Raw genomic sequence first — 114291 nt, forward strand, 5'->3', positions numbered from 1 at the left:
GTCAGATCCAGATTGGTTTCCATTCAAAGCACAGTCAATTCAATCGGGCGGACTTTATGCGCTTGTTGGCGGCCAATAGATTGGCGGCTCTTCTCAATACCGCAAGACGGAGCCTGACATGACCTCTCCCATCACCTTGATCACCGGCGGCAGTCGCGGCCTGGGCGCGCAGATGGCGCTGGCCCTGGCCCGCGAGGGCCACGACATCGTGTTCACCTACCGCGAGGCGGCTGCCGCGGCCGAGGCGGTCGCCGCGCAGATCCAGGCGCTCGGGCGGCGGGCGTTGGCGCTGCGGCTGGAGGTGGCCGACGTCGCGGCCTACCCGGCCTTTGTCGACGCGCTGGCGCAGGGCCTGGCCGCCTGGGGCGCAACGCGGCTGGATGGCTTGGTCAACAACGCCGGCATGGGCGTGCATGCGACGTTTGCCGACACCACGCCGGCCCAGTTTGATGCGCTGGTGGCTGTGCACCTGAAGGCACCGTTCTTCCTGACGCAGGCGCTGCTGCCGCTGCTGGCCGATGGGGCGCGCGTGCTCAACATCTCCAGCGGGTTGGCGCGCTTCTCGTTGCCGGGCTATGCCGCCTACGCGGCCATGAAGGGCGGTGTGGAGGTGCTGACGCGCTACCAGGCCCGCGAGCTGGCGGCGCGCGGCATCCGCGTCAACACGCTGGCCCCGGGTGCCGTGGCGACCGACTTCGGCGGCGGCGCGGTGCGTGATAACGCGGAGCTCAACCGCATGGTCGCGTCGCTGACGGCCCTGGGCCGTGTGGGCGAGGCCGAGGACATCGGTGGCGCGGCGGCGGCGCTGATGCGGCCAGGCGCGAGCTGGATCACGGGCCAGCGTGTCGAGGCGTCTGGCGGCATGTTCCTGTGAAGCCGTGAGGAATGGGCAGCCGCAGGCCGGCAAGGTGTGGGGACATGTCGCAGCTGGCCGTGCCGGCCGCGTATAAACCGGCCGACCCAACCCTGGAGACGCCATGAGCCGCCATGCCCTGACCCTCATTGCCGCGAGCGCGCTGCTCGCCGCCTGCGCCACCACCGAGCCGCTGGGCCCGCTGGCCAAGGAGACCATCTATGCGGTGACCACGGGCAACCAGCTCGTGCAGTTCAATGCCGGCCAACCGCAGAAGACGCTGTCCAGCAAGCCGCTGACAGGGCTGGCGGCGGGCGACACGCTGCTGGGCATCGACTACCGCGTGGCCAAGGGCCAGCTGTTCGGCCTGGGCGCCAGCGGCCAGCTCTATCGCATCGACACCAAGAGCGGCGCTGCCACCGCCGTGGGTACGCCGGTGGGGCTGCCGGTCGGCGCCAGCGAGTGGGGGTTCGACTTCAACCCGACGGTGGACCGCATCCGCGTCGTCAGCGACACGGGCTTCAACCTGCGCCTGCATCCGGACACCGGCGCCGTCGTCGACAGCGACCCCAACCAGCCCGGCCTGCAGCTGGACGGGCGCCTGGCCTTTGATGCCGCCGACGTCAACGCCAGCAAGCCGGCGACGCTGGTGGCGGCCGGCTACACCTACAACAAGGACAACGAGAAGATCACCACCAACTACGCGTTGGACGGCAAGCTGGGTGTGCTGGTGCACCAGGGCACCAAGGAGGGTGTGCAGCCCATGGTGTCGCCCAACACCGGCCGGCTTTACACCGTGGGCACGCTGGGCGTTGGCAGCTTCGGCAAGGCCACGCTGGACATCTCGGATGTGTCCAACGCCGCGTACTCGGCCATCACGACGGGCGGGCAGTCGGTCTGGTATCGCATCGACCTCGCCAGCGGCAAGGCCACGCGCATCGGCGCCGTCGCGGCCGGGGCGGTGGTCGGCGCGGCCATCGAGCCCTGAATGACGCAGGCCCGCGAACGCGGGCCCGGGCAGGAACAAGGGGCGCCACAGGGCGCCCTTTTTCAATGCTGAAGGATCTTGGCGAGGAAGTCCTTGGCGCGCGGCGAGCGCTCCTCGGGCTTGCCGAAGAAGTCGGCGCTGCTGCAGTCCTCGACGATCTTGCCGGCGTCCATGAAGATGACGCGGTTGCTGACGCGCTTGGCGAAGCCCATCTCGTGCGTTACGCACATCATGGTCATGCCTTCCTGGGCCAGCTGCACCATCACGTCCAGCACCTCGCCGACCATCTCGGGGTCCAGCGCCGAGGTCGGCTCGTCGAACAGCATGACGATGGGGTCCATCGACAGCGCGCGGGCGATGGCCACGCGCTGCTGCTGGCCGCCGGAGAGCTGGCCGGGGAACTTGTCCTTGTGCGCCGACAGGCCCACGCGGTCCAGCATCTTCAGGCCGCGCACCTTGGCGTCGTCCAGCGAGCGGCCCAGCACCTTGACCTGTGCGATGGTCAGGTTCTCGGTCACCGACAGGTGCGGGAACAGCTCGAAATGCTGGAACACCATGCCCACGCGCGAGCGCAGCTTGGGCAGGTTGGTCTTGGGGTCGGCGATGGAGATGCCGTCCACGACGATGTCGCCCTTCTGGAAGGGCTCCAGTGCGTTGACCGTCTTGATCAGCGTGGACTTGCCCGAGCCCGACGGGCCGCAGACGACGACGACCTCGCCCTTCTTGATGGACGTCGTGCAGTCGGTCAGCACCTGGAAGCTGCCGTACCACTTGGAAACGTTCTTGATGTCGATCATGGCGGGATTCAGCGAATGATTTGGATCCGTGCCTGCAGGCGGCGCACCAGCATGGACAGCCCGAAGCAGATGAGGAAGTAGACGGCCGCGGCAACCAGCGTGGTTTCAACCGGGCGGTTGAAGTTCTTGCCGGCCACTTCGAAGCCCTTGAGCAGGTCATAGGCGCCGATGGCATAGACCAGCGAGGTGTCCTGGAACAGGATGATGGTCTGCGTCAGCAGCACCGGCAGCATGTTGCGGAAGGCCTGTGGCAGCACGACAAGCTGCATGGTCTGGCGGTAGGTCATGCCCACGGCGTAGCCTGCGTAGACCTGGCCCTTGGGCACGCTCTGGATGCCGGCCCGCATGATCTCGGAGTAGTAGGCCGCCTCAAACAGCGTGAAGGTGATGATGGCCGACAGCTCCGCGCCCATGGGCTTGCCCGTCATCAGCGGGATGAGCAAGAAGAACCACAGGATGACCATCACCAGCGGGATGGAGCGCAGCGTGTTGACGTAGGCCGCAGCCGGCATCTCCAGCCAGGGCTTGCCGGACAGGCGCATCAGCGCCAGCAGCGTGCCCAGAAGAATGCCGCCGACCATGGCGATCAGCGTCAGTTGCACCGAGAACAGAAAGCCCTTGGCGACGAAGCTGGTGATGACGTCCCAGTTGAGGAAGGTGAAGTCGAGTTGCAGCATCACTTGCCCCCCACCATGCCGGGAACGCGCACCCGGTTCTCGATGACGAGGGCCACACGGTTGACCGCGAATGCGGAGATGAAATACAGCGCCGTCGCGCCGAGGTAGATCTCGATGCTGCGCGAGGTTTCCTCGCTGGCCTGGATGGAGAACATCGTCAGCTCGGCGATGGACACCGCGAAGGCCACCGACGAGTTCTTGATGATGTTCATGCTCTCGCTGGTCAGCGGCGGGATGACGATGCGAAACGCCATGGGCAGCAGCACGTAGCGGTAGGTCTGCGGCAGCGTGAAGCCCATCGCCAGGCCCGCGTAGCGCTGGCCCTTGGGCAGACTCTGGATGCCGGCCTTGACCTGCTCGGCGATGCGCGCCGACGTGAAGAAGCCCAGCGCAAACACCACGAGCAGGAAGCTGGGCACCTCGCGCAGCACCGGGAAGATGGAGGGCAGCACGTGGTACCAGAGGAAGATCTGCACCAGCAGCGGGATGTTGCGGAACAACTCCGTCCAGGCATTGCCCAGGAACACCAGGCCGCGGCTGGGCGCCGTGCGCAGGATGCCCATCAGCGAGCCCATCGCGAGCGCCAGCACCAGCGCCAGCAGCGCGACGCTCAGCGTCCAGCCCCAGGCCGAAATCATCCATTGCAGATAGGTGATGTCGCCGTTGCTGCCAAAGCAACTGCCGATCACTTCCCCATCAAGCGTGTTCTTGCAGAACACCTGCCAGTCCCAACTCATCGCCTCTCCTCGACCCTCTAGAACAAAGCGGGTGCCAGGCACCCGCTTTGCATCAGCTCAAAACGTGCCAGCGTTTACTTCTTGGCGGCGTAGTCTTCCGCCGGCTTGTCGTTCGGGTTGGCCCAAGCGTCCTTGGTGGCGGCCGACAGCGGCAGGCCGATCTTGGTGTTGGTGGGCGGGATGGGCTGCAGGAACCACTTGTCGTAGGTCTTGGCCAGCTCGCCCGACTTGATCTGGGCCTTGATGCTGTCGTCCACGGCCTTCTTGAAGGCCGGGTCGTCCTTGCGCATCATGATCGCGATCGGCTCGACAGCCAGCACCTCGCCAACGATCTTGAAGTCGGCCGGGGCCTTGGACGTGGCAATGTTCTTGGCCAGGATGGAGCCGTCCATCACGAAGGCGTCGGCGCGGCCGGAGTCCAGCAGCAGGAAGCTGTCGGCGTGATCCTTGCCGAACACTTCCTTGAAGTCCACGCCCGCGGCGCGCTCGTGCTTGCGCAGCGTCTGCACCGAGGTCGTGCCGGTGGTCGTGGCGACCGTCTTGCCGGCCAGCTGGTTGATGGAGGTGATGCCCGAGGCGGCCTTCACGGCGATGCGCACTTCCTCGACGTAGGTGGTCACGGCGAACGCGACGTCCTTCTGGCGGGCGACGTTGTTGGTCGTCGAGCCGCACTCCAGGTCGATGGTGCCGTTGACGGTCAGCGGGATGCGGTTGGCGGACGTGACCGGCTGCAGCTTCACCTCCAGCTTGCCACCCAGCTGCTTGCGGAGGTCGGCGACGACACGGTCGCAGACATCGATGTGGTAACCGACGAACTTGCCGTCGCCGATGGTGTAGGACAGGCCGGAGGACTCGCGCACGCCCAGCGTGATGACGCCGCTGTCCTTGATCTTCTTCAGCGTGTCGGCATGGGCAGCGACCGAAGCGGCAGCCAGGGCGGCGACGAGCAGAACTTTCTTCATGGGGACTCCAACAACAGGAATGGGGGTGTCAATGATGGCGGCGAGCAGACCACGCCGTGCGAATTGCCCGAATACGGGTTTTCACCGTGATGGGCATGTGGAAAGTCCTTACGGCGTGGCGGCCAGGTAGTCCCACAACGCCTGGGCGGCGGGCTTATGCCGGCGCGAGGCCTCGGGGCGCTCGCGGTACATGCGCAGCTCCATGCTGACGCTGAATGTGCCCGGCGGCGCGGCGGCCACCAAGCGCCCCCCGGCCAACTCCTTCTGCACCGAGCTGGCGGGCAGGAAGGCGCAGCCGTGCCCTTCCAGCGCCATGGCCTTCAGGCCCTCGGCCATGTCGGTCTCGTAGATGGCGTCCAGGTTCAGCGCGCAGTCGGCTTCCTTGACGATGAGCTCGACGATGCGCCCGAGGTAGGCGCCCGCCGCGTAGCTGAGGAAGGGAATCTTCTGGCCGGGCCGCCCGGGCAGGCGGAACAGCGGCTCGCCTTGCGCGTCGGGTTTGGCGTAGGGCGACAGCGTCTCGTGGCCCAGCGACACCATCTGGTAGCGCTCCGGGTCCAGCTGCAGCGGCTGGCTGGCGTGGTGGTAGACCAGCAGCAGGTCGCAGTTGCCCTCGCTGAGCTGCAGCATCGCGTCGTGCACATTGGCCGCGTTGAGCCGGCATTTGATGGCCCCGAAGCCGCGCCGCAGCCCCATCAGCCAGTGCGGGAAGAAGCTGAACGCCAGCGAGTGCGGCACGGCGAACTGGATCATGTCCAGGTCGGCCGCCTGGTGGCTGCGCAGCATGTTGCGTGTGGCCTGCAGGTTGCCCAGCAACTCCACGGCCTGAGCCAGCAGCGTCGCGCCGGCCGCAGTCAGTCGGGTCGGGTAGGACGACCGATCCACGAGATCCACGCCCGCCCAGGCCTCCAGCGCCTGGATGCGGCGCGAGAACGCGGGCTGGGTCACATGCCGCAGCTGGGCGGAGCGGGAGAAGCTGCGCGTCTCGGCGAGGCTGACGAAATCTTCAAGCCATTTGGTTTCCACCGCAGGCAGTGTAGCCAAGCCCTTCGGCTCCCCTCGATGACGGGTTGGATCCTGAACTCACCCCTCAACTGAAGGGGCAGCGCGCGGCTCAGGACTGAAAGGCTTGTTTACATTTCCGGCCAACGATCAACTCGAACGACCCGACGGAGAGCGCCATGCGTGCAACGAGCAAACTTCTGGCCATTGCCCTGGCGGCGCTGGTGCAACCTGCGTTCGCTGCGCTGGAGCCGGTGGTTGTCGATTTCGAGCGGATTTCGCTGGAAATGGACGAAGACGGCATCGTGTCGCTGGCGTCCATGAACCCTTACGCCGACCTGGGCGTTGAGTTCAGCGGCAATGCCTGGGGCGTGCTCAGCATGACAGGCAATTGCGGCGGAGCGTTCAGCTTCGTTCCGGCCGGTGGCTCGGGTTGCGCGGCCTTGCTGTTGTCCAATGATCCGAGGGCCAAGCTCAACCCCGCGACCATCATCGTGGCGGCCAACTCGCTGCCGCCGTCGTTCACGATCAATTTCGCTCAAGGCTTTATTGCCGGATCGTCGCTGGCGTACAAGGCGTTGGAGGACTCCGGCGTTGTCATCGAGTTGTTCTCCGAGGTGGATGGCGTCGGTTCCCTCAGCAAACTGACCGGTTTGAGCGAGTCGAACTGCAGCGGCTCTGCCACGTTCTGCGACTGGGGCAAGCCTCTGGAGCTGAACTTTGCCGGCATTGCCAAGTCGATGAAGATCTCGGGTGTCGATGAGGCGTTCATGCTGGACAACCTCTCGTTTGTGCGCCAAGAAGCCACCGTGCCTGGCCAACTGCCCGAGCCTGCCAGCCTGGCGCTGGCGCTGAGCGCGCTGGGTGTGCTGGGCTGGAGCCGCAAGCGCGCTGCCGCCCGCTGAGCGCCATCCCGGCTGTTGCCGGCGACATCACGGACGACCGCTGCGGCGGTCGTTGTCGTTTTCGGGCGGCGCTCGCACCGCTGCCCTAAGCTCGCGGTCATGCGCAATCCTGCCCTGCCTGACGAGGATCGCCGCCTGGCCCGACTGGCCGCGCTGGCGGTCATGGACTCCGAGCCCGAGCCGCTGTTCGATCACCTGACCGCGCTGGCGGCGCAGATCTGCGGAACGCCGGTCGCGTTGCTGGGGCTGCTGGACGAGCGCCGGCAATGGTTCAAGTCGGCCGTCGGTTTCGGCCGCAGCGAGACGCCGCGTGCGCAGACGTTCTGCGCCCACACCTTGCTGGCCGATGGGCTGTTCGAGGTCAACGACGCACGGCTGGACCCGCGGTTTGCGAACCATCCCGACGTGCTGGCGAGCCCGCCCTTGCGTTTCTACGCCGGGGTGCCGGTGCGGCTGGACGATGGCAGCCACCCGGGCACGTTGTGTGTCGTGGATTACCGCCCTCGCGAGCTCAGCGACGTGCAGCGCGAGGCCTTGACCCGGCTGGCCGGCGCGGCAGCCGAGGCCTTGATGATGCGAGAGCGTGCGTCGCAACGTGCCGACCAGGGCGGGCAGCCGTTTCGTGTGCTGGCCGACACGGTGCCGCTGGGCGTTTTTCGCGCTGACGCGGCCGGCCGCTGCATCTTCACCAACCTGGTTTGGCAGCGCGCGCACGGGCTGACGGCTGAGCAGGCCTTGGGGGAGGGATGGATGTCGGCGTTGTCGCCGCAGGACCACGATTCCGTGCGCAGTCACTGGGAGCGCTGCGTGCAGCGCGGCCAGCTCTTCGAGATGCGCTACCGCGCCGGACCGGCTCAAGGGCCGTCGCGGCAGATCTGGGCCCGCGCTCAGCCGCTGCTGACGCCGCAGGGCCAACTGGCCGGCTACGTTGGCATGGCCGAGGACGTGACCGACCGCCTCAGCGCCGAGCGTGAGTTGCGCGAGAGCAAGGCGCTGCTGGATCGCACGGGGCGGGTGGCCGGCGTGGGCGGCTGGACGCTGGATCTGCAGACGCATGAACTGCTCTGGAGCGACCAGACCTGCCGCATCCACGACCTGCCGCCCGGTCACCGGCCCACGCTGGAGGAGGCCTTCGGCTACTACCAGCCCGAGGCGCGCGCCATCATCCAGGCCGCTGTGCAGCGCGGCATCCTGCAAGGTGAACCGTGGAGCCTGGAGTTGCCGCTGCTCACCGCCGCTGGCCGCGAAGTCTGGGTGCTGGCCCAGGGACAGGTCGACTGGCAGGACGGGGTGCCTGTGCGGCTGGTGGGGGCCTTCCAGGACGTCACCGCCCACCACCGCGCGGCGCTGGAGCTGGAACACAACCGCCAGCGGCTGCGTGTGCTGTACGAATCAACCCCCGCGCTGATGCATTCGGTGGACGTGGCCGGGCGGCTGCTCAGCGTGTCGGATCGCTGGCTGGAGCGGCTGGGCTATCGGCGTGAGCAGGTGATCGGCCGGCTGCTGGACGACTTCATGACGCCGGCGTCCAGCCGGCAGATGCGCGAACTGCACGGCCCGGCGGTCTGGCGTGACGGCCACGTGGACGACTGCGCGTTGCAACTCATCTGCGCGAACGGCAGCCTGCGTGACGTGCTCGTGTCGGCGGTGGCGGAGTTCGACGCCCAGGGCCGGCCGCAGCGGGCGCTGGCGCTGGTGGACGACATCACCGAAGAACTGCAGCGGCGTGCCGAGCTGGCGCAGGAGCAGCAGATGCGCCGCCAGACCGAGCGCCATGTGCGGGAGCTGGACCAACTGCTGCGCGAGCGCTCAGAGATGCTGGACGTGCTCGCCCACGAAGTTCGGCAGCCGCTGAACAATGCCAGCGCCGCCTTGCAGAGCGCCGCCGCCAGCCTGGCCGGGCGCGGCGAGCGCCAGGCGCAGGAGCGGCTGACCCGTGCGCAGGCCGTGCTGGGCCAGGTGCTGGCGGGCGTGGACAACACGTTGGCGGCCGCCAGCCTGCTGGCGGGTGCCGGCAGCATTGCGCGGCTGGACACCGACATCGACACGCTGATCGCCGTCACCATCGCCGACCTGCCGCGCGACCTGCGCGAGCGCATCGCTGTGCGCCGCCACACGGCGACGCGCACGGCGCTGATGGACATGAGCCTGATGCGGCTGGCGCTGCGCAACCTGCTGTCCAACGCCCTGAAGTACGCGCCCGGCGCGAGCCCGGTGACGCTGCACGTGATGGACTTCGATGAGCCCGCCGCGCTGCAGTTCGAGGTGGTCGACGGTGGGCCGGGCATCCCGCGCGAGCTGTTGCCGCGCCTGTTCTCGCGCGGTGCGCGCGGCGGCGGCCAGGAGTCGGCCCACGGCCTGGGCCTGTACATCGTGCGGCGGGTCATGGACCTGCATGGCGGCAGCGCCGAGTTGCTGCGCACCGGGCCGCTCGGCACCGTCATGCGGCTGACCTTGCCGCAGGCCGGCTGACGCCGCGTAGACTGCGCGCGCCGGGCATGCCGGCCTTTGCCGACGCCGATGCCCGACGCCCCAACGCCGCCTTCAGCCAGCCCGCCACCCTCCCGCTTGTCCAGCCTGCGTGGCCAGCTCAGCCTGGTGCTGGGCGGCTTGGCGCTGGCCATCCTGGCCTTGGTGGGCGGCTACCTGGGCCGGGTGGCCACGCAGGAGCTCTACACCGCCCAGGCGGCCGCCGTGCGGGCCACGGCCCAGGCGGCGGCCGAGCTGCTGGCCAGCCAGTTGCGCGACCGGGAGCGCGAGATCGAGTTGCTCAGCCATTCCCCGCATCTGGTGGAGGGGCCGCTGGATGCCCAGCAGGCGCGCGACGCGCTGGACCGCCGCAAGGCCCTGCATGACGAGTTCGCCTGGCTGGGCCTGGTGGCGCCGGATGGCACCGTGCTTCAAGCCAGTGGTGGCCTGCTGGTGGGGCGGTCGGTGGCGCAGCGGGAATGGTTCATCGCCGGGCGTGAGCGTGTCTATGTGGGCGACGTGCACGACGCCAAGCTGCTGGTCAACCTGCTGCCGGCGCTGCCGGACGGTGAGCCCACGCGTTTCATCGACTTCTCCGCGCCCATCCGTGATGCGGAAGGTCGGCTGCGTGGCGTCGTCGGCACTCATGCGCACTGGCACTGGGTCACCGCGCTGCTGGACAGCGTCACCCGCCGCCAGCAGCCGGGCAGCGGCATTGATGCCCTCATCATCGACCGTCATGGCCGCGTGCTCTACCCCGAGGCGATGAAGCTCGCGCAGGCCCGCGGCGATGCCGTCCTGCCCCAGCTGCCGACCGGGCGCTTCGAGGGCGAGGTGCAGTTTGGCGGCAAGGCCTACCTCGCCAGCGAGGCGTCGCTGCAGGCACGCACGAGTGCGGAGCTGGGCTGGCGCATCGTGGCCCGCCAGCCGCTGGATCAGGCCATGCGTCCGGTGCGGGACTTGACGCGCGAGCTGGTGTTGCTGGGCGCCCTGGCCGCGGCCGTGCTGACGCTGGCGGCCCTGTTGCTGGCGCGGCGCATCAGCCGCCCCGTCGAGCAGCTGGCGGACATTGCCGAGCGCGTTCGCACCGAGCGCCGCATGCCGGAGTTTCCGCAAGACGCTGGCGCGCATGAGCTGGCCCGGCTGAGTCAGGCCATGCAGTCCATGGCCCGCTCACTGCTGGCCACGGAGCGGGAACTGCAGCAGGCCAACCTGGGCCTGGAGGCCCAGGTGCAGCAGCGCACGCTGCAGTTGCAGGCTGCGAACGCGGCGTTGGAGCATCTGGCCACGCGCGACCCGCTGACCGGCCTGCACAACCGGCGCAGCCTGGACGCGCGGCTGGCCGATGCGCTGGCGCTGGGCCGTCGCTACGGTCATGGCGGCCGCGTGCACGGGCTGCTGCTCATCGACGTGGACCTCTTCAAGAGCGTCAACGACGACCATGGCCACGCGGCCGGTGACGCCGTGTTGCGCCAGCTCGCCGCGCTGTTGCAGGCCTCGGTGCGCACGACCGATGTGGCCGCGCGCTTCGGTGGCGAAGAGTTCGCCGTGCTGCTGCCGGAGCTTGCGGGCCCGCAGGAGGCGGTGCGGGTGGCCGAGAAGATCCGCGGCGCCGTCCAGGAGGCGGTGTTCCCCGCGGTGGGCCGCCTGACCGTCAGCATCGGCGTGAGCCTGGCCTCGCCGCAGGATGCCGATGTGCGTCAGTGGGTGGAGCGCACCGACGAAGCGCTCTACGCCGCCAAGCGCGGCGGGCGCAATGCAGTGGTGCTCAGGGCGCGCCCGGCCCTGGAGCTTGCCGCTGACGCTCAGAGTATTTGAAGCGGCGCGCGGAACACGTAGCCCACGCGCGACTTGCTCTGCAGCGGCACCAGCGTGGGCGTGGCGCGCTCGATGCGGCGGCGCAGGCGGTAGATGGTCGCCGACAGGCCGTCGTCAGCCTCGCCCTCCGGCACCTCGCGGCCCAGCTTGTGCAGCAGCGCCTCGCGCGTGACGGGTTCGCCACCGGCTTGCGCGAAGCACTCCAGCAGCTGGCGGTCGGCCTCGCTGAGCTGGATGCGCGTGCCGTCCGGCACGATGAGTTCGCCGCTCGCGCGGTCCAGCTTCCAGGCCGTGTCGGTGGCGGCGGGCTTGGCAACGCGGCGCTGCACGGCGGCGATGGCCAGCGCCACCTGCTCGAACTGCACGGGCTTGACGAGGTACATGTCGGCCCCGGCCGTGATGACCTCGCGGAACACCTCGGGGCCCAACCGGCCCGAGACCACGACCACGCCGGCGTCGGTACGGCGGCGCAGGATCTTGATCAGCTCCACGCCGTTGACGCCGGGCAGCATCAGGTCGACAAGGTAGAAGTCGAACGAGAACGCCTCGGGCGCGGCCAGCAAGGCATTGCTGTCGTCGAAGTGGCTGACCGCGATGCCCTGCTGCTCCCGCAGGAACTGCGTCAGGAACTCGGAGTACTCGGCGTCGTCGTCGATCAGGGCAAGGGTCTTGGGTTGCATGGGGCTGGACACGGAAGCAGCCGGCGAGTTTGCCGCATGACGGCGCAGCCCTGATCATCCAAGCGGCCGGGCCGTGTCGATTTGCGCGCTCCGCGGGGCGAAGCGCTCGCCCTGGCAGCGGCACGTCAGGACAATCGGCCAACCAGAGAACAAGACAGGAGACGACGCGATGGACGACGCCGCGCGAGACGAGCAGGCCGACGGGCTGGCCTGGCTGCAGCCGGGCCACCGTGCCGCGCCGGCCGAGGCGCTGCGACGCATCCAGGTGCTGTGCGCCGCCTGGCCCGACCTGCATGCAGCGCTGTTCGTCGTGTTGGCCACGCACCAGGAGCTGCCGCGCGAGGTGCTGGCAGCCGCGGCCAAGCAGTTCCGCCCCGATCTGGACCCCTACTCCCGCGAGGACGTCGTCAGCCTGCTGACGGCGATCTGGAACGGCGGCAAGAGCGGCTTCGATGCGGTGCTGCGCACGCGCGCGAACTCCCCCAAGAAGGGCAACAACCTGTCCTGGGTGAAGGAGTAGCCCGACAGCCTCCTAGGGCTTCAGCCCAAGCGCGGCCCAGCCCTCTTGGCCCAGTTTCTCCAGCGTGTCGAGATTGCCTTCGAAGATGGCCGCCGTGTCCGGCATGGACTCCACCGCCCGCGTGATGCTCTCCTCGCGCAGCAGGTGCAGCGTGGGGTAGGGCGAGCGGTTGCTGTAGTTGGCGATGTCGTCCGGCGCGCTGCCGTCGAACTGGTAGCGCGGGTGGAAGTCGGCGATCTGCAGGATGCCGTCTAGCTTCAGCTCGTCCACCAGCGCGTCGGCGGCGTCCAGGAAGTCGTTGAAGTCCAGAAAGTCGTCGAGCACCTGGGGGTGGATGAGCAGCGTCGTGTCGATCTCGTCCGGATCGGCGCGGTTCAGCGCGAGCAGTTCGCGGGCCAGGTCCTTCAGCAACTGCTCGGGCTCGGTCGCGTCGCTCACCACGTAGCGGATGCGCTCGTTCACATGCACGCTCTTGGCGAACGGGCACAGGTTCAGGCCGATGACGGCCTTGACGACCCAGTCGCGGGTGTCGGCGATGACTTGTTCGTGGTTCATGGCTTGGGGCTGTTGAGCCACTGTTCGGCGAGCCTCACCCACATGGAGCCGCCCAGCGGGATGAGGTCGTCGTTGAAGTCGTAGCTCGGGTTGTGCAGCGTGCAGGGGCCCAGGCCGTGGCCGCCGGTGCGGTGTTCGCCGTCGCCGTTGCCGATGAGGAAGTAGCAGCCTGGCTTGTCCAGCAGGTAGTAGCTGAAGTCCTCGGCGCCCATGGTGGGCTCGAACTCCTGCACGTTCTCGGCGCCGACCATGTCGGTCAGCACACGGCGCACGAAGTCGGTCTCGGCGGGGTGGTTGATCGTCGGTGGGTAGTTGCGGCGGAACTCGAACTCGGCGGTCAGCTCGAAGGCGCCGGCCAGTTGCTCGGTCATCGCCTTCATGCGGCGCTCCAGCAGGTCCAGCAGTTCCAGCGTGAAGGTGCGCACCGTGCCTTCCATCACCACCGAGTCCGGCACCACGTTGGTGGCCTCGCCCGCGTGGATCATGGTCACGGAGATCACGCCCGGGTCGATGGGCCGCTTGTTGCGGCTGATGATGGTCTGGAAGGCCGACACCAGCTGGCAGGCCGCCGGCACCGGGTCCACGCCCAGGTGCGGCATGGCCGCGTGCGAGCCCTTGCCGCGCAGCGTGATCTTGAACTCGTTGCTGCTCGCGAACACCGGCCCGGTCTTGAGCGCGAACTGCCCGGCCTTCATGCCGGGCCAGTTGTGGGCGCCGAACATGGCCTCCATCGGGAACTTCTCGAACAGACCGTCCTTGATCATCTCGCGCGCGCCGCCGCCGCCTTCCTCGGCGGGCTGGAACACCAGGTACACCGTGCCGTCGAAGTTGCGGTGGGTGGCCAGGTGCTTGGCGGCGGCCAGCAGCATGGCGGTGTGGCCGTCGTGGCCGCAGGCGTGCATGCGGCCCAGGTAGCTGCTGGCGTGCGGGAACTGGTTGCGCTCGGTCATGGGCAGCGCGTCGATGTCGGCACGCAGGCCCACGGCGCGGGAGGACGTGCCGTTCTTGACGATGCCGACCACGCCCGTCTTGCCGAGGCCCCGGTGGATGGGGATGCCCCAGTCGGTCAAGGCCTTGGCGATGACGTCGGCGGTGCGCTCCTCATGGAAGCAGAGTTCAGGGTGCTTGTGCAGGTCGCGGCGGATGGCCGTGATCTCGGGCGCGTCGGCCAGGATGGTGTCGATGAGCTTCATGAGCGGGTGACTTCAGGCTCTGTGAGGGGTCCGAGTTTAGGATTGCGGCCGTGAACCTTCGTCGCAACATCCGCGGCTGGCTGCTCTGGCTGGCTCTGATTCTGCCCATCGCCCAGGCGATGGCGGGGGCGCACGCGTTCACGCACGTCAGCGATCGGCCAGACGACGGCCTCGTCCATCTCGTCGATTGCGACCTCTGCCTGACTGCAGCCCATCTGGCCGGTGGCGTGCCGGCGGCCCTGCCCGGGCCGCTGCCCGCGCCCGTGGCGGGCGATGTGCTGGCGGCCGCAGGCCTGGAACCGGCGGTCGCGAGCGACGCGACCTGGCGCCCGCCCGCACGCGCGCCGCCCGCTTCCGTCTGAACCCCAAGCTCCCTGCGCACACCGCCCGTGCTGGCGGCGTGCGCGCCTTGCGTTTTCAGTTCCGGAAGTCCTCTCCATGCGTCCCCACGTCCTGGCGCCCATCGCGGCTGCCTGCTTCAACCTGGCCGCCCAGGCCAATCCCGCGCCCACCGAGTCCCTCGACAAGGTCGTCGTCACCGGCAACCCGCTGAAGAGCCAGGTGCTGGCCCAGCCCAGCGACTCGCTGTCTGGCGACGCCCTTGTGCTGACCCGCGCCGCCACCCTCGGCGACACGCTGCAGGGCCTGCCCGGCGTGTCGGCCACCCACTTCGGCCCCAACGCGAGCCGCCCCGTCATCCGCGGGCTGGACGGTGACCGCGTGCGCATCCTGAACAACTCTGGCGCGTCGGTGGACGCGTCCAGCCTCAGCTTCGACCACGGCGTGGCCATCGACCCGCTGGTCATCGACAAGGTGGAGGTGCTGCGCGGCGCGGCGGCGCTGCTGTACGGCGGCAACGCGGTGGGCGGCGTCGTCAACACGCTGGACAACCGCATCCCGCGCACGCTGACCGAGGGCCTCAGCGGCGCGGCCGAGCTGCGCCTGGGGGGCGCCAGCCGCGAGCGCAGCGGTGCCGTGGTGCTGGACGGCGGCTCTGGCCGGCCGAACGCGGGCGTGGGCTGGCACGTGGACCTGGCCGGCCGCGACGCTGGCGACCAGCGCACGCCGCGCTTCAGCAGCCCCACCGACGACGGCGCCGAGCGCCGCACCAGCGTGCGCAACGCTGCCGCGCGCAGTCACGGCGGCGCGGTGGGCGGCTCGGTGTTCTTCCAGGGCGGTTTCGCGGGCGTGTCGGTGGACGACTTCCACACCGACTACGGCACAACGGCCGAGGCCGACGTGACCATCCGCATGCAGCGCCAGCGGCTGGCGACAGCGGGTGAGTGGGCCACCGCCAGCGGCCCGGTGCGTCGCATCGGCTGGCAGCTCAGCCGCAACCGCTACGAGCACACCGAGATGGAGGGCGAGGAAGTCGGCACCACCTTCAAGAGCCGGGGCACGGACGGCCGGCTGGAGGTGGAGCACGCACCCCTCGGCCCGTTGAAGGGCCTGGTCGGCGTGCAGACCGAGTCGCTGGATTTCTCGGCATTGGGCGACGAGGCCTTCGTGCCCAGCACGCGCACGCGCAGCACCGGTGTCTTCTTGCTGGAGCAGGCGCGTCTGGCCGGCGTGGACTGGTCGGCCGGCGTGCGCACCGAGCGCGTGACAGTTGATTCCGACGGGGGCGAGCGCTTCGGCCCCGTGCAGCAGCGCACGTTCAGCCCGCTGAGCCTGGCGCTGAGCGGCGTGCTGCCGCTGGACGGTGGCTGGAGCCTGAGCGCCAACCTGAACCGCACGCAGCGTGCGCCGGCCTACTACGAGCTGTTTGCCAACGGTCTGCACGTGGCGACGGCCGCCTTCGAGGTGGGCGACGCCAGCCTGGGCGTGGAGCGTTCGCGTGGCGCGGACCTGGGCCTGAAGTGGGAAGGCGGCCAGAGCCATGCCCATATCAATGTGTACGAGACGCGCTTTCGCAACTACATCGCGCTGCAGGCCAATGGCCAGACGGTGGAGGACGAGGGCGAGGTGCTGCCGGTCTACGCCTTCCAGGCCGTGCCGGCGCGCTTGCGCGGCGTGGAGATCGAGGCGCGCTGGCAGGCGCACCCGGCCGTGGCGCTGCTGGGCCAGCTGGACGCGGTGCGGGGCGAGAACACGCAGACCGGCGAGCCGTTGCCGCGCCTGGCGCCGCTGCGCGCCCTGCTGGGCCTGGAGGCCCGGCAGGGCGCGTGGTCGGGCCGGCTGGAATGGCGTGGCGCAGCGCGCCAGACCCGCGTGGCGCCGTTCGACACCGCCACGGCCGGCTACGGCACGCTGCGGCTCAGCCTGGCGCGCCAGTTCAACTGGGGCCAGGGCGACGGCCTGTGGTACCTGAAGCTGGACAACCTCGGCAACAAGCTGGCCTACAACGCGACGGCCGTGCCCACGCTGCGTGCGCTGGCGCCGCAGCCGGGGCGCTCGGTCAGCACGGGCGTGCAGCTGCGTTTCTGACGCCCGAAGGGCGGCGGTGCGGGGCACCGGTATAACTCTGGTGCCCCGATGCGCCGGTGTCGGGCCCGCCTGCACTGCGGCGGTGCCCGGGTGCACCAGACTTGGCGTCCGTCGTGGGCGCGGTTTTTGCGTCGGTGGCTGCGAGAGGAGCAACGATGCAGACCGCCTTCGATGAAATGCACGCCGCCCGCGGGGCCCAGACCCGCGCGCACTACGAGGCCTACGCCCGCTGGCTGGCCGAACAGCCCGAGAGCCTGATGCGCGAACGGCGCGAACAGGCCGAGCTGATCTTCCGCCGCGTGGGCATCACCTTCGCCGTCTATGGCGACAAGGACTCGGGCGAAGGCACCGAGCGCCTGATCCCGTTCGACCTGATCCCGCGGGTCATCCCGGCGTCCGAGTGGACGTCCATGCAGGCCGGCCTGGCCCAGCGCGTGACGGCGCTGAACCGCTTCATCCACGACGTTTATCACGACCAGGAGATCCTCAAGGCCGGCATCGTCCCGGCCGACGAAATCCTGAACAACGCCCAGTTCCGCAAGGAGATGATGGGCGTGGACGTGCCGGGCAATGTCTACAGCCACATCGCCGGGGTCGACATCGTGCGCGCCGGCAACGCCGACGGCAGCGGCGACTACTACGTGCTGGAGGACAACCTGCGCGTGCCCAGCGGCGTGAGCTACATGCTGGAGAACCGCAAGATGATGATGCGGCTCTTCCCGGAGCTGTTCGTCAACCACCGCATCGCGCCGGTCGCGCACTACCCCGACCTGCTGCTGGACACGCTGCGCAGCGTCGCCCCGCCCGGCGTGGCTGACCCGACGGTCGTCGTCATGACGCCCGGCATGTACAACTCGGCCTACTTCGAGCACGCCTTCCTGGCCCAGCAGATGGGCGTGGAGCTGGTGGAGGGCCAGGATCTGTTCGTCGACGGTGGCTTCGTCTACATGCGCACCACCCGCGGGCCCAAGCGCGTGGACGTCATCTACCGCCGCATCGATGACGACTTCCTGGACCCGCAGGTCTTCCGCGCCGACTCGCAGCTGGGCTGCGCCGGCCTGGTGGACGCGTACAAGGCCGGGAAGGTGACGCTGTCCAACGCCATCGGCACGGGCATCGCGGACGACAAGTCCATCTACCCCTACGTGCCCAAGATGATCGAGTTCTATCTCGGCGAGAAGCCCATCCTGCAGAACGTGCCGACCTACGTCTGCCGCGAGAAGGACGACCTGGCCTACACGCTGGCCCACCTGTCCGAGCTGGTGGTGAAGGAGGTGCATGGCGCGGGCGGCTACGGCATGCTCGTCGGCCCCGCCGCGACCAAGGCCGAGATCGAGGCCTTCCGTGCGCAGCTTGTGGCCAACCCGGGCAACTACATCGCGCAGCCGACGCTGTCGCTGTCGACCTGCCCGACCTTTGTGGAATCGGGCATCGCGCCCCGTCACATTGATCTGCGACCCTTCGTGCTGTCAGGCTCGTCGGTGCGCATGGTGCCGGGCGGGCTCACGCGCGTGGCGTTGAAGGAGGGTTCTCTCGTGGTCAACAGCAGCCAGGGCGGCGGGACCAAGGACACCTGGGTGCTGGAAGACTGAGGGAGACGACAACATGCTTTCGAGAACCGCTGACCACCTCTTCTGGCTGAGCCGCTACATCGAGCGGGCCGAGAACACGGCCCGCATGCTGGACATCGCCTACCAGACCTCGCTGCAGCCGCAGTCCACCGAGGAGTCCGAGCAGACCTGGCGCAGCCTGGTGTCCATCTCCGAGCTGAACGGCCTGTATGGCGCCAAGTACGCGGCCATCAACGCGCGCAACGTCATGGAGTTCATGGTGGCCGACGAGGGCAACCTCTCGTCCATCTTCAACTGCCTGCGCGCCGCGCGCGAGAACGCCCGCGCGGTGCGAGGCGCGCTGACGACCGAGGTCTGGGAGACCATGAACCAGACCTGGCTGGAGTTCCGCCGCCTGCTGCGCGACGGCGCGCTGACGCGTGACCCGTCGCAGCTGTTCGAGTGGGTCAAGTACCGCTCGCACCTGTCGCGCGGCGTGACGGTGGGCACCATGCTGCAGGACGAGGCCTTCCACTTCATCCGCATCGGTTCCTTCCTGGAGCGGGCCGACAACACGGCGCGGCTGCTGGACGTGAAGTTCTATCGCCACGACGGCGTGGGCAGCGAACGCGATGCGGCGCGCGACTTCTACTACTGGTCGGCCGTGCTGCGCTCGGTGTCGGGCTTCGAGATCTACCGCAAGGTCTACAGCAACGTGATTCAGCCCGACAAGGTGGCCGAGCTGTTGATCCTGCGGCCCGACATGCCGCGCTCGCTCTCGCACTGCATCACGCGCATGCTGGCCAACCTGAAGCGCGTGGCCAACCCGCAGTCGGCGGAGACGCTGAGGCGCGTGGGGCGGCTGGAGGCGGAGCTGAGCTTTGGCCGCATCGACGAGATCCTGGCGGAGGGCATGCATCCGTTCCTGGATGGCTTCCTCGCGGAGGTGGCAGACCTGGGGGCGCGGATCAGCCGGGACTTCTTGGTGCCGTCGGCTTGAGTTTGTTGCGATGACCAGTCTTTCGGTTGCTTGCTCGGAGGGTTGGTTGTCGCACAGGCCCAGCCGGGAGTTCGCCCCGGCGGGCGACCTACTTTTTGGGCGACCAAAAAGTAGGCAAAAAGTCGCCCCTGCAAAACCGCCCACCCGAGAACGGGTGGGTCCCCTGCGATGCTCGGAACCCGGGGCCGCGCCCAACTCGCTTCGCTACGCTCCGTTCAGACAAAGGGGCGCGAAGTCAGAGGTCGAGGCTCGCTGCGCTCGCGCCCCGGGCTCCTGCGCTTCTCGGCGGTTTAGAAGGGGAGTGAAGGAACGGCCCACACCCCAACAGCCAACAGCCAACCCCGAATACGGTCCGCACCGAGGTATTTCTCTTCCCCCCTCTGAGCGCGCCGAGGATCGGAAGGGCTTGAGGCCGTGCGCGCAGCGCACTTTGTGGACTGACTTCGCGCAGTTGTCTGAGCGCAGCGTAGCGAAGCGAGTTCTGCGCGAGGCCTCAAGACCTGAGTACCGCAGGGAACCCGTAGCGCAGCGAAGGGCGGGCGGATCGGGGGTCGTTTCTTTGCCTACTTTCTTGTCGACACAAGAAAGTAGGTCGCCCGCCGGGGCGAAATCCCGGCACGGGCGTTGCCATCAAACGAATCTTGGAATGAGCATCCGCCCACAGGCGCGGTGAGAGAAACCCATGAGCATCCACGTCGCCCTCAAACACGTCACCCGCTACAAATACGACCGCCCCGTGCAGCTCGGCCCGCAGGTCATCCGCCTGCGCCCTGCGCCGCACTGCCGCACGCCCATCCTCAGCTACTCGCTGCGGGTCGAGCCCGCCAAGCACTTCATCAACTGGCAGCAGGACCCGTTCGCCAACTACCTCGCGCGCCTCGTCTTCCCCGAGAAGACGACCGAGTTCACCGTCACGGTGGACCTGGTCGCCGAGATGGCGGTCTACAACCCGTTCGACTTCTTCCTGGAACCGCACGCCCAGACCTTCCCGTTCGCCTACGACGAGGCCCAGCAGATCGAGCTGGCGCCCTACCTGCAGGCCGGCCCGGCCACGCCGCTGCTGGCCGCCTACCTGAAGGACATCCCGCGCGGCGAGCGCGCCACCATCGACTTCCTCGTCGACCTGAACCAGCGCGTGCAGCGCAGCGTGTCCTACCTGATCCGCCTGGAACCCGGCGTGCAGACGCCAGAGGAAACGCTGCAGAAGGCCTCGGGTTCCTGCCGCGACTCCGGCTGGCTGCTCGTCGAGCTGCTGCGCCACCTGGGCCTGGCGGCGCGTTTCGTGTCGGGCTACCTGATCCAGCTCACGCCCGACGAGAAGGCGCTGGACGGGCCCAGCGGCACCGAGGTCGACTTCACTGACCTGCACGCCTGGTGCGAGGTCTACCTGCCCGGCGCCGGCTGGATAGGCCTGGACCCGACCTCGGGCCTGCTGGCGGGCGAGGGCCACATCCCGCTCGCGGCCACGCCCACGCCGGGCAGCGCGGCGCCCATCAGCGGCGCGGTGGACGAGAGCGAGGTCGAGTTCGGCCACGAGATGCACGTCACGCGCATCTACGAATCGCCGCGCGTGACCAAGCCCTACACCGAGGCGCAATGGGCCGAGGTGCTCAAGCTAGGCGAGCAGGTCGATGCTGAACTGCACGCCGGTGACGTGCGGCTGACGATGGGCGGCGAGCCCACCTTCGTCGCCGTGGAAGACCGCGACGCGCCCGAATGGAACACCGAGGCGCTGGGGCCGACCAAGCGGCTCTACGCCCAGCAGCTGACGCACCGGCTGCGCGACGAGTATGGCCAGGGCGGTTTCCTGCACTTCGGCCAGGGCAAGTGGTACCCGGGCGAGCAACTGCCGCGCTGGGCGCTGTCCATCTACTGGCGCGCCGACGGCCAGCCCTGCTGGCGCAATGCCGACTGGTTCGCCGATGAGCGCGAAGGCCATGCCTACACCAGCGAGCATGCCAAGACCTTCATGGCCGCGTTGACCGCACGGCTGGGCCTGCCCGACACGCATGTGCAGCCGGGCTTTGAAGACACCTGGTACTACCTGTGGCGCGAGCGCCGCCTGCCGGTCAACGTCGACCCCTTCGACTCGCGGCTGGACGACGAACTGGAGCGCGTGCGCCTGCGCCGCGTGTTCGAGCAAGGGCTGTCGCATGTGGTGGGCTACGTGCTCCCGCTGCGCCACGCGGGCGACGCGCCGGCACTGGCCGGGGCGCGCTGGCAGACCGGCCCGTGGTTCTTCCGTGACGAGCGGCTGTATCTCTTCCCGGGCGATTCGCCGATGGGCTGGCGGCTGCCGCTGGACTCGCTGCCCTGGGTGGGCAAGAGCGACTACCCCTACCTGATCGAGCAGGACCCGTTCGCGCCGCGCGGCATGCTGCCGGCCTCGGCCGCGCTGAAGGCGCAGGTGCAGGGCGTCACCTCCACCGGTCCAGGCCCGGGGCTGCGGCGCGCTGGCGGCGCAGCGGCGGCGGGCGGCGCGCGCACCGGCTTTGCGCCGGGTGATTCGCCGTGGCCGCCATCGGCGGATGCGAGCGCGCCGGTGCGCTTCGAGAGCGCGCACTGGATCACGCGGACGGCGCTGTGCGTGGAGGCGCGCGACCCGCGCCGTGCCAACGGCCCCGCGGCCGAGGCCAAGGGCAGCGCCAGCGGCGTGCTGTACGTCTTCATGCCGCCGCTGGAGAAGCTGGAGCATTACCTGGAGCTGCTGGCCGCCGTCGAGGCCGCCTGCGAGGACACCGGCTTCAAGATCGTGCTGGAGGGCTACCCACCGCCGCGCGACCCGCGCCTGAAGCTGCTGGCCGTCACGCCCGACCCCGGCGTCATCGAGGTCAACATCCACCCGGCCCACAACTGGGGCGAGCTGGTGCAGCACACCGAGTTCCTGTACGAGGCCGCGCGGCAGACGCGCCTGTCCAGCGAGAAGTTCATGATCGACGGCCGCCACAGCGGCACTGGCGGCGGCAACCACTTCGTGCTGGGGGGCGCGACGCCGGCCGACTCGCCCTTCCTGCGCCGGCCGTCGCTGCTCGCGTCGCTGCTGGCCTACTGGCACAACCACCCCAGCCTGAGCTATTTGTTCAGCGGCCTCTTCATCGGCCCGACCAGCCAGGCGCCGCGCGTGGACGAGGCGCGCAACGACCAGCTGCGCGAGCTGGAGATCGCGCTGGCGGAGATCCACAAGCTGGCCGAGCGCCACGGTGAGGCTGTGCCGCCCTGGCTGATCGATCGCACGCTGCGCAACGTGCTGGTGGACGTGACCGGCAACACGCACCGCAGCGAGTTCTGCATCGACAAGCTGTACTCGCCCGACTCCACGACCGGCCGCCTGGGCCTGCTGGAGCTGCGCGCTTTCGAGATGCCGCCGCATGCGCGCATGAGCATCGTGCAGCAGCTGCTGCTGCGCGCGCTGATCGCGCGCTTCTGGAAAGCGCCCTACCGCGCGCCGCTGGTGCGCTGGGGCACCGAGCTGCACGACCGCTGGCTGCTGCCGCACTTCGTGCGCGAGGACTTCGCCGACGTCACGCAGGACATGCAGGACGCCGGCTACGCGCTGGATGCCGCCTGGTTCGCGCCGCATGTCGAGTTCCGCTTCCCCAAGCTGGGCGAGTTCGCTGCGCGCGGCGTGCATGTCACGCTGCGCAGTGCGCTGGAACCCTGGCATGTGATGGGCGAGGAGGGCTCGGCCGGCGGCACGGTGCGCTATGTGGACGCATCGCTGGAGCGGCTGGAGGTGCATGTCAGCGGCCTCGTGGACCCGCGCCACCGCATCACCGTCAACGGCCAGCCGCTGCCGCTGCAGCCCACCGGCCGCGTCGGCGAGTTCGTGGCTGGCGTGCGCTACCGCGCGTGGCTGCCGCCGTCGGCGCTGCATCCCACCATTGGCATCCACGCGCCACTGACGCTGGACCTCGTCGACACCTGGCAGCAGAAATCGCTGGGCGGCTGCCGCTACTTCGTCGCCCACCCGGGTGGCCGCAACTACGCGACGCTGCCCGTCAATGCCTACGAGGCCGAGAGCCGCCGCCTGGCGCGCTTCACGTCGCACGGCCACACGCCGGGTCGCGTCGAGGTGGGCGAGCCGAAGCGCAGCCTGGAGTTCCCGTTCACGCTGGATCTGCGCAAGGCAAACTAGCGGAAACGACAGCCCCCACGCCCGCAGCTGCGAGCTGCCCCCCCAAGGTGGCGGTCAGTGGCTTCGGGCGGCCGGGCACCACTGAAATGCTGATCGAAATCCAACCTGGCGTCCGCCTCTTTGTCGACATCGAAGGCCTGGGCCACGAGCCCGTCGGCCGTGTGCTGAAGCAAAAGCCCACGCTGCTGCTCATCCACGGCGGCCCCGGCTTCGACCACACCGGCTTTCGGCCCTTCTTCAGCCGCTTCACCGACCTCTGCCAGGTCGTCTACTTCGACCAGCGCGGCCACGGCCGCAGCAGCCCGCGGCCGCTGGACGAGATGCGGCTGGACGTGTTCGCCGACGACATCGTGCGGCTGTGCGACAGGCTGGGCATCGACAAGCCCATCGTGCTGGGCCAGAGCTTCGGCGGCTTCGTCGCGCAGCGCTATCTCGCGCGCCACCCGGCGCATGCGAGCAAGGTGGTGCTGTCCAGCACCTCGCACCACTTCGGCCTGGCGCGCAAGATCGAGCGCTTCGGCGCGCTGGGCGGGCCTGACGCTGCGCAGGCCACGCGCGACTTCTGGGAGCGCCCCGGCCCCGACACCTGGGCCGCCTACGAGCAGCATTGCCGCCATCTCTACAACACGCAGCCCAAGGCGCCGGATGCCGGCGGCTGGATGCAGTTCAAGCCCGACATCCTGTTCGAGCACACCCGCACCGAGCTGCCCGGCATGGACCTGCGGCCCGGCTTGGCGAACGTGCAATGCCCGGTGCTGGTGATGGCCGGCGAGGCCGACCCCGTCACGCCGCCCGAGGACGCGGCGGAGATTGCCGCGGCCATCCCGCCGCAGTGGCTGGCCGGCTTGGCGCGCTTCCCTGGTGTGGGCCATGGCGCGTGGCGCGACGACCCGGCCGCGGCCGAGCGCGTGCTGCGCGGTTTCCTCGCCTAGCGCCGGCCCGGGATTGCTTGACAATCCCACCCCTTCCTCGACCCGCGCCATGTCCGAGCCCACCCCCAGCCAGTGGAGCCTGCTCCCCGACGAGCCGGACGATGCCGGTGCGCCCGACCCGCTGGTGCTGGCGGCCGCCAGCGCGCTGCGCAGCCGTGACGGGCATTTCTACGAACTGACCGGGCACGTCAACCAGCCCGGCGAGCCGCAGCCGGGCCTGGCCCCGCGCTGGCAGCGCTTCTTCCAGGCCGGCGGCGCAGCGGGCTGGCAGGAGCTGTCGGCCAAGACGCTGCGCGTGCAGCGCCGCGTGCTGGAAGACGGCGCCAGCTACAACGTGCACAGCGACGCGCCGCCGCTGCCCGGCCAGGACGGCACCGAAGGCGCGCTGGCCCGGCACTGGCCGCTGGAGCTGCTGCCCATGCTCATCGAGCCGGGCGAGTGGCGCGACATCGAGGCCGGCATCCTGCAGCGGGCGCGGCTGCTGGAGGCCGTGATGGCCGACACCTACGGCGAGCGCCACCTGCTCAAGGAGGGGCTGCTGCCGGCGTCGCTGGTGCTGGCCCACCCGCAATACCTGCGTGCCATGCACGGCAGTCGCCCGCCCGGCGGCGTGCACCTGCACGTGCTGGCCTTCGACCTGACCCGCGCCAGCGATGGGCACTGGCGCGTCGTGGGCCAGCGCACGCAGGCCGCATCGGGCCTGGGCTATGTGCTGGAGAACCGGCTCATCATTGCGCAGCAGTTCCCCGAGGCCTTCCGGCAGATGCAGGTGCAGCGGCTGGCCGCCAGCTACCGCGACTTCATCGAGGCGCTGGTCAAGCTGTCGCCGGCCGCTGAGCGCAGCGCCCAGGCGCGCGTGGCGCTGCTGACGCCCGGCCCGCGCAACGAGACCTACTTCGAGCAGGCCTTCCTGGCGCGCTACCTCGGCATCACGCTGGTGGAGGGCGCCGACCTGACCGTGCGCGCCGACAAGGTCTACCTGAAGACGCTGGCCGGCCTGGAGCGCGTGCACGTGCTGCTGCGCCGTGTCGACGACACCTGGCTGGACCCGCTGGAGCTGCGCCCGGAGTCCATCCTCGGCGTGCCCGGTCTGCTGCAGGCGGCGCGCGCGGGCGAGGTGGTCATCGCCAACGTGCCGGGCGCCGGCTGGCTGGAGAGCCCCGGCCTCACGGCTTTCTGGCCCGCCGTGGCCGAGCGCCTGCTGGGCGAGCCGCTGAAGCTGCCCGCCATCCAGAGCTGGTGGTGTGGCGAGGAGAGCGCCTGGCACACGCTGCGGCCGCGCCTGGCGGAGTTTGTCGTCGTGCCCACGTTCTCGGCCAGCACCACCACGCGCCACTTCGCGCCGGTGGTGGCGGCCGAGCTTGGCGAGCCCGAGCTGCAGGCGCTGGCCGCGCGCATCGATGCCGACCCCACGGCCTACACGCTGCAGGCCCGCGTCAAGCCCACCAAGCACCCGGTCTGGATGCGTGGCGCGCTGGACCCGCGTGTGGCCGTGCTGCGCGTGTTCGCGCTGACCGACGGGCAGGGCGGCTGGAAGGTGCTGCCCGGTGGCCTCACCCGCGTGGCGCCGCGCCGCGACCCGCTGGCCGACGCCTGGCTGTCCATCCAGCGCGGCAGCTTGAGCGCCGACACCTGGGTCATGACCGACGGCGAGGTGGACCGCACCACGCTGCTGTCCCAGCCGCTGCAGGCCACCGATCTGCGCGACGCGCACTGGACTGTCACCAGCCGCGCCGCCGAGAACCTGTTCTGGCTGGGCCGCTACACCGAGCGGGCCGAGAACAGCGCACGGCTGGCGCGCTATGTCATCGAGGCCAGCGTCATGGTGCAGCGCGGCGCCATGCCGCCGCCCATGCTGCCGCTGCTGGACGCGCTGTCGCGCCGCCACGGGCTGGTGGGCGCCGCCGCGCCGCTGGCGCAGGACGACCCGCGCGGCTTCGAGCGCGCGCTGCTGGGCTCGCTGCTGCCGGGCTCGGGCATCAACAGCGTGGGCTGGAACCTGCGCGCCTTGCAGGGCTGCGCGCAGGCGCTGCGCGAGCGGCTGTCGCCGGAGGCCTGGCGCCTCATCCACGAGGCGGCGGCGCAGTTCGAGCAGCACCTGCGCGCCGTGCTGGACCGCCCGGCCCAAGCCCTGCCGATGACCGATGTGCTCAACGTGCTGGCGCGCGCCGACACCCACCTGGCGGCGATCACCGGCGTGCAGACCGACCGCATGACCCGCGACGACGGCTGGCGGCTGTTGTCCATCGGCCGGCAGATCGAGCGGCTGTCCTTCCACGCCGAGGTGCTGGCCGAGGCCTTCGAGCAGACCGGCCCCGGCGCGCAGCCGCTGGCCCTCACCGAGGACGGCTTCGCGCTGCTGCTGGGGGTGTTCGACTCCACCATCACCTACCGCGCCCAGTTCCAGGCCCGCCGCGAGGCCGCGCCGCTGCTGCACCTGCTGGTGCACAACACCGACAACCCGCGTTCGCTGGCCTGGGTGGCCCGCACGCTGCGCGAGCGCTTCAACAAGCTGGCGCGCCACGACCCTGCCTGGGCCGCCGGTGTCGTGGGCGAGCTGCCTGTGCCCGAGGGCTGGCCGCTGGGCGAGCTGACGGCGTCGGCACCGCTGCTCGTGCAGCAGCTGCGCCGCGCGGCGGCGCAGGCCGGGGAGTTGTCGTCGGTGCTCAGCCACCGCTATTTCGCGCACGTCACCGGCGCTGAGCAACGGGTGTGGCAATGAGCGTGACGCTGTCTGTCCACCACGTCACCGACTACACCTACGGGGCGCCGGTGGAGTGGGCGCACCACACCGCCTGCCTGGCGCCGCGCGAGACGCCCTGGCAGCGCGTGGCCGGCTGGCAGCTGTCCATCGACCCGCTGCCCGACGCCTGGGGCATCGAAGGCCTGGCGCTGGACGCCGCCGCGCTGGCGCCCCACCTGCGCCGCGACCCCTGGGGCAACCGCCACCTGAGCTTCGGCCATGCGCGCGTGCACGAGGAGCTCAGCGTCGACAGCCGCTTCGTCGTCGAGCTGCAGGACCGTCCCGCCCCCGACCCCAACCGCGGCCCGGCGTGGGAGGCCGTGGCGCTGGGCCTGCGCTACCGCGCCGGCCGCGGGCTGCAGGAGGCTGACGAATTCGCGCTGGCCTCGGCCTACACCGCGCCCGACGAGGCCCTGGCTGCCTATGCGCGCCGCGCCTTCCTGCCCAGCCGCACGCTGGCCGCGGCGGGGCTGGCGCTGATGCACCAGATCCACACCGACCTGCGCTACCTGCCGCACAGCACGACGGTGGCCACGCGCGCGGCCGACGCGCTGGCGCAGCGCAGCGGCGTGTGCCAGGACTTTGCCCACGTCTTCATCGCCGCCTGCCGCGCGCTGGGCTTGGCGGCGCGCTATGTATCGGGCTACCTGCTGACACGGCCGCCGCCCGGCCAGCCCAAGCTGGTGGGGGCCGATGCATCGCACGCCTGGGTGGAGCTGTGGTGCCCCGAGCAGGGCTGGCTGGCGCTGGATCCGACCAACGATGTGCCGGCCAACCTGGACCACGTGACGCTGGCCTGGGGGCGCGACTACGCGGACGTGGCGCCGCTGCGTGGGGTGCTGCGAGGCGGCGGCGTGGCGACGTTGAAGGTCGGCGTCACGGTGGAGCCGGTGTCGGGGGGGGTGAGCTCGCCTGGTTGAAGGGTGGGTTCCCGCGGGAGGCCCATGCCGGGCCCGGATCCCGGCACCGCACTCACGCGCTGGCGAAGAAGTGCCGACGGCGCCCGAGCGTCCAGGCCGCACCCAGCAGGCCCAGCAGCCACCAAACCGCCATCCCGCCGCCACCACCTCCGCCCGAGCTGCTGCTCGAGCCGCTTGTGGCCGTGCTGGCAGCCGACACCGTGAGCGTCTGCGTCTTGACCGCCTGCGCGCCCGCGCTGTCGGTCAGCGTCAGCTGCACCGTGAACGTGCCTGCCGCGCTGGTGGTGACGGTGGCGGTGGCGCCCGTCGTGCTGCCGCTGAACGCCGCGATGGCGCTGCCGCTGGTGATGCTCCACGCATAGCCGGTCAGCGTGCGCCCGGCCGGGGCGCTGGAGCCTGTGCTGTCCAGCGTCACGCTGTTGCCAGCGGTCACGGTCGTGGCCGAGGCGTTGATGCTGGCCGTCGGGCCCAGCGGCGTCACGGTCACCGTGGTGCTGGCGCTGCCGGTCTGGCCCAGCGAGTCGGTGACGGTCAGCGTCACGGTGAAGCTGCCGCTGCTGCTGCCCAGCGTGCTGATGCTGGCCGTGGCGCCGTTGGTGGCCGTGGTGAACGTGGCCAGGCCAGCGGGCGTGGCGCTGACGCTCCACTGGTAGCTGGCGATGGCGAAGCCCGTGGCCGCCTTGGCGCTGCTGCCGTCGACGCTGACCGGCGTGCCGGCCGCCACGGCGCTGGCCGAGGCGACGATGCTCACGGTGGGCGCGGCCGGGGCGGTGAGCGTCAGCGTGCGGGTGGTGGCGGCTTGCTGGCCGGCGCTGTCGGTCACGGTGAGCTGCACGGTCACGCTGCCGACGCCGGTGGTCACCAGGCTGGCGGTGGCGGCATTGGTGGCGCCGCTGAAGCTGGCCAGGCCCGCGCCGGCCGTGATGCGCCAGGCCCAGCCGGTGATGCTGCGCGTGCCGGGCGCGGTGGAGCCGGCGGCGTCCAGCGTCACGGTGCTGCCGGCGGTCACCGTGGACGCGCTGGCGGTGATGCTGGCGGTCGGTGCCGCCGCGCTGGCCGCGGCCGTCACGGCCGCACCGACGTCCAGCAGGCCGGCGCCGCAGGTGGAGGTGGTGCAGTAGCACTCGTCCTGCACGGTGCTGGTGGGGGCGCGGCAGGCGGGCACGCTGCTGCCCGCAGGTTGCGCGGGGAAGCTGCGTGCCGTGCTCTGCAGCAGCGACTTGATCTGCGCCGGCTTCAGCGACGGGTTGACCGACAGCATCAGCGCCGCAGCGCCCGACACCATGGGCGCCGCAAAGCTGGTGCCCACCGAGTAGTTGCTGCTGTTGCTGTAGCCGTGCGTGCTGGCGGTGCTGGTGCCGCTGTTGGTGGCGGTGAGGATGGGGTAGAGGCAGGCGCCGCTGCTGTTGACGCAGTTGCCGGCGGGCGCGGCAATGGCCACCTCGGGGCCCAGGCTGGAGAAGCCGACCTTGGTGCCGCTGTGGCGCACGCCGGCCACGGCGACGACGCCCGTGCAGTTGGCCGGCACGCTGACGGCCAGCCCTTCCTCGTTGCCGGCGGCGGCCACGACGGTGACGCCGGCCGCGATGAGCTGGTTGATGGCGTCCTGGTAGGCCGCGCTGCAACTGCCGCTGCCGCCCAGGCTGAGGTTGATGACCTTGGCCGGATTGGGGTTGGCGGTGGGCACGCTGGTCAGCCCGGCGGCCCACAGCATGCCGGCAATGATGTCGGAGTCGCTGCCGCCGCACTTGCCCAGCACGCGCACGGGCAGGATCTTCACGTCATGCCCCACGCCCGCCATGCCGACGCCGTTGTTGGTGTGCGCGCCGATGATGCTGGACGTCTTGGTGCCGTGCCAGCTGCTGTTGGTGGCGGCGTGGCCGCTGCCGCATTGGTTGGCGGTGGTCCAGTCGCCGGGGTCGGTGGCGTCGCTGTCGCGGCCGCCGCCGTCACCGGCCGTGGTGGTCGAGGAGACGAAGTCGTAGCCGGCCACCAGCTTGGCCGACAGGTCGGGGTGGGTCAGCAGCACGCCGGTGTCCACGTCGGCGACGATGATGCTGGCCGAGCCGGTAGTCAGTGCCCAGGCACCGACCGCATTGATGGCGGACACCAGCGTGCTGTCCGGCGCCTGCAGGGTCCACTGCCCGGCCGCCAGTGCGGCGCTGCTGCTGGCGGGCAGCAGCGGGTCGTTGGGCAGGGCCAGCGGGTAGCGGCGCTCGTCGGGCACGGCGTACTCGACGTCGGCATCCTGCGCCAGCCGCGCGGCGAGCGCGGCGGAGGTGAGCGTCTTGTCGCCCCACACGACCTGGCTGCGCGCGTCGATCATGCGGCCGTCGCGCAGGGCCAGGCCTTGCCGGCCGGCCAGCGTGGCGGCCTGCTGCGGGCCGCGGTCGCCGCGGGCGCGGGCCTCGCGCATCAGCGGGCCCAGGGCCTTGAACTTGACGATGACGCGCGCGCCATCGGCGTCGGCCGTGGCGGCCTGGGCGGGCAGGGCGGCCAGCACCAGCGCGAGCAGGGCGATGGCGGCGATCAGCACGAGCAGCAGGGGCAGGCAAAGGCGGGGCGAGGGCAGGCGCACGGCAGGGCTCCGGGGTGGACTGCCGCCATGCTCGGGCCACCCCGTATCCGGCTTGCGTACGTTCTGTGTCGCGGCGGACACATGACCGCCGCGTGACGCGCGCCCCTACCGCTGCAGCGCGCGCGAGCGGCCGGCGCGTTTGTGGGCGTACATGGCCTCGTCGGCGTGGCGCATCAGCGCGTCGGGCGTGCGGCCGTCGAGCGGGTAGTGCGCGAGGCCCAGGCTGCTGCCCACGGCCACCGTCACGCCGTTGGCCAGCGTGATGGGCTGCGTCAGCGCATCCAGCAGCCGGTCCAGCACCGGCTGCGCCTCGGCCGGCGCCTGCTGCGGGGTGAGCAGCACGACGAACTCGTCGCCGCCCAGCCGGGCCACCGTGTCGGAGGCGCGCAGCCCGGCCTGCAGCCGCGTGGCCACGGCTTGCAGCACCTCGTCGCCGGCATCGTGGCCCTGGTGGTCGTTGATCTGCTTGAAGCCGTTCAGGTCCAGGTAGGCGAGCGCGAACACATGGCCATTGCGCTCGGCCGCGGCGATGGCCTGGCGCAGCCGGTCGGCCAGCAGCAGGCGGTTGGGCAGGCCGGTCAGCGCATCGTGCAGCGCGGCATGTTCCATGCGCGCCTCGTGGGCCTTGCTCTGCGTGATGTCCACCATCATCCACAGCGACTCGTTGCCCCACACCTCGCTCGCACCGGGCAAGGCCACGCCGGCCAGGTCCACCCACAGCAGCGAGCCGTCCTGGCGCTGCATCTGCACCTGCGTGCGGAAGCGGCCGCCGGCCTTGAGCAGCGGGTAGGCCAGCGCGCCCACGGTGTCGTCGGTCGTGTCGTCGATGTGCAGCCGGCGCACCGGGGCACCCAGCAGCGCGCCGGGCTCGAAGCCGAACATGCGCTCCAGCGCCGGGTTGCGCCAGACGATGACGCGCTCGCGCAGCTTGGCGATGCCCACCAGGTCGCTTTGCAGCATGGCCTCCTGGTCGAGTGCGAGCTGGTGCAGTTGCTGGCGGATGCGGTGGGTCTCGGTGATGTCGAACATCACCGAACGGCTTCGCACGTACTGGCCGTGCTTGTCGTAGACCGCGGTGGCCGAGAGGCTGACGCGCCGGGTGCTGCCGTCCGGCGCGGCGAGGTCGAACTCCAGGCCCGACACGCGGCCGTCGCGCATGAAGCGCGGAAAGGCCTCGTCGAACACCGCACGGCCCGGCTCGGTGAGGAAGTCGCGCGGGCTGCGCCGGCCGATGAGTTCGTCGGCCGCGCACCCCAGCCATTGCAGCCCGAGGGCGTTGATTTGCAGGAACAGCCCGTGGCGGTCCAGCGCGTAGTAGGCGCAAGGCGCGTTGTCGTAGAGGTCTTGCAGGCTCTGCCGCGCCTCCTCGGCCTGGGCCTGCGCGAGCTTGCGGGTGGTGATGTCGGACTGGATGACCAGGAAACCGTCCAGCGCGCCGGTGCGGCCCAGCAGCGGCTGGATCTCGATATCCACCCAGTAGTCGCGGCCGTCGCGCGCCCGCTGCATCAGCTCGGCCTTGCTGCCCTGGCCCACGGCCATGGACTCGCGCAGGCCATGCACGGTGTCGTCGTCGGTGAGCTCGGAGTGCAGCAGTTCGCTGGGCAGTCGGCCGCGCGCGTCGTCGGCGGTGTAGCCGGTCAGCCGCGTGAAGCCGTCGTTGACCCAGGTGATGCGTCTTGCGGTGTCGGTGATGAACACCGCGTTGGTCGTGTGGCTGGCCACGGCGGCCAGGCGGGCGAGGTCGGCGGTCATGGCGCGGGCCATCTGTTCCGCCCGCGTGCGGCCGGCGGCGAGCAGGTAGACCGTCACGGCCAGCAGCAGGCTCAGCAGCGCGCCGCCGGCCTGCACGCCCACACCGGACAGCCCCATCAGCTGCATCGCGGCCTGGCGCGTTGGTGCCGTGTCCAGCCGGAACTCACGCCCTTCCAGCGAGAACTGGACGGTGCTGGCCATGAAGTCGCCTGCGGGCTGCGACAGGCTGGCTTCCTGCCCCGCCAGCAGCACGCCGTCACGCGTGGCCAGCAGCGTCAGGTAGTCGCCCTCCGGCATGCGGATGGACAGCTTCAGGTTCAGCAACTCGGCGGACGGTTCGGCCAGGCCGCGCAGCAGTTCGTTGGCCACCAGGGGCGCATACAGCAAGCCCTGCAGTGCGAGGCGGCGCTGCGCCGGGGTGATGGGGTCCAGCCCGCCCTGGTAGACGGGCAGCAGCAGCAGGAAGCCCGGGCCCTTGAGCGGGTCCTGCACCAGCCGCACCGGGCTGGACAGCGTGACCTCGCCGGTGTCGACCGCCTGCTCGATGGCCTGGCGTCGCACCGGGTCGGCCCCTTCGTCCATGCCCCAGGCGGCAAAGTTGCGCGACAGCGGCGAGACCTGGGTGACCACGTACAGCGTGTCGTGATCTCCCGTGGTTTGAACGCGGAAGGGAGTGATGCCCGTGACTTGGCGGGCGGCCATGAAGGCCGGCAGCTCCTGGCGGCGCACGCGCTCAATGAACCCGAAGCCCCGCACGCCGGGGAACTCCTGCGCCAGGTCGCGCGACTCGACGTAGGCACTGAACGCGTCGCGGGTGAGCCGCCCATCCAGCGCCGCCAGGGCGCCGCGCGCGCCCCGCAACCCGTACACGGGCATGGTGAGCCGCTTGACGACATCGGCCTGCAGCCGCTCCATCTGGCGCTCCTGCAGGCTGCGCACCTCAGCGCTGGCTTGGCGCTGGTGCCAGATGACAGCCAGGGCCGTCAGTGTCAGGCCCAGCGCCAGCACCACGGCGGCCGCCACCCAGGCGGTGGGGCTGGTCATTTCGGGCCCGGTGTAGGCGTCTCCAATGCGCAAGCGGCGTCTTTCTTGGCTGACCCAGCGTGTCGGTTGATTGAAGCATGTCCAGGCAGCAGTGTCAGTACCCACGATTTCACGCTTTCACGCGCGCCGCACAATCGGCGCCATGAAGCTGCTCGTCACCCAGGCCCGCGCCAACTGCCTTGCCAACCGCCGCCTGCTGGCGGCCGTGGCGCGTCTGTCCAACGCCGAGTTCCACGCGCCGCGCACCAGCTTTTTTCCGAGCCTGGCGCTGACGCTCAACCACCTGCTGGCCGTGGATGGCTACTACCTGGCCGCTCTGCATGGCGACGCGGACATGGTGAAGCGCTGGTCAGCCTATGTGCCCGCCACGACAGCCGCCGAGCTTGCCGTGCGGCAGGACGAGAGCGACCGGCGCCTGATCGACTTCTGTGCCGGCCTGGTGCCGGCCGATGACGACCGTGTCGTCGCTTTCGACCGCGGTGCCGGTCTTGCCACCGGGCCCCGCGAGCCGCTGTGGCGGGTGATGGCCCAGCTGTTCATGCACCAGACGCACCACCGCGGCCAGGCGCACGCGATGCTGGCCGGCACGGCCGTGAAGCCGCCGCAGCTGGATGACTTCATCCTGCTGGGCGACGCCGCCCAGCGTGTCGCGGACATGGCCGCGCTGGGCTGGGACGAGCCGCTCTGAGCCTCAGAGCTCCGCCACGCCCTTGACCCGCACCGGCATGGCGACCGGCTGCGCGGCCACCGCGGCTGCGCGGCCGTGGAAGCGGTCCAGCAGCGCCTGCCACTGGGTCTTCACCGCCGTCACGTTGGCGTGCTTCACATGGCCGTAGCCGCGGATCTTCTCCGGCAGGCGGGCCAGCTCGACGGCCGTGGCCAGGTTGTCGGCCGACAGTGAGGCCAGGATCTCGTCGACCAGCTTTTCGTAGTCCACGATCAGCTGCCGCTCCATGCGGCGCTCGTCGGTCTTGCCGAACACATCCAGCGCGGTTCCGCGCAGGCCCTTGAACTTCGCCAGCCACTTGAAGGCCGTGAAGGTCCACGAGCCCATCTCGATCTTCTTGGCGCGGCCGTCGGCGCCGGGCTTGGAGATCAGCGGCGGCGCGAGGTGGAAGCTCAGGCTGGACCAGTTCTCGAACTGGTCCTTCATCGCCTGCTCGAAGCGGCCATCGGTGTACAGGCGCGCCACCTCGTACTCGTCCTTGATGGCCAGCAGCTTGGCGTAGTAGCGCGCCACGGCTTGCGTCAGCCGCTGGCCTTGGCCGAGGGCAGCTTCCGCGGTACGCACGCGGGCAACGAGCGCGCGGTAGCGCTCGGCGTAGGCGGCGTCTTGGTAGTCGGTCAGGAACTTCACGCGGCGCTCGATGAGGCCGTCAGGGCCGTCGAGTTGGTCGAAGTTGAAAAACTTCACCACGTTCATCTCGCCGGCCAGGCGTTGCAGGGCGTCCGGCGCGGCGATGGCCAGGCGGCCCAGCGCGAAGGCGGCCTTGTTGGCGTCCACGGCCACGCCGTTGAGCTCGATGGCGCGCATCAGCGCCGCCTCGCTCACCGGCACCAGGCCGCGCTGCCAGCAGGCGCCCAGCATGATGATGTTGCTGGGCAGGGTGTCGCCCATCAGGCGCTGGGCGATGTCTTGCGCGTCCACGGTGGCCAGCACGCCGTGCTCACCCACGGCGAACTTCATCTTCTCCAGCAGCGACGGGGCCTGCAGCGAGGCGTCTGGGTTGCGCACGAAGCCGGCCGTGGGCAGCTCGTGCGTGTTGGCGAGGATCACGGTGCGGCCGGCCTTCACGGTGCCCAGCGCATCGGGCGAGGCGCCCACCACCATGTCGCAGGCCAGCAGCACGTCGGCCTGCTGGGTGTCGATGCGCACCTGGTTCAGCAGGTCCAGCGTGGGCGCCACGCGCACGAAGGAGAGCACCGCACCGCCCTTTTGCGCAAAGCCCATGAAGTCCAGCACCGAGGCCTGCTTGCCTTCCAGGTGGGCCGCCATCGTGACCAGCGCGCCGACGGTCACCACACCTGTGCCGCCCACGCCGGTCACCAGCATGTCGAACGGCCCCGTCCAGGCCCACGGCGTGGGGGCGGCGATAGCGGCGATCTCGCGGGCCAGGTCTTGCGCGGTGTAGCGGGCACCGGCCTTCTTCTTGAGCACCGGGTCGTGCACCGACACGAAGCTGGGGCAGAAGCCGTTCACGCAGGAGAAGTCCTTGTTGCAGCTGCTCTGCTCGATGGCGCGCTTGCGGCCCCAGTCGGTCTCGACCGGCACCACGCTCAGGCAGTTCGACGCGACCCCGCAGTCGCCGCAGCCTTCGCACACCGCCTCGTTGATGAAGATGCGCTTGGGCGGGTCGGCGAACTCGCCCTTCTTGCGGCGGCGGCGCTTTTCGGCGGCGCAGGTCTGGTCGTAGATCAGCACCGTGACGCCCTCGATCTCGCGCAGCTCGCGCTGCACGGCGTCCATGGCGCTGCGGTCGTGGAAGGTGGTGCCGGCGGGGAAGAGGCCGTGGTGGCCGTCGTACTTGGCGATGTCGTCGGACACCACCACCAGCTTCTTCACGCCCTCGGCTTCCACCTGCCGCGCGATCTGCGGCACGCTGGTGGTGCCGTCCACCGGCTGGCCGCCGGTCATGGCGACCGCGTCGTTGTAGAGGATCTTGTAGGTGATGTTGGCCCGCGCGGCGATGGCCTGGCGGATGGCCAGATAGCCCGAGTGGTAGTAAGTGCCGTCGCCCAGGTTCTGGAAGACGTGCTTCTCCTTCGTGAAGCGGCTGTGCGCCGCCCAGTCCACGCCCTCGGCGCCCATCTGGATCAGGCCGGAGGTGCCGCGCTCCATCCAGCTGGCCATGAAGTGGCAGCCGATGCCGGCGAGCGCCCGCGAGCCTTCGGGCAGCTTGGTGGAGGTGTTGTGCGGGCAGCCCGAGCAGAAGTAGGGCTGGCGGCGCACGCCGTCGGCGGCATTGCTGAGCAGGCAGGGCGTGAGGAAGTCCACCACCAGGTGGCGGCGGTCCAGCGCGGGGTTGAGGCGCGCCAGCCAGTCGGCCACGGTGTTCATGATGCGGCTGGGGCGCAGCTCGCCCAAAGCGCTCAGCACCGGCGCGCCATGCTCGTCGGTCTTGCCCACCACGCGCGGGCGCTGGAACTCGGGCAGGTGGTAGAGCAGTTCCTTGATCTGGCGCTCCACCACCGGGCCCTTTTCCTCGATGACGAGCACGTCGGTCAGGTTGCTGCAGAACTCCACGATGCGCGTGGGTTCCAGCGGGAACACCAGGCCCACCTTGTAGACGCGCACGCCGGCCGCGGCCAGCGCATTCGGGTCCAGGTCCAGCCGGCGCAGCACTTCCATGAAGTCGTAGTGCGCCTTGCCCACCGTCACGATGCCCAGCGTGGCGGCGGGGCTGGTGACGATGTGCTTGTCGATGCTGTTGACCTGGGCGAACGCGCGCACCGCATCGAGCTTGTGGGCCAGGCGCGATTCGAGGTCCAGCGAGGGCAGGTCCACCGAGCGGATGTGCAGGTTCGTCGGTGCGACGTACTCGACGGCGTGCTCGAAGTCCAGCGGCACGGTGTCGAGGTCCACGGTCATGCCGCTCTCCACCACCTCCGAGATCGCTTTGAAGCCCACCCAGGCGCCGCTGAAGCGACTCAGCGCCCAGCCGTACAGGCCGAACTCCAGGTACTCGGCCACGTTGGCCGGGTGGACGACGGGCATGCTCCAGGCCTGCAGGGCCTGGTCGCTCTGGTGCGGCGTGCTGCTGGAGACGCAGCCGTGGTCGTCACCGCACACCACGAGCACGCCGCCTTGCGTGCTGGTGCCGTAGACGTTGCCGTGCTTGAGCGCGTCGCCCGAACGGTCCACGCCCGGGCCCTTGCCGTACCACATGGCAAACACGCCATCGACCGTGCGCTGCGGGTCCAGCGCCACGCGTTGCACGCCCAGGCAGGCGGTGGCGGCCAGGTCTTCGTTGATGGCGGGCAGGAACTCGATGTGGGCCGCGTCGAGGAACTTCTTGGCCTTCCACAGTTGCTGGTCGACCATGCCCAGCGGCGAGCCGCGGTAGCCCGACACGAAGCCGGCGGTCTTCAGCCCGGCGCGTTCGTCCACCTTCTTCTGCGCCAGCAGCAGCCGCACCAGGGCCTGGGTGCCGGTGAGGAACACGGCGCCGCTGTCGGCTGCGAGGTTGTCGCTGAGCTGGTAAGGGCGCAGGGTGTCGGTCATGGGGGCTCCTGGATGGGCGGGAGATTCTTTCGCCCGCTGGCCGGAAGAACTTGCCTCATTGCCGCAGATCGGCAAGGGTGGTGAGATGATTCTTCTCCGAAAGTGGAGACTTTGGAAATGAATGACTTCGACCGTGTCAGCCGGCAGATCCTTGAGGCCTTGCAGGTGGACGCGCGCCAGTCGACCCAGGCCCTGGCCGAGGCGGTGGGGCTGTCGGCCACGCCGGTCTGGCGGCGGGTGCGGGAGCTGGAGGAGCGCGGCGTGATCCGGGGGCAGGTCGTGCTGGTGGATCGCGAGAAGCTGGGCCTGTCCATCCTCGTGCTGGCCCAGGTCAGCCTGGTGCGGCACAGCGAGGGCGCGGTGGAGCAGTTCGAACAGCTGGTCGGCACGCGCCGCGAGATCATCGAATGCCACGCCATCACGGGCGATTCGGACTACGTCATCAAGGTGGTTGCGGCTGACATGAAGGCCTACGACCAGTTCCTGCAGCAGCACATCTTCAAGCTGCCCGGTGTGGCCAGCGTGCGCAGCAACGTGGTGCTGCGCGAGGTCAAGTACGAGACCGCGTTGCCCGTGGCCTGAGGGCTGCATACAGTCGGCCCGTTGCCACTTGCTGCCAGTCATGGATTCCCTCTTCGCCCACCTCACGAGCTCGCTTCAGGGTGCCCGCACGCTGGAGGATCTGACTCGCCCGCTGCTGGAGATGCTGGAGACCGTCAGCGGGCTGGAGTCCACCTACCTGACCACCGTGGACCTCAATGCCGGCCTGCAGCACGTCGTCTATGCGCGCAACTCGCGCAACCTGCAGATCCCTGAAGGCCTGTCGGTGCCGTGGGGCGACACGCTGTGCAAGCGTGCGCTGGACGAGGGGCGCTGCTTCACGGACGAGGTGAACACCGTCTGGGCCGACTCGGAGGCCGCCCAGCAACTGGGCATCCAGACCTACGTCAGCACGCCGGTGCGGGCCGACGATGGCGCGCTGTACGGCACGCTGTGCGGCGCGAGCTCGGAGCGCCGGCCGCTGACGGCCGAGGCCGAGCAGGTGCTGCGCATGTTTGCCAGCCTCATCGAGAAGCACGTCAGCCGCGAGCGGCTGATGGAGCAGTTGCTGCAGGCCAATGTCGAGTTGCAGACGCAGGCCCTGACCGATGCGCTGACGGGGCTGCTGAACCGCCGGGCGCTGCAGCAGGAGATGGTGCGCTTGATCTCGCTGGCCCAGCGCACCGGCTGTTGGTTGCTGGCGGGGGCCATCGACCTGGATGGTTTCAAGCAGATCAACGACGCGCATGGCCATGACGCGGGCGACGAGTTCCTGCGCGGCGTGGCGGCCCGCCTGCAGGCGGCCCTGCGCAGCGGTGATGTGCTGGCCCGCCTGGGTGGGGATGAGTTCGTCGTCGTCGGGCTGGGGCCGAAGCTGGCCGAGGATGGTGCTGCGGCTGCGCGGCTGATGCGCCAGCGCCTGGCCGGCGCCACGGCAGGCCAGTACCCGGCCGGCACTGCCCGCATCGACTACGGCGGCGCCAGCGTCGGCGTGGCCTGCCTGGACCCTCAGCGGGTCAGCGTCGACGACGTGCTGCGCGAGTCCGACGCGGCGATGTACCGCGTCAAGTTCGACCGCCGGCGGACGGCGCCGCACTGAGCGCGGCGGCCGCCGCGCGGCCGCTCACAGCTCGCCGTAGCTGTGCAGGCCGGACAGGAACATGTTGACGCCCAGGAAGGCGAAGGTCGTCACCAGCAGGCCCACCAGCGACCACCAGGCCGACACCGCGCCGCGCAGCCCCTTCATCAGCCGCATGTGCAGCCAGGCGGCGTAGTTCAGCCAGACGATGAGGGCCCAGGTCTCCTTCGGGTCCCAGCTCCAGTAGCCGCCCCAGGCCTCAGCGGCCCAGAAGGCGCCCAGGATGGTGGCGATGGTGAAGAACGCGAAGCCCAACGCGATGGCCTTGTACATGAGGTCGTCGAGCTGGGGCAGGTCCGGCAGGCGCGCGCTCAGCGGCCGGCGCGCAGCGATGCACAGGCCCAGGAACGCCATGACGCCCGCGATCTTGCGGGCCCAGCTGACCAGGCCCGTGGCGGTCTCGGCCGACACGCTGCCGAAGGCCCACACCGCGCCGATCAGCGCCAGGATCAGCCCCGGCACGCCGATCAGGCCCAGCAGCAGCGAGCGCGTGGTGGCCGTCTTCAGCAGATAGGCCAGCGCCACCATCGCGGCCAGCGCGAACGCGCCATAGCCGACGAAGTTGGCCGGCACGTGGATCTTCATCCACCAGCTCTGCAGCGCCGGCACCAGCGGCTGGATCTCATGTGCGCCGCGCGACACGGTGTACCAGAGCAGGAAGGCCACGGCCGCGCTGACCACCAGCATCACGTAGGCGCCCAGCGAGCGCGTCGCGAAGCGCTGCTCGTAGTACAGGTGGAACAGTGCCGTCATCCAGCAGAACAGCACGAACACCTCGTAGAGGTTGCTGACCGGGATGTGGCCGATATCGGGCGCAATCTGGTGGCTCTCGAACCAGCGCACCAGCGTGCCCACCAGCGCCATGAACACGCCGCCCCAGGCCAGCTTGGAGCCCACGACCTCGGCCACGCTGTCGCGGCCCGCGCCGGTGAAGAAGCCGCCCCAATAGAACAGCATGCTCATGACGAACAGCAGGCTCATCCACAGGATGGCGCTCTGGCTGGACAGCATGTACTTCAGCAGGAAGACCTGCTCGGCCGCGGCCAGGTCGGCGCCGAAGGCATCCGGCTGGCGGGCGTACAGGCCAATCGCCAGCAGCGCGGCCGCGCCGGTGGCCAGGCTCAACAGGCGCAGCGGCTTCCAGAACCAGCCCAGCGCGATCAGCGAGGGCATCGAGCAGGCGAGGATGGCCTGCTCGTAGACATCCATGCTGGCGTGGTAGCGCTGGAAGGCGTAGCCGCCGCCCAGCAGCACAAGGGCGGCGAAGACCCAGTCCAGCGCGTCGCGGCGCTGCAGCGCATGGCGGCGCGGCAGGTCGAAGGTGGTGGTGTTCATGCGGCCTCCCAGCGTGCCGCCGCGAGGGAGGCTGTGAGCGAAGCGGGCGTGGGGGCGTTCATGACTTCTCCTTGAGCAGGACAGCTTTCAGCTGCGCGAAGAGGGTGGCGTTGTCGGGCGATTCGCGGGTGCTGGACATGGCCATGCGCACCTGTGAGCAGGCAGTGTCGGCGCTGGGCGCGATCCACACCCACAGCCGGCGCTCCTTCACATAGAGCATGGCGAAGACGCCGATGATCAGCAACACGGCGCCCAGATAGACCAGCTTCTGCCCAGGGGCTCGTGCCACCTGGAATACGCTGGCCTGCACCTGCTCGAAGCTGTCCAGCTGCACCAGCATGGGCGCGGGGTAGTAGAGGCTGTCGGACAGCGACAGCACCGCCTGCGTCATGAAGGCCTGGGTGGCCTCGTTCACCACGGCGGGCGCCAGGCCGTCGCGCGCCCGGGCCAGCTGGTGCAGCTCGAACAGGCTGCCGTTGAGGATGCGCAGCAGTACTTCCGACACGCGCGTGCGCTCGGCCTCGGGCACGTCGCGCTCGATGAACTGCGACAGCGCCGGCAGGCCGCCCTTGGTGTCGTCGCCGTTGGACGCCGTGGTGCCCGCGCCAGAGAACAGCGTCAGCGCGCGCTGCGCCGTGGTCTGCAGCTGCTCCTGCATCTTGGGCTGCGTGGGTGGCGTGGCCGAGCGGGCGTAGGCCCGCGCTGCTGCCTCGCGCAGGCCCGCGTCGCCCAGCGCGTGGCGCAGGCGCAGCCAGCCGTCCAGGCGGTCGTTCTCGTCCACCGGCATGCGCAGGTAGCGGAAGTTCTCCGACGCCGACTCGCGCACGCCCGACAGGAACACCCGCTGGCCATCCAGCGTCACCGGAACCATGTAGTTGTTGAACTCGCGCGCCTGGCCGGCCGCGTCGCGCAGCTTGTAGCTGAAGCTGGGGCCGACGTTCTGCAGCGACTTGTTCTTGTCGCCCTTGGCGCCGCTGCCCAGGTGCTGGCTCAGGCGCTCGCCCAGGTCCACCTTGCGCACGTCGGCACCGCTGGCGTTGCCGGCATCGTTGCCGGCCATGTTCTCGACGTTGATGACGCGCAGCCCGTCCAGCTCCAGCGTCAGCTCGCCCACGGCCGTCTTGGTGCCGACGCGGCCGCTCAGCGGGGCCGGCTTGCCACCGTTCAGCGGCAGCAGCTGCAGCTGGAGCTGGCTGCCGCCGTCCTCGAAGCTGCTCTGGTAGATGGCCAGGCCGTTGTGGATCACCGGCTCGTTGACCTTGACGGTGGCCTCGCGGCGCGCGCCACCATCGTGGATGACGATGTCGCTGGCGAAGCTCTTGGGCATGCCGGTGTCGTAGTACTCGACGTTGAACTTCTTCAGCTCGATGTCGAAGGGCAGGTCCTGCAACACGACACCGTTGGGCAGGCTCAGCACGGCGATGCCCTGGCGCTGCTTCTCCGGCACCGACACGTTGCCGCGGAAGCTCGGGTTGGCCGCCGACAGCCGGTGCTCGGGCTTGATGTCGGCGATGAAGCCGCCGCCGTCGAAGATCTCCTTGCCCTGCAGCCACATGGCCAGCCGCACCATGGCGTTGCCGTCCAGCACGCCGCCGATGAGGATGAGCACGATGGCCGAGTGGGCGGCGATGTAGCCCAACTTGTTGGACGCGCCGCGGCGGGCCGCGATCATCGTGCCGTGCTCGCGCTGCTGCACGCGCGCCTTCCAGCCCAGCGCGGTCAGTGCGCTGCCGATCTCTGCCAGCGCCATCTGCGGATTGCTGGGCAACTCGGCGATGGCCTTGTGGTGGTGGGCCTGCAGCGATTGCTCGCGCACGCCTTCCTTGTAGTTCTTCAGATCGGCCAGGATCTTGGGCGTGTTGCGGACCACGCACAGCGTGGTGGAGATCACCAGGAAGGCCAGGATCACGAGGAACCACGGCGCGCTGTAGACCGTGTACAGGCCCAGCTTGCCAAACACCTCGGCCCAGAACGGGCCGAACTGGTTGATGTAGTTGCCCATGGGCTCGCTCTGGCGCAGCACGGTGCCGATGACCGAGGCGATGCAAATGACGCTGAGCAGCGCGATCGCAAAGCGCATGGAGGCGAGCAGGTCCAGCAGTTCGCGGGCCAGCGACGGGCGGGAGGAGGAGGCGGACGACATCAGGGGGAGCGGGCGAAAAAAAGGCCGGTGAGGTTCACCGGCCTTCTTCCAGAGGCTTGGAGTTTGTTCAGCGCAAGCCGGCAATGTAGTCCGAGACGGCCTTGATTTCCTTGTCGTTCATCTTGGCAGCCACACCGGTCATGACGGCATTGTTGGCGCGGGCGCCGCTGCGGAAGGCCACCATCTGGGCTTCCACGTAATCGCCATGCTGGCCGCCCAGGCGCGGGTATTGGGCCGGCATGCCCGAGCCCGTGGGGCCATGGCAGCCTGCGCAGGCGGGAACGCTGCGGTCGGCAATGCCGCCACGCCAGATCTTCTCGCCCAGCACGACGGTGTCCTTGTTCTTCGCGAAGCCGGGCTTGACCGTCTTGCTGGCGTAGAACGCGGCGACGTTGCGCATGTCTTCTTCAGACAGCGGCGTGGCCATGCCCTGCATGATGGCGTTCTTGCGCTTGCCGCTCTTGAACTCGGCCAGTTGCTTGGCCAGGTACTCCGGGTGCTGGCCCGCAAGAATGGGGTTGGCGGGCGAGCCGCGCGAGCCGTCCGCCGTGTGGCAAGCGGCGCAGACCTGGCTGGCGATGGCGCCACCCTTGGCGAGGTCGGGCTTGGCCGGCGCGGCAGGCGCACCGCTGGCGAAGGCCGTGGTGGCCAGCAACAGACTCGACAGGACGATGGCGGCAGTCTTCATGGATTTGTTGGATCTCTAAGGGCGCAACCTTGAAATTTTACAATGCTGAATCACTGCGCTTGAGCTGCCCATGACCAACGAAATCCCTGATGCCATTTCCTCGGAACCCGTGACCGAGAAGCTGGCCCTGGCCTGGACGCACACTGCGCGCTTCCTGACCACGGCCAGTCAACTGGTGCACCTGCCCGCCACCGAACTGCCCGAGATCGCCTTCGTGGGTCGCTCCAACGCCGGCAAATCCACCGCGATCAACACCCTGGCGCAGCAGAAGCGCCTGGCCTTTGCGTCCAAGACGCCGGGCCGCACCCAGCACATCAACCTGTTCGAGCTGGGCCCGAAGGACGCGGCCGACGCGCTGTTCGCGGACCTGCCGGGCTATGGCTACGCGGCCGTCAACAAGTCCGCCAAGCTGCGCTGGCAGAAGGTGATGGCCGACTACCTGGCGGTGCGCCGCAGCCTGTCCGGCGTCGTGCTGATGGTGGATTCCCGCCTGGGGCTGACCGATTTGGACAAGCAGCTGCTGGAGTTCGTCGCCGCCCGCGTGGCCACGGGCGAGATCCGCCTGCTGGTGCTGCTGACCAAGTCCGACAAGCTCAACCGCAAGGAGGCCGACGCCGCGCTGCGGGCCACCAGCGAGTTCCTGGCCGGCATGACCACCGAGAACTCCGACGTGGCCGTCACGCTGTTCTCTGCGCTCAAGAAGAGCGGTGTGGGCGACGTGGCCCTGGCGCTGCACGAGTGGACGCACGCCTTGATGCCGGCGCCCGTGGCAGCGCCGTCAGCCGCCGTCCAGGTCGCTGATTAGTGTGTCCACCGCGCGCTGGACGATGTTGTCTTCGTCCAGCGCCGTGATGAGGCCGTTGGCCAGCAGCGCCTCCAGTGCGCGGCGCGTCAGCGGCAGGCGCTCGTCGGCCTCGCGGCCGACGAACAGCGTCAGCTGCCGGTCCTCGCTGAACCACGCCAGTTGCGCTGTGTGCCAGTTGCCCTGGATGAACAGGTGGAACCAGCGGCCGATCTGCAGCTCGTCCATCCAGCGCGCCACGGCCTGGCGCGCGTCCGGCGCGTCGTTGTAGAGCTGCACCGGCACCGTGGGCAGTTCGCCGCGGTCCACGTCGGCGCTGAGCCAGTGGGAGGGCAGCTGCGAGTCGCGCTCCTCCATCAGGCGCCGCACGATCTCGTCGGCCGAGGGCGGCGCGGCGCTGGGTGGCGCTGCACGGGGCGGCGCCGGGCGGGGCGCGCCCTGTTCCAGCGCCGGCAGTCCGCGCAGCAGCCTGGCGTGTTGGGCCATCAGCTCGGCGAAGGCCGGCTCGCGTTGCGCGGGTGCGAGCTGGATGCTGTCGCAGCCGGCCACCAGGCGCTCGATGAGCACCGGCAGTCGCATGCGCAGCGCTTCGCGGTCGGCCATGTCGCGCGGGGTGACGAGGCTGTCGATGAGCGCGTCCACCAGTTCCATCGCCGCCAGGGCTTCCTGCGAGTCACGGCCGTGGCGCACCATCGCCGTGACGATGGCGTCCACCCACGCCGTTTGCAGCAGGCGGTGCATGCGCGGGCCCAGCGGGGCATCGCTGATTTGGTGGTCGATCTGCTCACGCACCAGGTCGCGCCATTGGGTGCGCAGTTGCTCCCGCTCCAGCAGCGCCAGGGCGTCGGCATTGCGCTCGCTGCTCTGGCGGGCCTGCTGGTCGATGTGGGCGTCCACGCGGCTCAGCACCTGCTGGAACAGCACGGCCGTCGGGGTCGGCGTGTCCACCAGCAACTGGGCCTCGGCTTCCATGAAGCGCAGAAAGCCCGTGAAGCGGGCGTCGTCGGCACGGTCGAAGGCCATGCCGTGCGCCGCGACGCGGTTCAGCAGCGACCAGGTGGGGTGGTCCTGGCGGCGCAGCAGCGAGGCGTCGGTGCGCGCGAGCCGCACGACGGCGATCTGCAGCCGGGCCAGCAGCGCCTTCAGCGGCGGCAGCAGGCGCGGGTCGGCAAGGATCTGGTCGTACAGCCGGCTGAGCATGTCGGGCCCGGTGGGGCGCACGAAAGGTGCCGGCGCCTGCGGGTCGCGTGCGGGGGGGGCGCCGAGGCCTTGGGGTCGGGAGTTGAAGGCGTCAACGCGGCGAGACAGCCCGTCCAGTGTGCCGTGTGTCGGCGGGCGCGTGGCCACACCGTGCGCAGCGGCCAGCCGCTGGTGGGCTTGAGGATCGGTGGCGCCCTGGCCGTGGGACGCGACCATGTCGCTGATGTTGGCGGCCTGCAGCACGGCCACCGCATGGCTGTACTGCCGGTGCAAGGCGTTGGCCAGCGGCGCGGCCGCCACCCGCATCAACTCGTACTGCGCCTGCGGGCTCAGCGCACTGGCGGCCAGGGCGTGATGCAGCGCATGGGCGTAGAGCGCCGGGCGCAGCGGGTTGTCGCGCTCACGGGCGCGGGCGATGCCGCGCAGGGCGGCGTAGAAGTTGCCGATCTGGTGCAGCTCGGCGCGGCTCAGCTCCTCGGCCGTGCGGGCGATGTGGGCGATGGCCACGTCCTGCAGCGCTTGGTGCTCGTCGACGAGGCTGAGCGCATCCAGCCCGCCGGACGCGGGCAGCGTGCGTTGCAAGGGGTCTTCACCGCGACGTCCTGCCTGCAGCAGCTCGATGAGCCGGCCTTCGAAGTCGGCGGCGAAGCGCGCGCGCAGCTTGCGCCAGCCCTCGCGCAGCGGGAAGTGCTGGGGCTGGCGGTCCAGCTCGTCCTGCACCAGGTTCAGCAGCTCGCGGGCCAGCGGCCCCGCTTCGGTCAGTGCATGGTCGAGCAGGGCGTGGGGGTGCAGGCTGGAGGACATGGAGTGGTAAGACGACGTAACCGGATTATCGGAGTCGCTATGGGTTTGCCCGGGTGGGAGCCCTTCATTCGCGGCCCCCTGAATCCGAGGTTTGCCGTGCTGTGCCGGCAGCTTTTCACGGTTGACGGGCTTTCGTCAGGTGGCGTTGGCCGTGTTGTGTGGGTGTCGGTGACGCGTGGGTTGCAGCCCCCTTGGGCTGGGGGGCGCGGGCGGCGTCCTGGGCTGGGGCGCTTCTTAAAATTTGCGCTGCATTTGGGCCCGCATGGCGGGCTCTTTCGTTGATGGGCGCCGCAGAGGCGCCAGGGAGCAAGAAATGAAATCTGTGATCCGTGCCGGCGTGCTGGCCCTGTTGTGCGCAGGCGTGGCGCAGGCGGCGACCGTGCGCCTGACCTACGAGGGCATGAGTGATTGGGAAAGCGGCGTTGCCGTGACGGGCACGGGCTCGTTCCAGACCAAGCCCTCGGTCAATGTGGGCGCGATTGGCCTCAGCGACCTGATCAGCTTCGACTTCACCTTCTCCTTCTCGTACAAGGGCAAGGTGGACACGTTCCAGTACGACCTGTCGTCGCTGAGCTGCCCGCCGCCCTTCATGGGCTCGGAGTGCGGCTTCTCTGCTGTGCTGTCTGCGACGGGCGTGGACGCGTTGGAGCTGGCGACCGACACGGTCGACGCCCGGTTCAACTGGGATCAGCGCCTGATCGTCTTCGGGCTGGATGACGCGATCACCGCCAACCCGGACATGCCGCCGCTGAGCAGCGGCACCATGACGGCCACGCTCGTGCCTGACGATGGCAACACGGTGCCGGAGCCCGCCGGCCTGGCGCTGGCGGGCCTGGCGCTTGGTGCCGGCATGTTGGCCTCGCGCCGCCGCGCGCGCTGATCGCAGGCGCTGCCGCGCGACGAAACCAAGCTGCCTGCGGGCAGCTTTTTTGTGCGCGCGTCGGGCGGCCGTGGGCATCAGGCGGCGGCATGATGCAGGCCAGCTTCACTGCCGTGCGCCGCGATGAAAACACCTGTCCTGTTGATGTGCCTGGCCGCGTCGAGCGCCTGGGCGTCGGAGTCGTCCGCGCGCCGTGACGCACCGCCTTTGTGGGAGCTGGGCCTCGGGGCGGCTGGCGTTTCGCAGCAGGCTTATCCGGGCTCCGACCAGCAGGCCCGCCGCGCGCTGGTGCTGCCCTACCTGATCTACCGTGGCAAGGTGTTGCGTGCCGATGGCGACGGCGCCGGCCTGCGCGCGGTGCGCACCGACGACTTTGAGCTGGATGTGTCGTTCGCCGGCACGCTGAGCTCGGGCTCCGAGACGCTGCGGGCGCGCGAGGGCATGCCGCGGCTGGGCACGCTGGTGGAGGCCGGCCCGGTGGCGCGCTGGTTCGTCAACGGCCGCGGCGCCGCCGAGCGCCTGGTGCTGGAGCTGCCGGTGCGTGGCGTGTTTGAGTTGCGCAATCCGGGTCGCCATCGCGGCATGACCTTTGAGCCGCGCCTGGCCTGGCAGCACCGCCCGCAGGCGGATGGCTGGGCCTACGGCGCCAGCGTCGGTGCCGTGGTGGGCGACCGCCGGCTGGGCTCGACCTTCTATGGCGTGACTGCCGGTGAGGCCCGGCCGGATCGCCCGGCGTTCGACGCGAAGGCAGGCCTCATCGCGTGGCGCTTGGGTGGCAGCGTCGCGAAGAGCCTGACGCCCGACCTGCGCCTGTACGCCTTCGGCCGCCTGGACAGCCTGGCCGGCGCGGCCAACCGCGACAGCGCGCTGGTGCGGCAGACGACGGGCTTCACCTACGGCATCGGCCTGAGCTACACGCTGATGCGCTCGGCCGCCAGCGCCAGCGACTGAGGCCGCCGCGGGCATGAAAAAAGGGGCTCCCTCGCGGGAGCCCCTCTTGTTTGTCAGCGACGGGTGGGTCGCCGGCGTGGACTTACATGTCCATGCCGCCCATGCCACCCATGCCGCCCATGCCACCAGGCATGCCGCCGGCCGGGGCGTCGTCCTTGGGGGACTCGGCCACCATGCACTCGGTCGTCAGCATCAGCGACGCGACGGACGCGGCGTTCTGCAGCGCGGTGCGGGTCACCTTGGTCGGGTCCAGGATGCCCATTTCGATCATGTCGCCATAGGTGCCGTTGGCGGCGTTGTAGCCGTAGTTGCCCTGGCCTTGCAGCACGGCGTTCACGACGACCGACGACTCTTCGCCGGCGTTGTAGACGATCTCGCGCAGCGGGGCTTCGATGGCCTTCAGGATCAGCTTGATGCCGGCGTCCTGGTCGGCGTTGTCGCCCTTGATCTCGCCAGCGGCTTGCTTGGCGCGCAGCAGGGCCACGCCGCCACCGGCGACGATGCCTTCTTCAACGGCAGCACGGGTGGCGTGCAGCGCGTCTTCCACGCGGGCCTTCTTCTCCTTCATCTCGACTTCGGTGGCAGCACCGACCTTGATGACGGCCACGCCGCCGGCCAGCTTGGCCACGCGCTCTTGCAGCTTCTCGCGGTCGTAGTCGCTGGTGGCTTCCTCGATCTGGATGCGCACTTGCTTGACGCGGGCTTCGATGTCGGCAGCAGCGCCGGCGCCGTCGATGATGGTGGTGTTTTCCTTGCCCACTTCGACGCGCTTGGCCTGGCCCAGGTCGGCCAGCGTGACCTTCTCGAGCGTCAGGCCGACTTCTTCGGCGATGACCTTGCCGCCCGTCAGGATGGCGATGTCTTCCAGCATGGCCTTGCGGCGGTCGCCGAAGCCAGGCGCCTTGACGGCCACGACCTTCAGGATGCCGCGGATGGTGTTGACCACCAGCGTCGCCAGCGCTTCGCCGTCGACTTCTTCAGCAATGATCAGCAGCGGGCGGCCAGCCTTGGCCACTTGCTCCAGCGTGGGCAGCAGGTCGCGGATGTTCGAGATCTTCTTGTCAAACAGCAGGACAAACGGGTTGTCCAGGATGGCGGCTTGCTTCTCGGGGTTGTTAATGAAGTAGGGGGACAGGTAGCCGCGGTCGAACTGCATGCCCTCGACGACGTCCAGCTCGTTGTTCAGGCTCTTGCCGTCTTCAACGGTGATGACGCCTTCCTTGCCCACCTTGTCCATCGCGTTGGCGATGATCTGGCCGACGTCGGCGTCGCTGTTGGCCGAGATCGTGCCAACTTGAGCGATTTCCTTGGAGGTCGTGGTGGCCTTGGAGGCCTTCTTCAGCTCGGCGACCAGGGCCGCGACCGCCTTGTCGATGCCGCGCTTCAGGTCCATCGGGTTCATGCCGGCGGCCACGTACTTCATGCCTTCGCGCACGATGGCCTGGGCCAGCACGGTGGCGGTGGTGGTGCCGTCACCGGCGTTGTCGCTGGTCTTGGAAGCGACTTCCTTGACCATCTGGGCGCCCATGTTCTGGAGCTTGTCCTTCAGCTCGATTTCCTTGGCGACCGACACGCCGTCCTTGGTCACCGTGGGGGCGCCGAACGAGCGCTCCAGCACCACGTTGCGGCCCTTGGGGCCCAGGGTCACCTTGACCGCGTTGGCCAGGATGTTCACGCCTTCAACCATGCGGGCGCGGGCTTCGCCGCCAAAGATCACGTCTTTTGCTGCCATTTGATTCTCCGAATACTTAAATTGGGGTCAGAGACAATTTCTCTGAGTCGTTGGGGCCGCTTGCGCGCGCCCCGGAAGGCCATTACTTCTGCACGACGGCGAAGAGGTCTTCTTCGCGCATGACCAGCAGCTCTTCGCCGTCGACCTTGACGGTCTGGCCGGAGTACTTGCCGAACAGCACGCGGTCGCCGACGACGACGTTCAGGGTCACGAACTCGCCCTTGTCGTTGCGCTTGCCGGGGCCGACGGCCAGCACTTCACCCTGGTCGGGCTTCTCGGCGGCGTTGTCGGGGATGAAGATGCCCGAGGCGGTCTTGGTTTCCTGTTCCAGGCGGCGAACGATCACGCGATCGTGCAGGGGGCGCAGCTTCATGGGGTCTCCTTCAGAGAGTTTGAACCGCGGCGACCGCAACCCGGTGGGATGCGGCGCACCGAAAAAACAAGGCCGATACACGGGCCCGATTTCGTTAGCACTCGGGTTTGGAGAGTGCTAGCAGTCAGGATTATAGGGACGGGATGTGTCGATTCAAGACCCATCCGCGATCTGTTGATCCGGCGCGCTTGTGCCAGCCGCGTAAACGGCGCGCGGAGCGTCAAACCTCAAGCGGAACTTCTCAACATCTCAGCAAGTCCTTATTTATGAACGATATTTTTCGACGCACTGTCGTTTTTGACAGTGTCCGGCTAAGTGCTTGATTTCATTGAAAAAACTTGTGCGGATTCTTGACCCTGGTGTGGGCAGCGCTTAAAGTGGGGAGAAGTGTCGTTTCGTGGTGAAAAGTGTCGGAAATCGTCTTTCAAGGAGCTTCTAACTTGGCGCTGGACGCCAAGGGGCGCCTGGGCGTGCCGACGCGGCACCGCGAGGTGCTGCAGCTGCTGTGCGGCGGGCGCCTGACCATCACCAAGCACCCCGACGGCTGCCTGATGCTGTTTCCGCGCCCGACGTGGGAGACCTTCCGCGACAAAGTGGCCAGCCTGCCGATGTCGGCGGCCGGCTGGAAGCGCGTGTTTCTGGGTAACGCGATGGACGTCGAGATCGACTCGGCGGCGCGCGTGCTGATCTCGCCCGAGCTGCGTGAAAGCGCCGGGCTGGACAAAGACGTTGTGCTGCTCGGCATGGGCAGCCACTTCGAAATCTGGGACAAGAAGGCTCACGCCGCTCAGGAGGCCGAAGTGCTGGCTGGCCCGATGCCGGATGCGCTCAAGGACTTCAGCTTCTGATGAGCGCCGGGATGCATGACGGCGCCACGTTCCGCCACACGACCGTGCTGCTCGACGAGGCCGTGGACGGCGTGCTGGCGCGCCCGGACGGCGTGTATGTGGACGGCACCTTCGGCCGCGGCGGCCATTCGCGCCTGCTGCTGAGCAAGCTGGGGCCGCAGGGCCGCCTGATCGGCATCGACCGCGACCCGGAGGCCATCGCCGCCGCAGCGGCCATCACCGACCCGCGTTTTTCCATCGTCCACGCCGGCTTTGCCGACATGGCGGAGGAGCTGGCGGCCATCGGCGTGAACCAGGTGGACGGCGTGCTGCTGGACCTGGGCGTGTCCAGCCCGCAGATCGACAACCCGGAGCGGGGCTTCAGCTTCCGCTTCGACGGGCCGCTGGACATGCGCATGGACACCACGCGTGGCGAGAGCGCGGCGGACTTCCTCGCGCGCGCCGACGAGCGCGCCATCGCACAGGTGATTCGGGACTATGGCGAAGAACGGTTTGCTGGCCAGATTGCAAAGGCGCTTGTTGCTCGCCGACAGGCCGGTGCGCCGCTCACGCGCACCGACGAGTTGCGCGAACTCGTGGCTCGCACGGTCAAGACCCGCGAGCCCGGCCAGGACCCGGCCACGCGCACCTTTCAAGCTCTTCGGATTCATGTCAACGGCGAGCTGGAGCAGCTTGACCAGGGGCTGAAGGCTGCGCTGCGCCTGTTGGCGCCGGGTGGCCGGCTGTCCGTCATCAGCTTCCACTCGCTGGAAGACCGCCGGGTGAAGCAGTTCATCGCCGAGTACAGCAAGCATGTGTTCGACCGCCGTGCACCGTTCGCGGAACCCGCACCGCTGATCCTGAATGCGCTGGGCCGTATCAAGCCCAGCGACGCCGAGGTGGCGGCCAACCCGCGTTCGCGCTCCGCCGTGCTGCGCATCGCCGAGCGCACCGATGCCCCGTTGAAAGACTGACGCGGTGGCCAAGATCAACCTCCTGCTGATCCTCGCCGTGCTGGCCAGCGGCCTCGTGCTGGTGCACACCGCCTACGAGTCGCGCCGGTTGTTCACCGAGCGCGAGCGCGCCAAGGCCGAGGGCCAACGTCTGGCGGCTGACGCCGAGCGGCTCAAGGCGGAGCGCCATGCACAGGCGACCAACCTGCGCGTCGAGCAGGTCGCGCGCGAGCGCCTGGGCATGCGCTTGATCTCGCCGGCCGTCGTGGCGTCGGGGGTGGCGCGGTGATGGGCGGCGGCAAGGTCACCAAGGCGAGCGCGCGTGCGCTCGGCTCGGGCCGCGCGGTCAATTACTCCACCAGCCCGCTGCTGGCGTCCAAGACGCCGCCGTGGCGCTCACGCTTTCTCGTCGGCCTCGTCGGCCTCGCTTTCGCCGGCCTGCTGGGCCGGGCCATCTATGTGCAGGTGCTGCACACCGAGTTCTTCCAGAAGCAGGGCGAGGCGCGCTACGCGCACACGCTGGAATTGCCGGCCAGCCGGGGGCGCATCAACGACCGCAGCGGCCAGGTGCTGGCCGCCAGCGTGGCCGTGCCGTCCATCTGGGCCATCCCGAAGGAAGTGGACGCCGACCCGGCCAAGCGCCAGCAGCTGGCGCAGGTGCTGGGCATCACGCCCAAGGAACTGCAGGCCAAGCTCAACCCCGAGTCGCGCTTCGTGTGGCTCAAACGGCTGGCGGATGACGAGACCGCCGCCAAGGTCAAGGCCATCGGTCTGAAGGGGATCTTCCAGGACCGCGAGTACCGCCGCAAATACCCCGAGGGTGAGGCGGCGGCGCATGTCGTCGGCTTCACCAATGTCGAGGACAAGGGCCAGGAAGGCATCGAGCTCGCGTTTCAGAAGGAACTGCAGGGCCGTGACGGCTCGCGCTCCGTCGTGCGCGACCGGCTGGGCCGCGTCGTCGAGGATATCGGCGACATCGTGCCCGCCGCCAACGGCCGCGATGTGGACCTGGCCGTGGACTCCAAGGTGCAGTTCTTCGCCTACCAGCGCATCCGCGACGCGGTGGCCGCCAACAAGGCCAAGGCCGGCTCCGTCGTCGTGCTGGACGTGCAGACCGGCGAGGTGCTGGCGCTGGCCAACTTCCCGAGCTACGACCCCGGCAACCGCCAGAACCTCACCGGCGACCAGCTGCGCAACCGCGCGCTGACCGACGTGTTCGAGCCCGGCTCGACGATGAAGCCCTTCATCGCCGGCTTGGCGATGGAGACCGGCCGTGTCACGGCGCGCACGCTGGTGGACACCGGCAACGGCAAGTACCCCTTCCAGGGCGCCGTCATCAGCGACACCAAGCCGCACGGCCTCATCACCGTGCACGAGGTCATCCAGATGTCCAGCAACATCGGCACGACCAAGCTCGCCATGCAGATGCCGGCGCGCGAGATGCACGAGATGTTCACGGCCATCGGCCTGGGCCAGCGGCCGCAGATCAGCTTCCCCGGCGCCGTGAGCGGCAAGCTGCGTCCCTACAAGACCTGGCGCCCCATCGAGCAGGCCACGATGAGCTACGGCTACGGCCTGTCGGCCTCGCTGTTCCAGCTGGCGCGGGCCTACACCGTGTTCGCGCGCGACGGCGAGATCATTCCCGTCAGCATGCTGCGCCAGCCGCACGACCACCCGGTGGCCGGCATCCGCGTGTTCAGCCCCGAGGTCACGCGCGAACTGCGCAGCATGCTGCAGGACGCCGCCGGCCCGGCCGGTACCGCGCGTCTGGCGCAGGTGCCCGGTTACAGCGTGGGCGGCAAGAGCGGCACGGCCCACAAGCAGGAGGGCCGTGGCTACGTCAACAAGTACCGCTCGTGGTTCGTGGGCCTGGCGCCCATCAACAAGCCGCGCATCGTCGTGGCCGTCATGGTCGACGAGCCCACGGCCGGGGTCTATTACGGCGGCGCCGTGGCCGGCCCGGTGTTCAGCCAGGTCACCGCGCAGACGCTGCGCCTGCTGGGCGTGCAGCCCGACCTGGACGTGAAGAGCCAGATCGTCGCCAACCAAAAGGCCGTGCCGGTCGAGGAGAGTTTCTGATGTTGACGCGCCTGAAGAGCCCCGAGGCGGCGGCCCGCTGGCTGGCCGAATGGTGCACCGGCACGCTGCGCACCGACAGCCGCCAGGTTCAGCCCGGTGACGCCTTCATCGCCTGGCCCGGCTATGCGCGCGACGGCCGTGAGTACGTGGCCGCCGCGCTCGCCGCCGGTGCGGCCACCTGCCTGGTGGAGGACGACGATGTCGATCGCTTCGGCTTCGTGGACGCACGCGTCGCCTCCCTGCCGGGGCTGAAGGCGCGCACCGGCGACATCGCTGCCGCCTTCTTCGGCGCGCCGACCGACACGCTGGACGTCATCGCCGTCACCGGCACCAACGGCAAGACCTCGTCGGCCTGGTGGATCGCGCAGGCTTCGGCCCAGTTGGGCAAGCGCTGCGGCGTTGTCGGCACGCTGGGCGTGGGCGAGCCGCCGCGCCTGGACTACAACGGCCTGACCACCCCCGACCCCGTGCTGCTGCAGGCCGCCTTCGCCCGCATGCGGCAAGAGGCCTTTGCCGCCTGCGCCATCGAGGCCAGTTCCATCGGCATCGTCGAGAAGCGCCTGGCCGGCACCGCGGTGCGCGTGGCGGTGTTCACCAATTTCACGCAGGACCACCTCGACTACCACGGCGACATGGACGCCTACTGGGCGGCCAAGCGGGCGCTGTTCAGCTTCCCCGGCCTGCGCGCGGCGGTCATCAATCTGGACGACCCCAAGGGCGACGCGCTGGCTGCCGAACTGGGCGCGCTTGATGTGTGGACCACCGGCGTCGAGCGCCAGGATGCGCGGCTCACGGCGCGCGGCCTGCACTACACCAGTGACGGCCTGGCCTTCAGCCTTCATGAAGGCGCCGACGCGCTGCCCGTGCAGACCACGCTGATCGGCGACTACAACGCTGCCAACCTGCTGGGTGTGGCCGGTGCGCTGCGCGCCCAGGGCCATGCGCTGGCCGACGTGGCGCGCGCGCTGGCCCGTGTGACGCCGGTGCCCGGCCGCATGCAGCGCGTGGGCAACGGCCGCGAGCTGCCGCAGGTCGTCGTCGACTACGCGCACACGCCCGACGCGCTGGACAAGGCGCTGTCGGCGCTGCAAGGCATGGCCCAGGCGCGTGGCGGCGAGCTCGTCTGCGTGTTTGGCTGCGGCGGCGACCGCGACGGCGCGAAGCGCCCGCTGATGGGCGCCATCGCCGCCCGGCTGGCGGGCCGCGTCGTCGTGACGACCGACAACCCGCGCACCGAGGAGCCGGCGCGCATCCTGGCCGCCATCACGGCCGGCGCGCCGTCCGCCACCGTTATCGAGGCCCGCGAGGAGGCCATCCGCGTGGCCATCGCCGAGGCGGGTGCGCGCGACATCGTGCTCATCGCCGGCAAGGGCCATGAGGACTACCAGGAGGTGCACGGTGTGCGCCGTCCCTTCTCCGATGTGGCCGAGGCGCGCGCAGCGCTGCTTGAAAGGGCGGGGCTGTGAGCTTCTTCCTCACGCTCGCTGAAGCGCAAGCGCTGTTGCCCGGCTCCACGCTGGTGGGCGACGGCGCGACCGCCTTCGCCCGCGTGCACAGCGACACGCGCACGCTGCAGACCGGCGACCTGTTCGTCGCGCTGCGCGGCGAGCGCTTCGATGCGAACGACTTCCTGGCGCAGGCCAGGCAGTCCGGCGCCGTTGCCGCACTGGCCGAACGCGGGCTGCTTGAGGCCGGCCTGCCCGGCCTGCTGGTGCCGGATGCCAAGGCCGCGTTGGGGCAGCTCGCGGCGGCGTGGCGCCGCCAGCACACGATTCCCGTCATCGCCGTCACCGGCTCCAACGGCAAGACGACGACCACGCAGATGGTCGCCAGCATCCTGCGCGCCTGGGTGGGCGATGACGCGCTGGCCACGCAAGGCAACTACAACAACGACATCGGTGTGCCGCTCACGCTCATGCGCCTGCGCCATGACGACGAGCGCAGCCACCGCGCGGCCGTTGTCGAGCTGGGCATGAATCACCCCGGCGAGATCGCGCCGCTGGCCGCGATGACGGCGCCCACCGTCGCCCTGGTCAACAACGCGCAACGCGAGCACCAGGAGTTCATGGCCACGGTCGAGGCGGTGGCGCGCGAGAACGGCGCGGTGCTGCAGGCCCTGCCGCCCAGCGGCTGCGCCGTGTTCCCGGCCGAGGACGCCTGCGCGCCCATCTGGTATGAGCTGGCCGGCAGCCGCCCGCACCTGACCTTCGCGCTGCGCGGCGCGGCCGACGTCACGGCCGACGCGCGCTGGCAGGGCGAGCATTGGGCGCTCGAATTGCACACGCCGGCCGGCACCGTGCCGGTGGCGCTGCACATGGCTGGCGAGCACAACGTGCGCAATGCGCTGGCCGCCGCCGCCTGCGCGCTGGCGGCCGGTGCGCCACTGTCGGCCATCCAGCAGGGGCTGGAGGACTTCCGCGCCGTCAAGGGCCGCAGCGAGCTCAAGCGCGACGCGCGCGGCCGCACGCTCATCGACGACAGCTACAACGCCAACCCCGACAGCGTGCGTGCCGCCATCGACGTGCTGGCCGCGCTGCCGGGCGACAGCTGGCTGGTGCTGGGCGACATGGGCGAGGTCGGCAATGACGGCCCGGCCTTCCATCGCGAGGTGGGGGCCTACGCGGCCGAGCGCGGCATCGCGCATCTCTGGACGGCCGGCACAGCCGCCCGCGACGCGGCCGCGGCCTATGGCCCGAACGCACGCGCCTTCGACAACACGGCCGCGCTCATCGCGGCGCTGAACGAACAACCCGACGCGGCCCAGACCCTGGTCAAGGGCTCGCGCTTCATGAAGATGGAACACGTGGTCGCTGCACTGCAAACCGCACAAGACGGAGGCCGCCCGCATGCTGCTTAGCCTCGCCCAATGGCTGCAGGGCCTCTACCCCGACCTGGGCTTTCTGCGCCTGTTCAACTACATCACCTTCCGTGCGGTGATGGCTGCCATGACGGCGCTGCTGATCGGCCTGGCCTTCGGCCCGTGGGTCATCCGCAGCCTCACCGCGATGAAGATCGGCCAGCCCGTGCGCAGCTACGGCGTGCAGGCCCACCTGGCCAAGAGCGGTACGCCCACCATGGGCGGCGTGCTCATCCTGATCGGCATCGGCGTGTCCACGCTGCTGTGGTTCGACTGGAGCAACCGCTTCGTCTGGGTGGTCATGCTCGTGACCATGGGCTTTGGCGCCATCGGCTGGGTGGACGACTGGCGCAAGGTCGTCGACAAGAACCCCGAGGGCATGAAGAGCCGCGAGAAGTTCTTCTGGCAAAGCCTCATCGGCCTGGTGGCGTCGCTGTACCTCGCGTTCAGCGTGTCCGAGACCTCCTTCCTCGGCGTCGTGGAGCTGTTCTTCCGCTGGGTGAGCAGCGGTTTCTCGACCGAGCTGCCGCCCAAGGCCGACCTGCTGATCCCGTTCTTCAAGACCATCTCCATGCCCCTGGGCGTGTGGGGCTTTGTCGCGCTGTCCTTCTTCGTCATCGTCGGCACCAGCAATGCGGTGAATTTCACCGACGGGCTGGACGGCCTGGCCATCATGCCGGTGGTGCTGGTGGGCTCGGCGCTGGGCTTGTTTGCCTACCTGACGGGCTCGTCGGTGTTCGCCAAGTACCTGCTGCTGCCCTACATCCCGGGCGCTGGCGAGTTGCTGATCTTCTGCGCCGCAATGGCCGGCGCGGGCCTGGCCTTCCTGTGGTTCAACGCGCACCCGGCGCAGGTCTTCATGGGCGACGTCGGCGCGCTGGCGCTGGGCGGCGGCCTGGGCACGCTGGCCGTCATCACGCGCCAGGAGATCGTGCTGGGCATCATGGGCGGCATCTTCGTGGCCGAAGTGCTCTCCGTGATGATCCAGGTCAGCTGGTTCAAGTTCACGAAGAAGCGCTACGGCGAGGGCCGGCGCATCTTCAAGATGGCGCCGCTGCACCACCACTTCGAGAAGAGCGGCTGGAACGAGACCCAGGTCGTCATCCGCTTCTGGATCATCACCATGCTGCTGTGCCTCATTGGCCTGGCCAGCCTGAAGCTGCGGTGAGCACATGAAGCTGGACCTGCCGCAACTCCTGGATCAGCGCGTGCTCGTGCTGGGCCTCGGGGACTCCGGTCTCGCGATGGCCCGCTGGTGTGCGCGCTTCGGGGCGCAGGTCACCGTGTGGGATTCGCGCGCCCAGCCGCCGCAGCTCGGCGCCCTGGGCGACACGGCCGCCTTCATCACCGGCGAGTTGACGGCCGAGACAGCCGCGGGCTTCAACGCCGTGCTGAAGAGTCCGGGGCTGTCGCCGCTCGATGAGCGCCTGAAGGCTGTCTACGAGCACGGCCCCGCCGTGCGCGGCGAGCTGGACCTGTTCGCCGACGCGCTCGCCGCACTGAAGGCCCAGCATGGCTATGCGCCGGCCGTGCTGGCCATCACCGGCACCAACGGCAAGACGACGACGACCTGCATGACCGGCCTGCTCGTCGAGCGCGCCGGCAAGCGCGTGGCCATCGCCGGCAACATCGGCCCGACGCTGATGGACACGCTGACCGAGGCGCTGGCGCAGGAGCCTGACCCCGCGCCGGTGCCGACGCCGGAAGAGGTCGTGGCCGCTGAGGTCGACGACCTGCCCGTCGAGGACGACGCCCCCGTGGACGACGCGGTGCCCGCCGTGCTGCCCGACGAAGACACGCCGCTGCCCATCGCGCTGCCGCCGCCGCGCGGCCCGGTGTTCGAGACGCTGCCCGAGGTCTGGGTGCTGGAGTTGTCGAGCTTCCAGCTGGACGGCGTGAACCACTTCGCGCCCACAGCCGGCGCCGTGCTGAACCTGACGCAGGACCACCTCGACTGGCATGGCGACATGGCCGCCTACGGTCGCGCCAAGGCGCGCGTGTTCGGTGCTGGCATGGACTGCCCCACGGTCATCGTCGCCAACCGCGACGACGCCGAGGTCGAAGGCCTGGTGCCGCAGCCTGTGTTCGTGAAGGGCACGCGCGGCAAGCCCGGTCGCACGGTGTCGCGCCGCGTGGTGCGCTTCGGCCTCAATGCGCCGACAGCACCCGGCGACTTCGGCCTGGTGGACGAGGGCGGTCTGGCCTGGCTGGTGCGCGCCCGCGAGCTGGACCCCACCGTCAAGCGCAAGCGTGGCGAGGAGGCCGAGCCGCTGGTCATCCAGCGCCTGATGCCCGCCGACGCGCTGCGCGTGCGCGGCCGCCACAACGCAGCCAACGCGCTGGCCGCGCTGGCGCTGGCCACCGCCGCCGGCTGCGAGCTGGCGCCCATGCTGCACGGCCTGCGCGAGTACCGCGGCGAACCGCACCGCGTGGAGCCGGTGGGCAGCATCGACGGCATCGAGTTCTTTGATGACAGCAAGGGCACCAACGTCGGCGCCACCGTGGCCGCCATCTCCGGTCTGGGCGCGGACCGCGCGCCGGCCAAGCTGGTGCTCATCCTCGGCGGTGACGGCAAGGGCCAGGACTTCGCGCCGCTGGCCGACGGCGTGGCCCGCCATGCCCGCGCCGTCGCGCTGATCGGCCGGGACGCGCCGCAGATCGCGGCCGCGCTCGCGCACACGGGCGTGCCGCAGCAGCGCCACGACACACTGGAAGCCGCCACCGCCTGGTGCCTGGCGCAGGCGCAAGGGGGCGACAGCGTGCTGCTGAGCCCGGCCTGCGCCAGCCTGGACATGTTCCGCAACTACGCGCACCGCGCCGAGGTCTTCGTGGTCACGGTGCAGCAGCTGGCCGACGAGCGGGGTGTCGCGCTGTGAGCATGGGGCAGGCCGGGACCTCGGTGAAAGCCGCGCTGGGCAGCGTGCTCGCGCGGCTGCAGTCCTTGCGCAAGCGCGAGGGCGACGACGCGAGCGTGCCCGTGCGCGACTGGGTGTCCACATCCGCCGGCCGGCCCACGCAGCTGCAGGGCTTCGACATCACGCTGGTGTGGGTGGTGATCGCGCTGATGGCCTTCGGCCTGCTGATGGTCTATTCGGCCTCCATCGCGCTGCCGGACAACCCGCGCTTCGCCAAGTACCTGCCCACGCACTTCCTGACCCGCCATCTGGTGGCCATCAGCTTCGCGCTGATTGCGGCGCTCATCACCGTGCAGATCCCGGTCGCGGTGTGGGAGCGCTGGGCGCCGTGGGTGTTCGTCGTGTCGCTGGTGCTGCTGGTGCTGGTGCTGATCCCGGGCGTCGGCAAGGTGGTCTACGGCGCACGACGCTGGATCCCGCTGGGGGTCATGAACTTCCAGCCCTCGGAGCTGGCCAAGTTCGGCATCGCGCTGTACGCGGCCAACTACATGATGCGCAAGATGGACGCGCGGGAGAACTTCTTCCAGGCGGTGACGCCCATGGCCATTTCGCTGGCCTTTGTCGGCGTGCTGCTGCTGGCCGAGCCGGACATGGGCGCCTTCCTCGTCATCGCGGCCATCGCGATGAGCGTGCTGTTCCTGGGCGGCGTCAACGGCCGCATGTTCCTGCTCATCACGCTGGTGCTGGTGGGCGCCTTCGTGCTGATGATCACGCTCAGCGACTTCCGCCGCGAGCGCATCTTTGCCTACCTCAACCCCTGGGACGAGAAGTACGCCCAGGGCAAGGCCTACCAGCTGACGCACAGCCTCATCGCCTTCGGCCGTGGCGAGTGGTTCGGCCAGGGCCTGGGCAGCAGCGTCGAGAAGCTGCACTACCTGCCCGAGGCGCACACCGACTTCCTGCTCGCCGTCATCGGCGAGGAGCTGGGCTTCATCGGCGTGGCCGTCGTCATCGTGGCCTTCTTCTGGCTCACGCGGCGCTGCTTCCTGATCGGCCGCCAGGCCATCGCGCTGGACCGCGTGTTCGCGGGCCTGTATGCCCAGGGCATCGGCATCTGGCTGGGCGGCCAGGCCTTCATCAACATGGGCGTGAACCTGGGCGCGCTGCCCACCAAGGGCCTGACGCTGCCGCTGCTGAGCTTCGGCGGTTCGGCCATCCTGATGAACTGTGTGGCGCTCGCCGTCGTGCTGCGCATCGACCTGGAGAACAGGCAAATGATGCGAGGAGGCCGCGCATGAGCGACAAGCACTTGGTGGTGATGGCGGCCGGCACGGGCGGCCATGTCATCCCTGGCCTCGCCGTGGCCGAGGAGATGCAGCGCCGCGGCTGGACCGTGTCCTGGATCGGCACGCCGCAGGGCATGGAGAACCGGCTGGTGCCGGCCCGTGGCCTGGAGATCGATGCGCTGCCGTTCGCCGGCCTGCGCGGCAAGGGCTTGAAGCACACGCTGCGCGGCCTCGTCGGCTTCTTCAAGTCGCTGGGCGCGGCGCGCCGCGTGTACGAGCAGCGCCGCGCGACGGCCGTGCTGGGCATGGGCGGCTATGTCTGCGTGCCGGCGGGCCTGGCCGCGGCGTTCAGCGGCCGGCCGCTGATGCTGGTGAACGCCGACGCGGCCATGCTGAAGAGCAACGCGGTGCTCAAGCCGTTCGCACGCCGCCTGGCCTTCGGCTTTGATGGGGTGGCCGCGGCGTCCACGCCGGGCGCCATCGTCAGCGGCAACCCGGTGCGCGCCGAGATCGAGGCGCTGCCGCTGCCGGCCGAGCGCATGGCCGACCCGGCCCGCACGCAGGGCCCGTTGCGCCTGCTGGTGCTGGGCGGTTCGCTGGGCGCGCGTGCCATCAACCAGGCCGTGCCGCAGGCGCTGGCGCTGTGGCCGGCCGAGCAGCGCCCGCAGGTGCTGCATCAGGCGGGGCAGGATCACCTGGGCGCCGTCTGGCAGGCCTACAGCGACGCCGGCCTGTCGGCCGAGGTGCGGCCCTTCATCGACGACATGGCGGCCGCGCTGGCCTGGGCCGATGTCGTCGTCTGCCGCGCGGGCGCCATCACGGTCAGCGAGCTGTGCGCCGCCGGCTGCGCGGCGGTGCTGGTGCCGCTGGTGGTGAGCACCACCTCGCACCAGCGCGACAACGCCATCTTCATGACCCAGCACGGCGCCGCCATTCACCTGCCGCAGCAAGACCTGACGCCGCAGAAGCTGCATGAGCTGCTCAGCGGCCTGGACCGCCCGGCCCTGCTGGCCATGGCCGAAAAGGCCCGCTCCCTGGCCCGGCCCCGCGCCGCCGCCCGCGTGGCGGATGAAATCGAAGGAATGTTGAAGTGAAGCACGCGGTTCAACGACTGCATTTCGTGGGCATCGGCGGCGCCGGCATGAGCGGCATCGCCGAGATCCTGCACAACCTCGGCTTCACGGTCAGCGGGTCGGACGCGGCCGAGAGCGCGACGACCGAGCGGCTGCGCTCGCTGGGCCTGCGCGTGGAGATCGGCCATGCGGCGCCGCACATCGGCGACGCGCAGGCGCTGGTGACGAGCACGGCGGTGGCGGCGGACAACCCCGAGGTGCAGGCCGCCCGTGGCCGCCAGATCCCGGTCGTGCCGCGCGCCGTCATGCTGGCCGAGCTGATGCGGCTGCGCCGCGGCATCGCCATCGCCGGCACGCATGGCAAGACGACGACGACCTCGCTGGTCACGGCCATCCTTGTCGAGGCGGGCCTGGATCCGACCTTCGTCATCGGCGGCAAGCTCAATGCGGCCGGTGCCAACTCGCGGCTGGGGCAGGGCGAGTTCATCGTCGTCGAGGCGGATGAGAGCGATGCCTCCTTCCTGAAGCTCAGCCCTGTGCTGGCCGTCGTCACCAACATCGACGAAGACCACATGGACACCTATGGCCATTCGGTCCAGAAGCTGCACGACGCTTTCGTGGAGTTCGTGCACCGCATGCCCTTCTACGGCGCCGCCGTGGTCTGTGCCGACGATCCTGGCGTGCGCGCCATCCTCGGCCGCATCGAGCGGCCGGTGGTCAGCTACGGCCTGTCCGAGGGCGTCAGCGTGCGGGCCGTGGATGTGCAGGCGCTGCCTGGCGCGCAGATGCGGTTCACATGCCAGCGCGAAGGCCTGGCCGATCTGGATGTGCTGCTGAACCTGGCCGGCGAGCACAACGTGCGCAACGCCCTCGCTGCCATCGCCATCGCGACGGAACTGGACTGCGATGACGTCGCCATCCAGAAGGGGCTGGCGCATTTCTCCGGCGTGGGCCGGCGCTTTGAGCGGCATGGCCAGTGGCCCGCCGCCGATGGCGGCCGTTTCACGCTGATCGACGACTACGGCCATCACCCGGTCGAGATGGCCGCCGTGCTGTCGGCCGCGCGCGGCGCCTACCCGGGCCAGCGCCTGGTGCTGGCCTTCCAGCCGCACCGCTACACCCGCACGCGCGATTGCTTCCATGACTTCGTGCGCGTGATGCAAGGCGCTGATGTCGTGCTGCTGACCGAGGTGTACTCGGCCGGCGAGGCGCCCATCGCCGGGGCCACCGGCACGGCGCTGGCGCAGGCGGTCGGCACGCCCAACTTCGTAGCGACGGTCGCCGACATGCCGGCCGCGCTGGCCGCGCTGACGCGCGATGGCGATGTCGTCATCGGCATGGGCGCGGGTTCCATGAGCGCGCTGCCGCGCCTGGTGGCGGCGCATTTCCACCAAGGAGCTTCGGCATGAGCACCCCGCCGATTGACCTGAACATCGACGCCGCCGCGCTGGGCAAGGTGGCGGTGCTGTTCGGCGGCAGCAGCGCTGAGCGGCCGGTGTCGCTGATGAGCGGCAACGGCGTGCTCGATGCGCTGCGCGCCGTCGGCGTCGACGCCCATGCCTTCGACCCCGCCGAGCGCCCGCTGCAGGCGCTGCAGGCCGAGGGCTTCGACCGCGCCTTCATCGCGCTGCACGGCCGTGGCGGCGAGGACGGCACGCTGCAGGGCGCGCTGGAGTGGCTGGGCATCCCGTACACCGGCTCCGGCGTGACGGCCTCCGGCGTCGCGATGGACAAGACCATGACCAAGCGCGTCTGGGGCACCGAAGGCCTGCCGACACCGCCCTACCTGGCACTCACCCGCGCCGAGCTGACGCGCGAGCGCATCCGCCAGATCCCGGACGAACTGGGCCTGCCCGTCATCGTCAAGCCGCCGCACGAGGGCAGCAGCATCGGCATCACCAAGGCCGTCGGCTACTCCGACATGCAGGGCGCTGTTGACCTGGCGCTGGGCTTCGACGACGAGCTGCTGTTCGAGCAGTGCATCGACGGCCCCGAGGTCACCTGCGCCGTGCTGGGCCAGGGCGAGTCGGCCGTGGCGCTGCCGGTCGTCGAGATCCGCGCGGCGGGCGGCGACTACAGCTACGAGAACAAGTACGTGTCCAACGACACCCAGTACCTGTTCGGCACGCTGCCCGCCGCACTCGAAGCCGACATCCAGCAGCTGGTGCTCAAGGCCTACCGCCTGCTGGGCTGCCGCGGTTGGGGCCGCGCCGACCTGATGCTGCGCAAGGCCGACATGAAGCCCTTCCTGCTGGAGATGAACACCAGCCCGGGCATGACCTCGCACTCGCTGGTGCCCAAGGCCGCGCAGGCCGTGGGCATTGCCTACCCGCAACTGTGCCTGTGGCTGCTGGCCCAGGCACGGCTCGACCGCCGCTGAGCCGCCACATGCGCAACGCTGTCGCCACCGCTGCTGCCCTGCCGCCCGACGTCCGCCTGATGAATGCGGTGTCGGCGCTGCTGGTTGCGGCGTTGCTGGTGACGGCGGCCTGGGCGGCGCTGCGCTGGGTGGTGCGCCTGCCGGTGTTCAACCTGCGCGCCGTGCAGGTGGAGGGCGATGTGAGCCGCAACAGCGTGGCCTCGCTGCGCGCCAATGCGCTGCCGCGGCTGCAGGGCTCCTTCCTCAGCATGAACCTGGCCGAGGGGCGCCGCGCCTTCGAGGCCGTGCCCTGGGTGCGGCAGGCGCAGCTGACCCGCGTCTGGCCGATGCGGCTCAAGGTCACGCTGGAGGAGCACCGCGCGGCCGCCTACTGGGAGGCGCGGGCCGACGGTGCCGACGCGGCCACCGAGGCGAGCACCGAGCGGGCGCTGGTGAACAGCTTCGGCGAGGTGTTCCACGCCAACCTGGGTGATGTGGAAGACGAGGCGCTGCCACTGCTGGCCGGCCCGGCCCATGCCGCCGGCAGCATGCTGGCGATGTGGCGCGCGCTGACGCCGGCCGCCCGCCAACTGGGCGACAGCATCGAACGGCTGGACCTCTCCGGCCGCGGCTCCTGGCGCGCCACGCTGGGCAGCGGTGCCGTCATCGAACTGGGGCGGGGCGCGGACGCCGACGTCGTGCAGCGTTTCGGACGCTTCGCCCACACCATCACGCAGGTCACCGGCACCTATCGCAGCCCGCTGCAGGCCGCCGATCTGCGCCACGCCGACGGCTACGCGGTCAGGCTGCGCGGCGTGACGACGACAGAAACCACGGGTAAACCCGTAATTAGAAAGCGCTGAGGACGGACATGGCCAAGGAATACAAGGATTTGGTCGTTGGACTGGATATCGGCACCGCCAAGATCATGGCGGTGGTGGCCGAGGTTTTGCCGAACGGCGAATTGCGCATCGCCGGCCTCGGCGTGGCGCCGTCGCACGGGCTCAAGCGCGGCGTGGTCGTCAATATTGACGCGACCGTGCAGTCCATCCAGCAGGCCTTGAAAGAGGCCGAAATGATGGCCGACTGCAAAATATCGCGGGTTTACACGGGGATCACCGGCAGCCATATCCGCGGCCAGAACTCCACCGGCATGGTCATCGTGCGCGACAAGGAGGTCACGCCGGTCGACGTGACCCGCGTCGTCGAAACCGCCAAGGCCATCAATATTCCGAACGATCAGCGCCTGCTGCTGGTCGAGCCGCAGGAATTTGTCATCGACGGCCATGAGGTCAAGGAACCCATCGGCATGAGCGGTGGCCGGTTGGAGGTCAAGGTCCATATCGTGACCGGCGCCCAAAGTGCTGCCGAAAACATCGTCAAGTGCGTGCGGCGCTGTGGTTTGGAGGTGGATCAGCTGGTTTTGAACCCGAGCGCTTCCAGCCACGCGGCGCTGACCGCCGACGAACGCGACCTGGGCGTGGCGCTGGTGGATATCGGCGCCGGCACGACGGACGTCGCCATATTCACCGGCGGCTCCATCCGCCATACCGCCGTGATACCCATCGCTGGCGACCTGATCACCTCCGACATCGCGATGGCCTTGCGCACGCCGACCAAGGATGCCGAGGAAATCAAGGTCGAGTATGGCGTCGCCAAGCAGTTGCTGGCCGACCCGGCCGATCAGGTGGAGGTGCCCGGGCTGGGGGATCGCAGCCCGCGCATGCTGTCCAAGCAGGCGCTGGCCGGCGTCATCGAGCCGCGCGTCGAGGAGATTTTCTCGCTCGTGCACCAGGTCATCCGCGAAAGCGGGTACGAGGAATTGCTGTCCAGCGGCATCGTGCTGACGGGCGGCTCGGCGGTCATGCCCGGCATGGTGGAACTCGCCGAGGACATTTTCCTGAAACCCGTTCGTCGCGGCCTGCCGACCTATTCCGGCGCGCTTTTCGACATGGTGGCCAATCCGCGTTCGGCCACTGTCATGGGATTGCTGGAGGAGGCCCGGCTGTCGCGCAACCGGGGTTTCAAGGCCGCGCAGCAGGCCGGCTCCGTGCAAACCCTGCTGGGGCGTGTCAAGGATTGGTTCATGGGGAATTTTTGACCCCCAAAAACCACGCTCCACCACGAAAAAGTTGTTTCAGCAACTAGTCATTCATTGAGTGCCACGGCACAATTGCACCAGTTAGGAGGTTTCATATGCCCATCGAGATGATCGAAGAGTTTGACCAAGGCACCCAAATCAAGGTGATCGGTGTTGGTGGTGGCGGCGGCAACGCTGTGGACCACATGATCGCCCAGGGCGTGCAAGGGGTTGAATTCATCTGTGCGAATACCGATGCGCAGGCACTGAACCGCTCCAAGGCTGACCAATTGCTGCAACTCGGCGCCACCGGCCTGGGTGCTGGCGCCAAACCCGAAATGGGCAAGGCCGCCGCCGAGGAAGCGGAATCCCGCATCCGCGAATCCATCGCGGGCGCCAATATGCTGTTCATCACCGCCGGCATGGGCGGCGGTACCGGCACGGGCGCCGCACCGGTTATTGCCCGCGTGGCCAAGGAGATGGGCATCCTGACGGTGGGCGTGGTCACCAAGCCGTTCGATTTCGAGGGTGGCCGTCGCCTGAAGGCTGCTGACGCCGGCCTGGCTGAGTTGGAAGCCAATGTCGACTCGCTGATCGTCGTGCTGAACGACAAGCTGCTGGACGTGCTGGGTGACGACGTCACGCAAGATCAGGCTTTCGCGCATGCCAATGACGTGCTGAAGAACGCTGTTGGCGGCATTTCCGAGATCATCCACCTGCCGGGCCTGGTCAACGTCGACTTCGAAGACGTCAAGACCATCATGAGCGAGCCGGGCCGCGCGATGATGGGCGCGGCCCAGGCCACGGGCCCGGATCGCGCCGCCAAGGCCGCCGAGGCCGCCATTGCCTGCCCGCTGCTGGAGGGTATTGACCTGTCCGGCGCGCGCGGTGTGCTGGTGCTGATGGCAGCCAGCCGCGCCAACTTCAAGCTGAGCGAGTCCAAGAACGCGATGAACGCGATCAAGCGTTACGCCTCGGAAGACGCGCATGTGATCTACGGCGCCGCGTACGACGAGAGCCTGGGCGACGCCCTGCGAGTGACCGTGATCGCCACCGGCCTGACGGCCAACCGTGCCCGCCAGGCTGCGCCGCTGCAAGTGGTGCAGACCCAGCAGATGGTGCGCAACGGCACTGACGGCATGGCCATGCCCGTGCTGACGCAGGCTGTCGCGATGGGTCAGTCGTCGCTGCCGACCGCCGCGCAGGCCAATGTGGGCCTGGGCTTGGGCGACTTCGCCAACGCCAACGTGCCCAGCGTGTGGCGCCACGGCCGCTCGGGCAGCGCCGCTGCCAAGGTGGAAGCGCTGTCGTCCAACGGCATGGACGAGATCGAGATCCCGGCCTTCCTGCGCAAGCAGGCTGACTGAGCGCGGTCTGCGAACCAGCCAGCAAGGGCGGGCCTCGAGGCTCGCCCTTTTGCCTTCTGACGCCGGGCGGGCCGCTCGGCGGCAGGCCGTATGCTCGCGGCCCATGTCCAAGCCTGGAGATCGCGCGGATGTCTGAATGCCGCGGCCTGTTGCGTGGTTGGCTTCTTTGGCTGGCGCTGTGCCTGTGCATGCCGGCTTTGGCCCAGCGCCTGCCTCAGCCCGAGCCCAGCCATGCGGCCGATGTCGCAGCGCCAGCTGAGGTGGCCACCACGCCCTGGAGCCGCGAGCAGTTGGAGGCGTGGTGGGTCTCGTTGCGCCGCCAAGCCGTCGCGGCGACGGATCGCCTGAATCTGCCGGCCGACCTCTTGCCGCCCGAGGCCGCCACGGCCTGGCGGCCCATCGCCATGCCCGACGTGCGCACGCGGCCCGGTGCGGCCGTCGTGCCTGACGGCCGTGGCTACGAGATGCGCTGGTACCGCGTGCAGGTGCCGGCTGGCGTGGACGAGCCGCAGGCGCTGTATGTGCCACGGTTGGTGACGCTGTCGGCCGCCGTGCTGGCGCGCACGCCCGACGGCGGTTGGCGGTTGCTGCTCGACAACCAGCACGCAGAGCGCGAGCAATGGGTGCAGCCCTTGTGGCTGCCGCTGCCCGGCCCGGGAGCGCAGGGGCTGGACATCGTCGTCGCCTTGCCCGTGCCGGCGGGCAGCTACCACGCCGTGTCGCGCCTGTGGGTGGGGCCGCGCGAGGTGCTGGAGAAACGCTGGCAGTGGCGGGTGCGCATGCAGACCGGCCTGCCGCAGGCCGTCAGCCTGACGCTGGTGGTGCTGGGCGCGTTCGCGCTGACGCTGTGGCTGCGGCGCCGTGACGAGGCCATCTACGGGCTTTTCGCGCTGGTGGCGCTGTCGTGGATGGTGCGCAACCTGCATTACTACGTCAGCCAGCCGGCATCGACAACGGGGCAGGACTGGTTCTGGTGGGCCACGCACGCCTCGCTGGCCTGGGTCATGCTGACCGCGCTGCTGTTCGCACTGCGCTTTGCGCGCCGCCGTGCGCGGCTGCTGGAGCGCGGGCTGGTGGCGGCGGTGGTGCTGGTCAGCGTGGTCAGCATGCCGCTGTGGCTGCGCCAGGTCGACATGGTGGTGTTGCAGTACGGCGTGACGGCAGCCGTCGCCGCCATCGGCACGGGCTGGCTGGCCGTGCTGGCCTGGCGCGAGCGCTGCACGGAGCTGCGTGTGATGGTGCTGGCTATGTTCGGCGCGGTGGCGGTAGGCGGGCACGACCTGGCCGTGCTGGCCGGCTGGGCCTGGCCCGAGCATTTCTTCGGGCTGCCGTTTGCGACGCTGGCCGTCATGCTCAGCTTCCTGCATGCCGTGCAGCGTCGCTACGTGGGCACGGTCGAGCAGGTGCAGGCCGAGAACAGCCAGTTGCAGGAAGACCTGGACGAGCAGGTCTCGGTGCTGCAAGCGCAGAACGCGCAGCTGCGCGAGGCCGAGCGCCAGCAGGCCCTGCTGCTGGAGCGCCAGCGCATCATGGCCGACATGCACGACGGCCTGGGCTCGTCGCTGCTGTCGGCGTTGGTGGCCGTGGAGCAGGGCAGCATGTCGCACGAGAAGGTCGTCGAAGTGCTGCGCGAGTGCGTGGACGACCTGCGGCTGGTCATCGACTCGTTGGAACCCGTGGGCCACGACCTGGTGTCGTTGCTGGCCACCATGCGCTACCGCCTGGGCAAGCGGCTGCAGATCGGCGGCCTGAAGCTGGACTGGGACGTGCAGGACCTGCCGCCGCTGCCCTGGCTGGAGCCGCCCGATGCACTGCATGTGCTGCGGCTGATGCAGGAAGCGCTGAACAACGTGCTCAAGCATGCCCGCGCCAGCCGCGTGCGCATGGTCACGCGCCACCACGGCAGCTACGTCGAGATTCGCGTGGAGGACGACGGCGCCGGCTTCGATCTGCAGACCATCCAGCACGGCCGCGGCCTGAAAAGCCAGATCAAGCGCGCCCAGGCGCTGGGCGGCAAGCTGCGCGTCGATTCCTCGCCGGGCCATGGCACCCGGCTATCGCTGCGATTGCCCGTGGAGCGCCGAGGCAGCGCCTGATGCTGGGACAATCCCGGTGTATGAACCAGCCCCCACGCTCGCTTCGCTCACTGCCCCCCGCGGGGGCGCGTCAGTGCCTTCGGGCGGTCGGGCGCCACTGACATGGTCAAGCAACGCACCCTGAAGTCCATCACGCGCGCCGTCGGCGTGGGCATCCACAGCGGCCAGAAGGTCGAGCTGACGCTGCGCCCGGCGCCCATGGACACCGGCATCGTGTTCCGCCGCGTGGACCTGTGCCCGCCCGTGGACATCCCGGTCAGCGTCCACTCGGTCAGCGACACGCGCATGGCGACCACCATCAGCCCCGGCGGCGACCCCGGTGGCCCCAAGGTGCAGACCATCGAGCACCTGCTGTCGGCCTGCGCCGGCCTGGGGCTGGACAACCTCTACGTCGACATCAACGCCGACGAGGTGCCCGTGCTGGACGGCTCGGCCGCCAGCTTCGTGTTCCTGCTGCAATCCGCCGGCATCGCGATGCAGGACGGCGCCAAGCGCTTCCTGAAGGTGAAGAAGCCCGTCGAGGTGCGCCAGGGCGAGGGCAAGAAGCTGATGTGGGCCCGGCTGGTGCCGCACCACGGCTACACGCTGAGCTTCGAGATCGAGTTCGACAACCCGGCCGTGGCGGCCACCGGCAGCCAGTACGTGTTCGACATGGGTTCGGGCGCCTACAAGAAGGACATCGCGCGCGCGCGCACCTTCGGCATGACGGCCGACATCGACCTGATGCGCTCCCGTGGCCTGACGCTGGGCGGCTCGATGGACAACGCCATCGTCGTGGACGACTACAAGGTGCTGAACGCCGACGGCCTGCGCTACGACGACGAGTTCGTGAAGCACAAGATCCTGGACGCCATCGGCGACATGCACGTGGCCGGCATGCCGCTGCTGGCGGCGTACACGTCCTTCAAGGGCGGCCATGCGCTGAACAACAAGCTGTTGCGCGCGCTGCTGGCCGACGAAGAGGCCTACGAGATCGTCACCTTCGAAGACGCCAAGGCCGCGCCCAAGGGCTTCGCCGAGCTGGCGCCAGCGTGGTGAGCGGGGCAGCGCCATGCTGATTGCCCGCCTCGTCATCGGCCTGCTGCTGTTCGCGGCCATCCTTTGTTTTGCACTGTCCATCGCCACGCGTCAGCCGCGCTGGCGGCAGCTGGGTGTCGTCATCGTCAAGTGGACGTTGGTGGCTGGCCTGGGCTTCTTCGGCGTGCTGTTCCTGGAACGGCTGGTGCTGATGCTGTGACGCCCGTCACGCGGCGCTCGTGCGCCCCCTGGGCTTGCGGGGATGCCAGTCGACGCGGACCTGCCCAGAATGCCGTCAAGCCTGTCGCAGCGATGCGGCGGCCCAGCCCGGCAGACCACATGTGACCGGGTGCCACGCGCGGAGATGGCCGGGGGGCCGGGGAAGCGCAGTGGTCGGCATGACAGAGAGAACTTTCGAACCGAACTTGGGCCGCCCCGCAGGGCGGCCCTTTTTTTCAGCGCGAAGGCGTTCAGCTGGCGAGGTAGCGGCTGCGCAGATGGGCCTCGAAATGCGTGGGGTTCAGCGCTTCGCCGCTGGCGCGCTTTACCAGCTCGGGCGTCTCCCAGCGGCTCGCGGCTTGCCACACATGCGTCTGCAGCCAGTCGAACACGCCGCCCAGTTCACCGCGGGCGATGCGCGCATCCAGGTCGGGCTGCTGCGCGCGCATCGTCGCGAACCACTGCGCGGCGTACATCGCGCCCAGTGTGTAGCAGGGGAAGTAACCGAACAGGCCGGCGGGCCAGTGCACGTCCTGCATGGGGCCGTCCTTGAAGTTGCCGCGCGTGTCCAGGCCCAGCAGCGCGGCCATCTTGGCGTCCCACAGCGCCGGGATGTCGTCCACTTCGGCGTCGCCCTCGATGAGTGCGCGTTCGATGTCGAAGCGCAGCAGGACGTGGGCGGGGTAGGTCACCTCGTCGGCGTCCACGCGGATGAAGCCCGGCGCCACGCGCGTCAGCAGCTTGTGCAGGTTGCCGGGCTCGAAGGCGGGCTGGTCGCCGAAGTGCTTCACCAGCAGCGGCGCCAGCAAGCCGGCGAAGGCCGGGTGGCTGCCTAGCTGCATCTCGAAGGACAGGCTCTGGCTCTCGTGGATGCCCATGGAGCGCGCGCGGGCGATGGGCTGGCCCAGCAGCCCGCGCGGCAGGCCCTGCTCGTAGCGGCCGTGGCCGGTCTCGTGGATGACGCCCATCAGCGCGGGCAGGAAGTCATCCTCGCGGTAGCGCGTCGTCATGCGCACGTCCTCGGGCACGCCGCCGCAGAAGGGGTGCGTGCTCTCGTCCAGCCGGCCGGCGTCGAAGTCGAAGCCCATCAGCCGCATCGCGTCCAGGCCCAGTGCCTTCTGTGCGGCGGTGGGGAAGGGGCCCACGGGCTGGATGACGGTCTGGCGCGACTGCTGGGCGGTGACGTCGCGGATCAGCCCCGGCAGCCACTGCCGCAGCGGCGCAAAGGCCTGCTCGACTTCGGCACTGCGCATGCCCGGCTCGTACTGGTCCAGCAGCGCGTCGTACCTGGCGAGGCCGGCGCTCTGCGACAGGCACTCCGCCTCCTGGCGCGCGAGGGCCAGCACCTCGCGCAGGTTGGGCGCAAAGCCGGCCCAGTCGTTGGCGGGGCGCTGCGCGCGCCAGGCGTGCTCGCAGCGGTTGTTGGCCAGGCTCTTGGCCTCCACCAGCGCCTGCGGCAGCGCGTTGGCGGCGCGCCAGGCGCGGCGGATCTCGCGCAGGTTGGCGCGCTGCGTGTCGTCCAGCGGCTCCGTGGCGGCGGCGTCCAGCAGGCCGGCGAGCGCGGGGTCGGTGGCCAGCTGGTGCAGCAGGCCGTCCATCTCGGCCAGCGCCAGGCTGCGCGCCTCGTTGCCCTTGGCGGGCATGTTGGCGGCCTGGTCCCACTGGGCGATGGACTGCAGGTGGGCCAGGCGGTGCAGGCGTTGCTGTCGCGCGGCCAGGTCTTGGTAGGCAGAGGTCATGAGAACCAGCTTTCGGGAACAAGCCACAACAAGGCGGCGGTGTAGAACAGGAAGCGCAGGAACTTGCCCACGGCCATGTAGCCGACGCAGGGCCAGAACGGCAGTTTGAGCCAGCCCGCCACGGCGCACAGCGGGTCGCCCACGACGGGCAGCCAGCTCAGCAGACAGGCTTTGGGGCCGAAGCGCTGCAGCCAGCGCATCGCGCGCGGATGAGCCGGCGTGCGTTGCTGGACCGCCTCGACGGCGCGCTCCGCGCCATAGCCCATCCACCATGACACGACGCCGCCCAGCGTATTGCCGACCGTGGCCACGGCGATGGCGGGCCAGAACATGCCGGGGTCGGCCTTGACGACGAGGAACACCGCCGGCTCCGAGCCCATGGGTAGCAGCGTGGCCGAGATGAAGGCGACGATGAACACCGCCACCAGCCCGACCTGCGGCAGGGCCAGCGCGCCGAGCAGCGCGCTGACGAATTGGCTGAGCCAAGCTTCCATGCCGGCATTGTCAACGGCTGCCGCCCACCCCGATGGCTACAATCTCGCCTCTTTTTTGAGCAGACCTTCGTGCAAATCGGCCCCCACCTCCTCCCCAACCGGCTCTTCGTGGCGCCGATGGCGGGGGTGACGGACCGGCCCTTTCGTCAGCTTTGCCGCCGCCTGGGCGCCGGCTACGCGGTCAGCGAGATGGTGACCTCGCGCAAGGAGTTGTGGGGCAGCCTGAAGACCTCGCGCCGCGCGGACCACACCGGCGAGCCGGGCCCGATTGCGGTGCAGATTGCCGGCACCGATGCCGCCATGATGGCCGAGGCTGCCGCCTACAACATCGACCGCGGCGCGCAGATCATCGACATCAACATGGGCTGCCCGGCCAAGAAGGTGTGCAACAAGTGGGCCGGTTCGGCGCTGATGCGCAATGAGGCGCTGGCGCTGGAGATCGTCGAGGCCGTCGTGGCCGTGTGCGCGCCGCGTGGGGTGCCGGTAACGCTCAAGATGCGCACCGGCTGGAGTGCCGACGAACGCAACGCGCTGCAGTTGGCGCGGCTGTTTGAGGCCGCCGGCATCGCGATGCTGACCATCCACGGCCGCACGCGTGAGCAGGGCTACAAGGGCCTGGCCGAGTACGACACCATCGCGGCCGTGAAGGCGGCACTGGCCATTCCCGTGGTTGCCAACGGCGATGTCGATTCGCCCGAGAAGGCCCGCGACGTGCTGGCCTACACGCGGGCGGATGCCGTCATGATCGGCCGCGCTGCGCAGGGCCGCCCGTGGATCTTCCGCGAGGTGTCGCATTTCCTGGCGACGGGCGAGCACCTGCCCGCGCCCACCGTCACCGAGGCGCGCGACGTGCTCACCGAGCACCTGCACGACCACTACGGCCTGTATGGCGAACTCAGCGGCGTGCGCAGCGCCCGCAAGCACATCGGCTGGGCCGTGCGCGGCCTGCCGGGCGGCGAGGCCTTCCGCCAGCACATGAACACCCTGGAGCGCTGCGAGCAGCAGTTGCAAGCGCTCCGCGACTGGTTCGACGAACTCGGCCAGACCCATGAGCGGCTGCCTGCCACCGCGGCAGCCATCGACGATGAAGAAGCGCAGGCCGACGAAGCCTGCGCGGCTTGAACACACCACTCCTGTCATGAGTGCCCAGAAGAACAATCCACCGCCCAATCCCATCGACGCCTGCGTGCGCGACAACCTCGAAGCCTTCTTCCGCGACCTCGACGGCCAGGAGCCGCACTCGATGCACGAGATGCTGATCAAGCTGGTGGAGAAGCCGCTGCTGGAGATCGTCATGCGCGAGGCCGGCGGCAACCAGAGCAAGGCGGCGGAGTGGCTGGGCATCAACCGCAACACGCTGCGCCGCAAGCTGACCGATCACAACCTCCTCTGAACTGCGAGACCTCCATGGCCCTCACCGCACTCCTCTCGGTTTCCGACAAGACCGGCATCCTCGAATTCGCCCAGGCGCTGCACGCGCTGGGCACCAAGCTGCTGTCCACTGGCGGCACCGCCAAGCTGCTGGCCGACGCTGGCCTGCCCGTCACGGAAGTGGCCGAGCACACCGGCTTCCCCGAAATGATGGACGGCCGCGTGAAGACGCTGCACCCCAAGATCCACGGCGGGCTGCTGGCTCGTGGTGACACGGCCGAGCACGTGGCCGCGATGGAGAAGCACGGCATCACGCGCATCGACATCCTGGCCGTCAACCTCTACCCGTTCGAAGCGACCGTCGCCAAGCCCGGCTGCACGCTGGAAGACGCCATCGAGAACATCGACATCGGCGGCCCGGCCATGGTGCGCAGCGCGGCCAAGAACTGGAAGGACGTGACGGTGCTGACCGACGCGGCCCAGTACGACGCCGTGCTGGAGGAGCTGAAGGCCCACGGCAAGACCAGCGACAAGACCCGCTTCGCCTGCAGCGTGGCCGCGTTCAACCGCATCGCGCAGTACGACGCCGCCATCAGCAACTACCTGTCGGCCCTGCAGGACGACGGCGCCAAGGCTGAGTACCCCGCGCAGATGAACTCGACGTTCGTGAAGGTGCAGGACCTGCGCTACGGCGAGAACTCGCACCAGACCGCCGCGCTCTACCGCGACCTGTTCCCCGCGCCCGGCTCGCTGGTCACGGGCAAGCAGCTGCAAGGCAAGGAGCTGTCGTACAACAACATCGCCGACGCCGACGCCGCGTGGGAATGCGTGAAGAGCTTCGACACGCCGGCCTGCGTCATCGTCAAGCATGCCAACCCCTGCGGCGTGGCCGTGGGCGTGAACCCGGCCGAGGCCTACAGCAAGGCCTTCAAGACCGACCCCACCAGCGCCTTCGGCGGCATCATCGCGTTCAACCGCGAGCTGGATGGCGCCGCGGCACAGCTGGTGGTCAAGCAGTTCGTCGAAGTGCTGATGGCGCCGAGCTTCAGCGCCGAGGCGCTGGAAGTGTTCAAGGGCAAGGTCAACGTGCGCCTGCTGCAGATCGCGCTGCCGGCGGGTGGTGCCCGTCCGTGGGACCAGGGTCGCAACGCGCAGGACGTCAAGCGCGTCGGCTCGGGCCTGCTGGTGCAGACGGCCGACAACCATTTCCTGAAGCGCGAAGACCTCAAGGTCGTCACGACGCTGAAGCCCACCGAGCAGCAGCTCGACGACCTGATGTTCGCCTGGACCGTGGCCCAGTACGTGAAGAGCAACGCCATCGTCTTCTGCGGCGGCGGCATGACGCTGGGCGTCGGCGCCGGCCAGATGAGCCGCCTGGACTCGGCCCGCATCGCGTCCATCAAGGCCGGCCACGCTGGCCTGACGCTGGCGGGTTCGGCTGTCGCCAGCGACGCCTTCTTCCCGTTCCGCGACGGCCTGGACGTGCTGGCCGATGCCGGCGCCACCTGCGTCATCCAGCCGGGTGGCTCGATGCGCGACGACGAAGTGATTGCCGCCGCCAACGAGCGCGGCATCGCGATGGTGCTGACCGGCGTTCGCCACTTCCGGCATTGATGAGCCCCTCGCCTGGCCTTGCGTGGCTGAACGCCCGCAAGTCCAGTCGGGACCGCGCAGTGGCCAGCGGCCACTGCGCTCCGGCAGGCACATCGAGCCCACTGGGCTCCATGTGTCCGGCCGAAGCCCCTGAGGGGACGGCGATGCTTGCGGCGTCGAGCCGCAAGCACATCGCCTAGCGCGGGCCGGCTTGGGGCGGCCCGGCGCTCGGCCCGCAAACCCAATGCCAGTGTCACCTGCGGGACTAGACGCAGCCCTCTAGTCCAGGGCCGCCCCCGTTGGGCGGCCTGCCAGTTGCGGTTAGCCTCCTCCGATTCGATCCAGAACCGGAGACAAGCCCATGGACACCGCGCTGCAGGAACGCCTGCACCTGGCGCTGACAGCGCAGCGCCGCGCGTTCGACGCCGAGCGCATGCCGTCCTACGAGGTGCGCCGAGACCGCCTGGAGCGGCTGCTCGCGATGACGCGCCAGCACGGCGAAGCGCTCGCGGCCGCGATGGCGCAGGACTTCGGGCACCGTGCCCGCCAGGAGTCGCTGCTGGCCGACATCTTCACGGTCGAGGCCGGCGCGCGCCACGCGCTCAAGCACCTGCGTGCGTGGATGAAGCCCCGCCGCGTGGCCACGCCGCTGCACTTCCTGCCCGGCCGCAATGTGCTGATGCGCCAGCCGCTGGGCGTCGTCGGCGTCGTCGCGCCCTGGAACTACCCGTACTACCTGGCCATGGAGCCCGCCGTCGCCGCGCTGGCGGCCGGCAACCGCGTGCTCATCAAGCCGTCGGAGCTGACGCCGGCCACGTCCGAGCTGATGGCGCGCCTCGTCGCCGAGCACTTCAAGCCGGAGGAGATGCTGGTCATCACCGGCGACGCCGAGGTCGGCAAGGCCTTCACGCAGCTGCCGTTCGACCATCTGTTCTTCACCGGCTCCACGGCCGTCGGCCGCCATGTGGCCCAGGCCGCGGCGAAGAACCTGACGCCGGTGACGCTGGAGCTGGGCGGCAAGTCGCCCGCCATCGTCGACCGCAGCGCCGACCTGGCGCTGACCGCGTCGCGGCTGGCCTTTGGCAAGCTCTTCAACGCCGGCCAGACCTGCGTGGCGCCTGACTACCTGCTGGTGCCGCGCGAGCTCATCGAGCCGTTGAGCCAGCAGATCCTGGCCGAGATGCGCCGCATGTACCCGCGCATCGCCGGCAATGCCGACTACACCAGCATCGCCACGCCGCGCCACCACGCGCGGCTGCAAGGCCTCATCGCCGACGCGGCCCAGCGCGGCGCGCGCGTGCTGCGCACGCACGACGAGCAACCCGACGACCGCCGCCTCGTGCCGGCGCTGCTGCTGGACGTGCCGGCGGATGCCACCGTCATGCAGGAAGAGATCTTCGGCCCGCTGTTGCCCATCGTCGGCTACGACAAGGTGGACAACGCGCTGGCCCACGTCAACGCGGGTGACCGGCCGCTGGCGCTGTACTGGTTCGGCCAGGACGGTGCCGCGCGCGACCACGTGATGGCCCAGACCCATGCCGGTGGCGTGACCGTCAACGACTGCCTGTGGCACCTGGGCCAGGAAGACCAGCCCTTCGGCGGCGTCGGCGCCAGCGGCATGGGCTCGTACCACGGCGAGTGGGGCTTCCGCACCTTCAGCAAGGAGAAGCCGCTGTTCATCCAGTCGCGCTTCGCCGGCACCCGGCTGTTCCAGCCGCCGTACGGCCCCACCTTCGAGCGCCTGCTCGGCTTGTTGAAGAAGATCGTGTGATGCAGCGCCGCGGATTCCTGAAGTTGGGCGTCGGTGCCGCCATCGTCATCGGCGTGGCCGGTGCGGGCGTGGCGCTCATCAAGCCAGGCCTGGTGGACGGCAAGCTGGGCCCCGGCGCGCGCGACGTGATGCGCGCCGCCGCGCAGGCCGTGCTGTCTGACCTGCTGCCGCCGCCGGGCGCCGCGCGCGACGCGGCACTGGCGCTGCAACTGGACCGGCTGGATGCCTTCATCGCCAGCCTGCCCGCGCCCACGCGCAAAGAGCTGTCCGACGCGCTGGGCCTGCTGGCCACGGCGGCGGGCCGCTATGCGCTGGTGGGGCTGTCCACGCCCTGGGGCGAGGCCAGCGCGCAGGATGTGCAGCAGGCGCTGGACGCGATGCGGCTGTCCACCTCCGACACCAAGCAGCAGATCTATCACGCGCTGCGCGACCTGAACGCCGTGGCCTTCTTCAACGCGCCGGACAACTGGCGCAGCGTGGGCTATCCCGGCCCGGTGAGCATCCCATGAGCGCCATTCCCGATCCCATCGCTGAAGGCCTGCAGCGGGGCTGGAAGGTGCATGGCGGCCCGCATGCGGCGCTGCCCGCCGCGCTGGACTGCGACGTCGCCATCATCGGCAGCGGCGCGGGCGCCGGCATCACGGCCGAGATGCTGGCCCGTGCGGGGCTGAAGATCGTCATCGTCGAGGAAGGCCCGCTGCGCTCCAGCCACCAGTTCAAGCAGCGCGAAACCGACGCCTACGGCCAGCTCTACCAGGAAGGTGGCGGCCGCAAGACGAAGGACCAGGTCGTCAACATCCTGCAGGGCCGCTGCGTGGGCGGCTCCACCACCGTCAACTGGACTGGCTCGTTCCGCACGCCGCCCGATGCGCTGGCCTACTGGGGCGACAAGTTCGGCCTCACGGACTTCAACGAGGCGGCCATGGCGCCGTGGTTCGAGCAGGCCGAGCGCCGCCTGAACATCGCCGACTGGCAGACCGCACCCAACGAGAACAACGACGTGCTGCGCCGCGGTGCCGAGAAGCTGGGCCTCCCGACCAAGGTCGTGCGCCGCAACGTCAAGGGCTGCTGGAACCTCGGCTCCTGCGGCATGGGCTGCCCGACGAATGCCAAGCAGTCCATGCTGGTCAGCACACTGCCGGTGGCGCTGGACCATGGCGCGACGCTGCTGGTGCAGACCCGCGCCGCCAGGGTCGAGCTCCAGGGCGACCGCGTCAGCGCGCTGGTGGCCGAGCCGGTCGCGCTGGACGGCGCCGTGACCGGCGTGCCGGTGCGCATCACCGCCAAGCACTACGTCGTGGCCGGTGGCGCCATCAACTCGCCCGCGCTGCTGCTGCGCTCCAACGCACCGGACCCGCACGGCCTGTTGGGCAAGCGCACCTTCCTGCACCCGACGGCCGGTGGTGTCGCGCTGTTCGACCATGACGTTGCCGGCTGGGCCGGTGCGCCGCTGTCGGTGTTCTGCGACCACTTCCTGCACACCGGCCCGGTCGACGGCCCGGTGGGCTACAAGCTGGAGGTGGCGCCCGTGCACCCGACGTTTGCGATGGGCAACGGCGGCGGCATCGGCGCCGAGCTGGCCCAGCGCGCCAAGGACATGCCGCGCACGCAGCTGATGATTGCGCTGCTGCGCGACGGCTTCCATGCCGACGCCGCCGGCGGCGCCGTCAAGCTGCGCAGTGACGGCTCGCCGGTGCTGGACTACGCGGTGACCGACTACCTGCTCGACGGCGTGCGCCGCGCCTACCTGACGATGGCCGAGATCCAGTTCGCGGCCGGCGCCCAGGCCGTGCGCCCGGTGCACGAGCAGGCCGCCAACTACGCGACCTTGGCCGAGGCCAAGGCGGGCATCGCAGCGCTGACGATGAAGCCCTTCCTCGCCACCGTCGGCAGCGCGCACGTGATGGGCGGCTGCACGATGGCGGCCGATGCGGCCCGCGGCGTCGTGCGGCCGGACGGCCAGCACTGGCAGCTCGCCAACCTGTCGGTGCACGACGGTTCGCTGTTCCCCACCAGCCTGGGCGCCAACCCGCAGCTGACGGTCTACGGCCTCGCGACGCGGCTGACGCACGGGCTGTTGCAGCGTCTGGGCGCCAAGCCCGTGATACTGGCCTGATGTCGCTAGCGCTTTCCCGCCTGGTGCCGGCCCTGGTGGCCGGCGTTGCCTTGTGCGCCCATGCCCAGCCGCCAACGGCTGCCGAGCCCGCGGCGTCCGCCGCGTCGGCGCCGGCCGCAAGCCGTGTGGCCAAGCTGCGGGCCCAGTCGCTGCGCCCCGGCGGCACGGTCTATCCGGTCGAGCTGGCCGGGCAGGGCGTGCAGGGCACGGCCGACGTGTTCGTGAAGATCGCGCCCGACGGCACGCCGGCCGAGGTCAGCCTGCATGCATCGTCGCGTTCCCCGGCACTGGACGAGCTGGCGCTGGCCTTCGTGCGCGGCCTGCGCTTTGCGGCCAAGTCCGGTGCGAGCGGCGCGACGCTGCCGGATGTCATCGTGCCGGTGGAGTTCATGCGCGACACCGTGGAAGGCCTGGCCACCAAGACCTGCGCCGAGTTCAACACCGACACGGCCTATTTCAAGGCCACCTTCCCCGAGACCGAGCCGTCGCGCATGCCGGTGGTGCGCATGACCACAGGCATGCTGCTGCTGGCCGGCATGCCGCGCCAGCGCGGCGGCGAGGCGCTGGTGGCGCAGGCGAAGCAGCTCAACGCGGCGGCGGCTGGCATCGCGGCGGCCTGCGAGGCTGCGCCGTCGTCGGGCTATCTGCAAGTCTTCGTCGAGCTGGTCAAGCAGGCCGGCTGACCCTGCCAGGCGTTGCGCCCCACCGGCGCTGACCCCTCTCCGGCTCGCGCGATGCGGCACCGATAATCCCGGCCCATGACGCCCGCCGCCCTGACCGGCCAGTTGCTCGCCTTCATCGCCCGCCTCATCACCGGCGCGCAGGGGCACTGGAAGGGCTGCCCGCCAAAAGCCGAGCAGCGCATCTACATCGCCAACCACCAGAGCCACTTCGACCTCGTGTTGATCTGGGCGGCTTTCCCGCACGAACTGCGGGCGCAGACGCGCGCCATTGCCGCGCGCGACTACTGGACGAAAAGCGCCCTGCGGCGCTGGCTGACGACCGAGGTCTTCAACGCCATCTACGTCAGCCGCACGCGCGCCAACCCCGACGAAGATCCGCTGGAGCCGCTGGTCGAAGCGCTGGCCAACGGGGACTCGCTGGTGATCTTTCCGGAGGGCACGCGCTCCAGCAAGGGCAACCCGCAGCCGTTCAAGAGCGGCATCTATCACCTGGCCCAGCAGTTCCCGCACGTGCAATTGATCCCCACCTGGATAGACAACGTGCAGCGCGTCATGCCCAAGGGCGAGGTCGTGCCCGTGCCCATCCTGTGCACTGTCACCTTCGGCGCGCCCATCCAGCTGCAGGACGGGGAGAGCAAGGCCGACTTCCTGTGCCGCGCCCGCGAGGCCGTCATGGAGCAGCGCCCCGACCCCGACTGGGTCGCGCCCGTCGAGGGAGAGGACTGATGCGCTGGCTCAAATCGCTCAATGCCAGCGAGCAGGTGGCGCTGCTGTTCGTCGTGCTGTTCGGCTTTCTGCTGTTGCTGACCGCGGGCCTGTTCCTGAACTCGCTGCGCGAGCGCGCCAACGAGGACGCGCGCCGTCAGTCCGAGCTGACCTGGGCCCGCGTGCGCCGCGACCTGCGCGCCGCGTGGATAGGCGGCTGCATGTTCTGGGTGGCCTGGATCTCTGGCCCGCTGGGCGCCACGCTGCTGTTCGCGCTGTTCTCCTTTCTGGCGCTGCGCGAGTTCATCACCCTCGTGCACACGCAGCGCAGCGACCACCGCACGCTCATCGTCGCGTTCTTCGTGCTCGTACCCGTGCAGTACATGCTGTGCGGCACGCGCTTCTTCGACCTGTTCACGGTCTTCCTGCCGGTCTACGGCTTCCTGGCGCTGCCCATCGTCAGCGCGCTGGCCGACGACCCGACCCGCTTCCTGGAGCGCAACGCCAAGATCCAGTGGGGCGTGATGGTGTGCGTGTACGGCCTGTCGCACGCCCCGGCGCTGCTGCTGCTGGACTTCCCCGGCTACACCGGGCGCGGCGCCTTCCTGCTGTTCTTCCTCGTCATGGTGGTGGCCGCCTCGCAGATCGCGCAGGAGATCGCCACGCGCACGCTGCGCCGCCGGCCCGTGGCGCGGCGCATCAGCCGCAGCTTCTCGATGCGGGCCTGGTGGATTGGCACGCTGACCGGCTCGCTGGCCGGCGCGCTGCTGTACTGGATCACGCCGTTCAAGGCCGGCCAGGCGCTGGTGATGGCCTTCCTGGCCGCCGCCGCAGCGGGCTTTGGCGGCCTCGTGATGAAGGCGCTGAAGAAGGACGCTGGCGTGCGCTACTGGGGTAACAGCAGCTCCATCACCGGCGCCGTGGGCCTGCTGGACCGCATTGCCGTGCTGTGCTTTGCCGCGCCGGTGTTCTTCCATTCGGTGCGCTGGTACTTCCAGCTGCCACTGGGCTTGCGGTGATGCGCATCCTCGGCATCGACCCGGGCCTGCAGACCACCGGTTTCGGCGTCATCGACGCTGACGGCCCGCGGTTGGCCTACGTGGCCAGCGGCACCATCAAGACCAGCGGCGTCGCCGTGGGCGACCTGCCGGCGCGGCTCAAGATCCTGTTCGACGGCATCCGCGAAGTGTCAGCCCGCTACCAGCCGCAGTGCGCCGCGGTGGAGATCGTGTTCGTCAACGTGAACCCGCAGTCCACGCTGCTGCTGGGCCAGGCCCGCGGCGCGGCGCTGGCGGCGCTGGTGTCGGGCGACCTGCCGGTCAGCGAGTACACGGCCGTGCAGATGAAGAAGGCCATCGCCGGCCACGGCCAGGCCAAGAAGGAGCAGATCCAGGCCATGGTGCAGCGGCTGCTGAACCTGCCCGGCCAGCCCGGCAAGGACGCCGCCGATGCGCTGGGCCTGGCCATCATGCACGCCCATGCGCGCATCACCTTCGACGCCATGAGCCGCAGCACCACGCTGCAGCGGCGCCAGCATGCGCAGTTCAAGGGCAGTCGCACGTACTGAATGAAAAACGGCCCGCTGCAGCGGGCCGTCTTGATGTGGCGTGTGTGGCGCTCAGGCGGCCTTGCGGCGGCGCGCCATCCAGCCCACCAGGCCCAGGCCGCCCAGCATCAGGGCGTAGGTCTGGGGTTCGGGGACGGGCGTGGCGACGAAGGCGGTCGTGGTGGGGACTTCAGTCGCAAAGCTGCCGTCACCGTTGATGGTCCAGTTGGCCTTGTCGGCCACCAGGGCCTTGTAGCCTGCCATCGTGGTTTGACCCGTGCGTGCGCCCGTGTACTGGGCCCAGTCCGAGCCCGATGAGACGCCGAGTTCGAAGGCGCTTGTGGTCAGGGCGGTGCCGGTCAGCACGCCCGTTGCAGCCGTGTTGAACGAGGTGTTGGTGATCGCAGCCAGGAAGGTGGACGGACTGGCAGCGGAGCCGATGAAGGCGTACAGGCCGTCGCCGCTTGAGCTGAGATCTATGCCTCCCGAGTTCCCGGGGATCGAAACGGTGCTCAGTGTGCCCACCGAGGCCGTGCGTCCACTGTTCTGGATGCTCGAGAAACGGATGACCGTGCCCGCCGCGATCGTGCTGGTGCCGCTGTTCCAGCTCTGATAGCCCTCGCCGGTGTTGAAGGCGCTGCCTTGCCACTCGTTGTCGGAGAAGTAGATGGTGGTGTTCGCCGCGATGTCGACGAAGGTCACGAAGGACCAGCCTTTCTCGTCGGCATTGAACGATGTGAAGGCGATGTCGCCCGCAGTGAGCGCGGCATGCGCCGGCAGCGCAGCCAGGGCGGCCAGTGCGAGGGCGGTCAGGGACTTGGTCATCAATGAAATCTCCCAGGTTGAAGTGCGTGTCGAAAACGGATCAGGCCTTGCGGCGGCGCGCCATCCAGCCCACCAGGCCCAGGCCGCCCAGCATCAGGGCGTAGGACTCGGGCTCGGGGACGGCGGAGATCGTGAAGCTGCCGGTGGCGAACTTCGCGTCGGCCGTGGCGTAGTTCAACGTGCCTTCGAACGCGCCCGTGCCGAAGCCCGTGACCATGTTCAGGGACGCGCCATCGCTGCCGGTCCACAGGTACTGCAGGGCGGTGAACTGGCCGTTGTCGAAGTAGACCGACGGCGCGGCACCCGTCAGCGTGTAGGTCTGGGTGCCGAAGCTGATGCTGAAGGCGGTCAGCGGCACGTCGCCGGTGTAGCCGGCGGCCGGCAGGTCCAGCGAGAACTGGCCCGAGAACGTCAGGCCGTTCAGGCTGGCGATGTCGGTGTCCACGATGCTGCCGTTGAGGCGGAAGTCGGCTGCCGAGGCGGCAGCGCAGGCCAGGCCCAGGATCGCGGCGGCCAGGGGCTTGCGGATGAAGTGGAGTCGGTTCATGACGGGTGATGTCCGAAATTGAAAAGGGCGGTTCAGAACTGGAAGCTGCTGGCGCTCAGCGATGCGCAGCTCACGTTCTTCAGCAGCAGCAGGGGGCGGCGCGGCAGCGGGCCGGTCGTGTCGGCATCCATCGAGATCAAGGCGTCGCTGACACCGCTGCGCAGGCAGGTGACCTGGCCGGTGGCCTGCGGGTTGGCGGCCGTGATGCCGGCGGCGCTCATCACGGCGCGCAGGTTGATGAGGTCGGTGCCAGGCGTGAAGTCCGTGATCGTGGCGCCACCGGCAAAGCTGGCGCTGAACGCGAACTGGTCGCGCCCTGCGCCACCAGTCAGCGTCGGGCGCAGGGCGCCCACGGTGATCAGGTCATCCCCCGCCGTGCCCGCCACCGTCGTGCTGGCGGCGGTGATGTAGCTGTTGTAGAGGTTCAGGCCCATGACCACCGGGTCATGGTCAGACGAGCGGAACGGGGTCGCCGCGTAGGGGTCCGGCGCGCAGGTGGCGCAGGCGGGCTGCTTGAACTCCTGGTTGTAGTCGTGCGCCACCGACTCGTCGGCGTTGATGTGCCACTCGGTCGCCATGCTGACCTTGGGCGACAGCGACGAGGTCGTGATCGCGTGGTCCAGGCGGCCGGCAGCGCCGTCGAACGTGTAGGAGTAGCCCAGCGTGTTGAAGCGGCCGATCTGGTCGATGAAGCCGTTGTCGGTCAGGCGGGTGATGGGGTCTTCCATGCCGTAGGCATTGAAGTCCCCCACCAGCACCACGTCGTTGCTGCCGCTGCTGGTCTGCAGGGAGGCGACGAAGCTGCGCAGGCGGTCGGCCTGCTTCACGCGCGTGGCGGTGTAGCAGCTCTGGCCATCGCTCTGGTCCAGGTCCAGGCCGGTGGCGCCGCTGCAGCCCTTGGACTTCAGGTGGTTGACCACCAGCGTGAACTTCTGGCCGTTGGCCAGCGTGAAACTCTGGGCCACGGTCGGGCGGTTGTTGACCGGGTCCGTGTCGATCACCGAACTGCCAGCCGGGGTGAGCTTGGCGGGCTTGTAGATGATCATGTTCTTGATGGCGTCCGAACCCACCACGCCCGCCGCCGCGCCTGCCACGACGGCGTAGGTGCCCGCGCCGACCTTGGCGTTCAGCGCGGCCACCAGGTTCGCCGGTGCGATGGCGTTGTTCTGGATTTCCATCAGGCCCACGGCGTCGGCGTCGATGGCGCTGAGCGCGGCGACGATCTTGGCCTGCTGACGGTTGAACTCCGTGAGGTTGTCGGCGCCACGGCATTCACCGGCGCAAGGCTGGCTGCTGGCGGTGCCACCGTCAGCCGTCTTGCCGTCCTTGAACGTGGTGAAGTAGTTCAGCACGTTGAAGCTGGCCAGCTTCACGTTGCCGCCCACGGCCGGCGGCGTGGTGGTGCGCGGGTTGGTCAGCGCGTACTGCAGGGCATCGTTGGCCAGGGGCACGATGCGGTAGGCGCCGGGCGCGCCGGTGCTGGTCGTCGTCGGGCCGAAGTCGATCACGCCGGTGATGGCGCCGAGGGTGTCGCCGCCGCGCAGCGCGCCGGTGGGGCCGGTGAAGGGCGTCGGGTTGACGTTCTGCAGCGTGTTGCCGTCCTCCAGCACGATCAGGCGGGCGGCGTTGTCAGCGGCCAGGGCCTTGGCGGCGTCGCTGCCCGGGCGGTACTTGTTGGTGGGCGTTTCCAGCCGGCCGCCGGCCGACAGCGTCAGCTGGCCATAGCGGGCCTGGAAGGCGTTCTGGCCGACGGTCAGCGGGCCGGCCAGCGTGACCAGCATGCCTTCATAACGCTCCAGCCCGCCGGTGACGGGCAGGCTGATCGCCGTGGGGGTCACGCTCTGGCCGGGGTTCACCAGCGTGATGCCGCTGACGCTGCCGATCTGCGTCACGGTGCTGCCGCCGGTCGAGAACTCGGTGACCGTGCCGGCCACCCGCACCAGCTGGTTCAGGGCCACGGTGGGCGCGGTGCTCGTGAACACGAAGATGCCGTCCGACGTGGCCGGGTTGCCATCGCCCACGGCGGCCTGCATGTAGAAGCCGGTGTTGGTCAGGCGGGTCACGACGCCTTCGGTCGTGACGGTGCTGCCGGCCAGTGCGCTGGTGGCGCCGCTGCCCTGGATCTCGTAGATCTGCTTGAAGGCGCCCGGCGCGGGGGCCGGTGTCGGGGCCGGCGCGGGGCCGGGGGCTGCGGCGGTGCACACCGCGTAGGCGCTGCTGCTGTTGCGCGGCGTCGGCACGCCATTGGCGAAGTCGGTGCTGTTGTTGCCGTTGTCGGTGCAGCCCGCATCGGCGCGCAGCAGGGCAAAGCCGTTGTTGGTGGGCGCCGGTGCGGGCGAGATCTCGGTGCAGTTGGCCGTCGTGCCGTAGCCGATGAGGTCCTTGATGCTGGCGTCCGACGGGCAGGTGGCGGCGGGCAGCGACGTCGTGCTGTTGACCAGGGCCAGCTTGCCGGCGCTGCCGCTCATGTCGAAGCCGGCGGTGACGTCGGCGGTGGGCAGATCAACGCCGACAGCCGTGCTGGCCGAGACGCCGCTGCCGAGCTTCACGAGCAGGTACTGGCCGGGCTGCAGCGTGCCGGTGAGGGCGACCTTCTGCGAGCCCCAGCTGGTGCCCGCCGCGGACGAGTACTGCAGCGACCAGGTGCTCATGTCGACCGCCGACGCACCCGCATTGCGGATCTCGACGAAGTCGTTCTTGTAAACCGCGCCGGTGCGACCGCCGCCGCCGTAGACCTGGCTGATGAGTGGGCCGTTGGCCGCGAACGCGGTGGGCGCCGCGAAGGCCGCAACGAGGAGAGCTACCAGGGGTCGGAGTCGCATGACGGGTTAGTAAAAATTGGCCAAAACGGGGCGCATGGTAGGGATGCTTGATGACGATTTGACCCACCGTGTTCACGGGGGTGTCATGAGGCATGATCCCGGCCGATGTCGCCTGCACTGCTTTTGCTCGGGGTTGTTGCCTACTTTGCCGGGCTGCTGGTGCTGGCGCGGTGCGTCGCGCACGGTGCTGGTGCTGCGGGTTTCTACGTGGGGTCTAGGGAAAGTCCCTGGCCGGTCGTCGCGTTCGGGATGGTCGGGACGTCGCTGTCCGGCGTCACCTTCATCAGCGTGCCCGGCTCGGTGGCTGCCAGCGGCTTCAGCTACCTGCAGGTCACGCTGGGCTATGTGGCCGGCTACGTGGCCATCGCCTTCGTGCTGCTGCCGGCCTACCACCGGCTGCGCGTGGCCTCCATCTACGAGCTGCTGGGCGAGCGCCTGGGGCCGGCCGCGCGGCGGCTGGGCTCGGCCTACTTCATCCTCAGCCGCACTGTGGGCGCGACAGCGCGGCTCTACCTCGTCGTGCAGGTGCTGTACCTGCTGATGCTGCAGCCGCTGGGCGTGCCCTTCGCCGTGGGCGCGGCCGTCGTGCTGGCGATGATCCTGCTCTACACGGTCGACGGCGGCGTGAAGGCGCTGGTGTGGACCGACACGCTGCAGACCGCCGGCATGCTGACGGGCCTCATCGTCTGCATCGCGCTGCTGTGGCGGCCCGATGCGCTGTCGCAGCTGGACGCCGCCGGCCTGAGCCGCGTGTGGGTGAGCGACCCGCTGAGCCGTGACTTCTGCGTCAAGGCGCTGCTGGCCGGCATGTTCATCGCCATTGCGATGACGGGGCTGGACCAGGAAATGATGCAGAAGAGCCTGTCGGTGGCGAAGCTGCGCGACGCGCAGAAGAACCTGCTGCTGCTGGCGGTGCTGCTGGTCGTCGTCATCGCCGCCTTCCTGCTGCTGGGCGGGCTGCTGACGCTGTTCGCCCGCGAGCACGGGCTGGCGGCGACTGGTGACGCGCTGTTCCCGGCCGTCGTCATGCAGCACCTGCCGGGTTGGGTGCAGGCGGTGTTCGTGCTGGCGCTGGTGTCGGCCCTGCTGCCCAGCGCCGACGGCGCGCTGACCGCGCTGACGGCCAGCACCTGCCTGGACCTGCTGCGCGTGAGCCAGGACAACACCCGCACCCGCCGCCGCGTGCACCTGGGCTTTGCGCTGCTGTTCCTGCTGCTCGTGCTGGGCTTCAAGGCGCTGGACAACGCCAGCATGGTGTTCCTCATCCTCAAGCTCGCGGGCTACACCTACGGCCCGCTGCTGGGCCTGTTCGCGTTCGCGCTGTTCACGCCGCGGAAGGTGTCAGGTCGTGCGCTGGTGGCGGTGTGCGTGGCGGCGCCGCTGCTGTGCGCGGTGCTGGACTTCGGGCAGCCGTGGGGCGGGTGGCAGATCGGGTTGGAGCTGTTGCTGTTGAATGGGCTGCTGACGTGGGGCGGGTTGCTGGCCTGCAGCAAGCGAGTGACGTGAGCGGCCACGCTTGTCGTTGACACTTGCCGGACCATGAATCGCTGGAACATTCCTCCCGCGTTGGAGCATGAGGTGCTTCAACGGGATCTGCAGTGCATCTACTGCGGCACCTCGTTTCTCGTTCCCTCGTTGCTCCGGCGTGACAAGCCATCGTGGGAGCACATCGTCAACGATGAGACCTTGATCACCCGCGAAAACATCGCGCGCTGCTGCATGGGCTGCAATGCCAGCAAAGGTCAGAAGCCCTTGGCGGTCTGGCTGACGTCTCGCTACTGTCAGCGCTACGGCATTACGCGTGAGTCCATCGCGCGAGTGGCCCGTGAAGCGCTTGTGGCGTCCGAGTCGATTGACGTTGGCGCGAGCGCGGATTGATGTCGTTCGCACCCTCCGTGCTGCCCGTGCCTACGAGCCTCTCCCGCATGCTCGCCACCTTCGTGCGCGAGCACTGGCGCGCCTACGGGTCGGCCGCGGCCATGCTCAGCTGCATCGCCGCGATGACGGTCTGGATTCCCCGCCAGGTCGGCCATGTCGTCGACGCGTTGGTGGCCGGCCAGCTTCAGGGGCCGGCGCTCATCGAGCCGCTGGCGCTGCTGGTGCTCGCAGGACTCGCCATCTACCTGCTGCGCGTGGGCTGGCGGCTGACGCTGTTCAAGGCGGCCTACCGGCTCGGCGCGCGGCTGCGCACGCGGTTGTTTGCGCGGCTGGCGCTGCAGGGGCCGGCCTACTTCCAGCAGCAGCGCACCGGCGACCTGATGGCGCTGGCCACCAACGACATCGACACCGTCGAGATGGCCGCTGGCGAAGCCATGCTGGCCGGCTTCGACGGCACGCAGACGCTGCTGCTGGTGCTGGCGATGATGACGCTGTCCATCGACTGGCGGCTGGGCCTGGCCGCGCTGCTGCCCTTCCCGCTGATGGGGCTGGCGTTCTGGTGGATCAGCAAGCATCTGCACCAGGCCGCGCAGGACTCGCTGACCCGCTTTGGCGACCTCAACCAGCAGGTGCAGGAAAGCCTGGCCGGCGTGCGCACGCTGCGGGCGCTGGGCCTGGTGGACCGCAGCCGCCAGCGTTTCGGCGTGCTGGCCGACGGTGCCGCCGAGGCGGCGTTCCGCTCGCAGCGCTGGGAGGCCGCCTACGAGCCGGCCGTGGGCATGACGCTGGGCGCGGCGACAGCCATCGCGCTGGCCGTGGGCGGCTGGCTGGTGGCTCGCGGCGAGATCAGCATCGGCCAGCTGACCGCGTTCACGATGTACCTGGGCCAGCTGATCTGGCCCATGTTCGCGGCCGGCTGGGTGCTGTCCCTGCTGGAGCGCGGCCGCGCCGCCTGGGCGCGTCTCGCGCCGGTGCTGGACGCGCCGCTGACGCTGGTCGATCACGGTCATGCGGTGCTGCCCCCTCGTGCCGAGTTGCGTGCGGAAGGCCTCAGCTTCAGCTTCCCCGGCGCCAAGCGGCCGGCGCTGCACAGCGTCGATTTCGCACTGCCGCCCGGCCGCACGCTGGGCATCGTCGGCGCCACCGGCGCCGGCAAATCCACGCTCGTGCGCCTGCTGCTGCGCCAGGCGGAGCCCGACGCGGGCCGGCTGCTGCTCGCCGATGTGCCGCTGCCGGACCTGCCCCTGGCCACGCTGCGCGCGCACATCGCCTGGGTGCCGCAGGAGCCCTTCCTTTTCTCGGCCTCGGTGGCCGACAACATCGCGCTGGTAAAACCTGGCGCCACGCCGGCCGACATCGAGGCCGCCGCCCGCTTGGCCGCCGTGCACGACGACATCGCCCGGCTGCCCCACGGCTACGCGACGGAGGTGGGCGAGCGCGGTGTGACGCTGTCCGGCGGCCAGCGCCAGCGCGTGGCGATTGCCCGAGCGTTGTTGAGCGATTCACCCTTGCTGGTGCTGGACGACGCGCTGTCGGCGGTCGACACCGGCACCGAGACGGCCATCCTTGATCACCTGCGCGAGCTGCGCGCCGCGCGGCCCGACCGCAGCGTCATCGTCATCGCGCACCGGTTGTCGGCGGTGATGGATGCCGACGAGGTCATCGTGTTGAAGCAGGGCCACGTCATCGAGCGCGGCACGCATGCGCAGCTGCTGGCGCTGGGCGGCTGGTATGCGTCGCAATGGCGCTACCAGCAGATCGAAGCCAGCCTGGAGGCCGCATGAAGCAGGAACGCCCCTGGCAAAGCGTCGGCCTGCTGATGGACGCTGCACGGCCCGAGCGCCCGCAGCTGATCCGCGGCGGCCTGTGGCTGCTGCTGGCGGCCGCGCTGGAGGCGCTGGGCCCCATCCTCGGCAAGCGCTACATCGACGAGCACCTGCTGCCCGGCCACTACGACCTCGGCGCGATGGCCGCGCTGCTGGCTTCAGTGTTGCTGACCGGCTGGGCGGCGAGCTGGGTGCGCTATGCGCAGCTGTCGCGCATGGCCGGTGTGGCGCGGCGCTCGGTGCTGCGGCTGCGCGAGCGGGTCTACGCGCATGTGCTGGCGCTGCCCATGGCCTTCTTCGACAAGGCCATCACCGGCCAGCTCGTCAGCCGCGTCACCAACGACACCGAGGCGGTGAACCAGCTCTACCGGCAGGTGCTGTACGTGATGCTGGATTCCAGCATCGTCGTTGCCGGCTCGCTGGTGGCCATGGCGTTCCTGGACTGGCGGCTGATGCTCATCGTCGCGACGCTGGTGCCGGCCATGGTGGCCATCATCCTGGGCTACCAGAAGCTCTCCGCGCCGGCCGTCGCGCGCACGCGCCAGCTGCGCAGCGACATCAACGCGCAGATGGCCGAGAGCATGGCCGGCATGGCGGTGCTGCAGGCGGCCGGCGCGGCCGGGCGCTTCGGCGCGCGCTTCGAGGCGGTGAACGCCGAGCACCGGCTGTCGCGCATCGCGGAGCTGCGCGCCAACGCGTGGCTGCTGCGCCCGGCGCTGGACCTGCTGAACGTGCTGCTGCTCGTCACGGTGATCTACGGCTTCGGGCGGCGCGAGCTGTCGGGGCTGGAGGTGGGGCTGCTTTACGCCTTCCTGTCCTACATCGCCCGCGTCGTCGAGCCGCTGATCCAGATCACCATGCAGTTCGGCCAGTTGCAGCAGGCCATGGTGGCCGCGTCGCGCGTGCGGGCGCTGCTGGAGGAGGATGAGCACCGGGGGCCGCCGCAGGACGGTGCGCCCATCACGCGCGGCGAGATCCGCATCGAGCGCCTGGGCTTCGGCTACGACCCCGCACGGCCGGTGCTGCACGGGCTGGACGTCGACATCCCGGCCGGCAGCTTCACCGGCATCGTGGGCCACACCGGCAGCGGCAAGAGCACGCTGCTGTCGCTGCTGCTGCGCTTCTACACCGCGCAGCAGGGCCGCATCACCATCGACGGCCAGCCGCTGCACGCCGTGCCCGACGCGGCGTTTCGTGACGCCGTGGGCCTGGTGCCGCAGGAAGCCTTGCTGATGGCGGCCAGCGTGCGCGAGAACATCGCGATGGGCCGGCCCGGCATCAGCGATGCGGCCGTGGAGGACGCGGCCAAGGCGGCCCGCGCGCATGACTTCATCCTGGCCCTGCCGCAGGGCTACGACACCCGGCTGGGCGAAGGCGGCGCGCGCGTGTCCAGCGGCCAGAAGCAGCTGCTGGCCATGGCCCGCGCGCTGGCCGGTGCGCCGCGGCTGCTGTTCCTGGACGAGGCCACCAGCAATGTCGACAGCGAGACCGAAGCGCGCCTGGGCGAGGCGCTGGCCGCGCTGCACGGTCGCGTCACCGTCATCGCCATCGCGCACCGGCTGTCCACCATCCGCGCGGCCGACCAGATCCTGGTGCTCAACCACGGCCGGCTGCAGGAGCGCGGCACGCACGAGGCGCTGATGGCTCTGGACGGCGGCCTGTATCGCCGCCTGGTGGAGCTGCAGACGCTGGAAGAAACGCCTAGCGAACCAGAGGCCGGATCTTCGTGAAGCCGCCGTCCACCGGCAGCACCTGGCCGGTGAGGCGCGCGGCGGCGTCGGACAGCAGCCAGGCCATCACGCCGGCCACCTCGTCGGCGGTCTGCACGCCGCCCAGCGGGTATTGCTTGGCCGCGCCTTCGCGCATGGCGGGCTGCTTGAGCATGGCCGCGGTCATGGGCGTGTCGGTCATGCCGGGCGCCACGGCGTTGATGCGCAGGCCCTGCACCGCGTAGCTGGCCGCGGCGCTGCGCACCAGCGCCTCGATGCCCCCCTTGGCCGCCGCGATGGCCTCGTGGTTGGCCACGCCGATGCTGGCCACCACCGAGCTCACCAGCACCGCCGCGCCCGGCTGCGGCGGCTCGCGCAGCGCCTCCACCCAGGCGCCCAGCATGTAGAGCGCGCTGTCGAGGTTGACGCGCAGCACCTCGCGCATCTGCTCGGGCTTGCTGCGGTGCAGCGGGGCGATCAGCGTGCTGCCCACGCAGTGCGCCAGCCGCGTGGGCGTGCCCAGCGCCTCGCGGCAGGCGGCGACGGCGGCCATGGCGCCTTCGGGCGTGGTGGTGTCGGCGGCGATGTGCAGCTGGGCCGGCACATCGGCCAGCGTGGCCGCGTCGCGGCCGACGGCGGCCACCTGCCAGCCCTGGGCCTGCAACTGAACGCACAGCGCGCGGCCGATGCCGCCGCGGGCGCCGGTGACGAGAGCGATGGAAGTCATGGTCGGGTCTCCGGTTGTGGGCGGGCAAAGCTCGCCATGTAGTTGACCGAGGTGTCGCGCGTCCAGCGGGCGCGATGCAGCACCGGCAGGTAGCGCATGCCCAGGCGCTGCAGCGGCTGCAGGCCGGCTTGGGCGGCGGCGGCCTCCAGCTCGTCGGGCGTGACGAACTGGCGCCAGCGGTGCGTGCCGATGGGCAGCACGCGCAGCAGGTACTCGGCCGCCACGATGGCCAGCAGCCAGCTGCGCGCGGTGCGATTGATCGTGGAGGCCACCAGCAGCCCGCCCGGGGCGACGGCGGCGGCCACCTGCGCGAGGAAGGCGGGCACGTCGTCCACATGCTCCACCACCTCCAGCGCCAGCACCATGTCGAAGCGCTCGCCGGGCGCGAGCGCGCTGGCCGGATCGCCATGCCGGTAGTCCAGCCGGGCGGCAATGGCGGGCTCCATGGCCGCGTGGCGGCGCGCCGCGCCGATGTTGCCGGCGGAGGCATCGATGCCCACGACCTGTGCGCCCTCGCGGGCCAGCGCCTCGCTCATCAGCCCGCCGCCGCAGCCCACGTCCAGCACGCGCAGCCCGGCCAGCGGCCGGCCGAAGTGGCGCCCGGCCGCCTCGCGCACCCAGCGCCCGCGCAGCGCCTGCGTGACGTGCAGCGGCCGCATCGGCCCGCGCGCATCCCACCAGGTGGCGCTCCAGGCGTCGTAGCGGGCGACCTCGTCCGGGCGAACGGTGCTCACGGCCGGCGTGTCAGACATGGCGGCACACGGCAACGGCGGCGGCAGAGCCCGCGCCCACGAGGCGGCACCAGGCCCGCATCAGCCGGCCAGGTGGCCCCGCGAGCGCGGCGGCTTCATCGCGGTGGTCGACCTCGTCGCGCCGGCAGCCGTCCAGCAGCTCGCGCAGCGGCGCCCAGGCGGGCTGGCCGGACAGGCGGTCGACCTGGGCCTGGTAGTGCTGGTCGACAAAGCTCTCCACCGCGGCGACGGTGCCGTACACCGCACGCGCCCCGGCCAGCGCGGGCAGGGCGCCGGTCAGCCAGCCGGCCACGCGCCACAGCGGCAGCAGCCGGCTGTGCTGCGCCGTGGGCAGGCAGGCCTCGATGAGGCTGAGGTGGCGGCGTTCGGTGGCCAGGTGGCGCTGTGCGAAGGCGCGCAGCGCCGGGTCGCGGCTCACGGCCATCACGCCGCGGTAGATCCACACCGCGCCGGTTTCGCCGGCCTGGTCGCTGCGCAGGTCGGCCACCAGCCCGGCTGGCATGGCGGCGGGTGTCCAGACGGCGCTCATCGGGCCGGGCGCCAGAGCCGGCGCAGCTTGAGAAAGCCGGTGTAGGCGGCATCCAGCAACCGCACCAGCCACGGCCGGTTCAGCAGCCGCGCGAGCCGGGCGGTGCGTGGCAGCGCCGCCCACATCGCGATGAAGGCCGCCGCGCCGCTGACGAGCCGGCCATCCGCCGCACGCACATGCAGCCGCGCCAGCGCCGCCGGCCGGTCCAGCCCGCGGCCCAGCGCCTCGGGCGGGCAGGCCGCGGCGTCCACCCAGCACAGCGCGTCGGCGCCGGGCTGGCGCTGGTACAGCGCGATCTCGCGGCGGCAGACCGGGCAGGCGCCGTCGAAGTAGACGGTGGGGCGGGCGTCGGAAGGCGGGTTGGGCGGCGTCACGGCCGGCATGGTGCCGCGGGCCCAGCAACCCAGTGGGGCCGGTGGGCATTGCCGGCCTGAGGCGGCCGCCTGCGTCAAGGCGGCCGCGCCGTCATCGACCTTGCGAGACGGGCTAGCCGCCGCTCCACTGCAGCGACAGGTGCAGCCGGTCGCCGCCCTGCGCCTGCGCGCTCAGCCCGCTCTTGATGCGGCGCGCCCACTGCAGCTGCAGGCTGAGCTGCTGCGGCCCGCTGACGACCAGGCCCAGGCCGGCGCTGCCCAGGTAGCGCCGTGCCGGCTCGCCGGGTTGCGGTGCATGCACGCGCAGCGCCGCGGCGTCGGCCAGCAGCAGCGGCGTGAGTGCCCAGCCACCCGGCGCGGCCAGGGCCGGCAGGCGCAGCTCGTTGCGCCAGGTCCAGCCGCTGTCGCCGAAGGCCGCGCCCTCGCGGAAGCCGCGCACGCTGGCCACGCCGCCGCCGGACAGCTGCTCGCTGCCCAGCAGGTTGGCATTGGCCTGCTGCAGCGCCAGCTGCGCCAGCCAGGTGCTGCTGCCCAGTGGCGTGCTGCGCTCCAGCTGCAGCTGCCAGATGCGGTAGCGCGCGCGGGCGCCGGGCCGCGTGGCGTCGAAGGCGGCGTCGTCGCCATGGGCGAACATGCCGCCCGGCGACACGATGAGCTGGGCCTGCAGCTGGGTGCTGCCCCAGGCATCGGGCCGCTGCGCGCTGTAGCCCAGCACCCACTGGCCGATGGTGGTCAGCGTCTGCGTGACCGGCGTCTCGCTGAACAGCAGGTTGTTGTCGCTGCGCTTGCGGTCCAGCCCCAGCTGCAGGCTGTCGGTCCAGGTGCCGCTCAGGCGCAGCGGGATCTCGTAGCGCAGGCTCACGCCGCTGGAACCGCCCGACAGCGCCAGAGGCTCGGGCATGCGGCCGCGGATGCGGCCGCCGCTCGCGTTGACGCTGAGCAGGTGGCGCCAGGGCAGGCCCAGCTGGTAGCCCAGCTGCCAGCTGCGCGCATGCCGGAAGTCCGGGTCGGCGGACAGGCGCAGCTGCACCTGGTCCTGATGGCCCAGCAGCCGGCGCAGCGCCAGGCCGGCGCTGAGGCGGGTCTCGCCGGTCACGGCGCTGCCGGTGTTGTCGGCGCCGGCCGAGAACCCCAGCCGCGCCGGTTCCTGGACCTGCAGCGCCATCGCGACGGCGCCGGGCGCGTCGCCCGGGCTGTAGCGGGCCACGCTGCGGCGGCCGGGCTGGGCGCGGTCCAGCCAGGCCAGCGTGTCCTGCAGCGCGTCGGCGTCCAGCACGGGCGCGGCGCGCAGCGCGTCGAACTGCTGCTCGATGGCCGCGGCGTCGGCCGCGCCGTCCACGGCCAGGCGCTGCAGCCGGCCGCGGGTGACCTCGATGCGCAGCCGGCCGGCGGCGACGTCCTGGTCCGGCACGCTGGCCACCGCGAAGGCCTGGCCGGCCAGCTGCAGCTGGCGGTTGACCTCGGTGACCAGCGCTTCCACCAGCGCCGGCTGCAGCGGCCGGCCCAGCGCCAGGGCCAGCCGCTCGCGCAGCAGCGTGCGTTCCAGCTCGGGCAGGCCCAGCAGCGTGACGCCCGTGCCGGCGTCGCCCGCGGGCGTGCCGCTCGCGTGCAGCGTGATGGCCTGCAGCCGGGGTTCGGCGGCCTGGCCGGGCGGCGCGGCCAGCGCGGCCAGCGCGGCCAGGCCCAGCAGGCGCATGCGGGCCCGGCGCAGCAGGTTGTGGGATGTGTGCATGTCGGGCTCTCTCAAGGCTTGTTGAGGAACGGGAAGGGGCTGTCCAACGGTGGCTGCACCGGACGCTTGCCGAGCTGGGCGGTCAGGATGGCGAGCAGCTGCGCGCGGCCGTCCTCGGTCTGCGTCATGGTGCGCAGCTGCTCGGTCGTGATGGGCGTGTTGCGGGCCTTGGCCAGCGCCTCGTCCAGCCGCTTCTGGCCGTTGTCCCAGCTGTCGGCGGCCTGGCCGGCGGCCATGCCCACTTCCAGCGCGATGGAGGCCACGTCGCCGATGGGGCCGGCCGCCTTCAGGAAGGCGCCCACGCTGGCCTTCACGGCCTTGAGCCCCTTGCCGGCGGTGCGGAAGGCCTTCTGCACGGCGTCGGCCGAGTCCAGGGCCACGTCCAGCCCCTTGGCCAGCTTGGTCAGGTCGCCCGCGCCGCCGCTGACGCTCTGCAGCCCGCGGGCGACGCGGCGCGCCTCCGCGGCCTTGAGGCCGTCGTCCAGCGACGTGACCAGCTTGCCCTCCTGCGCCAGGCGGCGCAGCGGCTGGGCCGATTTCCACGGCGTGCGGCGGGCGGTGTCGGCGGCGTCCTCGGCCAGGTCGATGAGCTCGCCGGCCTGGTTCACCCCGCGCCGGGCGGCGTAGGGGTAGATCAGGTCCTTGAGCCGCTCGGTCATGCGCAGGCCGTCAGCCAGATTGCCCGCCATGGCCAGGCTGGTGGTGCCGGCGGCCAGCGCCAGCGAGGCATAGGTGCCCGTGCCCCCCGGCCCGAGGCCTGCCGCGGCCAGCGCCTGGGTCGTGAAGTCGGGCGCCGGCGTGCCGGTGTCGAACAGGATGGCCAGGTTCACGCCCTGCATGCGGCGCAGCTCCAACTGCTCCTGCATCCAGGAGTTGAACAGCTGGTTCGAGGCCTCGGCCACCTGGATGGCGCTTTGCTGCACCATGCCGCCGATCTGGGCCATCAGCTCGTTCTCGTCCGGGCTGTAGGGGCCGCCGCGTTCCAGCAGGTTGATGAGCTGGTTGGTCATGCCGGCGGCCACCACGGAGCGGCGGGCGCTGCCGTCGATGGCGGCGCGCTCGGCGCACAGCTTGGTCAGCTCGTCGTACAGCGCGGCCTCGACGCCCTTGCCGATCTCCTCCACCACCAGGCCGCCCAGGCCCAGCGTCACCAGGTTGACGACCTGGGCCGAGGCGCGCGTGGCGCTTTCGGACTTGCGGATGGCCAGCATCTTGGCGGCGATCTCGCGGTCGAGCTGGTCCACCCGGGCCTGCGTGGCCGGGTCCAGCGGTGCGGTCATCGCGTTCCAGAACTGCTGGCGGGCCTGCAGGAACTGCGCCGGGATGTCCTTCTCGTACCAGGCGATGGTGTCCTCGATGTCCTTGCGCCAGCGCGCCAGCGTGGCCTCGTCCCAGTCCGGATGCTCCTCGCGCAGGCGCGCCAGGCGTTCACGCCAGAACTCGACCGCGTTGATGGCCAGCGAGGTGGTCTCGGACATGGGGTAGTAGTCCGAGAACACCGCGTCCAGCTGCGACATGGGCAGGTTGTAGGCGCCGCGGCTGGCCGTGAGCCCGTCGGGCTGCAGCACGATGCCGGTGGTGGGCAGCACGATCTGCACCGCGCCGGTGACGGCCTGGTTGGGCGTCAGCCGGTCGGGCAGGAAGCTGATCGTGGGCACCTCCACCGTCAGCCGCGCGCTGGCCACGGCGCAGTCTGCCGGCGCTGTCACCAGGCAGACCTGGTAGCGCAGCAGATAGCTGCCGGCCAGCGTGCGCGGCGGCACCTTCAGCACGCCCGTCTCGGACAGGGCGGCGCCTGGCAGGTTGCCATCGGGCAGCAGGCTCACGCGCACCTGACCGGCCCCCAGCGCCGCACCGTCGTAGCGGTCGTTGTCCAGCAGCGAGGCCGAGCCCCCGACCCGCAGGGTCAGGTTGTCGTCGCCCAGCGTCCAGCGCACCGGCGGTGGCGGTGGCGGCGGCGGTGGTGGCGGTGGCGGTGGCGGTGGTGGTGGTGGTGGTGGTGGTGGTGGTGGTGGTGGTGGTGGTGGTGGTGGTGGTGGTGGTGGTGGTGGCGGTGGCGGTGGCGGTGGTGGCGGTGGTGGCGGTGGTGGCGGTGGTGGCGGTGGTGGCGGTGGTGGCGGTGGTGGCGGTGGCGGTGGTGGCGGTGGCGGTGGCGGTGGTGGTGGTGGTGGTGGCGGTGGCGGTGGCGGTGGTGGTGGTGGCGGTGGCGGTGGCGGTGGCGGTGGCGGTGGCGGTGGCGGTGGCGGTGGCGGTGGCGGTGGCGGCGGCGGCGGAGGGGGAGGCGCCGACGGATCGGTCTGGTAGTACAGGCCGCCGGCCTCGGTGCCGGCGTCGCCGTACGACTTGCCCACCGTGGCGGTGCTGTTCAGCGCCGCGGGTGACTGGGGCTGCTCACCCTTCTCCCATTGATAGACCTTGTTGGACAGCTGGATGTCGCCGGGCTTGGGCGCGAACAGCCGCACGCGGTGGGCGTACAGCGTCTGCTCGGGGCGCATCAGGATCTGGCCCGTGCCCTGGGCTTGGCCGGCCACCAGCGTCAGGTAGGTGCCGCCGCCCATCACCGGCGACAGCGGGCCGCCGGTGAGGTCGATGTGGCGGCCGGCCAGCAGCAGCAGTTCGCCGGGCGACGGCGAGGTCGTCGCGCCGAAGTCCACCACGGCGATGGAGGCTTGCACCTTGATGTCGCGGTCGGCCTTCAGCGTCAGCCGGTAGGGCGAGTTGAAGAAGTAGGCGTCGCTGCGGTCGGCAGGTGCGGGCAGGATGGTGATGTCGCCGTCGGCCGGGCCGTTGGAACTGGTGCTGATCTCGACGTTGGCGGTCTGCAGCGCGGCCAGGATCTGGTCGGCGTTGAAGTTGCTGAGCTGGCCGGTGGTGTCGATGGACGTGGCCGCCGTGGAGATGGTGACGTTGGTCGGGTCCAGCAGCAGCGTGCCGGTGCGGCCGCCCGGGGCGGCGCGCAGGTCGGCGCGGCCGGTGTAGAGCAGCGTGCCGCGGCCCGAGACCTCGGCCCGGCCGCCGTCGCCCGCGCCGGCGCCGCGCGCGCTGATCTGGCCGGCGAAGCGGGTGCTGCCGTCGGCCCACACGACCACCTCGCCGCCGCTGCCCGACCCGGTGGCGTCGGCGCGCAGCTGCACGTCGGTGGCCACGTCGGTCTGGCGGGCGTTGGCCAGCGTCGTGTCGCGGCCCTGCCAGCCGCCGCCCACATGCACCGTGCCGCCTTGCGCGGCGCCGCTGGCGTCCAGACGGGCGCCGGGCTGCAGCGCCACCTCGGCGCCCTCCACGGTGATGCGACCACCGCGGCCCGTGCTGCCCTGGGCGTCCAGCGTGCCGGTCACTTCGGTGCGGCCGCTGCCGCTGAGACGGATCTCGCCGCCCGCGCCGGTGGTGAGCGAGAAGGCCCGGATGGCGCCGCTGCTCTGCACGGCCAGCGCCAGCGGGTTGCCGCCCACGGCACGCAGGTCGGCCGCCGCGGCCTCGATGTGGCCGCCGTGCCGCACCGAGGCGTCGGCGGCGGGCGTCAGGCTCACCAGCAGCCGGTCCTGGCCGTCGCGGGCCAGCAGCACGCTGCCGCCGGCGGCCAGTGCCGCCGTGCCCTGCGGCGCCTCGATGCGGCCTTCGTTGACGACCTGCTGGGCCATCAGCACCACATCGCCTTCGCGCGCGACGATCAGCCCCTGGTTGACCACCGCGGCCGCGCCGCTGCCGGACAGGCGCAGCGTGCGGTCGCCGCGCAGGAAGGCGGCGTTGTCCAGGTCCCGCGTGCTGGCGACGAAGCCGTGGCTGAGCACCTGCCCGCCCGGCCCCACCAGCACGCCGTTGGGGTTGACGAGGAAGACGCGGCCGTTGGACTGCAGCTGGCCGGCGATGACGCTGGGGTCGGCGCCCAGCACGCGGTTGAGCACCGCCGCGCTGGCCGAGGGCAGGTCGAAGCGCACCTGCTCGCCGGCCTTCACGCCGAAGGTCTGCCAGTTCAGGATGGCGCGCTGGCTCTGTTGCTGGATCAGCGTCTGCGTGCCCTGCTGGGCGATGCTGGCCTGGCCGGCGACCACCTGGCCGCCGGTGGGCCCGGCCTGGGCGCTGCCCAGCGGGGCCGCGCCGCCGGCCATGACGGTGGCCACCGCGGCCGCGGTGGCGGTGAGGGAACGGCGTCGTTGTCGGTTCATGCTCCGGATCTCCAAACGCGAGGGGGCCCGCACGCGGGGCCTGCACATCGCTAGACGGAATCGGAGGGGGGGAACTGTCAGCCGCCGCGCAGGAAGCCCTCGCGCGCGGTGCGGATGCGCGCCAGGCCCAGCGGGTCGCCGTCGGCCTCGTGGGCCTGGGCCCAGCGCAGCGCGGTGTCGAAGGCGGCACGGGCGCCGGCGCGGTCGCCGCTGGCGGCCAGCGCCTGGGCCAGGCGCAGCTGGGTCTGGGCGGCCAGCGGATGGCCGGCCTCGCCGGACTCCTCGGCGCATTGCAGCGCCAGCCTCAGCTGCCGGATGGCCTCGACCGTCTGACCGGCGCGCAGCAGCACCCAGCCGTAGTCGCGCAGCACCCGGTGGCGGTTGCCGGTCAACTCGCCGAAATGGCGCACGGCCGCCGCGTCGCCCAGCCGCATCTGGGCCAGGGCCTCGTCGGTGCGGCCCTGGTCCATCAGCGCCAGGCCCAGGATGCCGTGGCGGCGAAACGCCGAGGCGTGCGCGGGGTCCAGCGACACGCGGGCCAGCCTTTCCGCCTCGGTGGCCCGCCCCGCCGCCAGCTCGGCCAGCGCCAGGTTGGCGAAGTAGACGCTGCTGCGTGTCGTCAGCCGCGGCAGGTCGGGCTGTGCCGGGTCTTGCCCCTGGCTGGCCAGCAGGCGCTGCAGGTGGGTTCGGGCGCGTTCGGGCTCGCCCAGGTTGGGCAGCACCAGGCCGAAGGCGTTGTCGATGTGGGCCACCCGCTCGCCCTCAGGCGCGGCGGCGCGCTGCCAGGCTTCGATGGCCCGCAACGCCTCGCGGTAGCGGCCCAGGCGGTTCAGCACCGACACATAGGCGTTGTACAGCTCGGGCAGGGGCGCGGCGTCGCCCACCTGCTGGTAGTCCGCGATGGCCTCGCGGAACAGCTCGGCGGCGCGCGCCGTCTGGCCCACGTTCTCCAGCACCAGACCCAGCTTGAAGAGCAGGGGCGCGCGCTGACGGGGCCGATCGGCCAGGTCGCGCTGCAGCCGCTCGTGGCCGCGCTCCAGCAGCGTCAACGCCCGCAGCTCGGACGCGCGGGCGCGGGCGTAGGCGTCGGCGTCACCGAACATGTTGACGAGGAAGTCGGTGACCTCGCGGGCCGTGCGCGCCTCCTCCTGGGCCTGCAGCTCGGCGGCGCGGGCGCGGTCGCGCTCCAGCGCCAGCTGCCAGGTGAAGAGACCGGCGGCGGTCAGGGCCGCGGTGGCGGCCAGCCACCAGGGCCAGCGCCGCTGCAGCAGCTTGGCCGCGACGTAGAGGCGGCGCCGGCCCAGCGCACGGACGGGCTGCTGCAGGCGAAAGCGCTGCAGATCACGCTGCAGCGAGCCCACGTCGCCGTAGCGGTCCTCGGGCCGCAGCGCGGTCGCGCGGGCCACGATGGCTTGCAGCTCGGCGCGCCGGCCGCGGCGCAGCGGCCGCGGCAGGTCCGCCAGCAGCGTGGCCAGCAGGCAGCCCAGGCTGTAGACGTCACCGGCCACGGTGGGCGCCTGGCCGGCCGCCTGCTCGGGGCTGGCATAGCCGGGCGTGTGCCCGCCGGCGCCTGACTCCTGCTGGCCTTCGATGTGGGCGATGCCGAAGTCCAGCAGCCGCAGCCGGCCGTGGCGGTCCACCAGCACGTTGCCGGGCTTGAGGTCGCAGTGGATGACGAGCTGCCGGTGCGCATGGGCCACGGCCTCGCACAGCGTCTGCAGCAGCGCCAGGCGGTCGTCCAGCGGCAGCGCGTGGCGGGCGCACCAGCGGTCGATGGGCTCGCCGTCCACGTACTCCATGACCAGGAAGGGCCAGCCCTCGGGCGTCTGGCCGCCGTCCAGCAGTCGGGCGATGTGGGGATGCTCCAGGCCGGCCAGGATCTGGCGTTCGCGGGCGAAGCGGGCCACCGCGTCGGGGCTGAGGCCCAGGCGCACCAGCTTGAGCGCGGCCTGCTGCTGGTAGGCGCCGTCCGCCCGCTCGGCCAGGAAGACGCGGCCCATGCCGCCCTCGCCCAGCGGCCGCACCAGGCGCCAGGCGCCCAGCTGCTCGCCGGGCTGGAACTCATGGCCCAGCCATTGCGTCGCAGCATGCGCGATGGGGGCGGCGAAGTGGGTGGTGCGCGCGCTGGCGGCCAGCAGGTCCAGCACCTCGGCGCGTTCCTGCTCGCTGAGGTCCGAGGCCTGCAGCGCGGCCTGCTGGGCCTGGCGGTCGGGCAGCTCCAGCGCGGCCATGAACTGGGCCTTGATGCGGGCGTGGCTGAGCGTTGCGTCGGCCATCGCCTGTTGTCAGCCGCCGAGCTGCTGGCGGCCCAGCTGCTGCGCGAGCCAGGCGCGGGCGAACCGCAGCTCGCGGTCCACCGTGGCGACCGAGGCGTCCAGCACGGTGGCGATGTCCTCGCGCTGCAGGCCGCCGAAGTAGGTCAGCTGCAGCACCTCGGCCGCGCGCGGGTCGCGCCGCTGCAGCTGGTTCAGCAGCGCGTCCAGCGTCAGCAGGTCGGCGGCCATGTCCTCGTCGCCGTGGGCGTCCAGCGTGTAGGTGACGCGCTGCCACTCGCCGCCGCGCTTGTCGGCCTGGCGGGCGCGGGCGTGGTCCACCAGCACCGAGCGCATGGCCAGCGACATGGAAGCGAAGAAGTGCCGCCGGTCCTGCCAGTCCTGCGGTGACTGCATCAGCTTGAGCAGGGCCTCGTTGAGCAGGTCGCCGGCGCCCAGCGACGGCGTCTCGGCGCCGCGCAGCCGCGCACAGGCCATGCGCCGCAGCTCGTCGTGGACGCCGCTGAGCAGCGTGGCCAGCGCCGCCCGGTCGCCCTGCTGCCAGGCCTGCAGCATGCGGGTGATGGGCCGGTGGTCGGCGCTGGCAGTGACGGGCGGGTTGTGCATGGCGAAATGTTGCCATGCCGCGGACTTCATCCGTGTCGCGCTTCCAGGGTGCTGAGGCTGCCGCGCAGCGAGCGCAGCGCTTGCTCCAGCCGGGTTTCGCCGCGGGCCGGCAGCAGGCGGGCTTCGCGGTTTGCCAGCAGGTCTTCGCGCAGCGTCAGGCCGGCGCGGGCGAAGCGGGGCCCCAGCGTGGCGGCGCGCTCGCGCAGCAGCGCCCGCGTGACCTGGTAGGCATGCTCGGCCAGGTGGCGGCGCTGGCGGTAGCTGAAGGTGTTGGCGAGGAAGAACTCGGCGTCGCGCGGGTCGGGCTCCACGAGCACGATGTCGGTCTGCGGGTGGCTCAGCTCGTAGCCACGCAGGCCCAGCTCCAGCCGCGAGTGGATCAGTGAGCGGAAGGTCTGCGACAGCACCAGCGGCAGGCCGCCGTCCACCAGCCGGTGGATGTGCGGTTGCAGCGCGCGGCCAGCCGGGCGGCCCAGCTTGCGCGCCAGGCCGCGGGCACGGCGGGAGCGATCCTCCCGTGCGGTGGAGCGGCGGTCACTGGCGTAGGGCACCAGCGGGTTCAGGCAGATCAGCAGGTCCAGCCCGCGATCCAGCAGCACGGAGGCGTGCAGCGTCTTCTTCAGCGCGCCGTCTACGTAATGCCGGCCGCCGATCTGCACCGGCGGGAACAGACCCGGCAGTGCGGCACTGGCCTGCACGGCACGCGAGATGGGCACGTCGTCCCAGCCCGGCGCACCGAAGGGCACGGCCTCGCCGCTGTCCAGGTCGGTGGCCACCAGCACCAGCGGGCGGCGCAGGCGGCGGAAGTCGTTGCTGCGGCCGGGCTGCGTCAGCACGCGCGTCAGCGCCTCGCCGAAGCGCTCGCTGCTGAGCAGGCCGGTGGGCAGCACGCGGCCCAGCCGCTCCAGCGCGCCAAGGCGTGAGCGGCCTTCCAGCAGCACCTCGCGCGCCGCGTCGGCCATCAGGCCTGGCAGCAGGCGCAGGCGTTGGCCGAGCTCGGACCAGGCCGGCTGCAGCAGTTCCGCGGGGTCGAAGCGGTCCGGCGCGTCGGCGCTGTTCTCGATGAAGGCGGCGCAGAGCTGGCGCGGCGTCATGCCGTTGGCCAGGCCGGCTGCGATGAAGCCGCCTGCGCTGACGCCGATGTAGCCGTCGCAGGCGGTGAAGTCCAGGCCGTCAATGGCCTCTTCGAGGGCGCACAGCGCGCCCACCTCGTAGATGGCTCCGAGCGGGCCACCGCCCGCCAGGGCCAGGCCGATGCGTGGCTGGCTCATGGGCGGGACGCGTCAGCCCGTGCTCAGGCCTGAGCGGTGGGCTCGGCCTTGGGGGCCACCGGGGCGGCAGCGGCCTTGGGAGCAGCCGCCTTCTTGGCGGCCGGGGCCTTCTTGGCGGGCGCGGGCGCGGCCTTCTTGGCCGGTGCGGCCGGCTTGGCAGCCGCGGCCTTCTTCACCGGCGCGGCAGCAGCTTTCTTGGCGGCCGGTGCCGGCTTGGCAGCAGCAGCCTTGGCGGCCGGCTTGGCAGCCGGCTTCTTGGCAGCCTTGGGGGCGGCCTTCTTGGCCGGCTCCACGCCGGTGGCCACGGCCAGGGCGTCGATGCGCTTGATCAGCGCGTCGATGTCGCTCTTGGTGGGCACGCCCAGGCCCTGCAGCGCCTTGGCGACGCGGGCTTCGAAGATGGATTCCAGCTTGTCCCACTGCTGGCCGGCCTTGGCGCCGACGTCGCTGGCGACACCGCTGACTTTGCTGGCCACGGCGCTGAGCTTTTCTTCAGCGGCGGATTGGGTCTTCTTCTGCAATTTCAGTCCTTCGGAGACGAGGGCCTCGAAGACCTTGGAGCCTTCGCCCTGGGCCTTGGCGAAGGAGGCGAGACCGGCGGCCCAGATCTGCTGGGCGCTGTCCTTGACGTTCTGAGCCATCGCGCTGTCGAGCAGGCCGGCCGGGAAGCCGGTGGCGGCAGCAGCCTTTTTCTTGTCAGCCATCTTCTGGAGCTTCTTGACCATGGGTGTCCTTTCGAGTGTGCGGATTCGCCAAGTCACTTTAGCCTCGACATGCCGTGGCAGCGCGGCCATTCCTAGTGAGAGGGCTCTACGCGCCCCCTCGGGAAAGTGCCCAGCGGGCACCCTCTGGCACTGGTGAAGAATCAGGCGAAACCCGCCCTCGATTCCTACAAGCAGGAGACCCGCATGCAGTATTTCGTCACCGGTGCCACCGGCTTCATCGGCAAGCGCCTCGTCAAGAAACTGCTGGCGCGCCGGGGCAGCACGGTCCACTTCCTGATGCGCGAGGAGAGTGCGGCCAAGCTGCCCGACCTGCTGGCCTACTGGGGCGTCAGCAAGACGCGCGCGATTCCGGTCTACGGTGACCTGACCGCCAAGAAGCTGGGCGTGGCCGCCGACGTCATCAAGAGCCTGAAGGGCCAGATCGACCACCTCTACCACCTTGCTGCGGTCTACGACCTGGGCGCCGATGAGGAGTCGCAGGTGGCCGTCAACATCGAGGGCACCCGCTCGATGGTGGAGTTTGCGCAGGCCATCGATGCTGGCCACGTGCACCATGTGAGTTCCATCGCCGCGGCCGGCCTGTACGAGGGCGTGTTCCGCGAGGACATGTTCGACGAGGCTGAGAACCTCGACCACCCGTACTTCATGACCAAGCACGAGAGCGAGAAGATCGTGCGCAAGGAGTGCAAGCGGCCGTGGACGGTGTACCGCCCCGCGCTCGTCGTCGGCGACTCCACCACCGGCGAGATGGACAAGATCGACGGGCCTTACTACTTCTTCAAGCTGATCCAGCGCATGCGCCAGATCCTGCCGCCGTGGATGCCCAGCGTGGGCCTGGAGGGCGGGCGCATCAACATCGTGCCGGTGGACTTCGTCGTCGAGGCGCTGGACCACATCTCCCACAAGGTCAGCAAGGGCCAGGGCTGCTACCACCTCGTGGATCCCAAGGGCTACCGCGTCGGCGATGTGCTGGACATCTTCAGCAAGGCCGCGCATGCGCCGAAGATGAACCTCTTCATCAACGCCGCGCTGATGGGCTTCATCCCCAAGAGCGTCAAGAAGGGCCTGATGGCGCTGGCGCCTGTGCGCCGCATCCGCAACGCGGTGATGAAGGATCTCGGCCTGCCCGAGGACATGTTCACCTTCATCAACTACCCGACGCGCTTCGACTGCCGCGACACCGAGGCCATGCTCAAGGGCAGCGGCATCGCCTGCCCCGACCTGAAGGACTACGCCTGGCGGCTGTGGGACTACTGGGAGCGCCACCTGGACCCGGCGCTGTTCATCGACCGCTCGCTCAAGGGCGCGACCGGCGGCAAGGTGGTGCTGGTGACAGGCGGCTCCTCGGGCATCGGCCTGGCGGCAGCCATCAAGTTCGCCGAGGCCGGCGCCATCACGCTGATCTGCGCGCGTGACCAGATCAAGCTGGACGAGGCCGTCAAGGAGATCAAGGACAAGGCGGGCAAGGGCGCCCAGGTGCATGCCTTCGCCTGCGACATCGCCGACGAGGAAGGTGCGGCCAAGCTCATCCAGTGGTGCACCGAGAACTTCGGCGGCGTGGACTTCCTCATCAACAACGCGGGCCGCTCCATCCGCCGCGCCATCGAGAGCAGCTACGACCGCTTCCACGACTTCGAGCGCACCATGCAGCTGAACTACTTCGGCTGCCTGCGCGTGACCATGGGCCTGCTGCCCGGCATGGCGGCCAAGCGCCGCGGCCATGTGGTGAACATCAGCTCCATCGGCGTGCTGACGAATGCGCCGCGCTTCAGCGCCTACGTGGCCAGCAAGGCCGCGCTGGATGCGTGGACGCGCTGCGCGTCCAGCGAGTTCGCCGACACCGGCATCACGTTCACCACCATCAACATGCCGCTGGTGCGCACGCCCATGATCGCGCCCACCAAGATCTACAACAACGTGCCGACGCTGTCGCCGGAAGAGGCCGCCGACATGATTGCCGAGGCCTGCATCAACAAGCCGGTGCGCATCGCCACGCGCTTGGGCATCTCGGGCGAGCTGCTGCACGCCGCCGCGCCGCGCATCGCGCAGATCGTCATGAACACCAGCTTCCGCATGTTCCCCGACAGCGATGCAGCCAAGGGCGAGAAGGGCGGCAAGGGTGGCTTGTCGCCCGAGGCCATTGCGCTGCAGCAGATGATGCGCGGCATCCACTTCTGACGAGGCACACTCGCATCACGGCCCGGCTTCGGCCGGGCTTTTTCGTTCAGGGACCCCGCACCATGCTCAGAGGACAACGCGTCGGCCTGCGCCACGTCACCGAAGAAGACCTGCCCTGGCTCAAGCGCACATCCAGCGACCCGCAGATCCGCGGCCCCTTCATGGGCACGCGCATGATGACGCCACACACGGTGGAGCAGCGCTGGAAGGACAACGGCTTCTCCGGTGAGGACGCCGAGCGCCTGCTGATCTGCCACCTCATCGACGGCAGCGTCATCGGCGACGTGGTGCACTTTGCGGCGGCCCGCTACACGACGGCCCGCGAGATCGGCTGGACGATGGCGGACATCTCCATGCGTGGCCAGGGCCTGACCACCGAGGCGGCTGGCCTGCTGGTGGATTACCTGTTCGAGAACTGGCCGGTGAACCGGCTGTCCTGCGGCATGTCCGTGCACAACCACGCGTCGCGGCGCGTGGCCGAGAAGTGCGGTTTCCAGCACGAGGGCATCCAGCGCGGCATCGTGTTCGTGGCCGGTGAGTACGTGGACTGCCATGCGCTGAGCCTGCTGCGCAGCGACTGGCTGGCCATGAAGGGGGTGGCCCGATGAGCGCGTCAGCCCGCGAGTTCGACCTCGTCGTCTTCGGCGCCACCGGCTTCACCGGCCGGCTGGTAGCCGAGTACCTGCACCTCAGCGGCGCGGCCGGCGCGCGCTGGGCCATCGCCGGGCGCAGCCTGGACAAGCTCGCCCGGGTGCGCGACGAGTTGCACCTGCCACCGTCCGTCGCGCTGCTGAAGGCGGATGCTGGTGATGCGGCCGTGCTGAAGGCCCTGGTGGCGCGTACGCGCTGTGTCATCACGACCGTCGGCCCGTACCAGCTGCATGGCGAGCCGCTGGCCACGGCCTGCGCCGAGGGCGGCACGGACTACGTGGACCTCTGCGGCGAGCCGCTGTGGATGGCGCGCATGATCGACAAGCTGACGCCGCTGGCTGCAGCGAGCGGCGCGCGCATCGTGTTCTCTTGCGGCTTCGATTCCATCCCCTTCGACCTCGGCGTGGTCTACCTGCAGGCCGAGGCGCAGTCGCGCTTTGGCGGCGCGCTGCACGAGGTGCGCGGGCGTGTCGCGCGGCTGAAGGGCGGTGCGTCCGGTGGCACGCTGGCCAGCATGATGGAGACCATCGAGGCCGTGCGGCGTGAGCCCGGCCTCATGAAGCTGCTGGCCAACCCTTTTGCGCTAACGCCCGGCTTCAAGGGCCCGCGCCAGCCCGATGACCAGCGCGTGGCCTTCGACGACTGGGCCGACGCCTGGGCCGGCCCGTTCGTGATGGCCACCATCAACACCAAGAACGTCCACCGCAGCAACGCGCTGCGCGGCCACCCCTGGGGCGAGGATTTCGTCTACAGCGAGAAGCTGCTGACCGGCCGCCCCGGCCAGGGCGACAAGGGGCGCCGCCGGGCCACGGTGCTGAAGTGCATCACGCAAGCCCAGAATCTGCTGCTGGGCATCGGCCCGACGCGGGCACTGCTGCGCCGGTTCGTGCTGACGCAGCCTGGCGACGGTCCCGATCGCGCAGCGCGCGAGGCCGGCCGCTACGAGGTCTGGTTCACCGGCCGCTCCAGCGGCGGCAAGCTGCTGCGGGCCATCGTCAAGGGCGACCGCGACCCGGGCTATGGTTCCACCTGCAAGCTCATCAGCGAGACCGCGCTGTGCCTGGTCCAGGACGTGGGCCGCGACGTCACGCCCGGTGGCGTGTGGACGCCGGGCGCGGCGATGGGCCTCGCGCTCGCACGCCGGCTGCAGGCGCGCGCCGGCTTGAGCTTTGAGATTGCGCCCTGACGGGGCTGTGCAGGCCCGTCAATCGCGCCCAGCCGGGCGCTCGAAACCGGCGTCCACCCAGGCCTCGGCGGCCGACTGGGTGAAGCGGAAGTGGGCGCCGACCTTGACCTGGGCCAGTGTCTCGCCGGCCGTGTCGAAGGCGCGCAGCCAGGCGTAGGGCTCGTCCTCGGCCGGCACGATCTCGAGCGTCACCTTGATCCAGGTGCCGTCGCGGGCGACGTGCAGCGCCTTGTTCAGCTGCGCGTGCAGTTGCTGTTCATGGCGGCGGATGACCTCGGAGGCCGTCTTCACCAGCGTGTTGAATGCGGCGCTGTCCAGCGGCTTGGGGTTCTTCTTGTCGCGGCCCATGGTCCAGGGGCCGACCAGGGCAGGCTCGCTTTCGCCGGCCTTGAACATGGCCACGGCCCAGCCCTCGTCGTCCTCGTTCTTGATGACCTGGGCGGTCCAGCCGTTGTCGCGCCACAGGCGGGCTTCGTGGAGTGGTTCGTCGGTATCGAGGGCGTCGGACATGGGGGCGGAAGGGGGCAGAAATGGCAATGGCGGGCCGAAGCCCGCCATTGTCGATGGCCATCGGGCCGGCTGATGGTGTCAGCTCTTGCCGGTCGCGGCAGGCGCGGGCGTCACGGCCGGGGCGCGCGTCACGCGGGTCTTGCCGCCGGTGGTCACCAGCACGACCGGGTCGCCGCTGTTGAAGGTCTCGTTGCCCTTGGCCTGCACGATGGAGCGGCGTTCGCCGTTGCGCAGTTGGACGATGATCTCCAGTGCGTCTTCCTGGGTGGCGGCGCGCTCGATGGCATTGCCGATGACGGCGCCGGCCACGGCGCCGAGCACGCCAACAATCTGGCCCTCACGCCGGCCACCCACGCTGCTGCCGGCGATGGCGCCGGTCACGCCGCCGGCCACGGCGCCCACGCCGCTCTGCGAGCCGTCCACGGTGACGGGGCGCGAGGACAGCACGGTGGCGTCCTGCAGTTGCGACATGCGCTGCGCGTCGCCGCGCTTGACCACGTCAGGATTGGTGGTCGAGCAGGCCGACAGGGCGACGGCGGTGACGAGGGTGAGGACGGTGAAGAGTTTGGACATGGTGCGGGTCTCCTTGGGCACGACATCTGCCCAACGCGCCGAATTGTCAGGCCGTTGACGTGAGTGCCCGGTCGGCTACAACTCTTTACGCGCCGCGTGCGCTCAGCCGTGCAGCCGGCTGGAGCGCGGCACGCTGGCGAGCAGGAACTCCATCTGGTCGGCCAGGATGCGGCGGCCGCGCAGGATCATGTCCTCGTGCAGGCTGGGCACGTAGGGCAGGTAGAGCAGGCTCATGTGGGCCTCCTCGGGCAGGCGGCTGCCCTTGCGCCCGTTGCACGGGCGGCAGGCGGTGATGCAGTTCATCCAGCTGTCGGCGCCGCCGCGCGAGGTGGGCTGGATGTGCTCGCGCGTCAGGTCTTCCGGCAGGCAGCGGTGGCCGCAGTAGGCGCAGATGAAGCGGTCACGCACGAACAGCTTGCTGTTGCTCAGCGCCGGTGCCTGCCGCCAGGCCCGGCTGGGCACGGCGCCGCGCACCGCGATGATGGGGTGCACCTCGATGCGCGACTGCCGCCCGGTGATGCGCTGCAGCCCGCCGCGCAGCACCTGGCAGGGGTCGCCGAGCGTCCAGGCCACGCCGTCGCTGGCGTAGATCACCGCCGCCTCGCGCGTGCTGATCCAGGCCTGCGGCCGGCCGGAGACATCAAGTTGGAGCACGTCCACAGAGTCACACCTCCTGTGCGCAGCCTAGCGAGAACCGGGCCAGTGCTCAAGCGTGGTTCCATGACAAGGGGCTGTGCAGCGGCCGTTCGGGTCTACCCTAGGTCGGCGTGCGTATTAGGCACATCACCCTAGGATTTCGTGGGGGCAAGCTGGCGCTGTCACGCGAGCGACCTGCAAAATAGAACGACCGTTCGTTTTATTCCTGCCCCGTGTCCTCGCTTCCCGTCCCCGCCAAGAAAGCCGCCCCGCTGCGCGCCGCCAAGCCGGTGCGTGTGGCACGTTCCCTGCAGAAAGGCCAGCAGACCCGCGCCGCCATCCTCGAGGCCGCGTTGGGCTTGGCGTCGCACATGGGGCTGGAGGGCCTGTCCATCGGCGCGTTGGCGGATGTGACGGGGATGAGCAAGTCCGGCGTCTTCGCGCACTTCGGCTCGCGCGAGGAATTGCAGATCGCCGTGGTCACGGAGTACCACGCCAAGTTCGAAGAGGAAGTCTTCTTCACCGCAATCCGTGAACCGCGCGGTCTGCCGCGCCTGCGCGCGATGTTCGAGCGCTGGGTGCGCCGCGTGTCGGTCGAAGTCGATTCCGGCTGCATCTACATCAGCGGCGCGGTGGAGTTCGACGACCGGCCGGGCCCGGTGCGCGATGCGCTGGTGGCCATGGTCAAGGCCTGGCACGCCGCACTGCAGAAGGCAACCCAGCTGGCCATCGCCGAGGGGCATTTGCAGGCCGATGCAGACGTCGAGCAGATCTGCTTCGAACTGCACGGGCTGATCTTGTCGTTGCATCACGACGCGCGCTTCATGCGCATCCCCGGCGCGCTGGCGCGGGCGGGGGTGGGTTTTGAGCGAACGATGCAGTACTACGCCACGCCCGCCGGCCTCGACATCGAGGCGGCGCTCAAGAGTTCCAAGACCAGCGCCGCCAAGCGCTGACCCTTCCCATCCACCGACCGCTCCAGGAGTACCCGATGCCCCAGTACAACCCGCCCCTGCGTGACATGCAGTTCGTCATGCACGAGCTGCTGAACGTCGTCGATGAGCTGAAGATGCTGCCCGGCCACGAGGACATCGACGCCGACACGATCAATGCGGTGCTTGAAGAAGGTGGCAAGTTCGCCGCCGAAGTCATCGCCCCCATCAACCTGAGCGGCGACGCCGAAGGCTGCACGCTCGACAAGGCCACCCACGAGGTCACCGCGCCCAAGGGTTTCAAGGAAGCCTACAAGCAGTACGTTGACGGTGGCTGGCCCGCGCTGTCCTGCGACCCCGACTACGGCGGCCAGGGCCTGCCGCACACGGTGAACCAGTTCTTCTACGAGATGCTGAATTCGGCCAACCAGGCCTGGACGATGTATCCCGGCCTGAGCCATGGCGCCTACGAGGCCCTGCATGCGCACGGCACGCCCGAGCAGAAGGCGCTGTACCTGCCCAAGCTGACCAGCGGCGAGTGGACCGGCACGATGTGCCTGACCGAGCCGCACTGCGGCACGGACCTGGGCCTGCTGCGCACCAAGGCCGAGCCGCAAGCCGATGGCACCTACAAGATCACCGGCGCCAAGATCTTCATCTCGGCCGGCGAGCACGACCTGGCCGACAACATCGTCCACCTGGTGCTGGCGCGCCTGCCGGACGCCCCGGCAGGCTCCAAGGGCATTTCGCTGTTCATCGTGCCCAAGTTCCACGTGAACGCCGACGGCAGCCTCGGTGAGCGCAACCCGATCTTCTGCGCTGGCCTGGAGCACAAGATGGGCATCCACGGCAACGCCACGGCGCAGATCGTGCTGGAAGGCGCGACCGGCACCATGGTGGGCCAGCCCAACAAGGGCCTGGCCGCGATGTTCGTGATGATGAACGCCGCCCGCCTGGGCGTGGGCAACCAGTCGCTGGGCCTGACCGAGGTGGCCTACCAGAACGCCGTGGCCTACGCCAAGGATCGCATCCAGATGCGCGCCTTGAGTGGCCCGAAGGCGCCGGACAAGGCGGCCGACCCCATCATCGTGCACCCCGATGTGCGCAAGATGCTGCTGACCGCGCGCGCCTTCGCCGAGGGTGGCCGCATGCTGCAGGCCTACACGGTGCTGCAACTCGACAAGGCGCTGAAGAGCGATGACGAGGACGAGCGCAAGGAAGCCGACGCCGAGGTCGCGCTGCTGACGCCCATCATCAAGGCCTTCATCACCGACAACGGCTGGCTGGCCACCTCGCACTGCCTGCAGGTGTTCGGCGGCCACGGCTTCATCCACGAGTGGGGCATGGAGCAGTTCGTGCGCGACGCGCGCATCAACATGATCTATGAAGGCACCAACACCATCCAGTCGCTGGACCTGCTGGGCCGCAAGGTGCTGGGCAACAACGGCGCCACGCTGAAGAAGTTCGGCAAGAAGATCGCCGCCTTCATCGAGGAAGAGGGCACGAATGAAGCCATGCAGGAGTTCGTGAACCCGCTGGCCGACCTGGGCGACAAGGTCAACAAGCTGACGCAGGAAATCGGCATGAAGGCCTTCGGCAACCCCGACGAAGTCGGCGCTGCCGCCGTGGACTACCTGCGTGTCGTGGGCCACATGACGTTTGCCTACTTCTTCGCCCAGGCGGCCAAGATCGCGCTGGCCAAGCAAGGCAGTGGCGACCCGTTCTACACCGCCAA

93 protein-coding genes (2 of these 93 running past the window's edge) are annotated in these 114291 nt (G+C 70.0%); 57 read left to right on the plus strand and 36 right to left on the minus strand.

The annotated features are described in order from the left end of the window. On the minus strand, positions 1-23 hold the 5' end (the start) of the coding sequence (locus NYO99_RS10690; protein ID WP_268167165.1) for a LysR family transcriptional regulator. Its footprint begins 913 nt before the window's first position; only the first 23 of its 936 coding nucleotides appear in the window; it begins with the start codon at positions 21-23; its stop codon lies beyond the left edge, outside the window. 95 nt (positions 24-118) lie between these two features. On the opposite strand from NYO99_RS10690, the gene NYO99_RS10695 reads away from it, so the two are divergent. Beyond that, positions 119-874: an SDR family NAD(P)-dependent oxidoreductase gene (locus NYO99_RS10695; RefSeq protein ID WP_268167166.1), complete on the plus strand. Its 756-nt coding sequence runs from the start codon at positions 119-121 to the stop codon at positions 872-874. 103 nt (positions 875-977) lie between these two features. Further along, a complete protein-coding gene (locus tag NYO99_RS10700) occupies positions 978-1841 on the plus strand; it encodes a DUF4394 domain-containing protein (protein ID WP_268167167.1) in 864 nt (287 codons plus the stop codon). Positions 1842-1903: 62 nt separating this feature from the next. On the opposite strand, the gene NYO99_RS10705 is transcribed toward NYO99_RS10700, so the two are convergent. From NYO99_RS10705 to NYO99_RS10725, 5 genes are all read right to left on the minus strand, one after another. After that, complete coding sequence (locus NYO99_RS10705) at positions 1904-2638, minus strand: amino acid ABC transporter ATP-binding protein (protein WP_268167168.1); 735 nt, start codon at positions 2636-2638, stop codon at positions 1904-1906. A gap of 8 nt (positions 2639-2646) precedes the next feature. Then, positions 2647-3315: an amino acid ABC transporter permease gene (locus NYO99_RS10710; protein WP_268167169.1), complete on the minus strand. Its 669-nt coding sequence runs from the start codon at positions 3313-3315 to the stop codon at positions 2647-2649. Continuing rightward, positions 3315-4052 carry an amino acid ABC transporter permease gene (locus NYO99_RS10715; protein ID WP_268167170.1) on the minus strand — a complete coding sequence of 246 codons (738 nt, stop codon included), beginning with the start codon at positions 4050-4052 and terminating at the stop codon, positions 3315-3317. The genes NYO99_RS10710 and NYO99_RS10715 overlap by 1 nt, the downstream gene beginning before the upstream one ends. Before the next feature lie 74 nt (positions 4053-4126). After that, complete coding sequence (locus NYO99_RS10720) at positions 4127-5014, minus strand: amino acid ABC transporter substrate-binding protein (protein ID WP_268167171.1); 888 nt, start codon at positions 5012-5014, stop codon at positions 4127-4129. Positions 5015-5122: 108 nt separating this feature from the next. After that, on the minus strand, positions 5123-6040 hold the full coding sequence (locus tag NYO99_RS10725) for a LysR substrate-binding domain-containing protein (protein ID WP_268167172.1): 918 nt from the start codon (positions 6038-6040) through the stop codon (positions 5123-5125). Positions 6041-6195: 155 nt separating this feature from the next. Here NYO99_RS10725 and NYO99_RS10730 point away from each other — a divergent pair, with 155 nt between their 5' ends. From NYO99_RS10730 to NYO99_RS10740, 3 genes are all read left to right on the plus strand, one after another. Further along, the gene (locus NYO99_RS10730; RefSeq protein WP_268167173.1) at positions 6196-6921 is read left to right on the plus strand and encodes a PEP-CTERM sorting domain-containing protein; all 726 of its coding nucleotides are present in this window, start codon (positions 6196-6198) and stop codon (positions 6919-6921) included. A 99-nt stretch (positions 6922-7020) separates the two neighbouring features. After that, positions 7021-9393: a sensor histidine kinase gene (locus NYO99_RS10735; RefSeq protein ID WP_268167174.1), complete on the plus strand. Its 2373-nt coding sequence runs from the start codon at positions 7021-7023 to the stop codon at positions 9391-9393. A 96-nt stretch (positions 9394-9489) separates the two neighbouring features. Beyond that, positions 9490-11208: a diguanylate cyclase gene (locus NYO99_RS10740; RefSeq protein WP_268167175.1), complete on the plus strand. Its 1719-nt coding sequence runs from the start codon at positions 9490-9492 to the stop codon at positions 11206-11208. Here NYO99_RS10740 and NYO99_RS10745 read toward each other — a convergent pair. Next, a complete protein-coding gene (locus NYO99_RS10745; protein WP_268167176.1) occupies positions 11196-11888 on the minus strand; it encodes a response regulator transcription factor in 693 nt (230 codons plus the stop codon). The two genes, NYO99_RS10740 and NYO99_RS10745, sit on opposite strands and share 13 nt — an antisense overlap. A 169-nt stretch (positions 11889-12057) precedes the next feature. Between NYO99_RS10745 and NYO99_RS10750 the strand changes: the two genes are divergently transcribed. Continuing rightward, positions 12058-12408, plus strand: coding sequence for a hypothetical protein (locus tag NYO99_RS10750; protein ID WP_268167177.1), 351 nt, complete (start codon positions 12058-12060; stop codon positions 12406-12408). A 12-nt stretch (positions 12409-12420) separates the two neighbouring features. On the opposite strand, the gene NYO99_RS10755 is transcribed toward NYO99_RS10750, so the two are convergent. Next, positions 12421-12963, minus strand: a complete 543-nt coding sequence (locus tag NYO99_RS10755; RefSeq protein WP_268167178.1) for a DUF1415 domain-containing protein — start codon at positions 12961-12963, stop codon at positions 12421-12423. Further along, a complete protein-coding gene (locus NYO99_RS10760) occupies positions 12960-14156 on the minus strand; it encodes a M20 aminoacylase family protein (RefSeq protein ID WP_268167179.1) in 1197 nt (398 codons plus the stop codon). Before NYO99_RS10760 ends, NYO99_RS10755 begins: the two co-directional genes overlap by 4 nt. 50 nt (positions 14157-14206) lie before the next feature. Here NYO99_RS10760 and NYO99_RS10765 point away from each other — a divergent pair, with 50 nt between their 5' ends. The 8 genes from NYO99_RS10765 to NYO99_RS10800 all read left to right on the plus strand — a co-directional run bounded on the left by NYO99_RS10765 (position 14207) and on the right by NYO99_RS10800 (position 27863). Further along, on the plus strand, positions 14207-14518 hold the full coding sequence (locus NYO99_RS10765; RefSeq protein ID WP_268167180.1) for a hypothetical protein: 312 nt from the start codon (positions 14207-14209) through the stop codon (positions 14516-14518). A gap of 76 nt (positions 14519-14594) precedes the next feature. Further along, positions 14595-16583 carry a TonB-dependent receptor gene (locus NYO99_RS10770; RefSeq protein WP_268167181.1) on the plus strand — a complete coding sequence of 663 codons (1989 nt, stop codon included), beginning with the start codon at positions 14595-14597 and terminating at the stop codon, positions 16581-16583. Between the two features lie 155 nt (positions 16584-16738). Beyond that, a complete protein-coding gene (locus NYO99_RS10775) occupies positions 16739-18175 on the plus strand; it encodes a circularly permuted type 2 ATP-grasp protein (protein WP_268167182.1) in 1437 nt (478 codons plus the stop codon). A 13-nt stretch (positions 18176-18188) separates the two neighbouring features. Further along, positions 18189-19133 carry an alpha-E domain-containing protein gene (locus NYO99_RS10780; protein ID WP_268167183.1) on the plus strand — a complete coding sequence of 315 codons (945 nt, stop codon included), beginning with the start codon at positions 18189-18191 and terminating at the stop codon, positions 19131-19133. A 682-nt stretch (positions 19134-19815) separates the two neighbouring features. Next, positions 19816-23268, plus strand: a complete 3453-nt coding sequence (locus NYO99_RS10785) for a transglutaminase family protein (RefSeq protein ID WP_268167184.1) — start codon at positions 19816-19818, stop codon at positions 23266-23268. Positions 23269-23354: 86 nt separating this feature from the next. Next, positions 23355-24200 (plus strand): alpha/beta fold hydrolase, encoded by an 846-nt coding sequence (locus tag NYO99_RS10790; protein ID WP_268167185.1) that lies wholly within the window; start codon positions 23355-23357, stop codon positions 24198-24200. A gap of 49 nt (positions 24201-24249) precedes the next feature. Further along, complete coding sequence (locus tag NYO99_RS10795) at positions 24250-26922, plus strand: circularly permuted type 2 ATP-grasp protein (RefSeq protein ID WP_268167186.1); 2673 nt, start codon at positions 24250-24252, stop codon at positions 26920-26922. A 2-nt stretch (positions 26923-26924) separates the two neighbouring features. After that, complete coding sequence (locus NYO99_RS10800; protein ID WP_268167187.1) at positions 26925-27863, plus strand: transglutaminase family protein; 939 nt, start codon at positions 26925-26927, stop codon at positions 27861-27863. Positions 27864-27915: 52 nt separating this feature from the next. Here NYO99_RS10800 and NYO99_RS10805 read toward each other — a convergent pair whose 3' ends face one another. Further along, positions 27916-30441 carry a S8 family peptidase gene (locus tag NYO99_RS10805; RefSeq protein ID WP_268167188.1) on the minus strand — a complete coding sequence of 842 codons (2526 nt, stop codon included), beginning with the start codon at positions 30439-30441 and terminating at the stop codon, positions 27916-27918. 105 nt (positions 30442-30546) lie between these two features. Continuing rightward, the gene (locus NYO99_RS10810; RefSeq protein ID WP_268167189.1) at positions 30547-33237 is read right to left on the minus strand and encodes a sensor domain-containing diguanylate cyclase; all 2691 of its coding nucleotides are present in this window, start codon (positions 33235-33237) and stop codon (positions 30547-30549) included. 142 nt (positions 33238-33379) lie between these two features. Here NYO99_RS10810 and NYO99_RS10815 point away from each other — a divergent pair, with 142 nt between their 5' ends. Further along, entirely contained in the window at positions 33380-33925 is a 546-nt protein-coding gene (locus NYO99_RS10815) for a DinB family protein (RefSeq protein WP_268167190.1), read from the plus strand. Positions 33926-33928: 3 nt separating this feature from the next. Here the strand turns inward: NYO99_RS10815 and NYO99_RS10820 are convergent, their stop codons facing one another. Then, positions 33929-37459 carry an indolepyruvate ferredoxin oxidoreductase family protein gene (locus NYO99_RS10820; RefSeq protein WP_422395488.1) on the minus strand — a complete coding sequence of 1177 codons (3531 nt, stop codon included), beginning with the start codon at positions 37457-37459 and terminating at the stop codon, positions 33929-33931. 117 nt (positions 37460-37576) lie between these two features. Here NYO99_RS10820 and NYO99_RS10825 point away from each other — a divergent pair, with 117 nt between their 5' ends. After that, positions 37577-38041, plus strand: a complete 465-nt coding sequence (locus NYO99_RS10825; protein WP_268167191.1) for an Lrp/AsnC family transcriptional regulator — start codon at positions 37577-37579, stop codon at positions 38039-38041. A 40-nt stretch (positions 38042-38081) separates the two neighbouring features. Further along, complete coding sequence (locus NYO99_RS10830) at positions 38082-39098, plus strand: sensor domain-containing diguanylate cyclase (RefSeq protein WP_268167192.1); 1017 nt, start codon at positions 38082-38084, stop codon at positions 39096-39098. 24 nt (positions 39099-39122) lie between these two features. Here the strand turns inward: NYO99_RS10830 and ccsB are convergent, their stop codons facing one another. From ccsB to NYO99_RS10845, 3 genes are all read right to left on the minus strand, one after another. Then, entirely contained in the window at positions 39123-40472 is a 1350-nt protein-coding gene (ccsB, locus tag NYO99_RS10835; protein ID WP_268167193.1) for a c-type cytochrome biogenesis protein CcsB, read from the minus strand. Positions 40473-40530: 58 nt separating this feature from the next. Next, complete coding sequence (locus NYO99_RS10840) at positions 40531-42615, minus strand: cytochrome c biogenesis protein ResB (protein WP_268167194.1); 2085 nt, start codon at positions 42613-42615, stop codon at positions 40531-40533. A gap of 67 nt (positions 42616-42682) precedes the next feature. Beyond that, a complete protein-coding gene (locus NYO99_RS10845) occupies positions 42683-43303 on the minus strand; it encodes a c-type cytochrome (protein WP_268167195.1) in 621 nt (206 codons plus the stop codon). 70 nt (positions 43304-43373) lie between these two features. Here NYO99_RS10845 and yihA point away from each other — a divergent pair, with 70 nt between their 5' ends. Further along, the gene (gene yihA / locus NYO99_RS10850; protein ID WP_268167196.1) at positions 43374-44108 is read left to right on the plus strand and encodes a ribosome biogenesis GTP-binding protein YihA/YsxC; all 735 of its coding nucleotides are present in this window, start codon (positions 43374-43376) and stop codon (positions 44106-44108) included. On the opposite strand, the gene NYO99_RS10855 is transcribed toward yihA, so the two are convergent. Beyond that, positions 44082-46109 carry a DUF1631 family protein gene (locus NYO99_RS10855; protein ID WP_268167197.1) on the minus strand — a complete coding sequence of 676 codons (2028 nt, stop codon included), beginning with the start codon at positions 46107-46109 and terminating at the stop codon, positions 44082-44084. The two genes, yihA and NYO99_RS10855, sit on opposite strands and share 27 nt — an antisense overlap. Positions 46110-46422: 313 nt before the next feature. On the opposite strand from NYO99_RS10855, the gene NYO99_RS10860 reads away from it, so the two are divergent. Further along, a complete protein-coding gene (locus tag NYO99_RS10860) occupies positions 46423-46989 on the plus strand; it encodes a hypothetical protein (RefSeq protein WP_268167198.1) in 567 nt (188 codons plus the stop codon). 123 nt (positions 46990-47112) lie between these two features. Then, positions 47113-47940 carry a MipA/OmpV family protein gene (locus tag NYO99_RS10865; RefSeq protein ID WP_268167199.1) on the plus strand — a complete coding sequence of 276 codons (828 nt, stop codon included), beginning with the start codon at positions 47113-47115 and terminating at the stop codon, positions 47938-47940. 82 nt (positions 47941-48022) lie between these two features. On the opposite strand, the gene groL is transcribed toward NYO99_RS10865, so the two are convergent. Both groL and NYO99_RS10875 read right to left on the minus strand, forming a co-directional pair. Beyond that, the gene (groL, locus tag NYO99_RS10870) at positions 48023-49672 is read right to left on the minus strand and encodes a chaperonin GroEL (RefSeq protein WP_268167200.1); all 1650 of its coding nucleotides are present in this window, start codon (positions 49670-49672) and stop codon (positions 48023-48025) included. An 82-nt stretch (positions 49673-49754) separates the two neighbouring features. Next, the gene (locus NYO99_RS10875) at positions 49755-50045 is read right to left on the minus strand and encodes a co-chaperone GroES (protein ID WP_268167201.1); all 291 of its coding nucleotides are present in this window, start codon (positions 50043-50045) and stop codon (positions 49755-49757) included. A gap of 407 nt (positions 50046-50452) precedes the next feature. Here NYO99_RS10875 and mraZ point away from each other — a divergent pair, with 407 nt between their 5' ends. The 18 genes from mraZ (at position 50453) to NYO99_RS10965 (ending at position 71114) form a co-directional block, all read left to right on the plus strand. After that, complete coding sequence (mraZ, locus tag NYO99_RS10880) at positions 50453-50893, plus strand: division/cell wall cluster transcriptional repressor MraZ (protein WP_268167202.1); 441 nt, start codon at positions 50453-50455, stop codon at positions 50891-50893. Then, a complete protein-coding gene (rsmH, locus tag NYO99_RS10885) occupies positions 50893-51846 on the plus strand; it encodes a 16S rRNA (cytosine(1402)-N(4))-methyltransferase RsmH (RefSeq protein WP_422395489.1) in 954 nt (317 codons plus the stop codon). Before mraZ ends, rsmH begins: the two co-directional genes overlap by 1 nt. A gap of 4 nt (positions 51847-51850) precedes the next feature. After that, the gene (gene ftsL / locus NYO99_RS10890) at positions 51851-52114 is read left to right on the plus strand and encodes a cell division protein FtsL (protein ID WP_268167203.1); all 264 of its coding nucleotides are present in this window, start codon (positions 51851-51853) and stop codon (positions 52112-52114) included. Further along, on the plus strand, positions 52114-53904 hold the full coding sequence (locus NYO99_RS10895; RefSeq protein ID WP_268167204.1) for a peptidoglycan D,D-transpeptidase FtsI family protein: 1791 nt from the start codon (positions 52114-52116) through the stop codon (positions 53902-53904). The genes ftsL and NYO99_RS10895 overlap by 1 nt, the downstream gene beginning before the upstream one ends. After that, positions 53904-55370, plus strand: a complete 1467-nt coding sequence (locus tag NYO99_RS10900; protein ID WP_268167205.1) for a UDP-N-acetylmuramoyl-L-alanyl-D-glutamate--2,6-diaminopimelate ligase — start codon at positions 53904-53906, stop codon at positions 55368-55370. Before NYO99_RS10895 ends, NYO99_RS10900 begins: the two co-directional genes overlap by 1 nt. Next, positions 55367-56761 carry a UDP-N-acetylmuramoyl-tripeptide--D-alanyl-D-alanine ligase gene (locus tag NYO99_RS10905; protein WP_268167206.1) on the plus strand — a complete coding sequence of 465 codons (1395 nt, stop codon included), beginning with the start codon at positions 55367-55369 and terminating at the stop codon, positions 56759-56761. Before NYO99_RS10900 ends, NYO99_RS10905 begins: the two co-directional genes overlap by 4 nt. Further along, positions 56751-57929, plus strand: coding sequence for a phospho-N-acetylmuramoyl-pentapeptide-transferase (gene mraY / locus NYO99_RS10910; RefSeq protein ID WP_268167207.1), 1179 nt, complete (start codon positions 56751-56753; stop codon positions 57927-57929). The genes NYO99_RS10905 and mraY overlap by 11 nt, the downstream gene beginning before the upstream one ends. A gap of 4 nt (positions 57930-57933) precedes the next feature. Then, positions 57934-59637 carry a UDP-N-acetylmuramoyl-L-alanine--D-glutamate ligase gene (gene murD, locus NYO99_RS10915; RefSeq protein ID WP_268167208.1) on the plus strand — a complete coding sequence of 568 codons (1704 nt, stop codon included), beginning with the start codon at positions 57934-57936 and terminating at the stop codon, positions 59635-59637. A gap of 23 nt (positions 59638-59660) precedes the next feature. Beyond that, positions 59661-60914 carry a putative lipid II flippase FtsW gene (gene ftsW / locus NYO99_RS10920; RefSeq protein WP_422395490.1) on the plus strand — a complete coding sequence of 418 codons (1254 nt, stop codon included), beginning with the start codon at positions 59661-59663 and terminating at the stop codon, positions 60912-60914. After that, on the plus strand, positions 60911-61996 hold the full coding sequence (gene murG, locus NYO99_RS10925) for an undecaprenyldiphospho-muramoylpentapeptide beta-N-acetylglucosaminyltransferase (protein ID WP_268167209.1): 1086 nt from the start codon (positions 60911-60913) through the stop codon (positions 61994-61996). Before ftsW ends, murG begins: the two co-directional genes overlap by 4 nt. Further along, positions 61993-63384, plus strand: a complete 1392-nt coding sequence (gene murC, locus NYO99_RS10930; protein WP_268167210.1) for a UDP-N-acetylmuramate--L-alanine ligase — start codon at positions 61993-61995, stop codon at positions 63382-63384. The genes murG and murC overlap by 4 nt, the downstream gene beginning before the upstream one ends. Continuing rightward, positions 63381-64355, plus strand: coding sequence for a D-alanine--D-alanine ligase (locus NYO99_RS10935; protein WP_268167211.1), 975 nt, complete (start codon positions 63381-63383; stop codon positions 64353-64355). The genes murC and NYO99_RS10935 overlap by 4 nt, the downstream gene beginning before the upstream one ends. A gap of 8 nt (positions 64356-64363) precedes the next feature. Beyond that, positions 64364-65197, plus strand: a complete 834-nt coding sequence (locus NYO99_RS10940; protein ID WP_268167212.1) for a cell division protein FtsQ/DivIB — start codon at positions 64364-64366, stop codon at positions 65195-65197. 8 nt (positions 65198-65205) lie between these two features. Then, positions 65206-66435, plus strand: a complete 1230-nt coding sequence (ftsA, locus tag NYO99_RS10945; RefSeq protein WP_268167213.1) for a cell division protein FtsA — start codon at positions 65206-65208, stop codon at positions 66433-66435. A gap of 95 nt (positions 66436-66530) precedes the next feature. Next, positions 66531-67781: a cell division protein FtsZ gene (ftsZ, locus tag NYO99_RS10950; RefSeq protein ID WP_268167214.1), complete on the plus strand. Its 1251-nt coding sequence runs from the start codon at positions 66531-66533 to the stop codon at positions 67779-67781. 128 nt (positions 67782-67909) lie between these two features. Beyond that, the gene (locus NYO99_RS10955) at positions 67910-69877 is read left to right on the plus strand and encodes a sensor histidine kinase (RefSeq protein ID WP_268167215.1); all 1968 of its coding nucleotides are present in this window, start codon (positions 67910-67912) and stop codon (positions 69875-69877) included. Between the two features lie 102 nt (positions 69878-69979). Then, positions 69980-70915: a UDP-3-O-acyl-N-acetylglucosamine deacetylase gene (gene lpxC / locus NYO99_RS10960; RefSeq protein WP_268167216.1), complete on the plus strand. Its 936-nt coding sequence runs from the start codon at positions 69980-69982 to the stop codon at positions 70913-70915. A gap of 13 nt (positions 70916-70928) precedes the next feature. Then, positions 70929-71114, plus strand: a complete 186-nt coding sequence (locus NYO99_RS10965) for a hypothetical protein (RefSeq protein ID WP_268167217.1) — start codon at positions 70929-70931, stop codon at positions 71112-71114. 250 nt (positions 71115-71364) lie between these two features. Here NYO99_RS10965 and NYO99_RS10970 read toward each other — a convergent pair whose 3' ends face one another. Together NYO99_RS10970 and NYO99_RS10975 are read right to left on the minus strand one after the other, a co-directional pair. Continuing rightward, on the minus strand, positions 71365-72852 hold the full coding sequence (locus tag NYO99_RS10970) for a carboxypeptidase M32 (RefSeq protein ID WP_268167218.1): 1488 nt from the start codon (positions 72850-72852) through the stop codon (positions 71365-71367). Beyond that, positions 72849-73346, minus strand: a complete 498-nt coding sequence (locus NYO99_RS10975) for a YqaA family protein (protein ID WP_268167219.1) — start codon at positions 73344-73346, stop codon at positions 72849-72851. Before NYO99_RS10975 ends, NYO99_RS10970 begins: the two co-directional genes overlap by 4 nt. A 69-nt stretch (positions 73347-73415) precedes the next feature. Between NYO99_RS10975 and dusB the strand changes: the two genes are divergently transcribed. The 10 genes from dusB (at position 73416) to ruvC (ending at position 83152) form a co-directional block, all read left to right on the plus strand. After that, positions 73416-74468: a tRNA dihydrouridine synthase DusB gene (gene dusB, locus NYO99_RS10980; protein WP_268167220.1), complete on the plus strand. Its 1053-nt coding sequence runs from the start codon at positions 73416-73418 to the stop codon at positions 74466-74468. 16 nt (positions 74469-74484) lie between these two features. Then, positions 74485-74739: a helix-turn-helix domain-containing protein gene (locus NYO99_RS10985; RefSeq protein ID WP_268167221.1), complete on the plus strand. Its 255-nt coding sequence runs from the start codon at positions 74485-74487 to the stop codon at positions 74737-74739. A 14-nt stretch (positions 74740-74753) separates the two neighbouring features. Continuing rightward, entirely contained in the window at positions 74754-76331 is a 1578-nt protein-coding gene (gene purH / locus NYO99_RS10990; RefSeq protein WP_268167222.1) for a bifunctional phosphoribosylaminoimidazolecarboxamide formyltransferase/IMP cyclohydrolase, read from the plus strand. Positions 76332-76671: 340 nt separating this feature from the next. Continuing rightward, positions 76672-78081: a coniferyl aldehyde dehydrogenase gene (locus tag NYO99_RS10995; RefSeq protein ID WP_268167223.1), complete on the plus strand. Its 1410-nt coding sequence runs from the start codon at positions 76672-76674 to the stop codon at positions 78079-78081. Then, positions 78081-78590 carry a hypothetical protein gene (locus tag NYO99_RS11000; RefSeq protein ID WP_268167224.1) on the plus strand — a complete coding sequence of 170 codons (510 nt, stop codon included), beginning with the start codon at positions 78081-78083 and terminating at the stop codon, positions 78588-78590. The genes NYO99_RS10995 and NYO99_RS11000 overlap by 1 nt, the downstream gene beginning before the upstream one ends. Further along, a complete protein-coding gene (locus tag NYO99_RS11005; RefSeq protein WP_268167225.1) occupies positions 78587-80197 on the plus strand; it encodes a GMC family oxidoreductase in 1611 nt (536 codons plus the stop codon). Before NYO99_RS11000 ends, NYO99_RS11005 begins: the two co-directional genes overlap by 4 nt. Then, positions 80197-80880 carry an energy transducer TonB gene (locus tag NYO99_RS11010; RefSeq protein ID WP_268167226.1) on the plus strand — a complete coding sequence of 228 codons (684 nt, stop codon included), beginning with the start codon at positions 80197-80199 and terminating at the stop codon, positions 80878-80880. Before NYO99_RS11005 ends, NYO99_RS11010 begins: the two co-directional genes overlap by 1 nt. Before the next feature lie 75 nt (positions 80881-80955). Further along, complete coding sequence (locus NYO99_RS11015; RefSeq protein WP_268167227.1) at positions 80956-81606, plus strand: lysophospholipid acyltransferase family protein; 651 nt, start codon at positions 80956-80958, stop codon at positions 81604-81606. After that, entirely contained in the window at positions 81603-82604 is a 1002-nt protein-coding gene (locus NYO99_RS11020; protein WP_422395494.1) for a phosphatidate cytidylyltransferase, read from the plus strand. Before NYO99_RS11015 ends, NYO99_RS11020 begins: the two co-directional genes overlap by 4 nt. After that, positions 82604-83152: a crossover junction endodeoxyribonuclease RuvC gene (gene ruvC, locus NYO99_RS11025; protein WP_268167229.1), complete on the plus strand. Its 549-nt coding sequence runs from the start codon at positions 82604-82606 to the stop codon at positions 83150-83152. The genes NYO99_RS11020 and ruvC overlap by 1 nt, the downstream gene beginning before the upstream one ends. Positions 83153-83203: 51 nt before the next feature. Here the strand turns inward: ruvC and NYO99_RS11030 are convergent, their stop codons facing one another. The 3 genes from NYO99_RS11030 to NYO99_RS11040 are packed head-to-tail and all read right to left on the minus strand — an operon-like array spanning position 83204 to position 87325. Continuing rightward, the gene (locus tag NYO99_RS11030; protein WP_268167230.1) at positions 83204-83956 is read right to left on the minus strand and encodes an FxDxF family PEP-CTERM protein; all 753 of its coding nucleotides are present in this window, start codon (positions 83954-83956) and stop codon (positions 83204-83206) included. A 40-nt stretch (positions 83957-83996) separates the two neighbouring features. Then, positions 83997-84503: an FxDxF family PEP-CTERM protein gene (locus NYO99_RS11035; RefSeq protein ID WP_268167231.1), complete on the minus strand. Its 507-nt coding sequence runs from the start codon at positions 84501-84503 to the stop codon at positions 83997-83999. Between the two features lie 32 nt (positions 84504-84535). After that, positions 84536-87325 (minus strand): ExeM/NucH family extracellular endonuclease, encoded by a 2790-nt coding sequence (locus NYO99_RS11040; protein ID WP_268167232.1) that lies wholly within the window; start codon positions 87323-87325, stop codon positions 84536-84538. A 105-nt stretch (positions 87326-87430) separates the two neighbouring features. Here NYO99_RS11040 and NYO99_RS11045 point away from each other — a divergent pair, with 105 nt between their 5' ends. From NYO99_RS11045 to NYO99_RS11060, 4 genes are read left to right on the plus strand one after another with little or no spacing between them, the layout of a single operon-like run. Continuing rightward, positions 87431-88831, plus strand: a complete 1401-nt coding sequence (locus NYO99_RS11045) for a sodium:solute symporter (protein ID WP_268167233.1) — start codon at positions 87431-87433, stop codon at positions 88829-88831. Positions 88832-88864: 33 nt separating this feature from the next. Next, positions 88865-89203, plus strand: coding sequence for a hypothetical protein (locus NYO99_RS11050; protein WP_268167234.1), 339 nt, complete (start codon positions 88865-88867; stop codon positions 89201-89203). 47 nt (positions 89204-89250) lie between these two features. Beyond that, positions 89251-90987, plus strand: a complete 1737-nt coding sequence (locus tag NYO99_RS11055; RefSeq protein ID WP_268167235.1) for an ABC transporter ATP-binding protein — start codon at positions 89251-89253, stop codon at positions 90985-90987. Further along, on the plus strand, positions 90984-92759 hold the full coding sequence (locus NYO99_RS11060) for an ABC transporter ATP-binding protein (protein WP_268167236.1): 1776 nt from the start codon (positions 90984-90986) through the stop codon (positions 92757-92759). Before NYO99_RS11055 ends, NYO99_RS11060 begins: the two co-directional genes overlap by 4 nt. Here NYO99_RS11060 and NYO99_RS11065 read toward each other — a convergent pair. The 10 genes from NYO99_RS11065 to NYO99_RS11110 all read right to left on the minus strand — a co-directional run bounded on the left by NYO99_RS11065 (position 92731) and on the right by NYO99_RS11110 (position 105890). Continuing rightward, positions 92731-93465: an SDR family NAD(P)-dependent oxidoreductase gene (locus NYO99_RS11065; protein ID WP_268167237.1), complete on the minus strand. Its 735-nt coding sequence runs from the start codon at positions 93463-93465 to the stop codon at positions 92731-92733. The genes NYO99_RS11060 and NYO99_RS11065 overlap by 29 nt on opposite strands. Continuing rightward, positions 93462-94199: a bifunctional 2-polyprenyl-6-hydroxyphenol methylase/3-demethylubiquinol 3-O-methyltransferase UbiG gene (ubiG, locus tag NYO99_RS11070; RefSeq protein WP_268167238.1), complete on the minus strand. Its 738-nt coding sequence runs from the start codon at positions 94197-94199 to the stop codon at positions 93462-93464. The genes NYO99_RS11065 and ubiG overlap by 4 nt, the downstream gene beginning before the upstream one ends. A 10-nt stretch (positions 94200-94209) precedes the next feature. Next, on the minus strand, positions 94210-94746 hold the full coding sequence (locus NYO99_RS11075; protein WP_268167239.1) for a demethoxyubiquinone hydroxylase family protein: 537 nt from the start codon (positions 94744-94746) through the stop codon (positions 94210-94212). Then, positions 94743-95120: a thiol-disulfide oxidoreductase DCC family protein gene (locus NYO99_RS11080; RefSeq protein ID WP_268167240.1), complete on the minus strand. Its 378-nt coding sequence runs from the start codon at positions 95118-95120 to the stop codon at positions 94743-94745. Before NYO99_RS11080 ends, NYO99_RS11075 begins: the two co-directional genes overlap by 4 nt. 112 nt (positions 95121-95232) lie before the next feature. Beyond that, on the minus strand, positions 95233-96852 hold the full coding sequence (locus NYO99_RS11085) for a ShlB/FhaC/HecB family hemolysin secretion/activation protein (protein WP_268167241.1): 1620 nt from the start codon (positions 96850-96852) through the stop codon (positions 95233-95235). Positions 96853-96863: 11 nt separating this feature from the next. Further along, positions 96864-101015: a two-partner secretion domain-containing protein gene (locus NYO99_RS11090; RefSeq protein ID WP_268167242.1), complete on the minus strand. Its 4152-nt coding sequence runs from the start codon at positions 101013-101015 to the stop codon at positions 96864-96866. Positions 101016-101092: 77 nt separating this feature from the next. Further along, positions 101093-103291 carry a protein kinase domain-containing protein gene (locus NYO99_RS11095; protein ID WP_268167243.1) on the minus strand — a complete coding sequence of 733 codons (2199 nt, stop codon included), beginning with the start codon at positions 103289-103291 and terminating at the stop codon, positions 101093-101095. A gap of 9 nt (positions 103292-103300) precedes the next feature. Then, a complete protein-coding gene (locus NYO99_RS11100) occupies positions 103301-103894 on the minus strand; it encodes an ECF-type sigma factor (RefSeq protein ID WP_268167244.1) in 594 nt (197 codons plus the stop codon). A 26-nt stretch (positions 103895-103920) separates the two neighbouring features. Beyond that, a complete protein-coding gene (locus NYO99_RS11105) occupies positions 103921-105165 on the minus strand; it encodes a patatin-like phospholipase family protein (protein WP_268167245.1) in 1245 nt (414 codons plus the stop codon). Positions 105166-105188: 23 nt separating this feature from the next. Beyond that, positions 105189-105890, minus strand: coding sequence for a phasin family protein (locus tag NYO99_RS11110; protein ID WP_268167246.1), 702 nt, complete (start codon positions 105888-105890; stop codon positions 105189-105191). A gap of 183 nt (positions 105891-106073) precedes the next feature. On the opposite strand from NYO99_RS11110, the gene NYO99_RS11115 reads away from it, so the two are divergent. The 3 genes from NYO99_RS11115 (at position 106074) to NYO99_RS11125 (ending at position 109905) form a co-directional block, all read left to right on the plus strand. Then, positions 106074-108068: an SDR family oxidoreductase gene (locus tag NYO99_RS11115; protein WP_268167247.1), complete on the plus strand. Its 1995-nt coding sequence runs from the start codon at positions 106074-106076 to the stop codon at positions 108066-108068. 62 nt (positions 108069-108130) lie between these two features. Beyond that, positions 108131-108676: a GNAT family N-acetyltransferase gene (locus NYO99_RS11120; protein ID WP_268167248.1), complete on the plus strand. Its 546-nt coding sequence runs from the start codon at positions 108131-108133 to the stop codon at positions 108674-108676. Further along, on the plus strand, positions 108673-109905 hold the full coding sequence (locus tag NYO99_RS11125; protein WP_268167249.1) for a saccharopine dehydrogenase family protein: 1233 nt from the start codon (positions 108673-108675) through the stop codon (positions 109903-109905). The genes NYO99_RS11120 and NYO99_RS11125 overlap by 4 nt, the downstream gene beginning before the upstream one ends. A gap of 18 nt (positions 109906-109923) precedes the next feature. Here the strand turns inward: NYO99_RS11125 and NYO99_RS11130 are convergent, their stop codons facing one another. The 3 genes from NYO99_RS11130 to NYO99_RS11140 form a co-directional block, all read right to left on the minus strand. Next, positions 109924-110415: a hypothetical protein gene (locus NYO99_RS11130; protein WP_268167250.1), complete on the minus strand. Its 492-nt coding sequence runs from the start codon at positions 110413-110415 to the stop codon at positions 109924-109926. Between the two features lie 78 nt (positions 110416-110493). Continuing rightward, positions 110494-110988: an outer membrane lipoprotein gene (locus NYO99_RS11135; protein ID WP_268167251.1), complete on the minus strand. Its 495-nt coding sequence runs from the start codon at positions 110986-110988 to the stop codon at positions 110494-110496. A gap of 102 nt (positions 110989-111090) precedes the next feature. Then, positions 111091-111648, minus strand: coding sequence for an HNH endonuclease (locus NYO99_RS11140; RefSeq protein WP_268167252.1), 558 nt, complete (start codon positions 111646-111648; stop codon positions 111091-111093). A gap of 248 nt (positions 111649-111896) precedes the next feature. Between NYO99_RS11140 and NYO99_RS11145 the strand changes: the two genes are divergently transcribed. Together NYO99_RS11145 and NYO99_RS11150 are read left to right on the plus strand one after the other, a co-directional pair. Beyond that, the gene (locus tag NYO99_RS11145; protein ID WP_268167379.1) at positions 111897-112580 is read left to right on the plus strand and encodes a TetR/AcrR family transcriptional regulator; all 684 of its coding nucleotides are present in this window, start codon (positions 111897-111899) and stop codon (positions 112578-112580) included. Positions 112581-112615: 35 nt separating this feature from the next. After that, positions 112616-114291 carry the 5' portion of an acyl-CoA dehydrogenase C-terminal domain-containing protein gene (locus tag NYO99_RS11150; protein WP_268167253.1) on the plus strand. 115 nt of this gene lie beyond the right edge of the window, so only the first 1676 of its 1791 coding nucleotides appear in the window; its start codon is at positions 112616-112618; its stop codon lies off the right edge, out of view.

It is taken from the genome of Roseateles hydrophilus (assembly GCF_026712245.1).
GTDB lineage: Bacteria > Pseudomonadota > Gammaproteobacteria > Burkholderiales > Burkholderiaceae_C > Pelomonas > Pelomonas hydrophilus.

What these genes read in the sequence shown, in the direction of transcription:
- NYO99_RS10695 (WP_268167166.1), top strand. Translation starts at nt 119, where the DNA reads ATGACCTCTCCCATCACCTTGATCACCGGCGGCAGTCGCGGCCTGGGC.
- NYO99_RS10700 (WP_268167167.1), top strand. Translation starts at nt 978, where the DNA reads ATGAGCCGCCATGCCCTGACCCTCATTGCCGCGAGCGCGCTGCTCGCC.
- NYO99_RS10705 (WP_268167168.1), bottom strand. Translation starts at nt 2,638, where the DNA reads ATGATCGACATCAAGAACGTTTCCAAGTGGTACGGCAGCTTCCAGGTG.
- NYO99_RS10710 (WP_268167169.1), bottom strand. Translation starts at nt 3,315, where the DNA reads ATGCTGCAACTCGACTTCACCTTCCTCAACTGGGACGTCATCACCAGC.
- NYO99_RS10715 (WP_268167170.1), bottom strand. Translation starts at nt 4,052, where the DNA reads ATGAGTTGGGACTGGCAGGTGTTCTGCAAGAACACGCTTGATGGGGAA.
- NYO99_RS10720 (WP_268167171.1), bottom strand. Translation starts at nt 5,014, where the DNA reads ATGAAGAAAGTTCTGCTCGTCGCCGCCCTGGCTGCCGCTTCGGTCGCT.
- NYO99_RS10730 (WP_268167173.1), top strand. Translation starts at nt 6,196, where the DNA reads ATGCGTGCAACGAGCAAACTTCTGGCCATTGCCCTGGCGGCGCTGGTG.
- NYO99_RS10735 (WP_268167174.1), top strand. Translation starts at nt 7,021, where the DNA reads ATGCGCAATCCTGCCCTGCCTGACGAGGATCGCCGCCTGGCCCGACTG.
- NYO99_RS10745 (WP_268167176.1), bottom strand. Translation starts at nt 11,888, where the DNA reads ATGCAACCCAAGACCCTTGCCCTGATCGACGACGACGCCGAGTACTCC.
- NYO99_RS10750 (WP_268167177.1), top strand. Translation starts at nt 12,058, where the DNA reads ATGGACGACGCCGCGCGAGACGAGCAGGCCGACGGGCTGGCCTGGCTG.
- NYO99_RS10755 (WP_268167178.1), bottom strand. Translation starts at nt 12,963, where the DNA reads ATGAACCACGAACAAGTCATCGCCGACACCCGCGACTGGGTCGTCAAG.
- NYO99_RS10760 (WP_268167179.1), bottom strand. Translation starts at nt 14,156, where the DNA reads ATGAAGCTCATCGACACCATCCTGGCCGACGCGCCCGAGATCACGGCC.
- NYO99_RS10770 (WP_268167181.1), top strand. Translation starts at nt 14,595, where the DNA reads ATGCGTCCCCACGTCCTGGCGCCCATCGCGGCTGCCTGCTTCAACCTG.
- NYO99_RS10775 (WP_268167182.1), top strand. Translation starts at nt 16,739, where the DNA reads ATGCAGACCGCCTTCGATGAAATGCACGCCGCCCGCGGGGCCCAGACC.
- NYO99_RS10780 (WP_268167183.1), top strand. Translation starts at nt 18,189, where the DNA reads ATGCTTTCGAGAACCGCTGACCACCTCTTCTGGCTGAGCCGCTACATC.
- NYO99_RS10785 (WP_268167184.1), top strand. Translation starts at nt 19,816, where the DNA reads ATGAGCATCCACGTCGCCCTCAAACACGTCACCCGCTACAAATACGAC.
- NYO99_RS10790 (WP_268167185.1), top strand. Translation starts at nt 23,355, where the DNA reads ATGCTGATCGAAATCCAACCTGGCGTCCGCCTCTTTGTCGACATCGAA.
- NYO99_RS10795 (WP_268167186.1), top strand. Translation starts at nt 24,250, where the DNA reads ATGTCCGAGCCCACCCCCAGCCAGTGGAGCCTGCTCCCCGACGAGCCG.
- NYO99_RS10810 (WP_268167189.1), bottom strand. Translation starts at nt 33,237, where the DNA reads ATGACCAGCCCCACCGCCTGGGTGGCGGCCGCCGTGGTGCTGGCGCTG.
- NYO99_RS10815 (WP_268167190.1), top strand. Translation starts at nt 33,380, where the DNA reads ATGAAGCTGCTCGTCACCCAGGCCCGCGCCAACTGCCTTGCCAACCGC.
- NYO99_RS10820 (WP_422395488.1), bottom strand. Translation starts at nt 37,459, where the DNA reads ATGACCGACACCCTGCGCCCTTACCAGCTCAGCGACAACCTCGCAGCC.
- NYO99_RS10825 (WP_268167191.1), top strand. Translation starts at nt 37,577, where the DNA reads ATGAATGACTTCGACCGTGTCAGCCGGCAGATCCTTGAGGCCTTGCAG.
- NYO99_RS10830 (WP_268167192.1), top strand. Translation starts at nt 38,082, where the DNA reads ATGGATTCCCTCTTCGCCCACCTCACGAGCTCGCTTCAGGGTGCCCGC.
- ccsB (WP_268167193.1), bottom strand. Translation starts at nt 40,472, where the DNA reads ATGAACACCACCACCTTCGACCTGCCGCGCCGCCATGCGCTGCAGCGC.
- NYO99_RS10840 (WP_268167194.1), bottom strand. Translation starts at nt 42,615, where the DNA reads ATGTCGTCCGCCTCCTCCTCCCGCCCGTCGCTGGCCCGCGAACTGCTG.
- NYO99_RS10845 (WP_268167195.1), bottom strand. Translation starts at nt 43,303, where the DNA reads ATGAAGACTGCCGCCATCGTCCTGTCGAGTCTGTTGCTGGCCACCACG.
- yihA (WP_268167196.1), top strand. Translation starts at nt 43,374, where the DNA reads ATGACCAACGAAATCCCTGATGCCATTTCCTCGGAACCCGTGACCGAG.
- NYO99_RS10855 (WP_268167197.1), bottom strand. Translation starts at nt 46,109, where the DNA reads ATGTCCTCCAGCCTGCACCCCCACGCCCTGCTCGACCATGCACTGACC.
- NYO99_RS10860 (WP_268167198.1), top strand. Translation starts at nt 46,423, where the DNA reads ATGAAATCTGTGATCCGTGCCGGCGTGCTGGCCCTGTTGTGCGCAGGC.
- NYO99_RS10865 (WP_268167199.1), top strand. Translation starts at nt 47,113, where the DNA reads ATGAAAACACCTGTCCTGTTGATGTGCCTGGCCGCGTCGAGCGCCTGG.
- groL (WP_268167200.1), bottom strand. Translation starts at nt 49,672, where the DNA reads ATGGCAGCAAAAGACGTGATCTTTGGCGGCGAAGCCCGCGCCCGCATG.
- NYO99_RS10875 (WP_268167201.1), bottom strand. Translation starts at nt 50,045, where the DNA reads ATGAAGCTGCGCCCCCTGCACGATCGCGTGATCGTTCGCCGCCTGGAA.
- rsmH (WP_422395489.1), top strand. Translation starts at nt 50,893, where the DNA reads ATGAGCGCCGGGATGCATGACGGCGCCACGTTCCGCCACACGACCGTG.
- NYO99_RS10895 (WP_268167204.1), top strand. Translation starts at nt 52,114, where the DNA reads ATGGGCGGCGGCAAGGTCACCAAGGCGAGCGCGCGTGCGCTCGGCTCG.
- NYO99_RS10900 (WP_268167205.1), top strand. Translation starts at nt 53,904, where the DNA reads ATGTTGACGCGCCTGAAGAGCCCCGAGGCGGCGGCCCGCTGGCTGGCC.
- mraY (WP_268167207.1), top strand. Translation starts at nt 56,751, where the DNA reads ATGCTGCTTAGCCTCGCCCAATGGCTGCAGGGCCTCTACCCCGACCTG.
- murD (WP_268167208.1), top strand. Translation starts at nt 57,934, where the DNA reads ATGAAGCTGGACCTGCCGCAACTCCTGGATCAGCGCGTGCTCGTGCTG.
- murG (WP_268167209.1), top strand. Translation starts at nt 60,911, where the DNA reads ATGAGCGACAAGCACTTGGTGGTGATGGCGGCCGGCACGGGCGGCCAT.
- NYO99_RS10935 (WP_268167211.1), top strand. Translation starts at nt 63,381, where the DNA reads ATGAGCACCCCGCCGATTGACCTGAACATCGACGCCGCCGCGCTGGGC.
- NYO99_RS10940 (WP_268167212.1), top strand. Translation starts at nt 64,364, where the DNA reads ATGCGCAACGCTGTCGCCACCGCTGCTGCCCTGCCGCCCGACGTCCGC.
- ftsA (WP_268167213.1), top strand. Translation starts at nt 65,206, where the DNA reads ATGGCCAAGGAATACAAGGATTTGGTCGTTGGACTGGATATCGGCACC.
- ftsZ (WP_268167214.1), top strand. Translation starts at nt 66,531, where the DNA reads ATGCCCATCGAGATGATCGAAGAGTTTGACCAAGGCACCCAAATCAAG.
- NYO99_RS10955 (WP_268167215.1), top strand. Translation starts at nt 67,910, where the DNA reads ATGTCTGAATGCCGCGGCCTGTTGCGTGGTTGGCTTCTTTGGCTGGCG.
- lpxC (WP_268167216.1), top strand. Translation starts at nt 69,980, where the DNA reads ATGGTCAAGCAACGCACCCTGAAGTCCATCACGCGCGCCGTCGGCGTG.
- NYO99_RS10965 (WP_268167217.1), top strand. Translation starts at nt 70,929, where the DNA reads ATGCTGATTGCCCGCCTCGTCATCGGCCTGCTGCTGTTCGCGGCCATC.
- NYO99_RS10970 (WP_268167218.1), bottom strand. Translation starts at nt 72,852, where the DNA reads ATGACCTCTGCCTACCAAGACCTGGCCGCGCGACAGCAACGCCTGCAC.
- NYO99_RS10975 (WP_268167219.1), bottom strand. Translation starts at nt 73,346, where the DNA reads ATGGAAGCTTGGCTCAGCCAATTCGTCAGCGCGCTGCTCGGCGCGCTG.
- NYO99_RS10985 (WP_268167221.1), top strand. Translation starts at nt 74,485, where the DNA reads ATGAGTGCCCAGAAGAACAATCCACCGCCCAATCCCATCGACGCCTGC.
- purH (WP_268167222.1), top strand. Translation starts at nt 74,754, where the DNA reads ATGGCCCTCACCGCACTCCTCTCGGTTTCCGACAAGACCGGCATCCTC.
- NYO99_RS10995 (WP_268167223.1), top strand. Translation starts at nt 76,672, where the DNA reads ATGGACACCGCGCTGCAGGAACGCCTGCACCTGGCGCTGACAGCGCAG.
- NYO99_RS11000 (WP_268167224.1), top strand. Translation starts at nt 78,081, where the DNA reads ATGCAGCGCCGCGGATTCCTGAAGTTGGGCGTCGGTGCCGCCATCGTC.
- NYO99_RS11005 (WP_268167225.1), top strand. Translation starts at nt 78,587, where the DNA reads ATGAGCGCCATTCCCGATCCCATCGCTGAAGGCCTGCAGCGGGGCTGG.
- NYO99_RS11010 (WP_268167226.1), top strand. Translation starts at nt 80,197, where the DNA reads ATGTCGCTAGCGCTTTCCCGCCTGGTGCCGGCCCTGGTGGCCGGCGTT.
- NYO99_RS11015 (WP_268167227.1), top strand. Translation starts at nt 80,956, where the DNA reads ATGACGCCCGCCGCCCTGACCGGCCAGTTGCTCGCCTTCATCGCCCGC.
- ruvC (WP_268167229.1), top strand. Translation starts at nt 82,604, where the DNA reads ATGCGCATCCTCGGCATCGACCCGGGCCTGCAGACCACCGGTTTCGGC.
- NYO99_RS11030 (WP_268167230.1), bottom strand. Translation starts at nt 83,956, where the DNA reads ATGACCAAGTCCCTGACCGCCCTCGCACTGGCCGCCCTGGCTGCGCTG.
- NYO99_RS11035 (WP_268167231.1), bottom strand. Translation starts at nt 84,503, where the DNA reads ATGAACCGACTCCACTTCATCCGCAAGCCCCTGGCCGCCGCGATCCTG.
- NYO99_RS11040 (WP_268167232.1), bottom strand. Translation starts at nt 87,325, where the DNA reads ATGCGACTCCGACCCCTGGTAGCTCTCCTCGTTGCGGCCTTCGCGGCG.
- NYO99_RS11045 (WP_268167233.1), top strand. Translation starts at nt 87,431, where the DNA reads ATGTCGCCTGCACTGCTTTTGCTCGGGGTTGTTGCCTACTTTGCCGGG.
- NYO99_RS11050 (WP_268167234.1), top strand. Translation starts at nt 88,865, where the DNA reads ATGAATCGCTGGAACATTCCTCCCGCGTTGGAGCATGAGGTGCTTCAA.
- NYO99_RS11055 (WP_268167235.1), top strand. Translation starts at nt 89,251, where the DNA reads ATGCTCGCCACCTTCGTGCGCGAGCACTGGCGCGCCTACGGGTCGGCC.
- NYO99_RS11060 (WP_268167236.1), top strand. Translation starts at nt 90,984, where the DNA reads ATGAAGCAGGAACGCCCCTGGCAAAGCGTCGGCCTGCTGATGGACGCT.
- NYO99_RS11065 (WP_268167237.1), bottom strand. Translation starts at nt 93,465, where the DNA reads ATGACTTCCATCGCTCTCGTCACCGGCGCCCGCGGCGGCATCGGCCGC.
- NYO99_RS11075 (WP_268167239.1), bottom strand. Translation starts at nt 94,746, where the DNA reads ATGAGCGCCGTCTGGACACCCGCCGCCATGCCAGCCGGGCTGGTGGCC.
- NYO99_RS11085 (WP_268167241.1), bottom strand. Translation starts at nt 96,852, where the DNA reads ATGCACACATCCCACAACCTGCTGCGCCGGGCCCGCATGCGCCTGCTG.
- NYO99_RS11090 (WP_268167242.1), bottom strand. Translation starts at nt 101,015, where the DNA reads ATGAACCGACAACGACGCCGTTCCCTCACCGCCACCGCGGCCGCGGTG.
- NYO99_RS11095 (WP_268167243.1), bottom strand. Translation starts at nt 103,291, where the DNA reads ATGGCCGACGCAACGCTCAGCCACGCCCGCATCAAGGCCCAGTTCATG.
- NYO99_RS11100 (WP_268167244.1), bottom strand. Translation starts at nt 103,894, where the DNA reads ATGCACAACCCGCCCGTCACTGCCAGCGCCGACCACCGGCCCATCACC.
- NYO99_RS11105 (WP_268167245.1), bottom strand. Translation starts at nt 105,165, where the DNA reads ATGAGCCAGCCACGCATCGGCCTGGCCCTGGCGGGCGGTGGCCCGCTC.
- NYO99_RS11110 (WP_268167246.1), bottom strand. Translation starts at nt 105,890, where the DNA reads ATGGTCAAGAAGCTCCAGAAGATGGCTGACAAGAAAAAGGCTGCTGCC.
- NYO99_RS11115 (WP_268167247.1), top strand. Translation starts at nt 106,074, where the DNA reads ATGCAGTATTTCGTCACCGGTGCCACCGGCTTCATCGGCAAGCGCCTC.
- NYO99_RS11120 (WP_268167248.1), top strand. Translation starts at nt 108,131, where the DNA reads ATGCTCAGAGGACAACGCGTCGGCCTGCGCCACGTCACCGAAGAAGAC.
- NYO99_RS11125 (WP_268167249.1), top strand. Translation starts at nt 108,673, where the DNA reads ATGAGCGCGTCAGCCCGCGAGTTCGACCTCGTCGTCTTCGGCGCCACC.
- NYO99_RS11130 (WP_268167250.1), bottom strand. Translation starts at nt 110,415, where the DNA reads ATGTCCGACGCCCTCGATACCGACGAACCACTCCACGAAGCCCGCCTG.
- NYO99_RS11135 (WP_268167251.1), bottom strand. Translation starts at nt 110,988, where the DNA reads ATGTCCAAACTCTTCACCGTCCTCACCCTCGTCACCGCCGTCGCCCTG.